The 112,671-nt window shown below is 60.8% G+C and carries 109 protein-coding genes, 1 tRNA gene, 6 pseudogenes and 1 riboswitch (1 of these 117 cut by a window edge); of the genes and pseudogenes, 52 read left to right on the top strand and 64 right to left on the bottom strand.

The genetic code is table 11. The features are described from left to right. A protein-coding gene (locus tag J3P86_RS11170; protein WP_434624377.1) for a flavodoxin family protein crosses the window boundary here: on the bottom strand, positions 1-272 show its beginning. It extends 325 nt beyond the left edge of the window; only the first 272 of its 597 coding nucleotides appear in the window; its start codon is at positions 270-272; the stop codon falls past the left edge of the window. 114 nt (positions 273-386) lie between these two features. On the opposite strand from J3P86_RS11170, the gene J3P86_RS11165 reads away from it, so the two are divergent. Next, positions 387-1,292 (top strand): LysR family transcriptional regulator, encoded by a 906-nt coding sequence (locus tag J3P86_RS11165; RefSeq protein ID WP_434568855.1) that lies wholly within the window; start codon positions 387-389, stop codon positions 1,290-1,292. Here J3P86_RS11165 and J3P86_RS11160 read toward each other — a convergent pair. Beyond that, positions 1,249-1,794: a YkgB family protein gene (locus tag J3P86_RS11160; RefSeq protein ID WP_434700237.1), complete on the bottom strand. Its 546-nt coding sequence runs from the start codon at positions 1,792-1,794 to the stop codon at positions 1,249-1,251. The genes J3P86_RS11165 and J3P86_RS11160 overlap by 44 nt on opposite strands. Positions 1,795-2,016: 222 nt before the next feature. Between J3P86_RS11160 and J3P86_RS11155 the strand changes: the two genes are divergently transcribed. Beyond that, positions 2,017-3,012: an MBL fold metallo-hydrolase gene (locus J3P86_RS11155; RefSeq protein WP_434700235.1), complete on the top strand. Its 996-nt coding sequence runs from the start codon at positions 2,017-2,019 to the stop codon at positions 3,010-3,012. Positions 3,013-3,029: 17 nt separating this feature from the next. Here J3P86_RS11155 and J3P86_RS11150 read toward each other — a convergent pair whose 3' ends face one another. The 6 genes from J3P86_RS11150 to J3P86_RS11125 form a co-directional block, all read right to left on the bottom strand. Beyond that, positions 3,030-5,420 carry a TonB-dependent siderophore receptor gene (locus J3P86_RS11150; RefSeq protein ID WP_434700233.1) on the bottom strand — a complete coding sequence of 797 codons (2,391 nt, stop codon included), beginning with the start codon at positions 5,418-5,420 and terminating at the stop codon, positions 3,030-3,032. Positions 5,421-5,539: 119 nt separating this feature from the next. Further along, a complete protein-coding gene (locus J3P86_RS11145) occupies positions 5,540-6,520 on the bottom strand; it encodes a FecR domain-containing protein (protein ID WP_434700231.1) in 981 nt (326 codons plus the stop codon). Next, positions 6,507-7,022: a sigma-70 family RNA polymerase sigma factor gene (locus J3P86_RS11140; RefSeq protein WP_434605091.1), complete on the bottom strand. Its 516-nt coding sequence runs from the start codon at positions 7,020-7,022 to the stop codon at positions 6,507-6,509. Before J3P86_RS11140 ends, J3P86_RS11145 begins: the two co-directional genes overlap by 14 nt. Before the next feature lie 155 nt (positions 7,023-7,177). Beyond that, positions 7,178-7,615, bottom strand: a complete 438-nt coding sequence (locus tag J3P86_RS11135) for a GNAT family N-acetyltransferase (protein ID WP_434652267.1) — start codon at positions 7,613-7,615, stop codon at positions 7,178-7,180. Between the two features lie 178 nt (positions 7,616-7,793). Beyond that, positions 7,794-8,204, bottom strand: coding sequence for a hypothetical protein (locus tag J3P86_RS11130; RefSeq protein WP_434652269.1), 411 nt, complete (start codon positions 8,202-8,204; stop codon positions 7,794-7,796). Positions 8,205-8,408: 204 nt separating this feature from the next. After that, positions 8,409-9,296: a serine hydrolase domain-containing protein gene (locus tag J3P86_RS11125; protein WP_434700229.1), complete on the bottom strand. Its 888-nt coding sequence runs from the start codon at positions 9,294-9,296 to the stop codon at positions 8,409-8,411. Positions 9,297-9,546: 250 nt separating this feature from the next. Here J3P86_RS11125 and J3P86_RS11120 point away from each other — a divergent pair, with 250 nt between their 5' ends. Then, positions 9,547-10,347, top strand: a complete 801-nt coding sequence (locus tag J3P86_RS11120; protein WP_434652310.1) for a GNAT family N-acetyltransferase — start codon at positions 9,547-9,549, stop codon at positions 10,345-10,347. Between the two features lie 143 nt (positions 10,348-10,490). Here the strand turns inward: J3P86_RS11120 and J3P86_RS11115 are convergent, their stop codons facing one another. From J3P86_RS11115 to J3P86_RS11100, 4 genes are all read right to left on the bottom strand, one after another. Continuing rightward, a complete protein-coding gene (locus J3P86_RS11115) occupies positions 10,491-11,723 on the bottom strand; it encodes an NADH:flavin oxidoreductase/NADH oxidase family protein (RefSeq protein WP_434700227.1) in 1,233 nt (410 codons plus the stop codon). A gap of 104 nt (positions 11,724-11,827) precedes the next feature. Continuing rightward, a complete protein-coding gene (locus tag J3P86_RS11110; RefSeq protein ID WP_434700226.1) occupies positions 11,828-12,307 on the bottom strand; it encodes a MerR family transcriptional regulator in 480 nt (159 codons plus the stop codon). Positions 12,308-12,468: 161 nt separating this feature from the next. Continuing rightward, the gene (locus tag J3P86_RS11105; protein ID WP_434700225.1) at positions 12,469-13,170 is read right to left on the bottom strand and encodes a carboxymuconolactone decarboxylase family protein; all 702 of its coding nucleotides are present in this window, start codon (positions 13,168-13,170) and stop codon (positions 12,469-12,471) included. A gap of 82 nt (positions 13,171-13,252) precedes the next feature. Beyond that, positions 13,253-13,933, bottom strand: coding sequence for a DCL family protein (locus J3P86_RS11100; protein WP_434700224.1), 681 nt, complete (start codon positions 13,931-13,933; stop codon positions 13,253-13,255). A gap of 339 nt (positions 13,934-14,272) precedes the next feature. On the opposite strand from J3P86_RS11100, the gene J3P86_RS11095 reads away from it, so the two are divergent. Then, positions 14,273-14,704 carry a MarR family winged helix-turn-helix transcriptional regulator gene (locus J3P86_RS11095; RefSeq protein WP_434700223.1) on the top strand — a complete coding sequence of 144 codons (432 nt, stop codon included), beginning with the start codon at positions 14,273-14,275 and terminating at the stop codon, positions 14,702-14,704. A 10-nt stretch (positions 14,705-14,714) separates the two neighbouring features. On the opposite strand, the gene surE is transcribed toward J3P86_RS11095, so the two are convergent. The 3 genes and pseudogenes from surE to J3P86_RS11080 all read right to left on the bottom strand — a co-directional run. Next, entirely contained in the window at positions 14,715-15,506 is a 792-nt protein-coding gene (gene surE, locus J3P86_RS11090) for a 5'/3'-nucleotidase SurE (RefSeq protein ID WP_434700222.1), read from the bottom strand. Between the two features lie 99 nt (positions 15,507-15,605). Further along, a pseudogene (locus J3P86_RS11085) lies at positions 15,606-15,836 on the bottom strand (ATP-binding protein); the annotation flags it as partial. A 53-nt stretch (positions 15,837-15,889) separates the two neighbouring features. Then, positions 15,890-16,173, bottom strand: a pseudogene (locus tag J3P86_RS11080) (winged helix-turn-helix domain-containing protein); the annotation flags it as partial. A 281-nt stretch (positions 16,174-16,454) separates the two neighbouring features. Here J3P86_RS11080 and J3P86_RS11075 point away from each other — a divergent pair. Beyond that, positions 16,455-16,637 (top strand): hypothetical protein, encoded by a 183-nt coding sequence (locus tag J3P86_RS11075; protein WP_434700220.1) that lies wholly within the window; start codon positions 16,455-16,457, stop codon positions 16,635-16,637. Positions 16,638-16,861: 224 nt separating this feature from the next. Then, complete coding sequence (locus J3P86_RS11070; RefSeq protein WP_434700219.1) at positions 16,862-17,323, top strand: hypothetical protein; 462 nt, start codon at positions 16,862-16,864, stop codon at positions 17,321-17,323. 12 nt (positions 17,324-17,335) lie between these two features. Here the strand turns inward: J3P86_RS11070 and J3P86_RS11065 are convergent. Both J3P86_RS11065 and J3P86_RS11060 read right to left on the bottom strand, forming a co-directional pair. Then, positions 17,336-17,443: pseudogene (locus tag J3P86_RS11065) on the bottom strand (restriction endonuclease); the annotation flags it as partial. A gap of 157 nt (positions 17,444-17,600) precedes the next feature. Continuing rightward, a complete protein-coding gene (locus tag J3P86_RS11060) occupies positions 17,601-18,533 on the bottom strand; it encodes a LysR substrate-binding domain-containing protein (RefSeq protein WP_434700218.1) in 933 nt (310 codons plus the stop codon). A 185-nt stretch (positions 18,534-18,718) separates the two neighbouring features. On the opposite strand from J3P86_RS11060, the gene J3P86_RS11055 reads away from it, so the two are divergent. From J3P86_RS11055 to J3P86_RS11025, 7 genes are all read left to right on the top strand, one after another. Next, a complete protein-coding gene (locus tag J3P86_RS11055) occupies positions 18,719-20,239 on the top strand; it encodes an ABC transporter substrate-binding protein (RefSeq protein WP_434700217.1) in 1,521 nt (506 codons plus the stop codon). A 103-nt stretch (positions 20,240-20,342) separates the two neighbouring features. Further along, complete coding sequence (locus J3P86_RS11050; RefSeq protein WP_434700216.1) at positions 20,343-21,260, top strand: ABC transporter permease; 918 nt, start codon at positions 20,343-20,345, stop codon at positions 21,258-21,260. A 9-nt stretch (positions 21,261-21,269) separates the two neighbouring features. After that, positions 21,270-22,172, top strand: a complete 903-nt coding sequence (locus tag J3P86_RS11045) for an ABC transporter permease (protein WP_014338928.1) — start codon at positions 21,270-21,272, stop codon at positions 22,170-22,172. A gap of 30 nt (positions 22,173-22,202) precedes the next feature. Continuing rightward, on the top strand, positions 22,203-23,219 hold the full coding sequence (locus J3P86_RS11040; RefSeq protein ID WP_434700214.1) for an ABC transporter ATP-binding protein: 1,017 nt from the start codon (positions 22,203-22,205) through the stop codon (positions 23,217-23,219). Next, positions 23,216-24,205, top strand: coding sequence for an ABC transporter ATP-binding protein (locus J3P86_RS11035; protein WP_434700213.1), 990 nt, complete (start codon positions 23,216-23,218; stop codon positions 24,203-24,205). The genes J3P86_RS11040 and J3P86_RS11035 overlap by 4 nt, the downstream gene beginning before the upstream one ends. Next, a complete protein-coding gene (locus J3P86_RS11030) occupies positions 24,202-25,626 on the top strand; it encodes a M20 family metallopeptidase (protein ID WP_434700212.1) in 1,425 nt (474 codons plus the stop codon). The genes J3P86_RS11035 and J3P86_RS11030 overlap by 4 nt, the downstream gene beginning before the upstream one ends. Next, positions 25,623-26,777 (top strand): M20 family metallopeptidase, encoded by a 1,155-nt coding sequence (locus tag J3P86_RS11025; RefSeq protein WP_434700211.1) that lies wholly within the window; start codon positions 25,623-25,625, stop codon positions 26,775-26,777. Before J3P86_RS11030 ends, J3P86_RS11025 begins: the two co-directional genes overlap by 4 nt. A 10-nt stretch (positions 26,778-26,787) precedes the next feature. Here J3P86_RS11025 and mdeB read toward each other — a convergent pair whose 3' ends face one another. From mdeB to J3P86_RS11005, 4 genes are all read right to left on the bottom strand, one after another. Beyond that, positions 26,788-29,505, bottom strand: a complete 2,718-nt coding sequence (gene mdeB, locus J3P86_RS11020; RefSeq protein ID WP_434700210.1) for an alpha-ketoglutarate dehydrogenase — start codon at positions 29,503-29,505, stop codon at positions 26,788-26,790. After that, positions 29,496-29,915 carry a hypothetical protein gene (locus tag J3P86_RS11015; protein WP_434700209.1) on the bottom strand — a complete coding sequence of 140 codons (420 nt, stop codon included), beginning with the start codon at positions 29,913-29,915 and terminating at the stop codon, positions 29,496-29,498. Before J3P86_RS11015 ends, mdeB begins: the two co-directional genes overlap by 10 nt. Before the next feature lie 55 nt (positions 29,916-29,970). Further along, positions 29,971-30,432 (bottom strand): transketolase, encoded by a 462-nt coding sequence (locus J3P86_RS11010; RefSeq protein WP_434700208.1) that lies wholly within the window; start codon positions 30,430-30,432, stop codon positions 29,971-29,973. 95 nt (positions 30,433-30,527) lie between these two features. Continuing rightward, positions 30,528-31,544, bottom strand: coding sequence for a 1-aminocyclopropane-1-carboxylate deaminase (locus J3P86_RS11005; protein ID WP_434559471.1), 1,017 nt, complete (start codon positions 31,542-31,544; stop codon positions 30,528-30,530). 199 nt (positions 31,545-31,743) lie between these two features. On the opposite strand from J3P86_RS11005, the gene J3P86_RS11000 reads away from it, so the two are divergent. Beyond that, positions 31,744-32,253, top strand: coding sequence for an Lrp/AsnC family transcriptional regulator (locus J3P86_RS11000; RefSeq protein WP_434559473.1), 510 nt, complete (start codon positions 31,744-31,746; stop codon positions 32,251-32,253). Positions 32,254-32,313: 60 nt separating this feature from the next. On the opposite strand, the pseudogene J3P86_RS10995 reads toward J3P86_RS11000, so the two are convergent. The 7 genes and pseudogenes from J3P86_RS10995 to J3P86_RS10965 all read right to left on the bottom strand — a co-directional run. After that, positions 32,314-32,719, bottom strand: a pseudogene (locus J3P86_RS10995) (integrase arm-type DNA-binding domain-containing protein); the annotation flags it as partial. Positions 32,720-32,941: 222 nt separating this feature from the next. After that, positions 32,942-33,017 (bottom strand) — tRNA-Gly (locus J3P86_RS10990). Between the two features lie 63 nt (positions 33,018-33,080). Continuing rightward, positions 33,081-33,641 carry a CDP-diacylglycerol--glycerol-3-phosphate 3-phosphatidyltransferase gene (gene pgsA / locus J3P86_RS10985; RefSeq protein WP_030141409.1) on the bottom strand — a complete coding sequence of 187 codons (561 nt, stop codon included), beginning with the start codon at positions 33,639-33,641 and terminating at the stop codon, positions 33,081-33,083. A gap of 32 nt (positions 33,642-33,673) precedes the next feature. Then, positions 33,674-35,497 (bottom strand): excinuclease ABC subunit UvrC, encoded by a 1,824-nt coding sequence (gene uvrC, locus J3P86_RS10980; RefSeq protein WP_434700207.1) that lies wholly within the window; start codon positions 35,495-35,497, stop codon positions 33,674-33,676. A gap of 2 nt (positions 35,498-35,499) precedes the next feature. Continuing rightward, positions 35,500-36,141, bottom strand: a complete 642-nt coding sequence (gacA, locus tag J3P86_RS10975; protein ID WP_003200277.1) for a response regulator transcription factor GacA — start codon at positions 36,139-36,141, stop codon at positions 35,500-35,502. A gap of 127 nt (positions 36,142-36,268) precedes the next feature. Next, the gene (locus J3P86_RS10970) at positions 36,269-36,703 is read right to left on the bottom strand and encodes a GNAT family N-acetyltransferase (protein WP_434624399.1); all 435 of its coding nucleotides are present in this window, start codon (positions 36,701-36,703) and stop codon (positions 36,269-36,271) included. A gap of 11 nt (positions 36,704-36,714) precedes the next feature. Beyond that, entirely contained in the window at positions 36,715-37,461 is a 747-nt protein-coding gene (locus J3P86_RS10965) for a carbon-nitrogen hydrolase family protein (protein WP_434624401.1), read from the bottom strand. 155 nt (positions 37,462-37,616) lie between these two features. Here J3P86_RS10965 and J3P86_RS10960 point away from each other — a divergent pair, with 155 nt between their 5' ends. From J3P86_RS10960 to J3P86_RS10950, 3 genes are all read left to right on the top strand, one after another. Further along, positions 37,617-37,745, top strand: a complete 129-nt coding sequence (locus tag J3P86_RS10960; protein ID WP_434624403.1) for a hypothetical protein — start codon at positions 37,617-37,619, stop codon at positions 37,743-37,745. Between the two features lie 132 nt (positions 37,746-37,877). Then, positions 37,878-38,030 carry a hypothetical protein gene (locus tag J3P86_RS10955; protein WP_434700206.1) on the top strand — a complete coding sequence of 51 codons (153 nt, stop codon included), beginning with the start codon at positions 37,878-37,880 and terminating at the stop codon, positions 38,028-38,030. Positions 38,031-38,077: 47 nt separating this feature from the next. Next, positions 38,078-39,148: a 3-deoxy-7-phosphoheptulonate synthase gene (locus tag J3P86_RS10950; protein ID WP_434700205.1), complete on the top strand. Its 1,071-nt coding sequence runs from the start codon at positions 38,078-38,080 to the stop codon at positions 39,146-39,148. A 37-nt stretch (positions 39,149-39,185) separates the two neighbouring features. Here J3P86_RS10950 and J3P86_RS10945 read toward each other — a convergent pair whose 3' ends face one another. Continuing rightward, a complete protein-coding gene (locus J3P86_RS10945) occupies positions 39,186-40,157 on the bottom strand; it encodes a hypothetical protein (RefSeq protein ID WP_434700204.1) in 972 nt (323 codons plus the stop codon). Between the two features lie 412 nt (positions 40,158-40,569). On the opposite strand from J3P86_RS10945, the gene J3P86_RS10940 reads away from it, so the two are divergent. From J3P86_RS10940 to J3P86_RS10915, 6 genes are all read left to right on the top strand, one after another. Further along, entirely contained in the window at positions 40,570-41,451 is an 882-nt protein-coding gene (locus J3P86_RS10940; protein ID WP_434700203.1) for an esterase/lipase family protein, read from the top strand. 81 nt (positions 41,452-41,532) lie between these two features. Continuing rightward, positions 41,533-41,814, top strand: coding sequence for a peptidylprolyl isomerase (locus J3P86_RS10935; protein WP_007912303.1), 282 nt, complete (start codon positions 41,533-41,535; stop codon positions 41,812-41,814). A 129-nt stretch (positions 41,815-41,943) separates the two neighbouring features. After that, positions 41,944-43,812: an extracellular solute-binding protein gene (locus J3P86_RS10930; protein WP_434700626.1), complete on the top strand. Its 1,869-nt coding sequence runs from the start codon at positions 41,944-41,946 to the stop codon at positions 43,810-43,812. Further along, positions 43,812-44,870 (top strand): microcin C ABC transporter permease YejB, encoded by a 1,059-nt coding sequence (locus tag J3P86_RS10925; protein WP_434700202.1) that lies wholly within the window; start codon positions 43,812-43,814, stop codon positions 44,868-44,870. Before J3P86_RS10930 ends, J3P86_RS10925 begins: the two co-directional genes overlap by 1 nt. Further along, positions 44,870-45,892: an ABC transporter permease gene (locus J3P86_RS10920; protein ID WP_434700201.1), complete on the top strand. Its 1,023-nt coding sequence runs from the start codon at positions 44,870-44,872 to the stop codon at positions 45,890-45,892. Before J3P86_RS10925 ends, J3P86_RS10920 begins: the two co-directional genes overlap by 1 nt. Positions 45,893-45,906: 14 nt before the next feature. After that, a complete protein-coding gene (locus tag J3P86_RS10915; RefSeq protein WP_434700200.1) occupies positions 45,907-47,481 on the top strand; it encodes an ABC transporter ATP-binding protein in 1,575 nt (524 codons plus the stop codon). Between the two features lie 11 nt (positions 47,482-47,492). On the opposite strand, the pseudogene J3P86_RS10910 reads toward J3P86_RS10915, so the two are convergent. The 3 genes and pseudogenes from J3P86_RS10910 to J3P86_RS10900 form a co-directional block, all read right to left on the bottom strand. After that, positions 47,493-47,864: pseudogene (locus J3P86_RS10910) on the bottom strand (methyl-accepting chemotaxis protein); the annotation flags it as partial. A 231-nt stretch (positions 47,865-48,095) separates the two neighbouring features. After that, a pseudogene (locus J3P86_RS10905) lies at positions 48,096-48,731 on the bottom strand (PAS domain-containing protein); the annotation flags it as partial. 255 nt (positions 48,732-48,986) lie between these two features. Further along, a complete protein-coding gene (locus J3P86_RS10900; RefSeq protein ID WP_434624419.1) occupies positions 48,987-49,202 on the bottom strand; it encodes a TIGR02450 family Trp-rich protein in 216 nt (71 codons plus the stop codon). A gap of 201 nt (positions 49,203-49,403) precedes the next feature. Here J3P86_RS10900 and J3P86_RS10895 point away from each other — a divergent pair, with 201 nt between their 5' ends. The 4 genes from J3P86_RS10895 (at position 49,404) to J3P86_RS10880 (ending at position 55,433) form a co-directional block, all read left to right on the top strand. Next, positions 49,404-50,822, top strand: a complete 1,419-nt coding sequence (locus J3P86_RS10895) for a sigma-54 interaction domain-containing protein (protein WP_434624421.1) — start codon at positions 49,404-49,406, stop codon at positions 50,820-50,822. Between the two features lie 303 nt (positions 50,823-51,125). Beyond that, the gene (locus J3P86_RS10890; RefSeq protein WP_305495295.1) at positions 51,126-52,517 is read left to right on the top strand and encodes a GntP family permease; all 1,392 of its coding nucleotides are present in this window, start codon (positions 51,126-51,128) and stop codon (positions 52,515-52,517) included. A 7-nt stretch (positions 52,518-52,524) separates the two neighbouring features. Then, positions 52,525-53,301, top strand: coding sequence for a 3-hydroxybutyrate dehydrogenase (locus J3P86_RS10885; RefSeq protein WP_434700198.1), 777 nt, complete (start codon positions 52,525-52,527; stop codon positions 53,299-53,301). Between the two features lie 176 nt (positions 53,302-53,477). After that, positions 53,478-55,433 carry an acetoacetate--CoA ligase gene (locus J3P86_RS10880; RefSeq protein ID WP_434700196.1) on the top strand — a complete coding sequence of 652 codons (1,956 nt, stop codon included), beginning with the start codon at positions 53,478-53,480 and terminating at the stop codon, positions 55,431-55,433. 147 nt (positions 55,434-55,580) lie between these two features. Here the strand turns inward: J3P86_RS10880 and J3P86_RS10875 are convergent, their stop codons facing one another. Continuing rightward, entirely contained in the window at positions 55,581-56,696 is a 1,116-nt protein-coding gene (locus tag J3P86_RS10875) for a PilT/PilU family type 4a pilus ATPase (protein ID WP_434700194.1), read from the bottom strand. A 134-nt stretch (positions 56,697-56,830) separates the two neighbouring features. Between J3P86_RS10875 and J3P86_RS10870 the strand changes: the two genes are divergently transcribed. Together J3P86_RS10870 and J3P86_RS10865 are read left to right on the top strand one after the other, a co-directional pair. Beyond that, positions 56,831-59,368, top strand: coding sequence for a PAS domain S-box protein (locus J3P86_RS10870; RefSeq protein ID WP_434624429.1), 2,538 nt, complete (start codon positions 56,831-56,833; stop codon positions 59,366-59,368). A gap of 48 nt (positions 59,369-59,416) precedes the next feature. Beyond that, entirely contained in the window at positions 59,417-59,692 is a 276-nt protein-coding gene (locus J3P86_RS10865) for a peptidylprolyl isomerase (protein ID WP_019690952.1), read from the top strand. Between the two features lie 118 nt (positions 59,693-59,810). Here the strand turns inward: J3P86_RS10865 and J3P86_RS10860 are convergent, their stop codons facing one another. From J3P86_RS10860 to J3P86_RS10780, 17 genes are all read right to left on the bottom strand, one after another. Beyond that, positions 59,811-60,725 carry a sugar kinase gene (locus J3P86_RS10860; protein WP_434700192.1) on the bottom strand — a complete coding sequence of 305 codons (915 nt, stop codon included), beginning with the start codon at positions 60,723-60,725 and terminating at the stop codon, positions 59,811-59,813. A 138-nt stretch (positions 60,726-60,863) separates the two neighbouring features. Continuing rightward, complete coding sequence (locus J3P86_RS10855; RefSeq protein ID WP_434700190.1) at positions 60,864-62,081, bottom strand: amino acid deaminase; 1,218 nt, start codon at positions 62,079-62,081, stop codon at positions 60,864-60,866. 29 nt (positions 62,082-62,110) lie between these two features. Further along, positions 62,111-62,875 carry an IclR family transcriptional regulator gene (locus J3P86_RS10850; RefSeq protein ID WP_434700189.1) on the bottom strand — a complete coding sequence of 255 codons (765 nt, stop codon included), beginning with the start codon at positions 62,873-62,875 and terminating at the stop codon, positions 62,111-62,113. A gap of 198 nt (positions 62,876-63,073) precedes the next feature. Then, on the bottom strand, positions 63,074-63,460 hold the full coding sequence (locus J3P86_RS10845; protein WP_434624437.1) for a RidA family protein: 387 nt from the start codon (positions 63,458-63,460) through the stop codon (positions 63,074-63,076). Positions 63,461-63,483: 23 nt separating this feature from the next. Then, positions 63,484-64,272: an amino acid ABC transporter ATP-binding protein gene (locus J3P86_RS10840; protein WP_305495315.1), complete on the bottom strand. Its 789-nt coding sequence runs from the start codon at positions 64,270-64,272 to the stop codon at positions 63,484-63,486. Next, complete coding sequence (locus tag J3P86_RS10835; RefSeq protein WP_434700188.1) at positions 64,269-64,931, bottom strand: amino acid ABC transporter permease; 663 nt, start codon at positions 64,929-64,931, stop codon at positions 64,269-64,271. The genes J3P86_RS10840 and J3P86_RS10835 overlap by 4 nt, the downstream gene beginning before the upstream one ends. Positions 64,932-64,940: 9 nt before the next feature. Next, positions 64,941-65,603, bottom strand: a complete 663-nt coding sequence (locus J3P86_RS10830; protein WP_434603967.1) for an amino acid ABC transporter permease — start codon at positions 65,601-65,603, stop codon at positions 64,941-64,943. A 54-nt stretch (positions 65,604-65,657) separates the two neighbouring features. Beyond that, positions 65,658-66,506, bottom strand: a complete 849-nt coding sequence (locus tag J3P86_RS10825) for a transporter substrate-binding domain-containing protein (protein ID WP_434700187.1) — start codon at positions 66,504-66,506, stop codon at positions 65,658-65,660. A gap of 394 nt (positions 66,507-66,900) precedes the next feature. Next, entirely contained in the window at positions 66,901-67,182 is a 282-nt protein-coding gene (locus J3P86_RS10820) for a type II toxin-antitoxin system RelE family toxin (protein WP_434624440.1), read from the bottom strand. Beyond that, positions 67,172-67,420 (bottom strand): type II toxin-antitoxin system Phd/YefM family antitoxin, encoded by a 249-nt coding sequence (locus J3P86_RS10815; protein WP_434603963.1) that lies wholly within the window; start codon positions 67,418-67,420, stop codon positions 67,172-67,174. Before J3P86_RS10815 ends, J3P86_RS10820 begins: the two co-directional genes overlap by 11 nt. Positions 67,421-67,484: 64 nt before the next feature. Further along, complete coding sequence (locus J3P86_RS10810) at positions 67,485-69,131, bottom strand: phospholipase D-like domain-containing protein (protein WP_434624443.1); 1,647 nt, start codon at positions 69,129-69,131, stop codon at positions 67,485-67,487. 200 nt (positions 69,132-69,331) lie between these two features. After that, positions 69,332-69,889, bottom strand: a complete 558-nt coding sequence (locus J3P86_RS10805) for a vWA domain-containing protein (protein ID WP_434624445.1) — start codon at positions 69,887-69,889, stop codon at positions 69,332-69,334. A 101-nt stretch (positions 69,890-69,990) separates the two neighbouring features. Beyond that, positions 69,991-70,998: an ATP-binding protein gene (locus tag J3P86_RS10800; protein WP_434624447.1), complete on the bottom strand. Its 1,008-nt coding sequence runs from the start codon at positions 70,996-70,998 to the stop codon at positions 69,991-69,993. A gap of 222 nt (positions 70,999-71,220) precedes the next feature. Then, on the bottom strand, positions 71,221-74,994 hold the full coding sequence (gene cobN / locus J3P86_RS10795) for a cobaltochelatase subunit CobN (protein WP_434700186.1): 3,774 nt from the start codon (positions 74,992-74,994) through the stop codon (positions 71,221-71,223). A gap of 3 nt (positions 74,995-74,997) precedes the next feature. After that, the gene (cobW, locus tag J3P86_RS10790; protein ID WP_305495327.1) at positions 74,998-76,062 is read right to left on the bottom strand and encodes a cobalamin biosynthesis protein CobW; all 1,065 of its coding nucleotides are present in this window, start codon (positions 76,060-76,062) and stop codon (positions 74,998-75,000) included. Between the two features lie 99 nt (positions 76,063-76,161). After that, positions 76,162-76,394, bottom strand: a riboswitch (cobalamin riboswitch). Positions 76,395-76,473: 79 nt separating this feature from the next. Continuing rightward, positions 76,474-77,610, bottom strand: coding sequence for a glycerate kinase (locus J3P86_RS10785; RefSeq protein ID WP_434700185.1), 1,137 nt, complete (start codon positions 77,608-77,610; stop codon positions 76,474-76,476). 290 nt (positions 77,611-77,900) lie between these two features. Then, on the bottom strand, positions 77,901-79,025 hold the full coding sequence (locus J3P86_RS10780; RefSeq protein WP_434700184.1) for a sugar diacid recognition domain-containing protein: 1,125 nt from the start codon (positions 79,023-79,025) through the stop codon (positions 77,901-77,903). Between the two features lie 190 nt (positions 79,026-79,215). On the opposite strand from J3P86_RS10780, the gene J3P86_RS10775 reads away from it, so the two are divergent. The 3 genes from J3P86_RS10775 (at position 79,216) to rarD (ending at position 82,715) form a co-directional block, all read left to right on the top strand. Beyond that, positions 79,216-80,526, top strand: coding sequence for an MFS transporter (locus J3P86_RS10775; RefSeq protein WP_434700182.1), 1,311 nt, complete (start codon positions 79,216-79,218; stop codon positions 80,524-80,526). A gap of 198 nt (positions 80,527-80,724) precedes the next feature. Then, complete coding sequence (locus J3P86_RS10770; RefSeq protein WP_434700180.1) at positions 80,725-81,738, top strand: aldo/keto reductase; 1,014 nt, start codon at positions 80,725-80,727, stop codon at positions 81,736-81,738. A 92-nt stretch (positions 81,739-81,830) separates the two neighbouring features. Then, on the top strand, positions 81,831-82,715 hold the full coding sequence (rarD, locus tag J3P86_RS10765; protein ID WP_434700179.1) for an EamA family transporter RarD: 885 nt from the start codon (positions 81,831-81,833) through the stop codon (positions 82,713-82,715). 156 nt (positions 82,716-82,871) lie between these two features. Here the strand turns inward: rarD and hppD are convergent, their stop codons facing one another. Then, positions 82,872-83,948 carry a 4-hydroxyphenylpyruvate dioxygenase gene (gene hppD / locus J3P86_RS10760; protein ID WP_434700178.1) on the bottom strand — a complete coding sequence of 359 codons (1,077 nt, stop codon included), beginning with the start codon at positions 83,946-83,948 and terminating at the stop codon, positions 82,872-82,874. Positions 83,949-84,199: 251 nt separating this feature from the next. Further along, a complete protein-coding gene (locus J3P86_RS10755; RefSeq protein ID WP_434700177.1) occupies positions 84,200-85,144 on the bottom strand; it encodes a DMT family transporter in 945 nt (314 codons plus the stop codon). Between the two features lie 96 nt (positions 85,145-85,240). Between J3P86_RS10755 and J3P86_RS10750 the strand changes: the two genes are divergently transcribed. From J3P86_RS10750 to J3P86_RS10740, 3 genes are all read left to right on the top strand, one after another. Next, on the top strand, positions 85,241-86,104 hold the full coding sequence (locus J3P86_RS10750) for a LysR family transcriptional regulator (protein WP_434700176.1): 864 nt from the start codon (positions 85,241-85,243) through the stop codon (positions 86,102-86,104). Between the two features lie 85 nt (positions 86,105-86,189). Beyond that, on the top strand, positions 86,190-87,752 hold the full coding sequence (locus tag J3P86_RS10745) for an EAL domain-containing protein (RefSeq protein WP_434700175.1): 1,563 nt from the start codon (positions 86,190-86,192) through the stop codon (positions 87,750-87,752). A gap of 204 nt (positions 87,753-87,956) precedes the next feature. After that, entirely contained in the window at positions 87,957-88,322 is a 366-nt protein-coding gene (locus tag J3P86_RS10740) for a histone-like nucleoid-structuring protein, MvaT/MvaU family (RefSeq protein ID WP_434631379.1), read from the top strand. Between the two features lie 86 nt (positions 88,323-88,408). Here J3P86_RS10740 and J3P86_RS10735 read toward each other — a convergent pair whose 3' ends face one another. After that, positions 88,409-88,945 carry a DUF4946 domain-containing protein gene (locus J3P86_RS10735; RefSeq protein WP_434700625.1) on the bottom strand — a complete coding sequence of 179 codons (537 nt, stop codon included), beginning with the start codon at positions 88,943-88,945 and terminating at the stop codon, positions 88,409-88,411. Positions 88,946-89,138: 193 nt separating this feature from the next. On the opposite strand from J3P86_RS10735, the gene gloA reads away from it, so the two are divergent. Then, a complete protein-coding gene (gene gloA / locus J3P86_RS10730) occupies positions 89,139-89,660 on the top strand; it encodes a lactoylglutathione lyase (protein ID WP_434603941.1) in 522 nt (173 codons plus the stop codon). Positions 89,661-89,853: 193 nt separating this feature from the next. On the opposite strand, the gene ahpF is transcribed toward gloA, so the two are convergent. From ahpF to galU, 4 genes are all read right to left on the bottom strand, one after another. Then, positions 89,854-91,416 carry an alkyl hydroperoxide reductase subunit F gene (gene ahpF / locus J3P86_RS10725; RefSeq protein WP_434605069.1) on the bottom strand — a complete coding sequence of 521 codons (1,563 nt, stop codon included), beginning with the start codon at positions 91,414-91,416 and terminating at the stop codon, positions 89,854-89,856. Between the two features lie 123 nt (positions 91,417-91,539). Next, positions 91,540-92,103: an alkyl hydroperoxide reductase subunit C gene (ahpC, locus tag J3P86_RS10720; RefSeq protein ID WP_011061677.1), complete on the bottom strand. Its 564-nt coding sequence runs from the start codon at positions 92,101-92,103 to the stop codon at positions 91,540-91,542. 232 nt (positions 92,104-92,335) lie between these two features. Beyond that, positions 92,336-93,691, bottom strand: coding sequence for a glutathione-disulfide reductase (gorA, locus tag J3P86_RS10715; protein ID WP_434700174.1), 1,356 nt, complete (start codon positions 93,689-93,691; stop codon positions 92,336-92,338). A 362-nt stretch (positions 93,692-94,053) separates the two neighbouring features. Next, positions 94,054-94,893: a UTP--glucose-1-phosphate uridylyltransferase GalU gene (gene galU, locus J3P86_RS10710; RefSeq protein ID WP_039592970.1), complete on the bottom strand. Its 840-nt coding sequence runs from the start codon at positions 94,891-94,893 to the stop codon at positions 94,054-94,056. A 232-nt stretch (positions 94,894-95,125) separates the two neighbouring features. On the opposite strand from galU, the gene J3P86_RS10705 reads away from it, so the two are divergent. Further along, entirely contained in the window at positions 95,126-95,341 is a 216-nt protein-coding gene (locus tag J3P86_RS10705) for a hypothetical protein (RefSeq protein ID WP_305495356.1), read from the top strand. A gap of 106 nt (positions 95,342-95,447) precedes the next feature. Further along, entirely contained in the window at positions 95,448-95,729 is a 282-nt protein-coding gene (locus tag J3P86_RS10700; RefSeq protein WP_305495358.1) for a hypothetical protein, read from the top strand. 15 nt (positions 95,730-95,744) lie between these two features. Here J3P86_RS10700 and J3P86_RS10695 read toward each other — a convergent pair whose 3' ends face one another. Both J3P86_RS10695 and J3P86_RS10690 read right to left on the bottom strand, forming a co-directional pair. Continuing rightward, complete coding sequence (locus J3P86_RS10695) at positions 95,745-95,975, bottom strand: hypothetical protein (protein ID WP_305495360.1); 231 nt, start codon at positions 95,973-95,975, stop codon at positions 95,745-95,747. A 111-nt stretch (positions 95,976-96,086) separates the two neighbouring features. Next, positions 96,087-96,437, bottom strand: coding sequence for a hypothetical protein (locus J3P86_RS10690; RefSeq protein ID WP_434568904.1), 351 nt, complete (start codon positions 96,435-96,437; stop codon positions 96,087-96,089). 204 nt (positions 96,438-96,641) lie between these two features. Here J3P86_RS10690 and J3P86_RS10685 point away from each other — a divergent pair, with 204 nt between their 5' ends. The 5 genes from J3P86_RS10685 to ada all read left to right on the top strand — a co-directional run bounded on the left by J3P86_RS10685 (position 96,642) and on the right by ada (position 99,929). Beyond that, the gene (locus tag J3P86_RS10685; RefSeq protein WP_434700173.1) at positions 96,642-96,944 is read left to right on the top strand and encodes a DUF1883 domain-containing protein; all 303 of its coding nucleotides are present in this window, start codon (positions 96,642-96,644) and stop codon (positions 96,942-96,944) included. Between the two features lie 30 nt (positions 96,945-96,974). Continuing rightward, positions 96,975-97,145, top strand: a complete 171-nt coding sequence (locus tag J3P86_RS10680; protein WP_305495364.1) for a hypothetical protein — start codon at positions 96,975-96,977, stop codon at positions 97,143-97,145. A 236-nt stretch (positions 97,146-97,381) separates the two neighbouring features. Continuing rightward, complete coding sequence (locus J3P86_RS10675; protein ID WP_434700171.1) at positions 97,382-98,101, top strand: 2OG-Fe(II) oxygenase; 720 nt, start codon at positions 97,382-97,384, stop codon at positions 98,099-98,101. Next, the gene (alkB, locus tag J3P86_RS10670) at positions 98,091-98,768 is read left to right on the top strand and encodes a DNA oxidative demethylase AlkB (RefSeq protein ID WP_434700623.1); all 678 of its coding nucleotides are present in this window, start codon (positions 98,091-98,093) and stop codon (positions 98,766-98,768) included. The genes J3P86_RS10675 and alkB overlap by 11 nt, the downstream gene beginning before the upstream one ends. 87 nt (positions 98,769-98,855) lie before the next feature. Next, entirely contained in the window at positions 98,856-99,929 is a 1,074-nt protein-coding gene (gene ada / locus J3P86_RS10665; RefSeq protein WP_434624479.1) for a bifunctional DNA-binding transcriptional regulator/O6-methylguanine-DNA methyltransferase Ada, read from the top strand. Here ada and J3P86_RS10660 read toward each other — a convergent pair. Then, positions 99,893-100,381, bottom strand: coding sequence for a GyrI-like domain-containing protein (locus J3P86_RS10660; RefSeq protein WP_434700169.1), 489 nt, complete (start codon positions 100,379-100,381; stop codon positions 99,893-99,895). The two genes, ada and J3P86_RS10660, sit on opposite strands and share 37 nt — an antisense overlap. Positions 100,382-100,530: 149 nt before the next feature. Between J3P86_RS10660 and J3P86_RS10655 the strand changes: the two genes are divergently transcribed. From J3P86_RS10655 to J3P86_RS10620, 8 genes are all read left to right on the top strand, one after another. Continuing rightward, entirely contained in the window at positions 100,531-101,592 is a 1,062-nt protein-coding gene (locus J3P86_RS10655) for an NAD(P)H-dependent flavin oxidoreductase (protein ID WP_434624483.1), read from the top strand. Positions 101,593-101,830: 238 nt separating this feature from the next. Beyond that, positions 101,831-102,583 (top strand): molybdate ABC transporter substrate-binding protein, encoded by a 753-nt coding sequence (gene modA / locus J3P86_RS10650; protein WP_434700168.1) that lies wholly within the window; start codon positions 101,831-101,833, stop codon positions 102,581-102,583. Further along, positions 102,583-103,263, top strand: a complete 681-nt coding sequence (modB, locus tag J3P86_RS10645; RefSeq protein ID WP_434624487.1) for a molybdate ABC transporter permease subunit — start codon at positions 102,583-102,585, stop codon at positions 103,261-103,263. The genes modA and modB overlap by 1 nt, the downstream gene beginning before the upstream one ends. Before the next feature lie 3 nt (positions 103,264-103,266). After that, complete coding sequence (gene modC / locus J3P86_RS10640; RefSeq protein WP_434624489.1) at positions 103,267-104,346, top strand: molybdenum ABC transporter ATP-binding protein; 1,080 nt, start codon at positions 103,267-103,269, stop codon at positions 104,344-104,346. Between the two features lie 206 nt (positions 104,347-104,552). Next, a complete protein-coding gene (locus tag J3P86_RS10635; protein WP_434695001.1) occupies positions 104,553-105,590 on the top strand; it encodes a DNA topoisomerase IB in 1,038 nt (345 codons plus the stop codon). A 135-nt stretch (positions 105,591-105,725) separates the two neighbouring features. Beyond that, positions 105,726-106,289, top strand: a complete 564-nt coding sequence (locus J3P86_RS10630) for an ATP-dependent Clp protease proteolytic subunit (RefSeq protein ID WP_039592957.1) — start codon at positions 105,726-105,728, stop codon at positions 106,287-106,289. A 229-nt stretch (positions 106,290-106,518) separates the two neighbouring features. Further along, entirely contained in the window at positions 106,519-106,698 is a 180-nt protein-coding gene (locus J3P86_RS10625) for a general stress protein (RefSeq protein ID WP_186614672.1), read from the top strand. Then, entirely contained in the window at positions 106,676-106,987 is a 312-nt protein-coding gene (locus tag J3P86_RS10620) for a hypothetical protein (protein WP_434700166.1), read from the top strand. Before J3P86_RS10625 ends, J3P86_RS10620 begins: the two co-directional genes overlap by 23 nt. Before the next feature lie 223 nt (positions 106,988-107,210). Here J3P86_RS10620 and J3P86_RS10615 read toward each other — a convergent pair whose 3' ends face one another. Together J3P86_RS10615 and J3P86_RS10610 are read right to left on the bottom strand one after the other, a co-directional pair. Continuing rightward, on the bottom strand, positions 107,211-107,963 hold the full coding sequence (locus tag J3P86_RS10615) for an OBAP family protein (RefSeq protein WP_434700165.1): 753 nt from the start codon (positions 107,961-107,963) through the stop codon (positions 107,211-107,213). Between the two features lie 88 nt (positions 107,964-108,051). Next, positions 108,052-108,588, bottom strand: coding sequence for a DUF3087 family protein (locus J3P86_RS10610; RefSeq protein ID WP_434700164.1), 537 nt, complete (start codon positions 108,586-108,588; stop codon positions 108,052-108,054). Between the two features lie 215 nt (positions 108,589-108,803). Here J3P86_RS10610 and ppnN point away from each other — a divergent pair, with 215 nt between their 5' ends. Beyond that, a complete protein-coding gene (gene ppnN, locus J3P86_RS10605) occupies positions 108,804-110,177 on the top strand; it encodes a nucleotide 5'-monophosphate nucleosidase PpnN (protein WP_434700163.1) in 1,374 nt (457 codons plus the stop codon). A gap of 134 nt (positions 110,178-110,311) precedes the next feature. Here the strand turns inward: ppnN and J3P86_RS10600 are convergent, their stop codons facing one another. Together J3P86_RS10600 and J3P86_RS10595 are read right to left on the bottom strand one after the other, a co-directional pair. Then, positions 110,312-110,977 carry an HAD family hydrolase gene (locus tag J3P86_RS10600; protein WP_434700162.1) on the bottom strand — a complete coding sequence of 222 codons (666 nt, stop codon included), beginning with the start codon at positions 110,975-110,977 and terminating at the stop codon, positions 110,312-110,314. A gap of 168 nt (positions 110,978-111,145) precedes the next feature. Beyond that, entirely contained in the window at positions 111,146-112,492 is a 1,347-nt protein-coding gene (locus J3P86_RS10595) for an MATE family efflux transporter (protein ID WP_434568917.1), read from the bottom strand. Between the last annotated feature and the right edge of the window lie 179 nt (positions 112,493-112,671).

Here is a 112,671-nt window from a genome sequence, read left to right as displayed (position 1 = left end):
GCGCCTTCGAACCAGGGCTTGGAAGAGGCGTCCGCGAATTTCTTGAACTGCCAGCTAGGGCCGCCCATGTAGGTAGGCGAACCGAAGACAATTGCGTCTGCGTCTGCGAGTGTTTGCCAGGCATCCTCGGGAATATTGCCCTCGGGGTCGATTGCAACCAATACAGAGTCGGTGCCAGCGCCTTCAGCGACGGCAGCTGCCATTCGTACGGTGTGGCCATAGCCTGAGTGATAAATGATGACCGTTCGGATTGGCGTGGAAGTTGAGTTCATGAGTGCTCCCTTACAAGTTCTGGAGTTGTGGACAACCTGAGAGTTACTCTACTGAGTCAAAAATAAGTTATAAATCACCCAAATCCGAACGCACTGTTATCTAATCGGTGAACAATGCCCAATCTTCAGGCACTTTTGATTTTTGCCCGCGTTGCGGAAATGATGAGTTTCACGCGTGCCGCTGAAAGCTTGGGAATCCAGAAGGGACGGGTGTCGACGGTGATTCGTGAGCTGGAACGGGACATGGGCGCGACCCTCCTGCACAGAACAACACGCAGCGTGCAATTGACCGAAGACGGTCGTAGTTTTTATGCACGTGCGCGTGACCTGCTGGCCGAAGCTCAGGACGTGCAGTCCATGTTCGCGAACAGCGGCGCCCCCCTGAGGGGGAGATTGCGCGTAGATATGCCGACTGAGTTGGCAAAGACCGTCGTGATTCCCGCTCTACCGCAACTACTCAAGGCCAATCCTGAGTTGGAGCTGGAACTATCCAGCACGGATCGCCGTGTCGATCTGGTTCAAGAAGGGTTTGATTGCGTGATTCGTCTCGGGCCGATCATGGACGACAGACTGATCGCCCGCTCGCTCGGCAAACTGCGCATGATGAACGTGGCGAGTCCAGGCTATCTGGCAAAGTACGGCATACCGCAAACACTCGACGACCTCCTCATCCAGGGTCACCAGATGGTTCACTACACGCCGACACTCGGCGCCCGACTCGCTGGTTGGGAATATCCGGAGGGAGACAGCTACGCATCACTTGCATTGCCAGGGGCGATGCAAGTGAATAACGTGCAGACCTATCATGCTGCGGGCCTGGCGGGGATTGGACTGATTCAGGCCGGCTATTTGGCCCTTGCGCACCACATCAAAAGCGGCGATCTGGTGGAAATTCTGCCGGATCTACGACCAGAGCCGCTGTCGGCGTCGCTCGTAGTCGCGCATCGGCGCAACCTTTCCCAACGCGTCCGGGCCTTCATGACTTGGATTGAGAGTGTTTTGGAACCCTATTTTGATTAGCCGCTAGAGTGGGCAACATACGCTGCAGCCCCTCGGTGAGGATCACCAGGCTCACCCCTAACAACGCAACGTCTTTTATCAGGAACGTGCCCAGGAAGTTCAGCCATGGAAAACCTCCCGATCCGGCCTCCCATATCGGCAATACCAACATCATGGAAATGGTCGTAAAGAAGGTCAGCGATGCTAACAACCCACCTGCGATAGCTGCTCGAGCAGACCAGGGTGAAGCGATGAGCAGCAGTGCAGTCAGTATCTCGACTACACCCAATAAGTACGAGGTACCGGCTTCGCCAAGAACTGGATAAAGCCAGGCCAGCCACGGGGTGCCACTGATCAGGGGTATGAGTACCTGCACCTCGATCTGCGTGAACTTGAGTAGACCAATCATTAGCAGGGGAAGAACAACGCCGGACAAGACAATTGCCCGATTTACGTTCTCGAGTCTCGAAATACTGGAAGTGAGAGCAGCCTGGCTGCTGGTGACGCTCGTGATGTGCTGCATGGGATTCTCCGATTGCCGATATGTGCTCGAAGCATATATCAGCGATTGGCAAAATGCATGCGTCACGCATATAATATTTCGCTATGAAGCCTAAGCATGTCGTAGATACAGCCGGTACTGGCTATTCAGCGGCTAAGGCGTACGCGGTGTCTCACACTGAACGCGCTTTATCTACCTTTATCCCAGCGATCACCGATGGTCACACTCACAAAGGTACTCATCATGCATAACCACGCGCGGTTCCATCTTGCGGCCCTACTGACAGCCGCCCTAGTCACGGGTGCAACCTACTCACCGTCGCCCACCGCCGCGCAAGCGTCACAGACGTCGACCGCAACGACGGCACCGCCCCATAAACCCGCACTCGCAGGCACCTACGCCTTCACTCTGGGCAAGTTCCGCATCACCGCACTGAGCGACGGGACGCTGCCCCTCGATCTACATCCGCTGCTTAGAGGCATCAGCCCAAAGCAGATCGACGCAATGCTGCAACGCGGATTTGCTCGCAACCCGCTGGAGACGTCTATCAATGCCTACCTCGTCGATACTGGCTCACATGTAGTACTGATCGATACCGGTGCCGGTGAATTGTTCGGTAACGTTGGCGGCAAGCTACCCAAAAGCCTGGCGGCTGCGGGCTACCAGCCGGCACAGATCACCGATGTGCTGATTACCCACATCCATACCGATCATTCCGGCGGCCTGACACGCGGCGGCCAGATGATGTTTCCCAATGCGACCATCCACGTCGGCCAGGCCGACGTCGACTTCTTCCTGGACCGCGCCAACCTGGACAAGGGGTTAACGCCGGCTTATCTGGAGCAAGCGCTAAAGACGGTTGGCCCGTACCAGCGAGAAGGCAAGCTGAAGCCATTCGCAGCCGAATCCGAAATCCTCCCGGGTATCACCGCCATTCCCACGCCGGGACATACGCCGGGCCACAGCTTTTTTCGGGTCACAAGCGAAGGCGAGAGCATCGATTTCTGGGGCGATATCATGCATGTCGGCCTCATCCAGTTCTCGCGGCCTGAGGTGACAATAACCTTCGACGTCAATCAGAACGCCGCTCGCGCCCAGCGATTACGACAATTCGAGGCTGCCGCGAGTGAGCAACGGTTGTCAGCAGTCGCTCACTTGCCATTTCCGGGCATAGGCCACATCAGGCGCGAAGCCGGCAGGTATGAGTGGGTACCCGTCCAATACCGCAATCGCGACTGAAGGCCTTACACGCCTGCTTACCAGTTGTAACTCACTTTGGCGGTAATCTCGCGACCCGGGTTGTAGAAGTTCGCTGTGCCGGAACCGACCACGTGCTGCTCATCCAGCAGGTTGCTGACGTTCACCGCAAGGTCGGTGCCCTTGGCGATCTCGTAGTTGAAGGCGGCGTCGAACAGTGTGGTGCCATCGCTTTTGCCGGAGTTGGCTGCATCGAAGTAATAAGAGCCGACGTAGCGCGCACCCAAGCCAACGCTGACATCAGTACCGGGCACGTCGTAATAACTCCAGAGCGAAGCGGAATGCTTGGGCGCCGTGGAGAACTCATTACCTTTCAGGGAGCTGCCGTCGTACAACGAACCGCGCAGTACCTCGGACTCCATATAGGAATAGCCGCCTATCAGGCTGATGTTCTGCGTCACCTGCGCCTTGGCCTCCAGGTCGAGGCCACGCGCCCGCGATTCGCCCACCGTCTGTTGCTCGATGATGCCGCTCGGCAGCACCACGGCGATGGTGACGTTTTCCTGGGTCAAGTCATAAACGGCCGCGGAGAACAGTGCGTCCATCCCCATCGGCGCATACTTCACGCCCACTTCGTACTGCCTGCCCGTCTGCGGTGTTACGCCAACCTGAGGCGGCGAGACGGATTCCACCATGCTCACATAGGTGGACACCTCGTCGTTGACGATATAAGTCAACGCACCTCGGTAGGAGGTTTCGGAGAAGTTGTCCTTCTCAGTGGATTGTAAGCCTTTGCTGGTAAGGTCCATCGAGTCGTTGCGCATACCCGCGGTGACAATGAAACGCTCGTAGAACGACAGGTTCTGCTGAAGGAACACGGCCTTGGTGGTCGCGTCTCGCTTGTTGACGGCATACGGCGTGATTGAGCGTGAAACGCCAGTAAACACGGGATTCGCGATGTCAATCGGGGTCGTCAGGGCGTAGACCGAGCTTTCCTTGGTGGTCGAATCGAGGTACTCCACGCCCACCAGGCTGCTGCTGTCGATGTCCTCGAAGCGGGCATCGTATTGCAGCATCAGATTGCCGTTGAACTGGTCGGCCTCAGTGTCCGTTCCAAACAGATACCGGTCAACGGTAGTACCGACACGTCCGGCGCTGTCGCTGAGGTAAACGTAGCCGAAATCATCGGTCAATTTGCTGTAACGCAGATTGCTGCGCAGTACAAAGCCGTTGTCGAAGTCATGGGTGACGTTACCGCTGAGGCTGGTGCGCTCGACATCGTGGAAGTTGTAGCTGGGCTCTCCATAAAACTTGCTGCGGTCGTACTCTTTGTCCAGCGGATAGCCGCCACTGTTGGGCGAACTTTCAGTTTTCAGATAGTCCAGAATCACGGTGGCTGACGTGTAATCCGTGGGTGCCCAGGTGAGGCCACCCATCACCAACCGGTTGTCGTCCTGTGAGTGGTCGTACTCGCGGTCGCTGTTCTGGCCTTTGGCAGTAAAGCGGCCAGCCACGGTTTTCTCGTCGTTCAGCGCATCCCCCACATCGATGCCTGTCTCCACATGGTCAAACGAACCGTAGGTCACATAGCCTTGGCCAAACTGTTCGAAGCGCGGCTGTTTGGTCACGAAATTCACCGAACCGCCCGGGTCCGCTGGGCCAAACAGCGTGGAGTTGGCGCCACGCAGAATCTCTATGCGTTCATAAGCGAACGGATCTTCGCGTACGCCGCGCATCGAACTCAGGGTCAAGCCGTCACGGTAGGTGGTGGCCTGGAAGCCCCGGATCTGGAAATAGTCGTTGCGGTCATCCGTACCATAGAAATCACTGATCACGCCCGGCGTGTATTGCAGCGCCTCTTCCGTGGTGCTGACGCTGCGTTGCTCCATTTCCTTGTTGGTAACAACCGACACCGATGCCGGTGTATTGAGAATGCTGGTTGCCACCTTGCCGCCAACCCAGAGCTCCTTGGCAACTACCGAGTTGGCGTCGTCGTCGGCACTGACCCTGACCTTGGCATTGATGATGAGGGGTGCAAGGCGGTATTCCTCGACGTCCGTTGCGTCGAGCTCCAGCGGGCCGGCGGGCTTTGGTTGAGGGAGCAGTAGATAGGCATTCGGGCCCTGCTGTTCGATTTGCAATTCACTCCCCTGCAGCAACGATGACAGCGCTGCCGACGTATCGAGCGTGCCATCCACGCCAGCAGTGGTGCGGTTCGCGACACTCGACGCGTCGAAGGAAAGACTGATGCCAGCCTCGCGCGCAAAGCGGTCAAGCGCCGGCGCCAGTGGGCCGGCAGCGATGTTCCACTGCTTGACTGGGTTGCTATGGTCAGCGCTCGATGTTTGCGCCAGCGATGGCAATGCATAGCTGCTTACGATCAAACCCAAAATCGCAGCGTGCAAGGCACGATTTAATGGATGGCGCTGTGAAACAGGGGACGAACTCATTTTCTCGCTCCAAGAAAGGACATCGGCAGACTGGCCTGTATTCCGGCCTTCCTTAGAGGTCGAACGAGAATGAGAAGCTACCTCATTATTTTTCAGCTAGCACAATTTTTTTGATGGGCTCAGGTGGCAGCGGTCACGGTGACCCAATAACGGGTTCGATAATCAATGTTCAAGTGCAGTGACTGCGCGACCAATGCCAGGACCTGATCGTTGTCGGCGAGCTGGAAGGTGCCGGAAACGCGACGATCAGCGACCTCTTCGGCGCAGCGCAGCACCCCGGGGCGATAACGCGACAACTCCACGATGAAATCATTGAGGCGCATATTGCGCGCGCTGATCACCCCGTCCCCCCAGCTCCATAGATCTAGGCCGTTGTCCCTGAACATTCGGGTGCCACTTGATGAGAACAGCAGCTGGCTTCCTGCCTGGACGCTGCGGCTCGCAGGAGTTTGACTGGAGCCGGGGAAAACCGTGACTGACCCTTCCTGAGCCGCGACCAGAGTGCCATCATCCAGCTCCCGTGCCAGAAAGCGGGAACTCTGAGCGCGCATGATCCCGTCACGTGATTGCACCCAGAACGGTCGCGCTCGAGGCGAGTGTTGATCCGCGCCGACATTCACGATGATTTCACCACGCCGCAGGATTATCAGGCGGCGCTGGGCGTCGAAATCGCTGTCGACGGCGCTATCGCTATTAAGCTGGATAAGGCTGCCATCATCGAGTTGGAAGCGTCGTTGCTCGCCGGTACTGCTGCGCTGCTGCGCAAGCATGGCAGGTACGGGCGTATAGTCCCGGCCGAGCCAGGCTGCGGTGCTAACAGTAGCCAATAGGCCCAGTAGCTTCAGGCTTTCCCGCCGCCGCATTCCATGATGGGTACCCTCAAGGGTTTGTCGGGCCAATTGAGCTGGCACGCCTGATAATTCATCCCCGAGCGTTTCCACACGCTGCCACGCCAACACATGCTCCGGGCACTGCTGCAGCCAGTGCTCGAAAGTGCGCTGTGTTTGTTCATCGGCTTGATTGAAGCGAAGGCGCACCAGCCATTGGATCGCCTGCTCGACAATGGCCGGATTGAGCGCCTGCGGCTCATGCCTCGACATAACGCAAGCGATAGCAGTGCTGCAGGGCCGTGGCCAGGTCGCGTTCCACCGTCGCACGGGAAACACCCAGCTTTTCGGCTATTTGCGCGCAGGTCAGACCGTCGAGTCGGGCAAATAAAAATGCCTGGCGAACTCTGGGTTTCAGCATACCGAGCATGCGGTCTATGCGCTCGAGCGCATCGAGAATCAACAGCCGGCTTTCTTCCGAGGGGACCTCGTGCTGAGGCAGCAACGTGACGCTTTCCAGGTAGGCACGTTCGAGTTCACGACGCCGATACTGATCGATCATCAGTCCGCGGGCGATACTGCTCAAATAGGCGCGTGGTTCGCGCAAGGGGCTGGACTGGCGGGATTTGAGCAGACGTACGAAGGTGTCCTGCGCCAAATCTGCTGCGTTATCGCGACATCCGATGCGTCGGACAAGCCAGCCGTGTAACCACGAGTGGTGGGTTCGATAGAGCAGCCCTAGATCTGCATTACCTAGCGTTTCATCGCTGCGCATCGGAATCCCGGCAAGTACATGATTGATAATTAATCGCATTCTACTCAGGGGCTAGGCCTTAGGCAAATACGTGGCGATCGGTGTCCGTTTTTTGGGCACGTTGCGCTGGAAACATCGGAACCTGAGTGGCTGCATTTGGCCGAAAGCTGCCAGAGTCAGAGGCTTCTTTGCTGCACGATGTGAGTCGCATGGGCGTCTTGAGTTCGCGTGAAGCCGCAGCGCAGGTAAAAAGTGCTTCCCTCAGAAGTTTCGGTGTAAAGACGCACTCCTTGAAAGTGCAAAGCGGCGTGGGCAAGCAAGGCGCTAACCAGTCGCCTGCCAATCTGTTGCCCCCGTGACGCAGGAGTTACATAAACACGCCGCAGCCTTCCTATGCGGGTATGCGTGAACGGATCAACAGACAGACCTCCAACGCCCACCAGTTGCCGGTCTAGATACGCTGCCATTAGGCATTCGCCTGGCGCATCGAAGCAATTGGTGCCTGAATACCATTCCGAAGTCAGCCGAGTGATAAACCTGAAACCTTCTGCCACAGCCTCTTTCTCAAGGGCATAAATTTGTGACGGCATGTGCGTAACCCGTTGAATCTCCATTGGCGGTCAGTCCTCCCTAATGGGGTACGAAGCTTCTGAGTTGCTAGGGATCTTGATGTGCGGACTGTGCGCACGCAAGCGGCAGCTACCGACCCAAAGAGGACACCAGTTGCCGGAGGAAATCGGCGCAAAAGCAGCTTCCGATCAACAATCGAATCTCAGCTTCTGTGATCCACACCTACAAGCCGCATAGGAGTTCGCGCCTGACCTGAAGAGCAATTGCTGCGAAGCCCTTTCCAGTGCCGCGCTTGCGGGGCGCGTAGTCCTGATTAGCAGAAACATCCTCCCATTGACTCACCGATTCCACGTACCTGTGAGTGTTATCGGTATCAATTTCAAACTCTATGAACCGCTCTGCGTGAGTGAGCAAAAGACCATAAAGGCTGGGCATACCGGGAAAGTCGACCTCAAGATCTAGTACGACGGTTTCTGACCATCTAATGCCCTTCGACTCGCTATAGTTTTTTAAGGCAAGGGGAATCCCTCTGGCCAACCAAGCTTTGGCGGTTACCATGAGTCTGTGGGCCACAAGAGCATTTTGCTCTTGCACGTTCAGTTGCCGCTTTTTTAACAGACGCTCAATGTCCACTTCAATTTGCTCAAAAAATCGTCGCTTCCAGAGTGACGATGGCCTAACAAACGCGCAACGAATCAGGCGATTCCCATCGCCACTCTGCTACCCGGTCCGCGCGGGGCGTAGCGACGTCCCGATGTCTTTACCGAAAGACGTCTTTCGACCCAAGGCGGTCATTCGGCAAATCCTTTGACCGACGCCAAAAGGCGTTTAATGCAGTCAGCTCTTCTGACGCAGAACTTGCATGAGCTGCTCGACGACGATGGCTTCGACGAAGCCTTCACTGGACCCCACGTCAAAAGCAGCACAACAAGCCGATGCGTCGCCGTCGCAGAGACGGTAGACAGCAATGACACTGCTCGGTCCGCACCCGGTGTGCCCGCATAGCGAATACCCGCCGTCAATCGACCCTTGCATCACGCCAAGGCCATAGCCCGGCGTGATCCAAGGGCGACCGGGAATCGGGCCGCCCAATGTTCGTGCTTTTTGCATTTCCTGAAGCAAGTCCGTGGGGAGCAGGTCTGCACAAAAGAGTCGATCCAGAAATAACGCTGCGTGCGAAATGTGGCCGATCAACAAGCCGTGGTAAACCCAGGCAGGATCATAATTTGAGGAACTTCCAAGGTGGGTCGTTTGGAAGTCTGCTCGTGTTTTTGCAAAGCGAACGCCCAATAAGCCCAGAGGAGAAAGTGTCCGTTGAATTACCGCTTCATCAAGCTTCAGATCAGTCAGCCGTTCAATTAGTCTGCCGACAAGCAGGTAGCCGACATTCGAGTAACGCCAACCGTTTCCGGGACTATATCGGAGTCGAGCACCGTCAAGGCGTTGCATCATTTCATCGGCCGGCCAGGCTGACTCACTATTTTTAACGGCGGAGTGATACTCCGCAAGTTCTCCGTAATCAGGCAGACCGGCCTCATGCCGTAGTAACTGGCGTAGCGTAAAAGGCTGACCAAGAACAGGGTGGTCCAATCCGACCAGCCCGTCACGCACCAACGATAGGGCCGTAGCAGCCAAGACTGTTTTCGTGAAACTCCACCAGGGGGCCATCAGTTCTGAGCGATCAGCCGCTTGTACCTGACCATTTGAAACGAGTGAACTGAGCATTGGCTTCTTGGAGTCTCAAGCGGATCGGCAGCTTGACAAGATACCTCAGTCATTCCTTTTCGCGGAGGCAAAGGTCAGCCGTTGCACTGTCCTGAACGACTGCTCTTGGCCGATTGCAGCCTGTCACGAAGGGCAGTAATCGACCCAAAGCAGCAGTGCAACTGAGCCAGGCACTGGTACGTACCTGGACGCAAGCGTATTGTTCGACGTGCTTCACCTCTCTTGGAGTTTTTAGAAAAGGATGACGAACATGGATGTTGAGCTTGCTCATAAGATTGAGGCCGCAGAAAGCGAGTATCTACGTTCGCGCGTTGAGAACCTGGCAGAAATAAGCGGAAATCCTTATGGCGCGCGTGTTTTTTTCAACGCGGACTTTCCGTGTTTTCAGGTGAACGCATCGCCAAGCCCAATGTTCAACCGCATTTATGGTGACATCACCAGCAATCCCTTGGCAGTGTTAAATCTGCTCAATGAGTCAGCGGAGCGATCGACTGTAATTCCTCTTATTGGGAAATCTTCGGCGTTGGAGCAATACGTTGTTGTGGGCGAAGCACGGCTTGAGCGTTTGAGGGGCTGGACTCATTTGCAATTAGCTTGTGCCATTGAAAAGGTGGTTTTGAGTCGTCACTCATTCGAAATTGAAGAGGTCACGTCGAAGACTCTGGATCTATTCGCAGAAGTGCATGCGGGTAGCTTTCATACCAAGCCGGAGCATCGGCTTCTGAATCAGGCTTCCTTTGTAGGGCCGGTGCCTGACGGACGTCTGAAAATCTACGTATTGAAAGCGGAAGGGATAGTGGTAGCAGGGGCTTCGATGTATCTGGCCAGCAATGGCGTTGCCTACCTCGGAACGGCGGCAACACGAAAGGATGCCCGGGGCCACGGCTACCACCGAGCGCTGATTTCTCAACGAATAGAGCAAGCAAAGAAGCATGGCTATCATTGGATCGCTGCGACCGCGCTGGCCAGCTCCCAGAGCCGCCGAAATCTCGAGCGTGCCGGGTTAACGGCATCCCATGCCCAAGCACTGTACCGCCTGACAGACAGCTGAGATATACGGCTGAGAGTGACCGTCCGCTTCGGGCCGATAGGAGCTTTCATGACTAAACGCTTTCGGCCAGAATCGTCCCATTGCAATTCACCAGCAAAAGTGGCCTCCCACCTTTGCTCATCAAGCTTTAAATAAACATCAACTCATATCGAACGCCTCTCCACCCAACGCCGATACTGACGCGTGCGAAATGCCAGGGCGAGCTGCTGCAGGATCAGCGCACGCAACGGCGACACGCTCGGATCGGGCTGTTTGGCCCGACTCAGTTTGTGCAATTGAAACTTCACCACCGCCATGTTCGCCAAGGCCGCAAGGGTCTTATTTTTCCAAGTGATCGGCGGCAATTGCGGGGCGTTGTCTTTGCCCTGCAGCCAGTCACGCGGCAGGTGAGGATCGATGGCCAACGCCGTACCGATGCCCACCATGTCCACACCGCTTTGCACGACGCTCTCGGCAACCGGACGTCGACGTATGCCACCGGTAACCATCACCGGCATCTTGGCGACGGTCTGGATCTCACGGGCAAACTCGAGAAAATAAGCCTCGCGGGCCAAGGTACGCCCATCACGCGCCTCACCCTGCATGGCGGGGACTTCGTAACTGCCGCCAGATAATTCCACCAGGTCCACCCCCAGGTCGTTGAGCAGCCCGACCACTCTTTTGGCGTCATCGGCCGTGAACCCTCCGCGCTGGAAATCGGCGGAATTGAGTTTGACTGCTACTGCGAATCCCGCCGAAACCACAGCCCTGACCGCCTTGACGACTTCGAGCAACAACCGCGCCCGGTTTTCCAGAGAGCCGCCCCACTCGTCCGGCCTTTGATTGGTCAGCGGCGAAAGGAACTGACTCAACAAATAACCATGGGCGGCGTGGATTTCCACGCCGGTGAATCCGGCTTGTTCGCCAAGGCGCGCAGTGTTCGCGAAGCGCTGGATGACCTCTTCAATCAAACCAGGGGGCATGGCGTGAGGCGTGGCGAAACGCTTGGACATGTTGCCCAGTGCCAACGGCACGGCTGACGGCGCCCAGGTTTTTTGCCCAAGGTTGGCCTGCATCTGCCGACCTGGGTGGTTGATCTGCAACCAGAACTGCGCACCGCCGGATCGGCCAATACGCGCCCAGTGCTTGAACTTGTCCAGCGGCTGATCATCCTGCAACACCACGCCACCCGGTCCGGTCATGGCGCGGCCGTCGACCATTACGTTGCCGGTGATGAGCAGGCCGGCACCGCCGTCGGCCCACGCCTGGTAAAGACGCATCAGTTCTTCGGAGGGCGCCTGGTCGGCGTCCGCCATGTTTTCTTCCATGGCGGCTTTGGCGATTCGGTTCTTGATGGTCGAACCGTTGGGGAGCATCAGGGTGTCGAACACATTCATGGAGCGGTCCTCAGCTGGGTATGAGGCACCTTAAGATTGAAGTCGACTTTAAGGTCAATAGCTTTTTTTGCGTGCTTTTGACGGGATCGAAATTTTTACGCCCGTCAGGCCCCGGAAGCCTGACGGGCCTTTTTTCTCTTGGAGGACGCTGTCGCACGCTTGCCTGCAGAATGGACAACGCCTTCTTCGCGCAGTCGATTGATCAGCAACTGCGCGTTGTCCGCACACGCCATGCCTTCGGGCTTACCCTCGATGCCCTTGATGACGAGCAAAAGTTGCGCCTTGTTCTGGGCCAGCCGTTGCTGCAGTACGCCGATCTCCTCAACCTTCTGCTTGAGTCCACTGAGCAACTCATCGTGTTGCCAACCGCCGGCATTCATCGGCATCAGTTGGCGGATTTCCTCCAATGAGAAACCGGCCGCCTGTGCGCCGGTAATGAGTTCCAGAACCCACTCGGTATCAGGTGCGTAATCCCGATAGCCATTGGCTTTGCGTCCAACGGACTTGATCAGACCGCTGGCTTCGTAGTACCGGATGCGTGACGGCGCCAACCCGCTGATTTTCGCCAGTTCGCCTATTCTCATAACACCCCCTGAAAAATCCGTTGCCCTTGAAGTCGACTTTAAGCCTAAAGCCAACCTCAAGGTCAAGCCGCTGCGATGCGAGGTATGCAAGCTGCCCCACCGCTATCGCGAGCGCTTCCACAGGGGTGCGTCAGTGACCGAAAAACTTCGACCAGAAGCAATCAACGCCCAGCTGTCTCACCTTTGCGATATTCGCTGAAGCTCGCTGCATGTTGCTCCAGCGGCAATGCGAGGCCATTCGCAATGTAGGAAACCGTACGGTAAAAGCCCGCGAGCATCAGAACCTCCAGGATCTGATCGTCGTCGAAGTGTTTTCTGAGGTTAAAGAACGCTTCATCGCTTAAAGTCGCTCGATCATGAAGCGCATCGACCGCGGTCAGTAGCGCGGTCTCTTCCTCCTTCCACTGCCCGGGGCGAAGCGGATATTCCAACGTGCCGGCAATCTCTTCCTTGGAGAGCCCGGCGGCCTTCGCGAAGGCCATCACATGCACCCCCCACTCGTACTCACACCCTGTGCGAGCACACACCCTATCGATGACCAATTCTCTCTGGCGAAGTGTCAGCAACGCGCCATCCAGCAGCGAACCTGCCTTGAATTTCCGCCATGCGCGATCGCTGCTTGCGATGGTGGAGAATAGAGCGAGTGGCGGTACTCCTACGCCCATTATCTTGTCGAAATCCGCCCTGACGTCGGCTGGGTAGGGTTCATTGAGTGCTTTGATTCGTGGCATCGCGTATGCTTCGCTATCAAATGTGTAGCAAGGAAGCGAAGGCGGGACGACGAAGCGACAGGCCAGAGCAATGACGGTCCATGGAGGTGCAGTTACACCTGCCCAACGATTGACCACAGGGGGAGCAGTCATTCAACCAACGACCTCTATTTCGCTGGATTGGCTCGGAGCTACATACCGCCGAAAAAAGTGCGGCCCCCACACCCTCCAACCTTCACCGTGGATCGATTTCTTCTCCCTCGCCATAAATCCTACCGACACGGCGCCCTCCTTTCGCGACGTTGGCAGCTTTCAGCAAAGGCTGAAATTCCGCATGAAGACGATGGTACTGCGCAAAGGCAGACGAGATATTTTGATCAACCAGTGCCAATTTTTCTCCGTTTCCAGACGTCTCAAGCTTAGTTAGATCGACCTTACGATCTTGGCAAAATCGCTCTAGCAGCATCCAAAACGGCTCCCTGTGATCGATGTGCAAATCATTGCGCTGCGTGATGATCACTCCACTCGCCGCACACATTACAGGCAGACCAAGTGCATCCCGAAATGCGACCAATTGCGGGCGCACTGCAAACCTCAGTGCTTCGCATACCTTGCCATGGGATGATTGAACGACGCCTGTGATACACCGCTTGTAGGAAAAGGTATCTTCACTGCCATCCACGCGGACGAGCCAGATCCCCTTCCCCGCCCGCAATGCATTTCTCTCGATCCTGAAGTGGCCAATTCCGTCGCCAATTTTTCTGTCCGCGTCCGGATGCATCGCAAGCAACAGGTGTAGTTTTTTGACTGCAAGCTTGTTGGTGATCACACCGACCGGTGCTTTTTGTAGATAGTCCTTGAGCCGATCCAAAAGCTCTTTTTTTGATTTGTACTCGAATGGCCCCAGCCAGAACATTCGGAAGCCTCCCTACCTCATCAGTAAACTCAAAGCCGTAACCGCAAGGCAACGTCTCCAAGACTCGTCAGAATATCCGCAGCTATAAATGAAAACCTTAGGCCAACGTCTGGCAGCACTTGTTACACCGCGGGTACCCCATTTTTCCCGAATATTGTTTAGGCGAATTCAAAGCCCTGCGCAATGAGCAATCCTGGCCGCCTCAGCGATTGGATCTTCCAGCCAGTCCTGCAATGTGATCGTTTGTCTGTTCGGCTCCTAATCGAAGGACATTTGGCAACGCAGCATCCATCGTTCAATTTAGCTACAATCACATAGGTTTCTTTAGGGCACTGCTACATGGACATTTCACTATTCCGCGGACGCTTCACCCGCTTGAACAAGCGCCTGCGCCAGGAAGCACAGAATCATCCCGAGACATGGTCACAGATGCTGGTGTTGAGTGCCATTGATCAAATGGACGGCATGGCAACGCCCTCGAAAATTGCCGAAGCGGAAAATATCCGCTCGTCCAACCTCGCCGCCCTGTTGAAGGACTTGGAAGCCCGAGATCTTATTACCCGTACGCCAGATACCGAAGATCGCAGACGCACTTGGATCGGGCTGTCGGAACAAGGCCAATCAGTTTTACAGGCAAGCCGTAAGCGCCGCGATGAGTGGTTGGCTGAAGCCGTCGATGCCTGCCTGACCACCAACGAACGCAAGCAACTGGAAGCTGCCGGGCTGCTGATGGACAAACTCAGCAGCTACGGCCGCGGCGAGGAACGCTGAACGTACGTTATTAAATGAGCCTGGCTTGAATCATTTGTTCAGACATCTGGCTGGCAGTCGCGTGAGTACGCTCGAACTGCAATGGCGTCGCGGTGATGTGACCCGCTAGGATTCCCGCCGTTTCCGTCCCGCGTTCATCAGGCCGTTGGTGCCTGTGCAGTTGAAGCCAATGATATTCCAGACCGCGCGGGTCATTTTCCGAGCGTACGGACACCCCTTCCAACCGCCCCCTGCCCTGGTGGGTTATTTTCAGCGGCCGTACGGCATCTGGCGCGCAGCTCGGAAAGTTGACGTTCAGGCAAACGTCCTGCGGCCAGTCCAGCGCCATCAGTTGCTCAACCGTGTGCGCCCCGTTGTTGAGAGCGTTTTCCCAAGGCACGGCGGCGCGGTCGGTAAACGCCTGGCTCAGTGCGATGGAGGGGATACCAAACAGCAGCCCGGTCATCGCCGCGCCAACGGTGCCTGAGAACACCGTTTCGGTACCCAGGTTCGCCCCACGATTGACACCGGATAAAATCAGGTCCGGCTTGTCGTGATTGAGCAGATGCCCGAGCGCCACGGCAATGCAGTCACCTGGCGTGCCGGTCACCGCAAACCGGCGGGTTCCGTGGAAGCTCAATCGCAAGGGGGCGTGCAGGCTCAAGGAATGAGAGGTTCCGCTTTGGTCAAGCAAGGGCGCGACGACCCAGACCTCATTCGCCAGTTGGCACGCGATACGTTCCAGGACCTTGAGCCCGGGAGCTTCGATGCCGTCGTCGTTGGTAAGAAGAATTCGCTGGAATCGATGATGACCGTTCGCCATGGCCGTGCCCCGTCAATGTAGGCGATCGGATGATCGCCGTCGCCTCTATAATTACCTATATTTAAATAGTTATCTATTTATAGGCATTAGAACAAAGGCCTACAGCGGATACTCCGCCCTGATTAGCGTGCCGCCCTGGGCGCGGTTGCTGGCGGTAATGGCTCCGCCATGGGCCTGGCAGATCGCACGGGCGATGGACAGGCCTAATCCGCTGCCGCCCGAATAGCGAGCCCTGGAACGCTCCGCACGCCAGAAGCGATCAAATACGCTGTCAAGATGCTGTGCTTCGATACCCGGCCCCCGGTCACCGATCTCAATGACGATCCTGCCTACCCAGCGCCATAGGGGTTTGTCGTTAACGGGCGACTTCTCAAGCATGTTACTCACCTGAACCGGTAACCAATGGAGCGCACCGTCACCAATACCCCGGCGATGCCATGGGTTTCGAGCTTGCGCCGCAGGTTATGCACATGGGCATCAACGACGCGGGCCAGGGCTTCGCTTTCCGGCAGACAGATTTCCAGCAACTCATCGCGGGTGAAGACCTTGGAGGTGTTTTGAGCAATGTGACCAGCAATTTGAATTCAGTCGGCGTCAGGTCCAACTGTGGAGGTGGCGCATCACAGTACTCAATGGCCGCGGTAAAGGCGGTGAGGTCCATCCGAAGGTAACCTAGATTATTTCGCTTCTCTGTCTTTGCGACGAGGGAATAGGTCACCTGTACTATTGATATAGATTGCCCTCCGTAATCAAATGGATCTGAGGAGCGTGCTTCGCTGAATCAACGTTGCTTCAGTGTTAACCACTCCCCACTGTTTTACTTATTCAGATGCCGTTCGACACAGCAAAAAAGTGGGATCCCTGCCACAGGAATGGCGGCTCGTTTTGACAACCGCTGCCCCTTCACCGGCTAGCCCGTAGAGCGACAGAGTGATAGAGGAAGTCTCCATGAGTAAAAAAACGAAGAAAGTACGTTGGACCATTGGAACTGCTCTTGCCCTTTCTGTGGGGCTCGCGTTTAGCGGCACGGCAAGTGCCTTTACCTTTGAACACGGCTGGAGTTGCCAGAATAAGTGGTACCAAATGGGGCTTATCGAGCTGATTGCTTGTGGGGGTGGAGGTGATGGTTAACTTTCTTGGCTTTTAACTCGTGAAGGCAAATGTAACAAAATACTTAGCCGACTAACAACCAGGGCGTTGCAGATAATATGCAACGCCCTATCAAAATTATAAGCACCTGAAACACTTCTCAGCTTTCTGATTCAGAGCTCTTACCGAATGCAACTTCTCAAGTGAAACCGGCGGCGCTTATTGCAACATCATTTAAAATTCCAATCGACTCAAGGAATGACTGTATGGTTTTTTATAAAGCACCACTACTCACACTCCTTTCCCTATTTACACTTTCATTATCGGGTTGTTCCAGAATCGCACCAGAACGTTCCGCCGCAAGTGAACTTATGGGAAAAAACATTCAGGAAGCCTATAAAAAATTTGGCAAACCTTCTTTGACTTTAACGGAGCACTCAGTCAGTTCAAGTCATGAGCTGTATGGACAAAAAATATACGTATTCGACAGCTATGGAACTAATTACGACCAACAAACAGCTGTAGATTCATATATGGACACGTCATCTGGACAGCCAGTCAATGTGCAGCAGATTCAAACAAAAAATATCCGTGAGCGCTGCACCGTCTCATTCTGGGTTAAAAAAGACAGTAGCGTAATAGATTATTATGAAGTAAAGGGTAACTGTGGGATATTTGGATCGGGCCTGGGCAACACTGGCGCCCTTCATTATATGGGCATCAATTAAGAACATTAATTAGGGAGAATCCGTCGCCACCCAGTACGTTCCCTCGATGATGACGTAGGGTTCGCTAAATGCGCTTTGTTCTTCTCGTACGGGCTCGATTGCCAGAAAAGCTATATTCCAGAAATGTGGACTTTTTCTGAGGTGGGTGCAGCCTACCTCCTCTCCCGTTGCAGTTGCCCTGGATCACCCTGCGGCAACTTTGCCCCGTTCGCAGGTCTGAAAAATGTTCTTAAGAAAGATTCGGATCGCCCCCCCGGGCATCGGGGTGTGCGAAACCTCACGGACGGCCTCCTTTCAACGACGCTCCGCTTTCCAGATCAGCAATCAAAAAATCCCTGAACGCAGACACCGCTGCCGGTAAATTGCGGCCAGCCATGCTTTGCAGTTCGATACGTCGTGCCTGCATGCCTTCGTCGAGGATCGGCACGCATTGCAGGGCCTTGTCCGCTACCTGTTTTTGCAAGGTCATTTCGCTGGCCAGGCTGATAACGCCTTCTTCGCGGACGAAGCTATAGAGCGCGGCCACATAATTGGTGGTCAACACCGGGTCGAACAACAACCCCTGTACACCGCAACAGATGTCGAACAGCTGCCGTATCGTGGTGTCAGCCTTGGGTAACGCAATGGGCCAGGGCTGCAGCTCAGCGAGCCTGACCGCTTCGCGCCCGGCCAGGGGATGGGAATTGGCGACCACGGCAAAAATCGCCCCGCTCATGACATGTTCGACCTTGATTTCACTTTGCGGCGTCAGGCTGAAGGTCATCGCCAGATCGGCTTCGCCGGAACGCACCTTCTCGGTCGCTTCGGCCGGCGCACAGACCTCCAATGTGAAATGAATACCCTGATACTCACGCCTGAACGCGCTGATGCTCCTGGGCATGTATTCCAGTGCAAACCCCTCCGAGCAGGCAACGTGCACATGGCCCCGCTGCAAGCCGTGCAGCTCGGTAATCTCCAGCACCACCTGCTCCGCCTCAAGCTGCGACTTGCGCGCATAGGCCGCCAGTCGCGCCCCCGCCTCGCTGAGCACCATGCCCCGGGCACGGCGCTCGAACAGGCTGGCGTCCAGAGCCAACTCGAGCTTGGCAATTTGTCGGCTCACCGCTGAGGCTGCGACGTTCAAGCGCACCGAGGCTTCGCTGATCGATCCGCATCGCGCCACTTCCAGAAAATAACGCAGTGCCGTGGACTGCACACCATACAGCTGCATCGGCGCCTCCAGGGAATTGCCTTTTCGGCAACGCAAGTATCGAAATATTATTCTTGTGGCATTGATAGCCTTTCCCTACATTCGTGTCTAGACCAAAAAACATGACCTGACCGCTTCATCCTCCTTTGCGCATTTGCGATTCGCTGCCCTTTGATTCAACCACTCTCGCCAACGGAGACGACGGCATGGGCATCAAAGGTTTCGCCTGCAGCATTGCGCTGGCAGGCCTCATCAGCAGTTTTCCGGCGCATGCCGGTAAAGCCAACGACACCCTGGTTTACGCTTCCGACAGCGAGCCTGAAAACATCAGCCCCTATCACAACGATTTGCGCGAAGGGGTGATTCTCGGCCGGCTGATCTGGGACAACCTGATCTACCGCGATCCCAACAGCGGCGAATACAAACCCATGTTGGCTACCCGCTGGACACAGGTTGACGACACCACCCTCGACTTCGAGCTGCGCAAAGGCGTCAAATTTCACAACGGCGACGCCTTCACCGCCGACGACGTGGTGTTCACCCTCAACTACGTGGTATCGCCTGAAGCGAAAGTCGTTACCGTGCAAAACGTAGACTGGATCAAGAGCGCCGAAAAAACCGGTGACTACAGCGTCCGCCTGCATTTGAAGAAACCTTTCCCTCCGGCATTGGAATACCTGTCCAACGCCGTTCCGATGTTTCCCAAGCAGTACTTCGAGAAAGTCGGCCTGGCTGAGTTCAGCCGCAAGCCAGTGGGTACCGGGCCGTATAAAGCCGTGTCGGTGGTGGCTGGCGAAGGCGTGACCATGGAGATCAACAAGGACTACTTTCCGGACAGCCCACAAGGCAAGCCGCATATCGGCCACCTGAAGTTCCGGGTGATCCCGGATGCGGAAACCCGCCTGGCAGAGTTGATGACCGATGGTGTCGACTGGACGTGGCGTGTGACCCCGGATCAGGCAGTCGACCTCAAAGGTATGCCGAACCTGACCGTGACCAGCGGCGAAACCATGCGCATCGGTTTCCTGATTCTCGATGCTCGGGGCACCTCCACTGAAAACTCGCCGATGAAGCACCTCAAGGTACGCCAGGCCATCAACCATGCGATCAACCGCAATGCGCTGGCCACGCAATTGGTGGGTGGCGAAGCCAAGGCTTTGCAGGTGGCCTGTTATCCAGGCCAATTCGGTTGCGATACCACCGCGGCCACGGTCTACAACTACGACCCGGCCAAGGCCAAGGCGCTGCTCGCCGAGGCCGGCTACCCCAATGGCTTCGAGACAGAAATCTTCGCTTATCGCGACCGGGATTACGTCGAAGCCATCATTGGCAACCTGCGGGCCGTGGGCATCAACGCCAAACTGCGCTACTTGAAGTACGCCGCCCTGCGCGATCAGCAACGTGGCGGCAAGGTGCCCATGTCGTTTCAGGCCTGGGGCTCGTTCTCGATCCTCGACGCCTCGGCGTCGGCCGGCACCTGGTTCAAGGGCAACCCGGACGACAACATCAAGGACCCGCAAGTCCAGGGCTGGTTGCAGACCGCTGACAACGCCCTCGACCCGCAATTGCGCAAAGACAACTACCGCATGGCGTTGCAGCGCATCAGCGAACAGGCGTACTGGGCACCGCTGTTCAACTACTCGATGAACTACGCCTACACCGCCGATCTGGCGTTCACGCCGTATCCGGATGAGCTGCCGCGTTTCGTTCAGTCCAGCTGGAAGTAATCCGCAACCGAGCGGATTGATCGAGGTGCCGTGGCGCGCGAACTGACCCGCACCACGGACACGTCCTCACACCTGTCATCCATTGGATATGAGGAAACTTGCCATGCTTGGATTCCTTCTGCGCCGTCTGGGCATCGCCATTTGCGTTGCCATTACCGTGTCGGTGATCAGCTTTTCTCTGTTGCACTTGTCCGGCGACCTGGCCACGGCCATTGGCGGACCGGAAGCCACCAGCGAACAGATCGAACAGATCCGCGTGCAGTACGGTTTGAACAAACCGCTACCGACCCAGTACTTCAACTGGCTGGGCGATTTGTTGCGGCTGGACCTGGGCAACTCGTTTTTCTTTCAGGAATCGGTCTACAACCTCGTCGCCAGCCGCTTGCCGATCACCCTCGGGTTAGGCGCCATGGCGCTGGGCATCGCCTTGCTGGTGGCGATTCCACTGGGCGTGCTGGCCGCGGTCAAACGCGACACCTGGATTGACCGACTGGCCTTGAGCATCGCCGTACTGGGCCAGGCAATGCCGAGTTTCTGGTTTGCGCTGATGCTGATCGTGGTGTTCGCGGTGACGCTCAAGTGGCTACCGGTGTCCGGTAACTCGACGATGTTGCACTTCGTCATGCCGGCCATTGCCTTGGGCTACTACGCGACGCCGGCAATCATGCGCCTGACCCGTGCCGGCATGCTGGATGTGCTCGACTCCGATTACATCCGCACCGCCCGCGCGAAGGGCCTGCGCCCTGCCCGCGTGTTGTTCAAGCACGCACTGCGCAACGCCTTGATTCCAGTCGTCGCGCTGGCGGCGGTGGAGTTTGGCTTCATGCTCGGCGGTTCGGTGGTGATCGAAACCGTGTTCTCCCTGCAAGGCATCGGACAGCTCGCCTGGGACGCCATCGCCCGTGACGACTTTCCTGTCGTACAGGCCGTGGTCCTGCTCATCGCGGTGATCTACATCATCCTCACCTTGCTGGCCGATGTGCTCAACGCACTGCTCGACCCGCGCATTCGCGTGCGCTAGGAGGCTTACATGAGCACCCCCACTACCCTCGCGATCAATGACTACCTGCCACCCCCCAGCAGCCTGAGCCGCGTACTTGGCAAGAGCTTTCGCCATCGTGGCTTCGCCATCGGCACGGTGTTGTTGCTGATCATCTTCACGGGTGCACTGTTCGCGCCGTGGCTGGCACCTTATGACCCGTATGCGCAAGACGTGATGCTGCGTATGAAACCGCCGGTATGGATGGCCAACGGCACCTGGGAATACGTCCTGGGCACCGACAAGCTGGGCCGTGACTACCTGTCACGACTGCTCTACGGCGCACGTATCTCACTGTTCATCGGCATTGCCGCGGCGCTTATTTCCGGCTTTATCGGCACCGTCATGGGGCTATTGGCGGGTTACTACGGCGGCAAGGTCGATGCGTTTATCAGCTACCTGATCACCACCCGGCTGGCGATGCCGGTCGTGATGGTCGCGCTGGCCTCGGCCTCGCTGATGGGCGGCTCGCTGAAAGTGGTGATTGTGCTGCTCGGCTGCCTGCTCTGGGATCGCTTCGCGGTGGTGGTCAGGGCTTCGGTGCAACAGATTCGCGATGCTGAATATGTGGCTTCGGCCCAGGCGCTGGGCTGTTCGACCCTGCGCATTCTGGTCAGTGAAATCCTGCCCAATCTGGTCGGTGCATTGATCGTCGTCGCGACGCTGGAAATGGCCCACGCGATCCTGCTGGAGTCGGCACTGTCGTTCCTCGGGGTGGGTGTGCAGCCGCCAACGCCGTCCTGGGGCTTGATGATCGCCGAAGGCAAACCCTACATGTTCTTTTCCCCGTGGGTCATCGCCATTCCCGGCGTCGCCCTGATGATTCTGGTGCTGGGTATCAACCTGGTCGGCGATGGCCTGCGCGATCTGATCCTGCCCGATGGCCGTAACTGATAGATGCCGTAACTATAGAAGGTACCGAACATGGCACTACTCCATGTAGAAAACCTGCGCGTGGATATCCCCATGGGCAACCGCCCGACGCCGGATGACATGCTCCATGCGGTGCGCGGTCTGACCTTTGAAGTCGAGCGCGGTGAAATGTTGTGCATCGTTGGCGAATCCGGCTGCGGTAAATCCTTGACGTCGCTGGCGCTGATGGACCTGTTGCCTCGCAAGGCCAAACGCACGGCGTCGCGGCTGATGCTGGACGGCATCGACATGATCGGCCAGAGCGAACGGCACATGTGCGACCTGCGTGGCAACCGTCTGGCAATGATCTTCCAGGAACCGATGACCTCGCTGAACCCGGCCTACAGCATTGGCGATCAACTCAGCGAAGTGCTGACCCGGCACCGCAAGGTGTCGCGCAAGGAGGCCCTGGTTCGCGCCGGGCAAATGCTGGAGAAAGTTGGTATCAGCAATGCCACCGAGCGCTTGCGCCAGTACCCGCATCAATTGTCCGGAGGTTTGCGCCAGCGGGTGATCATCGCCATGGCGTTGATGTGCGAACCGGACCTGATCATCGCCGATGAGCCCACCACCGCGTTGGACGTGACCATTCAAGCGCAGATCCTGCGCTTGATCCGCGACATCCAGAAAGAACTCGGCCTGGCGGTGATCTTCATCACCCACGACCTGGGGCTGGTGGCGCGGATCGCCGATCGGGTCGCCGTGATGTATGCCGGGGAAATCGTCGAAACCGCCCCTGCCCTGCAACTGTTCGAAAACCCGCAGCATCCGTACACCCGTGGTCTGCTGGCCAGTATCCCGATCCCGGGCCAGACCAAACCGGGTGCGGCGCTGGGTTCGATTCCAGGACTGGTGCCGAGCCTGGTAGGCGAACAGCAAGGCTGTGCGTTCCGCAATCGTTGTGGTCAGGCGATACCGGCCTGCGCGCAAGACATCCCCGAAGTCGAGCAGGACGGACACATGGCGCGCTGCCTGTTCGCCGCACCGGCCCCGGCACCGATTCGTCTTCAGGAGCGTGCACGGTCATGAAAAAAGACATCGCTTTGGAGCTGTGTGACATCCGTCGCGAGTTTCGGATCAACCAGGGCTTTTTCAAACCCGCCGCCACCCTGAAGGCCGTGGATGGCGTTTCCCTGCGGCTGATGCGTGGCGAGACCCTCGGCCTGGTGGGTGAGTCCGGTTGTGGAAAAAGTACCCTGGCAAAGCTGCTGCTCGGCCTGTTGCCGCCTACCAGCGGCGATGTGCTGGTCAATGGTAAACATCTGGCGGCGACGGATCGCAAGACAATGTCCCGGCACATCCAGCCGATATTCCAGGACCCGTATTCTTCGCTGAACCCACGCAAGACGCTGCGCGAAATCATTACCCTGCCGCTGATCGTGCATGACATCGGCAGCCCCGCCGAGCGGCGCAAGAAGACCGAAGCGATGCTCGATGTGGTCGGTCTGCCCAAGCGGGTGATCGACAGCTACCCGAGCCAGTTGTCCGGCGGACAACGCCAGCGCGTCGCGATCGCACGCGCGCTGATCATGCGCCCCGATGTGTTGATCTGCGACGAGCCCACCTCGGCACTGGATGTGTCGGTGCAGGCGCAGATCCTCAACCTGCTGCAAGACCTCAAGCGCGAATTCGGCCTGACCTATCTGCTGATCAGCCACAACCTCGCGGTCATCGAACACCTCGCCGACCGGGTCGCGGTGATGTACCTCGGGCGCATCGTCGAAGAACGTACGCGCGAATCGTTGTTCGCCGAACCCGGCCACCCTTATACCCGCGCCTTGCTGGACTCGGTGCTCACCCCCGATCCGCGCCTGGGCATTCCCGATATCGGCCTGCACGGTACCTTTCCCAATCCGATGTCACCGCCGTCCGGTTGCGCGTTTCACCCGCGCTGCCCGAGCTGCTTCGCACCGTGCAAAACGGCCTACCCGGCCAATGATTCCATTATCGGCGGCAACGTGCGTTGCCACCTTCACGACAGTCCCGCCCAAACACTGGAGCTCGTCCACTCATGAGTCGTTCATTGGCCATCAGCAACACCACCGCGCAATTCGACAACGGCGCTTTTTTCAAGCTGCTCGAACGTAGCGTCGCCTTGCACACCGAAAGCCAGGCAACGGACAGCCAGCCCGAGCTGTATCGCTACCTCAATGACTTCATCACCCCGCATGTCGAGGCAATGGGCTTCAGCGTCAAGATCTATGACAACCCGGTGGCAGAGCGTGGCCCCTTCATGATCGCCACACGCATCGAACATCCAGAACTGCCGACTGTGCTCAGCTACGGCCACGGTGATGTGGTGCGCGGCTATGAAGCCCAATGGCGTGAAGGCCTGTCACCGTGGCAAGTCACTGTCGAAGGCGATCGCTGGTACGGCCGCGGCACGGCGGATAACAAAGGCCAGCACCTGATCAACCTGACCGCACTGGAGCAAACGCTCAAGGCGCGCGGCGGCAAGCTGGGCTTTAACGTCAAACTGTTGCTGGAAATGGGCGAAGAAGAAGGCTCGCCGGGCTTGAACGCGTTCTGTGCCGCCCACAGCGAAGAGCTCGCCGCGGATATTTTCATCGCCTCGGACGGCCCGCGCCTGGCGGCATCACGACCGACGATTTTTCTCGGTTCACGCGGGGCGTTCAACTTCGAGCTGGTCGTCAATTTGCGTGAAGGCGCCCATCACTCTGGCAACTGGGGCGGCTTGCTGGCCAACCCAGGCATCATTCTGGCCAATGCCATCGCCAGCATGGTCGATGAACAGGGCCGGGTGAAAGTGGCAGGCCTACAGCCCGAGTCACTGCCGGAACCGGTTCGCCGGGCACTGGCTGATATTGATGTGGGTGGCGGCCCGGGCGATCCGGAAATCGATGCCAACTGGGGCAACCCGCAGCTCTCGCTGAGCGAAAAGGTGTTCGGCTGGAACACCCTCGACGTCATTGCCTTCAAGACCGGCAACCCGGATGCCCCCGTGCATGCGATCCCCGGTAAAGCCAATGCCCATTGCCATATCCGCTTCGTGGTGAACAGCGACTACACGACCTTCATCCCGGCGGTTCGTGCCCACCTGGATGCCCATGGCTTCAACAATGTCGAGGTCAAGCAAAGTCGTATCGATGTGATGCATGCCACTCGGCTGGACCCGCAAAGCCCGTGGGTCAATTGGGCGCTCAGCTCGTTGACACAGACCACCGGTAAAAAACCTGCGCTGCTGCCAAACCTTGGGGGCTCGCTGCCCAACGACGTCTTCGCCGACGTGCTCGGCCTGCCGACCTTGTGGGTGCCGCACTCTTATCCGGCCTGTTCGCAACATGCGCCGAACGAGCACTTGCTGGCACCGGTGGTCAAGGAAAGCCTGCAAATCATGGCCGGTCTCTTCTGGGACCTGGGCAACGATGCGGCACGCCTGGCTCAGGAGCACCAGTTGCGGGAGCAGGCGCAATGAGCGCCACGCCACAACAGGCGCTGGACTGGCTTGCCGGCCAGCGCCACGCCATGGAGTCGCTGCTACAACGTATCGTTGACACCGACTCCAACAGCTATGACAAGGCGGGCGTCGACGCGGTGGGCGCGCTGCTCGCGGTGGAATTGGAAGCCGACGGCATCCTGCTCAAGCGCATGCCGGTCGATGATTTTGGCGACGTGCTACTCGCAGAAGTGCCAGGCGCATCTGGAAAGCCGGTGCTGTTGCTAGGCCATCGCGACACGGTGTTCCCCAAAGGCACCACCTCGACGCGTGGCTACAGCCGCGACGCCAACCTCGCCTATGGCCCCGGCGTCGCCGACATGAAAGGCGGCCTGGTGCTCAACTGCTTCGCGCTCAAGGCACTCAAGCGCGCCGGTCAGTTGCCCTATCCGGTGCAGGTCCTGTACACCGGCGACGAAGAAATCGGCTCCGGCAGCGCCAGGACCCATATCGAAAAAGCCGCCCGTGGCGCCCGTGCCGTGCTCAATACCGAACCCGGCCGGGCCAGCGGCAACGTGGTCAGCGCACGCAAAGGCGGCGCCACGCTGATCATCGAAGTCAGCGGCCGCGCGGCGCATGCCGGGGTCAACCATGCCGACGGCGCCAGTGCCATCGAAGCCCTGGCACGCAAGATCGTCAAGCTCCATGCCTTGACCGATTACACAGCAGGCATCACGACCAATGTCGGCCTGATAGCCGGTGGCACCTCCAGCAACACCGTCGCGCCCAGCGCCTCTGCCCGGCTGGATGTGCGCTTCATCGAACTCAAACACTGGGATCAACTCTTTACCAAAATTCAGGCCATCGTCGCCGAGGAAGAACTGGCAGGCACCCGCGCCATCCTCAAGGAAGCGACAACCTTTCTACCAATGGAAGCCTGTCACAGCGAACGGCTGCTGCAAATCTACCAACAAGAAGCGCTGGCGCTGGGTTTCAGCGTCGAAGGCGAGTTCACCGGCGGTTGTGCCGACTCCGGATTCACAGCAAGCCTGGGCATTGCGACCCTTTGTGGCCTCGGGCCAGTGGGCGGCAAAGTCCATACCGACCGTGAATATCTGGAACTGGACACGCTGGTGCCTCGCGCTCTGGCGTTGGTGGCGACCATTCTGGCGGTCGGTGATAACTGTTGATTGCCCGGTTTCAAGCGTCCCAAGGGACCACCGCGTCAACGTCAATCGCGTAGCGTTCAATGGCCTCGGCACACACATTGGCATCGAGGCGCCCTGTGTGCACCAGTGCAGTCAGTGCAGTCAGTGCACTCAGGACAATCTGGTGGCGGTCCACTTCGAAGAACCTGCGCAGCTGACTGCGGGTATCGCTGCGGCCAAAGCCATCGGTGCCGAGTACCGTGTAACGGGCATCGAGATAACTGGCGATCAACTGCGGCAAGGCGCGAACGTAGTCGGTGCAGGCAATGATCGGCGCCGAGTCATTGAGCGACACCTGGACATGACTGCGGCGCGAAGGTTGTCCAGGGTGCAGTCGATTCCAGCGCTCCACTTCGCGCGCATCACGGGCCAACTCGGTGAAGCTGGTCACGCTCCAGACCTGGCTGTCGACACCCCAATCGCTGGCCAGCAACTCGGCGGCGGCAATCACTTCGCGCAGGATGGCGCCGGAGCCCAGCAACTGCACACGTCCACGCGCACCCTCGACTTCATGCCGGGCGAACCGATACATGCCCTTGATAATCGCCTGTTCGACGCCGTCAGGAAGGCTGGGCTGCGGGTAGTTCTCGTTCATCAGGGTGACGTAATAAAACTCGTCCACCTGACGCTCCAGCATCTGGCGCATGCCGTGATCCAGGATCACCGCGAACTCGCCGGCGAATGCCGGATCGTAAGCCCGGCAATTGGGGACCATCGCCGCCATCATATGACTGTTGCCGTCCTGGTGCTGCAGACCTTCACCGCCCAATGTCGTGCGGCCGGCGGTGGCCCCGAGCAGAAAACCGCGAGCCCGTTGATCCGCTGCGGCCCAGATCAGGTCACCAATGCGCTGGAAGCCGAACATCGAGTAATAGATGTAGAACGGCAGCATCGGCAAGCCATGCACCGAATAGCTGGTCGCTGCTGCAACCCAGGAACTGATCGCCCCTGCCTCGCTGATGCCCTCTTCGAGAATCTGGCCGTCCAGCGCTTCTCGATAGCTCAGGATCGAGGCGATGTCTTCCGGCTCATATCGCTGCCCCACGCTGGAGTAAATGCCGATCTGCTTGAACAGGCTGGCCATGCCGAACGTACGCGCTTCATCCGCCACGATCGGCACGATGCGCGGGCCCAGTTGTTTGTCCCGCAGCAAACCACTGAGCATTCGCACGAACGCCATGGTGGTAGACATCTCCTTGCCATCCGCAGCAATGGCAAACGTGCCATAGCTGCTGACGTCAGGCACCGCCAATGATTCGGCGATCGAAGGCCGCGATGGCATGTACCCGCCCAATGCACGGCGACGCTCATGCAGATAGCGCATTTCAGCGCTGTCTTCAGCAGGTTTGAAGAAGCTCAACGAGGCGGCCTGTTCATCGGTCAGCGGCAGGTTGAAACGATTGCGAAACGCGATCAGCGCCTCCCGATCGAGCTTCTTCTGCTGGTGCACGGTCATCCTGCCCTGCCCGGCATCGCCCATGCCGAAGCCCTTCTTGGTCTGCGCCAGAATCACAGTGGGCTTGTTGCCTTCGCGCAGTGCGCTTTGATAGGCGGCGAAGATCTTCACCATGTCGTGACCGCCCCGTTTCAGACGATCGATCTGCTCATCCGTCAGGCCGTGTGCCAGATGGGCCAATGCCTCGTTCTGGCCAAAGAAATGTTCCCGGTTAAAGCGTCCGTCTTTGGCCGCGAACGTCTGGAACTGCCCATCGACAGTGCTGGACAGCGCCTTGACCAGCGCGCCCTCTGTATCGCGCGCAAACAAACTGTCCCAGTCGGAACCCCAAACCAGTTTGATGACGTTCCAGCCTGCCCCACCAAACAACGCCTCCAACTCGTCGATGATGCGTCCATTGCCACGAACCGGCCCGTCCAGCCGTTGCAGGTTGCAATTGACCACCCAGACCAGATTATCCAGCCCTTCCCGGGTGGCCATCGTCAGCGCCGACATGCTTTCCGGCTCATCCATTTCGCCGTCGCCAAACACGCCCCAGACGGTTCGACCCGTGGTGTCTTGCAGGCCCCGGTGCTCCAGGTAACGCATGAAACGCGCCTGGTAGATCGAACTGATTGGACCAATGCCCATGGAGCCCGTCGGAAACTGCCAGAAATCCGGCATTAGCCAAGGATGCGGGTAACTCGACAACCCTCGGGCGCCCTTGGCGCGTGCGCCGATCTCTTGCCGATAATGCATTAGGTCCTTTTCTTCCAGGCGGCCCTCGAGGAACGCCCGGGCATAGACCCCTGGCGCCGAATGCGGTTGATAGAACACCAGATCGCCACCGCTGCTGTCGGTCCGCGCTTTGAAAAAATGATTGAAGCCCACTTCGAACAAGTCCGCCGCGCTGGCATAACTGGCGATATGTCCGCCCAATTCGCCATAAGCGTGGTTGGCCCTGGCAACCATCGCCAACGCGTTCCAGCGCATGATCGAGGCCAGCCTTTCTTCGATGGCCAGGTCCCCTGGAAATACCGGCTGGCGCTCGACACCGATGGTATTGATGTAGGGCGTGCCATGGCTGGGCCGCCAACCGATGTCCGAGGCGCTTGCCACAGTCATCAGCATGTCGAGGATCTGCTTGGCCTGAGCCGCGCCGCTATGGGCGATAACCGACAGCAAGGCGTCCCGCCATTCAACCACTTCTTGAGCATCTTCGCTGGCCTGGCCCGGCCATTGGGCATGAATATCGGACAGGTCGTTCATGGGCATATCCTGCAAATGTCGGGTAACGTTTCAAGGCGTGAATAGCTCAATCGGGCGAGTTTCTTGACCTGCTCTACCGCTTCAATCACGGAGCGCTCGGCCCAGCTGCCTTGCCCTATCTGGTAGATGCACGGATTGCCAATGGAAAGATCATTTAACAGAGACTCTTCCAGTTCACCGCAAACGAGAAAGCTGTAATCACACTTCGCAACTTGTCCTTCAACGCACCTTTGCGCCCCACTGCCCGAAGGCTCAACCTGTACCAGCGCGATATTGTCAAAACAGCTGAACCCATGGTGCATCAGGTCAATATGATCACTGTCCATTGCGGACACGATGACCACGATGCGCGTACAGCTCGAAGGCTCACGCATCCACTTCAGGGTTTTAGAACGACAGTCGGCAGATCGGCTCATGGATGTGGCCTTTCTATTTGGAGAATAAATTCAGGCGTGAATGTGATGACGTCTGCTAGCTGAAACAACGTTCCTGCAACCCGCTTTTCACCAGTGTCCGGGTCACCGATAAAATCTCTTCCACCTGTTTATCGATCGCTGCCTGGGAGGCTGCGTCTCCCAGCTTGAGGACACGCAGTGGGTGTCCACAGACTGATCCCAGCCAGGTCAGACGGGGTATCGGGGTGTCTTCGATATCCAATAAAAAACAACCTTTGGAGACACCATGCAGCAGTTGGCTGGCCCGACAGGTGCTAGCCGGCACCGGCTCTATCGAGTGAGCCCCAAACTGCAGCCAGTCGAGCATGAATGCCTTGGATTGCTGGACCACTAGATAGGCAACCTGGTCCCAGTCGTCGATCGCCATGTGCAACGAGTCAATCATGTACTTGGGCAACGCGGCGCTGGTCACGATGACAACGCCGGTATCCGCCAGGGGTTCTTTCACCCAGATTGCAGACTGCGATATCGCAAGCATGATGGTACTCCCGGTGTGATCCCTGAGCCTGGCTGACATTATTCCCTGTGGGAGCGAGCTCGCTCCCACAGATGACTCCAAAAGCAGCGCTACACTTAGCCGTTACGAAACAGGAAGCTGTAGGCGTTCAGCGCCGGCACCCCGCCCAGGTGCGCGTAAAGCACTTTCGAGCCTTCGGGGAATTCACCACGACGCACCATTTCAATCATGCCGTGCATCGATTTGCCTTCGTACACCGGATCGGTCAGCACGCCTTCAAGGCTGCCGCACAGACGGATGGCCTCCAAGGTGCCTTCGTTGGGCAAACCGTATTCGGGGTAGGCGAAACGCGTATCGAGCACCACGTCCTCCTCGGTAATCTCGCGTCCCAGATCCACCAGCTCAGCGGTGTGGCGGGCGATGCGCAGGATCTGTGCCTTGGTCTGTTCCGGCTTGGCCGAAGCATCAATGCCAATCACATTTTTTGAACGACCGTCAGCCGCGAAACCGACCACCATGCCCGCCTGCGTACTGCCGGTCACCGAGCAGACCACGATGTAGTCAAACTTGAAGCCCAGTTCTTTTTCCTGCTGCCGCACTTCTTCGGCAAAGCCGACAAAACCGAGGCCGCCATAAGGGTGCTCGGAACAACCCGCCGGAATCGGAAACGGTTTGCCGCCCTGCTCCACGACATCGCTCATGGCCTTTTCCCAACTTGGCCGAATGCCGATATCGAAGCCAGCTGCATCAAGCCGCACGTCAGCGCCCATGATTCGCGACATCTCGATGTTGCCTACCCGGTCATACACCGCATCGGAATAGTTCACCCAGTTTTCCTGCACCAACACGCACTTCATGCCCAAGTGGGCAGCGACTGCGGCAACCTGGCGGGTCTGGTTCGACTGAATGCCACCGATGGAGACCAGCGTATCGCAGCCCTGCTCGAGCGCTTCAGGAATGAGGTATTCGAGCTTGCGAGTCTTGTTCCCACCAAAGGCCAGGCCACTGTTGCAGTCTTCACGTTTGGCATACAGCTCGACCTTGCCCCCCAGATGTTTACTCAGGCGCTTCAAGGGCGTGATGGGCGAAGGACCGAAGGTCAATGGATAACGTTCAAAACGATTCAGGTTCATGACTCTGCTCCTTGATATTGGATATCCAAGCGCCAGACCGAAAGGAAAAAGGGCCGCATTGAAGGCTCTTTCAGGAGGGCTTCGATGAGTTCAATATTAAGAAGAATCGGAAAAATATGTGTTGCAAGTTTTTATCACTTGGCGAAAGATAATTTCCATCAGATGACACTTAACATACTTTTAATGTGTAGAAATCAATATGAAAGCAACAAATACTCACAAGAAGCCGGGCGTTTCAGCCCCAATGCCGCAGCCACTGGATCGAACCGACCGCGCCATTCTCAAGGCCCTGCAACGAGATGCCTCCATCTCCAATGTGACGCTTGCAGAGAAGGTGAAACTGAGCGCCCCTGCGTGCCTCAGGCGTGTCGAACGGCTCAAGCAGGCCGGCCTGATCAAGAACATCGTCGCACTGCTGGACAATGAAGCGTTGGATGCGGGGATGGTGGTACTGATCGGCGTAGTGCTGGACCGCTCCACACCGGAATCCTTCGCCGCATTCGAGGCAGCCGCCCAAAAAGTGTCCGGCTGCATGGAGTGCCATGTGGTGACGGGAGAGTTCGACTACTTCATGTTGCTGCGCACCAAGGACAGCAACAGTTTCAACCGGCTCCATGCGGAGCAATTGCTTTACTTGCCCGGGGTTCGCCAGATTCGCTCGTTCATGGGGTTACGCCAGGTCTTGTCGACAACGCACATCCCACTTTGAGGCGCAAATAAGCCCTGGCAGGTGTCGGTCTGCAATTCGTTGCCCCAGAAGGCAGCAGTAGGGGTATGACGTTTTTCTGAAGATTCTCAAGATCTGCGAGAGCCTGCTCTGGCGCCCTTCCTTCAGGCTTAGCCTGCGGAACTCCGCCCACTGATTGAACACCGCCTCGAAGGTGTGCTCCGCCGCAAAACGAACAGCACGACGCTGCTGCTTACGGTGCTCATGGGGTTAATGCCCTGGGCAACCAGGCGCGCGCATCGTCACGTCGTGTACGGGCTTCTTTGAACGAGATTTGTGGGTAACAACCCAAGGACATGCGCTTCTGCTTGCCTACCCAGTAGTAGCGGAAGAGCCAGACTTTTCCGCCTCTGGCCGTCACATTGAGCGTGAGACCATCACTGTCGCCGAGGGTGTAGTCATTACCGGTTATTCGGGCATGCCGAACTGTCATTTCTGAGAGTGCCATCGCGAGCTCCTGAACAGAGTCAGGGCCAGATGCTCATCTCGCTACGCAAACTGCTCCAGCAACAAACCGATTCAGTACGCGTCAGGATTCTGGACTCAATCCTGGACTTAAACGCACCGGATAGTGCTGGATTTCAGTGGTTCCCGCTGGAACGAAAAAAGGGCCTAAAGGCCCTGATTTCAATCACTTACAGAATTCAGTGGAACTCTGTAGCCCAATATTTGGAGCGGGAAACGAGACTCGAACTCGCGACCCCGACCTTGGCAAGGTCGTGCTCTACCAACTGAGCTATTCCCGCGTCTTGGTGTGGCGCATTCTATAGATTCATAACACGCCGTCAACCCTTTGATTCAAAAAAGTTTTATTTCGGATCAACGTCAGTCCGCAGGTGCGGCCAGGCGGCGCGCAGGTATTGGACCATCGACCACAATGTCAGGCCTGCGGACACCAGCAGCAATGCGTAACCCAACAGCACCCAGAAGCTGAAGTCCGAGGGGTTCGCCAGCAGAATAACCAAGGCAAGCATTTGGGCGGCGGTTTTCCATTTGCCCAGGTTCGATACCGCGACCTGGGCACGGGCGCCCAGTTCGGCCATCCATTCGCGGAGGGCCGATACGACTATTTCGCGTCCGATGATCACCGCTGCCGGCAAGGTCAGCCAGAGGTTGCCGTGCTCCTGCACCAGCAGCACCAGCGCCACCGCGACCATCAGCTTGTCGGCCACCGGGTCGAGGAACGCGCCGAACGGCGTGCTCTGCTCCAGGCGGCGGGCCAGGTAGCCGTCGAGCCAGTCTGTTGCGGCGGCGAAGGCGAAGACCGAGGCGGAAGCCACGTAGCTCCAGTGGTACGGCAAATAGAACAGCAATATGAAGATCGGGATGAGCAGGACGCGTAGAACGGTAATCAGGTTTGGGATATTCATCGGCACAACTGGCTACGAGGTTGACGGGCATTCTACTCGCTATGCAGGTTCGCATAAATCGACTCTGCGAGCTTTTTACTGATACCGGGTGCTTTGGCTATCTCTTCGATGCTGGCACGAGACAGCTCCTGCAAGCCACCAAAATGTTTCAACAGGTCGCGCCGGCGCGTCGGACCAACCCCTGCCACGCCTTCCAGCGTAGACGTACGGCGGGTCTTGCCTCGCCGGGCGCGGTGGCCGGTGATCGCGAAACGGTGGGCTTCGTCGCGGATCTGCTGGATCAGATGCAGCGCCGGCGAGTCTCCCTTCAGGGTGAATTCGTGGGCCGCGTCGTTCAGGTAAAGGGTCTCGAAACCGGCCTTGCGCGTGGCGCCCTTGGCAACCCCCAGCAGAATCAGATCCGGGACCGACAATTCATTGAGCACGTCGCGGGCCATGGACAACTGGCCCTTGCCACCGTCCACCAGCAGGATGTCCGGCAACTTGCCCTCGCCGTCCTTCAGCTTGCCGAAGCGCCGCATCAGCGCCTGGTGCATCGCCGCATAATCATCGCCCGGGGTAACGCCCTCGATGTTATAGCGTCGGTAATCGGACTTGATTGGCCCTTCCGGACCGAACACCACGCAAGAGGCTACCGTCGCCTCGCCGCTGGAGTGACTGATGTCGTAGCATTCCAGTCGCTGCGGTGGTTCATCCAGGTTGAGGACATCGGAAAGGGCTTCGAACCGCGCCGCCACATGCTGGCGGTTGGCCAAGCGCGCGCCTAGCGCCTGTTCGGCGTTGGTCACGGCCAGTTGCTGCCAGCGCGCCCGAGTGCCGCGCACACGGTGACTGATGGTCAGTTCGCGACCGCGGAGCTTTTCGATGGCCTCGATCAGGGTCGGGAAGTCTTCATGCACCACGTTGACAATCAACTCGCTGGGCAAATCGCGCTCCGGGCTGCTGACGTAGTACTGGCCGAGAAAAGCCGCCATGACTTCGGCCACGTCTTCCTCGATACCCACCTGGGGGAAGAAATTCTTGCTGCCCAAAACGCGACCGCCGCGCACGCTGATCAGGTGGACGCAGGCGCCGCCGGGGTTGATGAACGCCGCAACGACATCGACATCGCCGCTGCCGCCTTCCATGCTCTGCTGGTCCTGCACCCGGCGCAGCAGCCCGATCTGGTCGCGCAGCTCCGCGGCGCGTTCGAATTCGAGGTTGATCGATGCCTCTTCCATCGCTGCTGACAACTCGTCGGTCAGCGCATTGCTGCGCCCCTCCAGGAACATCACCGAGTGACGTACGTCTTCAGCGTAGATCTCGGGCTCGACAAGCCCGACGCACGGGGCCTTGCAGCGCTTGATCTGGTATTGCAGGCACGGCCGGGTGCGGTTCTTGTAGTAGCTGTCCTCGCACTGGCGAACGAAGAAGGTTTTCTGTAGCAGGCTCAGGCTTTCACGAATGGCCCCAGCGCTGGGGTAAGGACCGAAATACCGCCCCTTGGCCTTCTTGGCCCCGCGATGAATGCTCAGGCGCGGAAACGCTCCGTCCGACAGGAACACGTACGGGTAGGACTTGTCGTCGCGCAGCAGGATGTTATAGGGCGGGCGCCATTCCTTGATCAGCGTCTGCTCAAGCAGCAGTGCTTCCGTTTCGTTGGCCGTGATGGTCGTTTCGATCTGCGCGATGCGCCCCACCAGGGCCGCAGTCTTCGGCGCGAGGCCGGTCTTGCGGAAATAACTGGCCAGGCGCTTCTTGAGATTCTTGGCCTTGCCGACATAAAGCAGGCGCGCGTCGCTGTCGAACATGCGGTACACGCCAGGGCGACCGCTGCAGGTGGACAGAAAAGCGCTGGGATCAAACTGTTCGGTCATTTTCAGGCGCTGGCATCGACCATGCCGTGGCGCACCGCCAGCAGCGTCAACTCGACATCACTGCTGATCGAAAGCTTTTCGAAGATACGGTAACGGTAGGTATTGACGGTCTTGGGTGACAGGCAAAGCTTGTCGGAGATGATCTGGACCTTCTGGCAGCCGACGATCATCAGCGCGATCTGGATTTCCCGCTCGGACAACGCATCGAAGGGCGAGTCGTTGGTCGGCTGGAAAGACTTGATCGCCAGTTGCTGGGCGATCTGCGGGCTGATGTAGCGCTGGCCGGCAAACACCAGGCGAATGGCCTGGACCATCTCGTTCAAGCCGGCGCCCTTGGTCAGGTAACCCGCCGCGCCCGCTTGCAGCAGCCGCGTCGGAAACGGGTCTTCTTCACAGACGGTCACCGCGACAACCTTGATGTCCGGATGGCTGCGCAGCAGTTTACGCGTGGCTTCGAGGCCGCCGATGCCCGGCATCTTGACGTCCATCAGCACCACATCGGGTTTCAACTCCCGCGCCTTGATCAGGGATTCTTCCCCGGACTCGGCCTGGCCAACCACTTGCAGGCCATCGATGTCAGCCAGCATCCGTGTAATGCCCGTACGGACGAGATCATGGTCGTCGACCACTAACACCCTAATCAAGCAGACACCTCACGATTTGGTCTTGTATGGGTTGCCTCACACCTTAGCAAAAAGCATTCGGCAGACCTAGCGCAAAGGGGCAGATAAAAGTTACAACGCATCTTCATGAAATCCGACATCCGCAGCCTCAAGCGGCAACGTCCCGCTGCATTCTCAGGAAACATTCATCCTCGCCGACGACCCGCAGCCCCATGCGTTCGTAGAGCTGCCTGGCCGGATTATCCTTGAACACGGTCAGGCGCAACGCGGGGCGACGCTCCACCGCCACCATCCCCCAGACCTGTCCGATCGCCCAGGTTCCGGCCCCCTGCCCATGAAACGCCTTGTCAATCTGCAACTCCCGGATATACAGCGCACGGGCGTCGCGGCTGAGGCTGACGAAACCCAGCGCCTGGTCACCTCGATGGATAATCCAGTTCTGGCGAATCACCCAGGCCAGGTCAAACGCTTCGTCCTGCCACAGCAAATCATGACGCAGATAATAGGGAAGCATATTGCTGCACGTCAGTTGTCGGGCGAATTCGATATCATCGACTTCAGCCGAGCGCCATTCGAACATCATTTTAGACCTCGTCAAAGCGGCACCACCTGCCCTACCCAGCCGCTGCCCCGGGGACGAGCCATGACCAGAAGCTCGCCGACGCCTGGCGCAGCGGCAATCAGCGAACCATCGGCCGCCCAGATCGCGCTGCGACCGGCCGACTCCCACCCTCCGGTAGCGCCACCGTGATTGGCCATCAGGACCGTCATGGCGTGCTGTCGGGCGTAACCTTGCAGCAACGTCGTGTCCGCTACATAGCCTCCCTCGGTTATCAACACGCCGGCTGCATATAGCGTCGCGCCCTGCTCCGCAGCTGCCGCCGCATGGCTGGCCTGGGAAAAATCGGCGCACACCGCCAACGCCACGCGATCCGCGCCCATCGCCAGGATCGAACCGCCGTGACCGGGCGCGAAAGCGATTTCTTCTCCCGCGTGCAGATGCTGTTTGCTGTAGACCCCAAGGGAGCCATCCGCACCGAGCACCAATGCGCCGATCAGCACCGGGGCGTCGGTCGCGAGGCGAATCGGCATGCCGACCACCGCAGTCAGGCCGAGCTCCCGCGCCAGGTCGCGCAGCGGCTGCAACACAAAATCCTCCGGCAAGATAGCCAGTTCTGCGGCCAGCCCTCGCTCGTACCCGGTGAGCGACAGTTCTGGAAACACCAGCAACCCCACATTCCGATCGGCGGCGGACTCCATGAAGCGCTGATGATGGATAAGGTTGCCGGCAATGTCCCCCGGAATGGAAATCGATTGGGCGGCAGCAAAGGCTCGGCTCATGGTGCGTCCTTGATGGAGGGGACAAAGCGCTGAGTTTGTCACAAAGCCCGCCGGACTCAAGCGGCGTGGACGGCGTCATCAATCCGATAGGATTTTCTTATTGAACCGGCGCGCCTCGCTCTAGTAAGCTGCGGGTCATTCATCGGAGACAGACCATGTTCAACGCCCTTGCACAGCTTCACACCGCCAGCGCCCTGCGCTCGGTTGCGGCTGCCCGGGTGAACAGCGTCCAGACTCCGGTCAGCTTTTATTTTGGGTATTGGTTTAGCCACTGGCGCGCCTGATACCCAACCGGCGCCCCATTTCAAACGGGTCGCCTACCAGAGTTTTCCAAACCCCCGGTCGGCCTCCCGACCGGGGGTTTTGTTTTTCAGGCCCCACACAATTGCAGCACCAGACAACTTGAGGATCGAACCATGAACTACGCCACTTATTACCGTTACGACAGTTTTGCCGCCTGGCGATTTACCAGCCACCGCTCGGGACAGCCTGCCGCCTCCGATCGGTCACCTACCGGTGGCATGCCTTCATTGCCGGCCATCACGGCCAATTGTCGAACACCCCAATAGGGCCGGCGCGCGGGAACGAACCCGCTGCTCGCCCAGGAAGCCAGATCATGAATTCGTCCGTTTCTGCTTTGCCACTGTCCACCCTCACGCCTGCCAATGAAGCGCTGACCCTGCGTCTGCCAAGCGCTCTGCAGCTCAAACAGCAATTGCCGCTCGCCACTGCGCTGAGCCAACAGGTCGACACCCATCGCCAAGCGGTGCGTGCGATCCTCGACGGCGAGGACTCGCGCCTGCTGGTCATCGTTGGCCCCTGCTCGATCCACGATCCTGAGTCTGCGCTTGAATACGCCGCCAACCTGGCGCGCCTCGCCCGCGAAGTGAGCGACAGCATGCTGCTGGTCATGCGCGCCTATGTCGAAAAGCCGCGCACCACCGTCGGCTGGAAAGGCCTGGCCTACGACCCCGATCTGGACGGCAGTGACGACATGGCTGCCGGCTTGAACCTGTCCCGGGAACTGATGCGTGAGATGCTGCGACTCGGCCTGCCGATCGCCACTGAATTGCTGCAGCCCATGGCCGCTGGCTACTTCGACGACCTGCTCAGCTGGGTCGCCATCGGTGCCCGGACCACGGAATCGCAGATCCACCGGGAAATGGCCAGCGGCCTCGGCATGCCGGTCGGTTTCAAGAATGGCACGGACGGCGGGGTCGGCATCGCCTGCGACGCCATGCGCTCCGCCGCCCACCCTCACCGGCATTTCGGCGTCGACAGCCAGGGACACCCGGCGATCATCCAGACCCAGGGCAACCCCGACACTCACCTGGTGCTGCGCGGCGGCCATCGCGGGCCGAATTATGATCGCCAGAGCGTGGCGCAGATACACGACGACCTCACCCGCCTCAAAATCCCGGCCCGGATCATGGTCGATTGCAGCCATGCCAACAGCGGCAAGGACCCGTTGCGCCAGCCGCAGGTGTTCAATGACGTATTGGAACAGCGTCTGCTAGGAAACCGCGCCCTCATTGGCATGATGCTGGAAAGCCATCTGTTTGAGGGTTGCCAACCATTGGGGCCGACGATGCGCTACGGCGTGTCGGTGACCGATGGATGCCTTGGCTGGGAGGCCACCGAGCAACTGCTGCGCCAGGCCGATCTCTCGTTGCGATTGCAGGCCTGACGCACCCGACAGGCCCTCCGTGAAGGGAGGGCCTCGCTCAACCAGGCGCCCGGGTACGCACCTCGATAGTGATCTCCGCAGACCGCTGGCTGACATCGTCCAGTCGTTCCACCTGATAAAACAGTTGCACCGACCTGTTTCGCTGCTCCTGCCAATAGGCGGCCGGCACCTCGAAGACCAGCGGTTGGCCGACCATCGCCTCGGTGATTTCCCGCTCCTGCACATGGGTATAGGTCCCGTTGCATTGCAGGCCGACCCATTCGCCCGCCGCCAGTCCGGTGCCATCGATGACCACCGTCACCGGGCCTTGCAGCGTTTCGATATCGAGCCCTCCTTCGTTCAGCGCCGCGACCTGGGGCGCCTTCAGCGCAGGGCGCACCAAGGGGCCGATATGCACCGACAAAGACTCGGCCTGGCGTGCCGAGCGGCCGTGCCTGACAACATAGCCCAGGTTCAACCTGTGGCCGATATACGGGGCAATGTGCGAATAATCGACCCAGAATGACACTTCACGCCCCAATACATGTTCCTCGATGTGCAGCACGTCATGCCAAAGCGCCTTGGAATCCTGGCTGACACTCAAGGCCAGCCGATCACCGACCGCCATCCTCGAATAAGGCCGAATGGTCACCCGCGTTCCTTCCGGCACCCGGGCGGGATCGAGGCTGCCACCCACCGCATCATTGGCAATCGGCGGCAACAGCAGCTCGGGCCTGTCGCCGACTTCAAGCTGCAGGGCTTGCGACCCCAGCACGCCGGGGATCCATTTTCCGGCTACCTGGTAGGAGATCTCCAGCGATCCACCGTCGAGCTCGGCGATATGCGGTTCACGAACAACAAAAACCACGTCCCGTCCGACCTGCCGCTCGGTGATAAACCTGCTGGTTTCATGCCGGTAGGGGTCGCCTTCGTTATTGAGCCCATGCCAACGCAGCCGCACTTCATCACCACTCGTCATCGTCGGATACGGCTTGATCGTGATCACGGCCTTGTTCCAGGCCGGATCCACCACGCCTCCCTTGGCCTTCGCCAGGGAAGGCGCTGGCAGTCTTGCGCGGCATGGGTCGCTACTGTCCTGCGGCGATGGGTAAGTCTTCATTTTCACGTTCCAGTCCTTTGGAAAAGGCGCCGTGCACATCACGGCGCCGGTGAAGTCATTTGAACCCGCCCGCGGCAAATGCGCAGTCAGACAAGTCGACCATGATCGGTGGGCTGTTGCGCCTAGTGTTGTAGCTGCCAGCCGCGACGACTATCGGAAGTGTCCCGGCCTGCGGCATCGTCCGCCTACCAAGTGAATATTCCTGCTTTTTCTATTCCAGTTTCCCTGGCTTACCGCGGCTTGGTCCTACACCGCTCGCTTGTCGCCTGCATTAGAGTGGTGCCGGCAAATCCAGGTGAACCTCTTCGAAAAAGGTACGAACATGCAACGGAATGCAAACACTCACTTTCCTATCCTGCTGGTCCATGGGTTGTTCGGGTTCGACAAGATCGGCGCCTTCGGGCTCTTTGAGAACGTCAAACAGGCTTTGCGCACCGCCGGCGCGCGGGTCTTCATCCCGTATCTGTCGGCTACCCATTGCAATGAAGCCCGTGGTGAACAACTGCTGACGCAGATCGACCGGGTCCTGGAAGGAACCGGCTCCACCCGGGTCAACCTGATCGGGCATGGCCAAGGTGCGCTGGCGGCACGTTATGCCGGGGCAACCGCCCCCGAACGAGTCGCCTCGGTCACCTCGGTCAGCGGCCCCAACCAGGGCTCGGAACTGGCCGACTTCCTGCGCAAGGCCCTGACCCCCGGGCGATTGCCGGAGCATGTGGCGAACCGGGTCGCAACACTCTTCGCCGACTTCATCTCGGCACTCAGCGGCCAGGCTCGGCTTCCACAGAACGCCATCGCGGCGCTGGCGGCACTGACGACTGAAGGCGTGGGCGCGTTCAACGACCGATACCCCCAGGGCCTGCCCCGAAACTGGGGCGGCAACGGGCCGCAGCTGGTCAACGGCGTTCGCTACTACTCCTGGAGCGGCACGCTGCAAGACGCCCCTGGCGAAGCCTGCGGTGCAGCAGGTCCGCTGCATGATTTCTGCCGGGCCTTTTCCGAATACTTCATTACCGAAGCCGGACAGAACGATGGCATCGTCGGGCGCTTCAGTTCCCACCTGGGCAAGGTCATTCGCTCCGATTACCCACTGGACCACTTGCACGCCATCAATCACGCGAACGCCGGCGGGCACCGCAAGGGAACCGACCCGCTAGCGCTCTATATAAGGCACGCCGAGCGTTTGCGAATCGTCGGACTCTGATCGACACGTCGCATTTTTGACAACAAAGCCCTACTGATTCCGGTAGGCTGGACGTTTTGAAAACACTGAAGGAGATTTCCCATGGCCAAAGCCACTGCCCGCCACATCCTGGTATCCAGCGAAGACAAGTGCAACGAACTCAAGGCCCAGATCGAAGGCGGCGCTGATTTTGCCGAAGTCGCCAAGGCAAACTCCACTTGCCCGTCCAGCCGTCAGGGCGGTGACCTGGGCTCGTTCGGTCCAGGCCAGATGGTCAAGGAGTTCGACACCGTGGTGTTCAGCGCCCCGATCAATGTGGTCCAGGGCCCGGTCAAGACCCAGTTTGGCTATCACCTGCTGGAAGTCACCAGCCGCCAGGACTGATCCCGGTTTATCGACATGACGGCCCGCCCTTTGGTGGGCCGTCATGTTTGCGTGATGCGAGGGGCTGGCGATGAGCGCGCCGCTCGCGTACAAATCATGGTCATCGATCACCCGGCTCTAAGGCTGACAATGCGACTGGCGTTTCCCTCCTGGCTACTCACTGCCGTGGTCCTGCTGACAGGCGCCGCAGGTGTGAGCGCCGCCCCCCAACATGCCCTGACTGTTTATGGCGAGCCGGCCAAATACGCCGAAGGCTTCGGCCACTTTGCCTATGCCAATCCCCAGGCCCCCAAGGGCGGCACGATGCGCCGCTCGGCCATCGAGATCGGTCATTTCGACCATATCCTGCCCTATATCGACAAAGGCATCGGTGTCAGCCAGGTCGACGGCATGCTCTATTCGCCGCTGGCCCAGCGTTCGCTGGACGAGCCCTACACCGTCTACGGCCTGGTGGCCGAGAAAATGGAGCGTGCCGAGGATGGTCTGTCGCTGCGCTTCTACCTGAACGCCAAAGCCCGCTTCGCCGACGGCAAGCCCATTACCGCCGAGGACGTGCGCTACAGCTTCGAGCTGCTGATGACCCAGGGCAGCCTGCGCTACCGCACACAGTTCGCCGCAGTCAAAGGCGTCGTGGTGGAATCGCCTCGCAGCGTTCGTTTTGATTTCAAGAACAACGAAAACCGCACGCTACCATTGGATATTGCCACCCTGCCGGTGTTTCCCGAGCATTGGTGGAAAACCCGCGACTTCGCCAATGGCGGCGGCTACGAAGCCCCGCTGGGCAGTGGTCCGTACCGGGTGAGCAAAGTCGACTCGGGTCGCAGCATCACTTTCGAACGCAATGCAGACTGGTGGGGCAAGGATCTGCCGGTCAGTCGCGGCTTGTATAATTTCGACCATTTCAGCATTGAATATTTCGGCGATACCGATGTGGCCCGACAGGTCCTGCGTGGCGGCGCCTACGACTACAACCGCGAGTTTTCCGCGACCGGTTTTGCCATCGGCTACGACAGCCCGGCCCTGCGCGACGGTCGCCTGCAAAAGGCCCACCTCGCCACCGAAGCGCCGCAGCCGGCACAGGGCTTCGTGTTCAACCTGCAACGCCCGCAGTTCCAGGACCGCCGCGTACGCCAGGCGCTGGCCATGCTCTGGGATTTCGAATGGAGCAATCGCCAGATGATGCGCAATGCCTATGTGCGTCAGCAGAGTTTCTTTTCCAACACCGACCTCGCCGCCCGGCAACTCCCCGATGCGGCGGAACTGGCGATCCTCGAACCGTTGCGCGGCAAAGTCCCGGATGAGGTGTTCACGCAGGTATTCGAGGCGCCGAAAACCGACGGCAGCGGCGTGATCCGTGACAAACAGCTGCAAGCCCTGGCGCTGCTCGAACAGGCCGGCTGGAAGCCTCACGGCGACCGGCTGGTGAATGCCGAAGGCGAGCCCCTGAGCTTCACGTTCTTGAATACCCAGAACGGTATCGACCGTCTGTTGCTGCCCTACAAGCGGACCCTGGCGCAGATCGGTATCGACATGAGCATCCGGCGCATCGACTCATCCCAGTACGTCAATCGGCTGATGAGTCGCGACTACGACATGATCATCACCGGTTACCCCGTGAGCACCTCGCCCGGCATGGAACTCTACAATTATTTCGGCTCGGCGGCCGCCAATGATCCGGGCGCAAACAACTACATGGCCCTGCAGAACCCAGCCGTGGATGCCCTCATCGACGGCCTGGTCAAGGCCACCACCCAAAGCGACATGCTCCGCCATGCCCACGCCCTGGACCGGGTACTGCAATGGAATTACTACTGGATCCCCAACTATTACCCACCCGGCAGCTCGACCGTGTGGTGGAATCGCTTCGGCATGCCGAAGGTCCAGGCCAGCAATGACGAAGCCATCGAAAGCTGGTGGGAAGTCAGCACCACGCCGTTGACCAACGAACAGATGACCGCCGAACGCATCAAGCGCAGCGCACCCGGAGGACATCACTGATGTGGGCTTATATTGCACGGCGCCTGCTGCTGATCATCCCGACGCTGGTGATCATTCTGCTGGTGAACTTCGTGATCGTGCAGGCGGCACCGGGCGGGCCGGTCGAACAGGCCATCGCCCACCTGCAGGGTATCGGCGGCGCCAGCGTCGGCAGTTCGGGCAATGCCATGGCCGGCAGCTCGCGCGCCAGCCGTGGCCTGGACCCGCAACTGATCAAGGACATCGAGAAACAGTACGGTTTCGACAAGCCCGCCCACGAACGCCTGTGGCTGATGCTCACCAGCTATGCCCGCCTGGATTTCGGCAAGAGCTTTTTCCGCGGCGCCACGGTCACCGACCTGATCCTGGAAAAGATGCCGGTGACCATTTCCCTCGGGCTCTGGGCGACGCTGATCACTTACCTGGTGTCGATTCCGCTGGGCATTCGCAAGGCCGTGCACCACGGTTCGGCATTCGACGTGTGGAGCAGCACCGCGATCATCATCGGCTATGCGATGCCGGCGTTCCTGTTCGCCATGTTCCTGATCGTCATGTTCGCCGGCGGCACCTCGCTCAACTGGTTCCCCGTGCGCGGACTGGTGTCGGACAACTTCGAATCACTATCGACGCTGGGCAAGATCGCCGATTACTTCTGGCATTTGGTGCTGCCCGTCACGTCGCTGGTCATCGGCGGCTTTGCCACCCTGACGATCCTGACCAAAAATTCGTTTCTCAACGAAATCACCCGTCAATACGTGGTGACGGCCCGGGCCAAAGGCATGAGCGAACGGCGCGTGTTGTACGGCCACGTGTTTCGCAACGCGATGCTGCTGGTGGTCTCGGGCATTCCCCAGGCATTCATCGGCGTGTTCTTCGCCGGCTCGTTGCTGATCGAGGTCATTTTCTCCCTCGATGGCCTGGGGCGCATGAGTTATGAAGCCGCCGTGTCCCGAGACTATCCGGTGGTGTTCGGCTCGCTGTTCATCTTCACCCTGTTCGGCCTGCTGATAAAGCTCATCGGTGACCTCTGCTACACCCTGGTGGACCCGCGTATCGACTTCGCCGCGAGGAACGCCTGATGTTCAAGTTCTCGCCCTTGGGCCAGCGGCGTTTCGAGCGTTTCAAGAAAAACCGTCGTGGCTGGTGGTCGCTGTGGCTGTTCATCGGCCTGTTCGCCCTGACCCTGGGCGGTGAACTGATCGCCAACGACAAGCCATGGGTGGTGAGCTATCAGGGCTCGCTGTACTTCCCGGTTTTCAAGCGCTACACCGAGCAGGAATTTGGCGGTCAGTTGCCGTTCCAGGCCGACTATCGCAGCAACTATGTACAGAACCTGATTCACCAGGATGGCGGCTGGCTGCTCTTCCCGCCCATTCCTTTCAGCGACGACACGCCCAACTACGACCTCAACCAGCCGGCGCCAAGCCCGCCGTCGACGGTCAACTGGCTGGGCACCGATGATCAGGCCCGTGATGTGCTCGCGCGGGTGATCTTCGGCGCGCGGGTGTCGATCCTGTTCGCCCTGGCCTTGACCGCCATCAGTGCGCTGATCGGAATTACCGCCGGCGCCTTGCAGGGCTATTACGGCGGCTGGGTGGATCTGCTCGGGCAACGGTTGCTGGAAGTCTGGTCCGGGTTGCCGGTGCTCTATCTGCTGATCATCCTGTCCGGTTTCGTGGAACCGAATTTCTGGTGGCTGCTGGGGATCATGGCGCTGTTCTCCTGGCTGGCGCTGGTGGACGTGGTGCGCGCCGAGTTCTTGCGCGGGCGCAACCTGGAGTACGTGAAAGCGGCACGGGCCTTGGGCCTGACCGACCGCAAGGTGATCGTGCGACACATCCTGCCCAACGCCATGAACGCGACCTTGAGTTACCTGCCGTTCATCCTCACCGGCGCGATATCCACGCTGACGGCCCTGGACTTTCTCGGCTTCGGCATGCCGGCCGGCAGCGCGTCCCTGGGTGAGTTGATCGCCCAGGGCAAACAGAACCTGCAAGCGCCGTGGCTGGGATTGACGGCGTTCTTCACCCTGGCACTGATTCTGTCGCTGCTGGTGTTCATTGGCGAGGCGTTGCGCGACGCCTTTGATCCCCGGTCTTGAAGCGGAGCTTTTAGATGAGCGACAACCTGATCGAAATCCGCAACCTGAACGTCGCCTTCAACGACCAGCCGGTAGTGCGCGACCTGTGCCTGGATATCCGCCCTGGCGAATGCCTGGCCCTGGTGGGCGAATCCGGCTCAGGCAAGTCGGTGACGGCTCACTCGATTCTGCAATTGCTGACCGACAGCGGCGCACGCACCACCGGCAGCATTCGCTATCGAGACCAGGAACTGGTGGGCGCCGAGGCCAAGACCTTGCGTGAGTTGCGCGGCAATCGGATCGCAATGATTTTCCAGGAGCCGATGACGTCGCTGAATCCATTGCACAGCGTCGAAAAACAGATTGGCGAGACATTGATGCTGCACAGGGGACTGGGCGGCAAAGCGGCGCGCCAGCGGATCCTGGAACTGCTCGACCTGGTGGGTATCCAGAACCCGGCCGAACGGCTCAAGGCCTATCCCCACCAACTATCGGGCGGTCAGCGCCAGCGGGTCATGATCGCCATGGCCCTGGCCTGCGAACCGGAGTTGCTGATTGCCGACGAGCCAACCACCGCCCTGGACGTGACGGTGCAACGCAAGATCCTCCTGCTGCTCAAGTCATTGCAGCAGCGGCTCGGCATGTCCCTGCTGCTGATCAGCCATGACCTCAACCTGGTGCGCAGCATCGCCCAGCGGGTGTGCGTGATGAAGGCGGGAGAAATCGTCGAGCAGGCGCCTTGCGAAACGTTGTTCAGCGCACCGCAACACCCCTACAGCTGCGAACTGCTGCACGCCGAGCCGGAAGGCGAAGCCCTGCCCCGGGACGAGCGCGAAGACGTGTTGCAGGTTGAGGATTTGCGGGTCAGCTTCCCCAACGGTGGCGGGCTGTTGCGGCGCAAGCAATACCTGCGCGCCGTGGATGGCATCAGCCTGAGCATCCAGCGCGGCAAGACCCTGGGCATTGTTGGCGAATCCGGTTCCGGCAAGTCCACGCTCGGCCAGGCGATCCTGCGGTTGATCGAATCCGAAGGCAGCATCCGTTTTAGCGGCGCAGCCCTTGATCAGCTGTCGCAGAAAGAACTGCGGCCCTGGCGCAAGCAGATGCAGATCGTCTTCCAGGACCCGTTTGGCAGCCTCAGCCCGCGAATGTCGGTGCAGCAGATCATCAGCGAAGGCCTGGAGGTCCACAGCAGGTCCAGCGCCGAGCAATGCGAAGCCCAGGTGATCCAGGCGCTCAAGGAAGTCGGCCTCGACCCGCAGAGCCGGCATCGTTACCCGCACGAGTTTTCCGGCGGCCAGCGCCAGCGCATCGCCATCGCCCGGGCGCTGGTGCTCAAGCCCGCGCTGATCCTGCTGGACGAACCAACTTCGGCGCTGGATCGCACGGTGCAGAAACAAGTGGTCGCCCTGCTCCGCCAGCTCCAGGAAAAACACGGCCTGACCTACCTGTTCATCAGCCACGACCTGGCGGTCGTGCGAGCCCTGGCCCATGACATGATCGTGATCAAGGACGGCAAGGTCGTCGAGCAAGGCGCCAGCCACGACGTATTCGACTCGCCCCGACACCCTTATACCCGGGAGCTGCTGGCGGCGGCCCATCCGGGATAAGCCTGGCCCGGTCAGGCTTCGCGGCGCTGGTCCAGGGTCTGGGCGAATTCGCCCATGACTTCCACAACCTGCTTCGCGCCCCGGTGGATGTCGAGGATGACGGTGCCGGCCTGGTTCGCCAGCTTCACGCCTTGCTCGGCCTTGGCGGTACTCGATTGCATGCTGCCCACCGCCTGCCTGGCCAGGTCGCGGTTCTTGCCGACCACTTCGGTAATGGCAACGGTCGCCTGGCTGGTACGCCGGGCCAGATTGCGCACTTCATCGGCAACCACCGCGAAGCCGCGACCCTGCTCACCGGCACGAGCGGCCTCGATGGCCGCATTGAGCGCAAGCAGGTTGGTCTGTTCGGCGATTCCCCGGATGGCATCGACAATGTTGCCGATCTCTTCGGACTGCGCGCTGAGGGCGCTGATCCCGGTAGCGACCTGTTGCAGTTCATCGGCGATGCTTTGCACTACGGTCACGGTCTGCTGCACGACGGCGGTGCCCAACTGGGTGTGCTCATCCGTCTGCCGGGACGTCTCGAAGGCCAACTGCGCCGCCTTTGATTCGGTCTGGCGTTGCTCGACTTCACGCGTGCTGTCGGTGGCAAACTTGACCACCCCGTACAAATGGCCCTGGGCATCGTAGAGCGGGTTATAGGTGGCCTGCAGCCAGACTGTGTTGCCGTGCCTGTCGACGCGCTGGAAAAGCCCGCTCTTGTATTCGCCACGGTTCAGTCCAGCCCAGAAATCGCGATAGGCTTCGCCTTGAACTTCGCCAGGCTCGCAGAAAATCCGATGGTGCTGGCCGCGAACCTCCTCCAGGCCATAACCCATGACCTTCTGGAAGTTGACGTTGGCATTGATGACATGACCGCCCAGATCGAACTCGATCACCGCCATGGAGCGATCGATCGCCTGCATGAAACTCGACTCGGCCTGAGCCCGTAGCACGCGGTCGTTGATGTCGCGGCTGACCTGGATGATGCGTTCGACCCTGGCGCGCTGATCACGCACAGGAATGTAGCTGGCCTGCACCCACGACCCAAGGCCATCGCGTGCCAGATGAAGGTACTGCTGTTCGCTACCCTCACCCTGGGCCAGTTGCTGCCATAACACCGCATATTCGCGGCTGCCGGCGTACTCAGGCGCGCAGAACATCCGGTGATGCTTGCCGAGGATGTCATCCAGCACGTATCCGGTCATGTTCAGAAACAGCGCGTTGGCGCCAAGTATTTCGCCTGAAGGCGCGAACTCGACGATCGCCATCGATTGGTGAAAAGCCGCCCGCTCGGCTTCGAGAGAGGCCAGTGCGCCCTGGGTCTCGTGCAAGACGTCCTGATGTTTGCGAGTGCGAATGAACATGGGTGCCGCTCCCGGTGACATGAGTGCTTGGCCGTAGCCGTCTGAAAGGCGGAATGCCTTTTCTGAAGAGGCACCATTAAGCCATCATCGTCGCAAAAGTTGTACATAATTTTTTATATGTACAATTTCTGAAGGAAAATTCGCTTACCTGTCCAAGACTCAATGCCAACCGATTTTCCACCGTTCGCTGTCGGTCAGATCACCCCAGTCCAGCACGGCCACCCGTCCGCTATACACCGCCTGCAACTCGACCTGAACGGGGCAATCCTGTTCGTCGCAGAGCAATTGGGTGACGAGAAAATGCTTTTCCCGGTTGACGGGCTGGCAGGCGGTCCACTTGGAAAGCTTGAGTTTGCGAGGGTTGAATTTATTCATGGATCCTCCAGTACAGTCGCGAACAGGCCTAAAAACATGTACAGAGTATTTCATACGTACAGCTTTTCTTGTGGCAATTCTGGCGGTAAAAACAGCCCTCTCCACCGGCTTGGCCCCACTACAGAACGCCGAGTTTGATCAGGCATAATGCCGCGACTCATCCGAGGGTGCCGGCAAGCCCACCTCTTTTTGGAATGCCTGATGAATCCCACCGAAAGTCTCAAGGACTACAAGCGCGTACGCACGCTGGCGATCCGCTCGCTGTTCGAGATCATCGAGCAGTCCAGCGAAGGCACGGTCATTGTCGATCGCGATGCGAATATCGTCTGGATGAACGAGCGCTACGCCCGTCGTTTCGGCCTCAATTCGGCGCAGGAAGCCATCGGCCGCGCCTGCGAAAGCGTCATCCCCGGCAGCTTGCTGCGTGAGGTGGTGCGCACCGGACGGCCGATCCTGCTGGACATGCAGGACACGCCCAAGGAACCGCTGGTGGTGATGCGCCTGCCGATCCACGACAACGCCGGCGCGGTGATCGGCGCCATCGGTTTTGCCCTGTTCGATGAGTTGCGCAGCCTGTCGCCGATGCTCAAGCGCTATCTGAGCATGCAGGAAGAACTGGCCTCCACCCGCTCGTTGCTGCGGGCGCGGCAGACCAAGTACAACTTTGCCCACTTCATCGGCACCAGCAGCGCCGGCCTGGAGGTCAAGCGCCGCGCCCGACGCAGCGCCAGCACCGATTCACCGGTGCTGCTGCTCGGCGAAACCGGTACCGGCAAGGAGTTGCTGGCCCAAGCGATCCATAGTGCTTCACCGCGGGCACACAAGGCCTTTGTCAGCATCAACAGCGCTGCCATCCCCGAATCGCTGCTCGAAGCCGAGTTCTTCGGCACCGCGCCAGGCGCTTTCACCGGCGCCGACCGCAAGGGCCGCGCCGGCAAACTGCAGATCGCCCAAGGCGGCACGCTGTTCCTCGACGAGATCGGCGACATGCCGCTACCGCTGCAAAGCAAACTGCTGCGGGTGCTTCAGGAGAAAGAATACGAACCGGTCGGCTCCAACGAGGTGTTGCAGAGCGATGTGCGGATCATTGCCGCGACCTCCACCGATCTTGAAGCGGCAATCAAGCGCGGCGAGTTCCGCGCCGACCTCTATTACCGTCTCAACGTGCTGCCGATCCAGGTCCCGCCGCTGCGTGAGCGCCTGGATGATCTGCCGGCACTGAGTGAGGCGATCCTCGAAGAACTGCGCAGCCAGCACGAACTGCACCGCGACGCCCTCGATCTGCTGGGCCAACATGCCTGGCCGGGCAACATTCGGGAGTTGCGCAACGTGCTGGAACGAGCCGCGTTGCTCAGCGACGACCTGATGCTCAGCGCTGCTGACATCCGCGCGGCCATCGGCACTTTCATCCCGGTTGAGCGCACGACAGGCCCGACCCTGGAGCCGTTATTGGCGCAGGAAACCTTCAGCCAGGCCCGGGCTCGATTTGACCGGCACTTGATCGAAACTACCCTCGCGAAATGCGATGGCAAGGTAGTCGAGGCGGCCGAGCGGTTGGGGCTGGGAAGATCGACGTTGTACAAGAAGATGGTGGCGCTGGGGATTGCGGAGTCTCAATAAAGAGACTGAGATCTCTTTTTTTAGACTGGCGATCTTGGAGCGCTGCGGGCTCTTCGCGAGCAGGCTCGCTCCCACAGGTATGGCTTTCTTTCAGTCCATCACCGTCTCATGTGGGAGCGAGCCTGCTCGCGAAGAGGCCGGGCCCTCCAACAAAAATCTCAGAACAGAGAATAATCCTTCTCCCTCGCCTTTCAGTAACAAAAATTATCCTTATCTATCAGCGACTTAGCTATCTGGCACAGATATCGCTATAGCCCTCCTCAGAGCATCACCCACAAAAATAACAATCCCAGGAGACACACCATGAGTGTGATCATTGCCTTGGCAGCCCTCACGCTGTTGATGGTTGCCGCCTACCGTGGCTACAGCGTCATTCTCTTTGCCCCGATCGCCGCCCTCGGCGCGGTCCTGCTTACCGATCCATCCGCCGTCGCCCCTGCATTCACCGGGGTGTTCATGGACAAGATGGTCGGTTTCATCAAACTCTATTTCCCGGTGTTCCTGCTTGGCGCGGTGTTTGGCAAGCTGATCGAGTTGTCGGGTTTCTCCCGCTCCATCGTCGCCGCGGCGATTCGCCTGCTGGGCACACGCCAGGCCATGCTGGTGATCGTGCTGGTCTGCGCGTTGCTGACTTATGGCGGCGTGTCGCTGTTCGTCGTGGTGTTCGCGGTGTACCCGTTCGCCGCGGAGATGTTCCGCCAGAGCAATATCCCCAAACGGCTGATTCCAGCCACCATCGCCCTCGGCGCATTCTCGTTCACCATGGACGCCCTGCCCGGCACGCCGCAGATCCAGAACATCATCCCCAGCACCTTTTTCAACACCACCGCTTGGGCCGCGCCGTGGCTGGGCGTGATCGGTACGATCTTCGTCTTCTGCTTCGGCATGCTGTTTTTGCAGCGCCAGCGCAACAAGGCCCAACGCGCCGGTGAAGGTTATGGCACCGAACTGCGCAACGAGCCGGAAACCGCTGAGGACATCAAGCTGCCCAACCCGTGGATCGCCGTTTCGCCGCTGCTGGCGGTGGGGATCATGAACCTGCTGTTTACCCAGTGGATCCCGCAGTGGTACGGCAAGACGCATAGCCTGGCGCTGCCGGGCATGGCGACACCGGTGACCAGCGACATCGCCAAGCTCACCGCGATCTGGGCGGTACAGGCCGCTTTGCTGGTGGGTATTGTCATGGTGCTGCTGTTCGGCTTCCGCGCGATTCGCAGCAAACTGGCCGAAGGTAGCAAGAGCGCGGTGGGCGGTGCCTTGCTCGCGGCGATGAACACCGCTTCGGAATACGGTTTCGGTGCGGTGATCGCCTCCTTGCCGGGCTTCCTGGTGCTGGCCGACTGGCTCAAGAACATTCCCGATCCGCTGGTCAACGAAGCGGTCACCGTGACGCTGCTGGCCGGCATCACCGGTTCCGCGTCGGGGGGCATGAGCATCGCCCTGGCGGCGATGTCCGAAACCTTCATCAGCGCCGCCCACGCCGCCAACATTCCCCTGGAAGTGCTGCACCGGGTGGCCGCCATGGCCAGCGGCGGCATGGACACCCTGCCCCACAACGGCGCGGTGATCACCTTGCTGGCCGTCACCGGCCTGACCCACCGTGAAGCCTACAAAGACATTTTCTGCATTACGCTGATCAAGACCCTCGCGGTGTTCTTCGTGATCGGTGTGTTCTACGCCACTGGCATTGTGTGAGGTTTCCATGACGACATTTCTTTCGGGCAAGACTGCCCTGGTCACCGGTTCCACCAGCGGCATCGGCCTGGGCATCGCCTTGAGCCTGGCCAAGTCCGGCGCCAACCTGATCCTCAATGGCTTCGGCGATGCCTCGGCGGCGGTCGCCGAGGTCAAGCAGTTCGGTGGCAAGGTCGGCCATCATCCGGCCGATGTCAGCGACCCGGCACAGATTGCCGACATGCTCGCCTACGCCGAGCGCGATTTCGGCGGCGTGGATATTCTGGTGAACAATGCCGGGATCCAGCACGTGGCGGCCGTGGAGGATTTCCCGGTGGAGCGCTGGGATTCGATCATTGCCATCAACCTGTCTTCGGTGTTCCACGCCACTCGCCTAAGCCTGCCGGGCATGCGCGCCAAGGGCTGGGGACGGATCGTCAACGTCGCCTCGGTGCACGGTCAGGTCGGTTCGGTGGGCAAGGCCGCGTACGTCGCCGCGAAGCACGGGGTGATCGGGCTGACCAAGGTGGTTGGCCTGGAAACCGCTACCAGCAACGTGACGTGCAATGCAATCTGCCCAGGCTGGGTGCTGACGCCACTGGTGCAGAAACAGATCGACGACCGCATCGCCAGCGGCGTCGACCCGCAACAGGCCCAGCACGACCTGTTGGCCGAGAAGCAACCGTCCCTGGAATTCGTCACCCCGCCGCAGCTGGGTGAACTGGTTCTGTTCCTCTGCAGCGAAGCCGGCAGCCAGGTGCGGGGCGCGGCGTGGAATGTTGATGGAGGGTGGTTGGCGCAATAACCCTCCGCGATCCCCGTGGCGAGGGAGCTTGCTCCCGCTGGCCTGCGAAGCGGGCCCAAGAGGCGTCTGCTGCGCAGCCGAGCGGGAGCAAGCTCCCTCGCCACAGAAGCGCTTCTCGCCATAAATAACGCCGTGTGCTGCAATGTTCGCAAGCCCCGGAAAAACAAGAGGCCCCCATGTCCGACATCCTCTGGCAACCCAGCCCCGAACGCATCGCCCGGTCGCGCATGGACGCCTTGCGCCGGTTCGTCAACGAACGGCACTCGCTGCAGTTGAACGATTACCCGGCCCTGCACGCCTGGAGCATCGACCAGCGCGAGGCTTTCTGGCAGGCCATCGTGGACTTCTTCGACATCCGTTTTCACCAGCGCCCCACCGCAGTGCTGGTGGAGGGCCCGCACATGCCCAGCGCACGCTGGTTCCCGGGGGCCACGCTGAGTTTCGCCGAACATCTGCTGCGCCGTCGCGATAACACCGTGGCGGTGGTTGCCGTGGATGAAGACGGCATCGAGCAAACGCTGACCTGGGCCGAGCTCGCCGCCCATGTCGCCGGCCTGCAGAAAAGCCTGCAAGCCGCCGGCGTGACCCAGGGCGACCGGGTCGCCGCTTGCATGCCCAACACCTGGCAGACGCTGGTGGGCATGCTCGCCACGACGAGCCTGGGGGCGATCTGGTCGTGCTCATCGCCGGATTTCGGCACCCAGGGCGTCATCGACCGGTTCGGCCAGATCGAGCCCAAGGTTTTGATTACCTGTGCCGGTTATCGTTATGCCGGCAAGGTCATCGACCAGCGCCCGAAGGTGAACGAGATCCTTGCGCGGCTGCCGTCCCTGCAACAGTTGATCGTGCTGCCTTACGCCCGACCCGATGCTCGCGTCGAGGATTTCAACACCCAGGCCGGCGTCGCGCTGTGGGAAAACTTTTATCAAAGCGGTGGCGCGCCGGAGTTCGCCAGCGTGCCGTTCGATCATCCGTTGTATATCCTCTACTCCAGCGGCACCACCGGCGTGCCGAAGTGCATCGTCCACAGCACCGGCGGCGTGCTGCTCCAACATATGAAGGAACATGGCCTGCACGTTGATCTCGGCCCCGGGGATCGGCTGTTCTACTACACCACCTGCGGCTGGATGATGTGGAACTGGCTGGTCTCGGCCCTGGCGGTGGGCAGCTCGGTGGTGCTGTATGACGGCTCGCCGTTTCACCCTGGTCCCGAACGCCTGCTCGACCTGATCGACCAACAGCGCATCAGCGCGTTCGGCACCAGCCCGAAATACCTCGCCGCCCTGGAAAGCCAAGGCATCCAGCCACGCCAGAGCCATGACCTGGGCAGCCTCAAGACCCTCCTGTCCACAGGCTCGGCTCTCGCCCCCCACAGCTACGATTACGTTTACCGCGATTTCAAGGCCGACGTTTGCCTGGCCTCGATGTCCGGCGGTACCGATATCGTCTCCTGTTTCATCAACGGCAACCCGCTGTCCGCCGTGCGCCGGGGCGAGATGCAGGGCAAGAGCCTGGGCATGGCGGTGCAGGTCTGGAACGAGGCCGGCGAGGCGGTGGTCGGCGAGAAAGGCGAGCTGGTCTGCACCCGGCATTTTCCAGCGATGCCCATCGGGCTCTGGAACGACCCGCGCCAGGATAAACTTCGCGCCTCCTATTTCAGCCAGTTTCCCGGAGTGTGGGCCCAAGGGGACTACGCCGAAGAACTGGCCCACGGCGGCTTGCTGATCCACGGACGCTCCGACGCGGTGCTCAACCCCGGTGGCGTGCGCATTGGCACGGCGGAAATCTATCGGCAGGTGGAAAAAGTCGAAGAGGTCCTCGACAGCGTCGCCATTGGCCAGCAATGGCAGGGTGACGTACGAGTGGTGCTGTTCGTGCGCCTGCGTGATGGCGTCGTGCTGGACGATACCCTGGAGCAAAAGATTCGCCAGGTCATCCGCGCTAACACGACGCCGCGCCATGTACCGGCGAAAATCCTCGCGGTCAGCGACATTCCGCGCACGATCAGCGGAAAAGTGGTGGAACTGGCCGTGCGTAACGTGGTGCATGGCGAGGCGGTGAAGAACACCGATGCGCTGGCCAATCCCGAGGCGCTGGAGCAGTTTCGCGGGCGGCCGGAGCTAGCGTCCTAAGCATCGCAAACGATCTTCGTGGCGAGGGGATTTATCCCCGCTGGGCTGCGAAGCAGCCCCATGCTGACGTCTGACATATCGAGGTGGCTGGTTTCGGGCCGCTACGCGCCCCAGCGGGGATAAATCCCCTCGCCACAACGGGTCACCTCAATCCATCAGTCCCCACTCCCCCGCCGGCGGATCGGCCGGCGGCGCGGCCCCCGTCTCCGCATGCAGCTTCAAGCGCAAACGCAAGTTGTTCGCCGAATCGGCGTTTTTCAGCGCTTCTTCCTCATCGATGGCGCCTTCGACCACCAGGTTGAACAATGCCTGGTCGAACGTCTGCATGCCCAGTTCCTCGGACTTTTCCATGATGCCCTTGAGCTCGCCCAGCTCGTTGCGCCGGATCAGGTCGGCCACCGTCGGCGAGCCCAGCATCACCTCCACCGCCGCCCGCCGCTGACCGCCGCGAGTGCGCACCAGGCGCTGGGAAACAAACGCCTTGAGGTTGTTGCCCAAGTCGTGCAGCAGTTGCGCCCGGCGTTCTTCCGGGAAAAAATTGATCACCCGGTCCAGGGCCTGGTTGGCGTTGTGGGCATGCAGGGTGGAAATCACCAGATGGCCGGTGTCGGCGAAGGCCAGGGCATGCTCCATGGTTTCCCGGTCGCGGATTTCGCCGATCAGCACCACGTCCGGCGCCTGGCGCAAGGTATTCTTGAGCGCGGCATGAAAACTGCGCGTATCCACCCCGACTTCGCGCTGGTTGACGATCGATTTCTTATGCCGATGGATATACTCCACCGGGTCCTCGATGGTGATGATGTGGCCGCTGCTGTTGCGGTTGCGGTAATCGATCAGCGCCGCCAGGGAGGTCGACTTGCCCGAGCCCGTCGCACCGACGAACAACATCAGCCCCTGCTTCTGCATGATGGTTTCCAGCAGCACCTTGGGCAGCTTCAGGTCTTCGAAGCGCGGGATGTCCAGCTTGACGTTGCGTATCACCATGGACACGTCGTTGCGCTGTTTGAAGATGTTGACCCGGAACCGCCCGACACCGGCCAGGGAAATCGCCAGGTTCATTTCCAGTTCCCGATCGAACTCAAGGCGCTGTTCGGCGTCCATCAATGACTCGGCGAGCCCGGCGACCTCGCCGACCTTGAACGCCTGGTTGCTCAGCGGCTTGAGCACACCTTCAAAACGCGCGCAGGGCGGTGCACCGGTGGACATGTAGAGGTCGGAACCATCCTGGCTTGCCAGGATGCGTAACAAGGGATCAATTTCCATGGCCTGAAAAACTTCCGCAAACTTCAATGGACACGTTGACCCGAGCCAGAAAAACTTCAGATCAACCCGCGCTTACCTTCTCCAGAGGATAGTAGAAGCCGCCGCATCGATATGAACATCCAGGAACTCCCGTGATGAATGCAATACCCGCCGGCAGCGACACACAGCAATTGATCGCCCGTCAGGACTGGACCGCCAGCCCCTTGGGCGCCATCGATACCTGGCCACAGAGCCTGCGCACCGCCGTGGACATCATGCTCCACTCGCCCATGCCGATGGCCGTGCTGTGGGGGCCGCAGCTGACCCATCTGTACAACGACGCCTATGCCCGGCTGGTCGGCGACAAGCACCCCAGGGCCTTCGGCCAGCCCACCCACACGGCCTGGCCTGAACTTCGGGGCGAGACCGAGGGGATTTATCACAGCGTGTTGCAAGGGCGCATGTACGCCTGCCGCGACAAACGGTGGCGCATGCCCTTCAGTGGCCGCCTCTGTGACGTGTGGCTCGACCTGACCTACAGCCCGATACACGACGAAAGCGCCAGTGTTGCCGGCATCCTGGTCACGGCCATCGAGACCAGCGAAAGACGCCGGCTGGCCCAGGAATTCGAGCGGCGTTCCGAGGCCAGCCTCAAGGCTCAGCAGGAAAGCGAGGAGCGCTTGCAACTGGCGCTGGCGGCCACCGATGCGCTGGGGACCTGGGACTGGGACATCAGCGAAGACCGCTTCATCGCCGATGCGCATTTCGCCCTGCTGCATGGCGTCGATCCGAGCCTGTCGCGGCAACTGCCGATCAGCGCGTACCTGGAAGGCGTGCACCCCGAAGACCGGGCGATGGTCGCGCGCAGCATCAAGCATTGCATCACCCACGGCACCGAATATGCCGAGGAGTACCGGCTGCTGCAGCCCGACGGTGAACTGCGCTGGGTATTCGTGCGCGGGCGCTGCTACAAGGATCGCCACGGCCGGCCCAAGCGCTTCCTTGGCGCGGCGCTGGACCTGACCGAGCGCAAGCGCACCGAGCACGCCCTGCGCCAGAGCCAGACCGAGCTGCAACTGATCATCAACGCCATGCCGGTGCTGATCAGCTATGTCGATCGCGAAGAGCGTTTCCGCCTGAACAACAGCGCCTACCTGAACTGGTACGGGCTGACCCCGCAGGAGCTGTACGGCAAGACCATTCGCGAGGTCATCGGCGACGAAGCGTACGCGGCGCGCGCCGAACAGATCGCCGGCGCCCTGGCGGGCAAGCCGTGCAGTTTCACCGTGCAGTCAGCCCATCGCGATGGCCGGCCACGGCATGCATTGATCAACTACCTGCCACGCCATGGCAGTGACGGCGCGGTGAACGGCTTCTACATCTTCGTGATCGACGAAACCGAGCGCAAGAAAACCGAAGAAGCGCTGCGTAATCTCAACGAAACGCTGGAGGAACGGGTAATCGCCCGCACCCAGCAACTGGCCGAGGCCAACCATCGCCTGCAAAGCGAGATGTTCGAGCGCGAACGCGCCGAAGAAGCGCTGCGCCATGCGCAGAAAATGGAAGCGGTGGGCCAGCTCACCGGCGGCATTGCCCATGACTTCAATAACATGCTCACCGGCATTCTCGGCAGCCTGGACCTGATGCAGCGCTACATCGCCTCGGGCCGCGCCGCCGAGATAGGCCGGTTTACCGAAGCGGCCATCTCCTCGGCCAACCGTGCCGCGGCCCTGACCCATCGCCTGCTGGCCTTTTCCCGGCGCCAGTCGCTGGACCGCAAACCCTTGGACGCCAATGGCCTGGTGCGCTCTCTCGAAGACCTGTTGAGCCGTACCACCGGCGATCACATCGTGCTGCGGCTTGAACTGGCCGGTGAGCTGTGGCCGGTCAGTACCGATGCCAGCCAACTGGAAAACGCCCTGCTCAACCTGGTGATCAACGCCAGGGACGCGATGCCCGACGGCGGCGAGTTGACCATCGAAACCGCCAACGTCTACCTCGACGGCAGCGACATCAGCACGCTGGAACCGGTCAAGGCCGGGGATTACGTGATGATCGCCGTGCGCGACAACGGCAGCGGCATGACTCCCGCCGTGCTGGCCAAGGCCTTCGATCCGTTCTTCACCACCAAACCCATCGGCCAGGGCACCGGCCTCGGTCTTTCGATGATCTACGGCTTTGCCCAGCAGTCCGGCGGACACCTGAGCCTGGACAGCGTGCCAGGCCAGGGCACGCGAGTGCAGTTGTACTTGCCGCGGCTGCGCGTTGCCGCGACCGAACAACCCGCAGCGCCGGCGGCCACGGACGCGCCGCCGGCCATTGCCGGGGAAACCGTGTTGCTGGTCGAAGACGAACCGGCGGTGCGCATGCTCGTGCTCGACCTGCTGGCCACCTTGGGCTACACCGCCCTCGAAGCCGAGGACGGCCGGCAGGCTCTGCTGTTGCTGGAATCCGGGCAGCGCATCGACCTGCTGGTGACCGATGTCGGCCTGCCGGGCATGAACGGCCGGCAGCTGGCTGAAATCGCCCGTCAGCACCGGCCTGATTTGAAAGTCCTGTTCATGACCGGTTATGCGCAGAAAGCCACCGAGCGCCAGGGGTTCCTCGAGCAAGGCATGGACATGGTTGCCAAGCCGTTCACCCTCGATCTCCTGGCCAACAAGATCCGGACGATGATCAACCATGGCAGCTGACTTGAGGCATAATCGCCGCCCTTTCGCACCGCTCAGGTCACCGCTGCAATGAAAGCCCAAGCCCGCCATATCCTGGTGAAAACCGCCGAAGAAGCCGAACAGCTCAAGCAACGCATCGCCAAGGGCGAAGCGTTTGACGTGTTGGCAAAAAAGTACTCCACCTGCCCCTCCGGCAAGCGCGGCGGGGATCTGGGTGAGGTACGTCCTGGGCAGATGGTCGGCGCGATCGATGCGGTGATTTTCAAGAAACCGCTGCGGGTGGTGCACGGACCGATCAAGAGCAAGTTCGGCTATCACCTGGTGCAGGTGTTTTACCGCGACTGAAGCGATGCCTCTGTGGGAGCGAGCCTGCTCGCGAAGGCGACGTACCAGTCAACATTGATGCAGACTGACCCGACGCCTTCGCGAGCAGGCTCGCTCCCACAGGTTCTGTACCGCCATCTCATCTCGGTATCAACGCCCCCGGCACCTGGATCACCCGGCTTGCCAGCAAATGCCCGGCCTCGGCGGCTTCCGCCGGGCTGCCGCCGAGCAAGCGGCTCGCCAGGTAGGCGGCGCTGAACGAGTCTCCCGCCGCCGTCGTGTCCACCACCCGCTCGACCCGCAGGGCAGGCACCTCATATGACCGGCCGTCGCAACGAATCAGACAAGCCTCGGCGCCGCGCTTGAGCACCACTTCAGGCGTTCCCAATTGTGCATAGGCAGCGAACACCGCCTCGCTGTCGGCATGGCCGAACAGCGCCTGTTCGTCGTCCACGGTCAACAACGCCAGCTCGACGTAGGGCAGCACGCTGCGATAAGCCGCACGGGCCGCCTCGACCGAGGCCCAGAGCCTCGGCCGGTAGTTGTTGTCGAACACCACCTGGGCCCCGCGCCGACGCGCCTCGACCAGCGCGTCGATGAGTTTGCGCCGGCCCTGCTCGCCAATCACCGCCAGGGTCACGCCGCTGAAATACAGCACATCGTAGTCGGCCAACGCTGCGAGAATCGGCGCGGCGGCTGGCGAGGTGAAGCAATCACGCACCGCCGCCTCGTTGCGCCAGTACAGGAAGCGGCGCTCGCCCGTCGCGTCGGTCTGGATGCAATACAGACCCGGCAGGCGCCCGGGCAAGCGCTGGACCATGCCCAAACCAATGTTTTCAGCGGCCCAGCCCTGGCACATGGCATCGCTGAAACTGTCGTCGCCCAGCGCGGTGACGTAATCCACAGCGCCGTTGTCGCCCAACGCCCGGGCCAGGTAGACCGCGGCGTTCAGCGTATCGCCGCCGAAGCTTTGCTGCAGGCTGCCGTCGGCGCGGTGTTGCAGTTCGATCATGCATTCGCCGATGAGGGCGATGCGGGGTCTGGTGTTGCTCATGAGTTATCCTGATATTTCAGCGGTGTGTTGCGGGCCGCTTTCGCGAGCAGGCTCGCTCCCACAAGTGATCGCTTGGTCACCCGCGATCCAATTGTGGGAGCGAGCCTGCTCGCGAAGGCCGCGACTCGGTCTCAACTCTTAAAAACAAGTCTCCATGCTCTCGACCACCCGCAACCCCTCATCTACCAGACACCCCACCCGCCACTTGTCGAACGTCAGGCACGGATGGGACGTGCCGAACGCAATGATGTCGCCCACCCGCAGTTCAACGCCCGGCGCCACGCTCATGAACGCATGCTGGTCCATCACCGCGGTCACCTTGCAGCCGCTGACGTCGTCCCCCGTCGCCGATTCCGAACCCGGCGTGTAGCGCTTGAGCGGCACCGGCAACCCGGCGTCGTAGGCCACGTCGCGCTTGCCCAGGGCAATTACCGCAAAGCCCGGCTCCGGCAGCGATTGCACGTGAGCCCAGACTTCCAGCGCTGGACGCAAGCCTTCGTGCAGGTCACTGCGGCGCTCCAGCACACAGCATTGCGCCTCCTTGTAGATGCCATGGTCGTGGGCCACATAACTGCCGGGTCGCAACACGCTGAGGAAGCGCCCGTGGGCATTGCGTGCCTCGAAGGATTCTGCGATCAGGTCGTACCAGGCCGAACCCGAGGCGGTGATGATGGGTTTGTCGTTGGCAAACGTGCCGCTGTCCTGCAACTGCATCGCCAGCCCAACGAGGGACCCGGCGAACGCCCGGATGCCGCTGATGGCGTGATCGCCGTGGATCACCCCTTCGTAACCTTCGATACCGGTCAAGGCCAACGCCGGTTGCGCACCGATGGCCTCGGCCAGCGCAAGTACCTCGGCTTCGGTCCTGCAACCACAACGACCGCCGACCACGCCGTACTCGATCATCACGTTCAACCGTGCGCCGTGCGTGGCGAAATAAGCCCCCAGTTCGGCGACGTTGTCCGGATGATCCACCAGGCAATGGAATTCGAACGCCGGGTCGGCCAGCAGATCGGCGATCAGCGCCATGTTCGGCCGGCCTACCAATTGATTGGCCATCAGCACCCGGCGCACGCCATGGGCGTAGGCGGCGCGGGTCTGCACTGCGGTGGCCAGGGTCAGGCCCCAGGCACCGGCCTCAAGCTGGCGACGAAACAGCGTCGGGGTCATGCTGGTCTTGCCGTGGGGCGCCAGCTCGGCGCCGCTGTCGCTGACGAACTTCTGCATCCAGCGGATGTTGTGCTCCAGCGCCTCGCGATGCAGTACCAGGGCCGGCAGGCTGACATCGCGCAGCAGATGGGCGCCCAGGGAAGCGGCGCCCTTTTCGACACCGGCGTTATCAATGGCAGAAGACATGTTCGAACTCCTCATACAGCCGCGGCTGTCTATTCGTTGATGCGACGGGCCAGGTTGTTGGCGCTCTCGATCAGCACCCGGCGGTAGTCGGCATAATTGTTCTTGGCGTCAGCCCTCGGGGCGACGATGCACAGCGTCGCGATGGCCACGCCACTGGGGTCTTTGACCGGCGCGGCGAAGCAATGCGTGAAGGTGTCGGCCACACTGTCGAAGGAGAAAAATCCATCGGCACCGGCCTGGCGGATTTCCTTGAGAAACTGCTCCAGGGGCAAACGCTCGCCGCCCGGCAGGATGAAGTCGTCGGGGTCGATCAGGTCGACGATCTGCTGGTCGCTCAGATGCGCCAGCAGCAGGCGCCCGGACGCGGTCCAGGGGATCGGCGCGTTCTCACCGATGTCCGAGGAAATACGAAAATGCCGCTCGCCTTCCTTCATCAGCGCGACGGTGTATTTGCGCCCGTTGAGCAGGCACATCTGCGCGGTTTCGCGGGTCTGGCGGACGATCTCCTGCAAGGCCTGGTCGGCCTCGCGGCTGAGGTCGAAATGCCGCAGGTGCGCCTGCCCGAGAAAATACAACTGCCGCCCCAGGTAGACGTGACCATCCTTGCCGACCGGCTCGAGAATGCGCCGCTCGAGCAGCGACGCCACCAGTTCGTAGACCGTGGACTTGGGGCTGCCGATGCCGCTGGCAATATCGTTCGGGCGCAGCGGCTGGCCGATTTCCTTGAGGAAATCGAGGATATCGAACGCCCGATCCAATCCCCGGGCCCGGCGTTTGATGGTGTCTTCGGTCATTTCGTTGGTTCCTATTCAATTGCCGCGAGTGTACCCAGACTGCAAGCTGTCCACCGCTCCTTGTGGCGAGGGGATTTATCCCCGCTGGGCTGCGAAGCAGCCCCAATGACCTTGATCGCAGCCCAACCTGATACCCCACAGTGGCTTGTTGGGGACTGCTCCGCAGTCCAGCGGGGATAAATCCCCTCGCCACAGGTGTCACTTTTTCTTGTAGGCGATGCAATCGATCTCGACCTTGCAGTCAACCATCATGCTCGCCTGCACACAGGCCCGGGCCGGGGCGTGTTCGGGGCTGAAGTATTCGCCGAAGACCTTGTTGAAACTCCAGAAATCCCGCGGGTCATCCAGCCAGACGCCGCAACGCACAACATCTTCCAGGCCATAGCCGGCCTCTTCGAGAATGGCGATCAGGTTCTTCATGGTCTGGTGCGTCTGCTCGACGATGCCGCCAGCGACAATCTCGCCGTTCACCGCGGGCACCTGGCCGGACACGTGCAACCAGCCATCGGCCTCCACGGCGCGAGCGAAGGGCCGCGGCTGTCCGCCGCCCGCGGTGCTGCCGGTGCCATAGCGCGTAATGCTCATGAGTTACTCCTTATTGGATGGACTTAAAAACGGGTGTTCTTGAGAAATTCCGCCAGGCGCGGCGATTGAGGGCGCTCGAACAATTCCTTCGGCGGCCCCTGCTCTTCGATGCGGCCCTGGTTCATGAAAACGATCTTGTCGGAAACCTCGAAGGCAAAGCGCATCTCGTGGGTCACCAGCAGCATGGTCATGCCGTCTTCGGCCAGGCCCTTGATCACGTTCAGCACCTCGCCGACCAGCTCCGGATCCAGGGCCGAGGTCACTTCGTCGAACAACATCAGGCTGGGGTTCATCGCGATCGCCCGGGCAATCGCCACGCGCTGCTGCTGGCCGCCGGACAACTGACCGGGAAAGTGATCGCGCCGTTCCAGCAGGCCGACCCGCTGCAGCCATTTCTCGGCCAGGGCCACCGCTTCGTCCTTCGGCAGTTTTTTCACCTTGAGCAGGCCCAGGGTGACGTTCTGTAAAGCGCTCAGATGCGGGAACAGGTTGAATTGCTGGAAGGCCATCCCGGTCATGGCCCGGTGCCGGGCGATGACTTTTTCGGCGTGACGCACGCGCTTGCCGTCCACCTCGTCATAGCCGATGGACTCGCCGTCGAGCACGATCCGCCCGCCCTGGAACTCTTCGAGCATGTTGACGCAACGCAGCAGCGTGGTCTTGCCCGAGCCACTGGAGCCGATCAGCGTCACCACGTTGCCACGCTGCATGCTCAGGTCCACGCCCTTGAGCACTTCCAGCGGGCCGTATTGTTTGCGCAGGCCGCGGATGTCCAGCAGCGGTTGCGCGTTTGAAAGGGAAACGTCAGTCATGGCAAGGCCACCCGCTTTTCAATGTGCCGCCCGAGCAATTCGATGGCGTAGTTGATGATGAAAAAGAGAAAACCGGCGAACAGGTAGAACTCCAGGGTCATGAAGGTCCGGGCGATGATCTGCTGGGTGCTGAGCAGCAGTTCGGCGACACCGATCACCGACAGCAGGGTCGAGGCCTTGACGATCTCGGTGGAGGAATTCACCCAGGTCGGCAGGATCTGCCGCAAGGCCTGGGGCAGCAGCACATAAGCGAGCGACTGGAAGAATGTCAGGCCGATGGCCTGGCTCGCTTCCATCTGCCCGCGGGGCAGAGCCTGCAACGCACCGCGCACGATCTCGGCCACGTGGGAGCCGCAGAACAGCGTCAATCCGAGGACGCCAGCCTCGAACGCACCGATCTGCCAACCCAGGGCCGGGGCCATGTAGAAGCAGGCCAGTACCAGCACGAACACCGGCGTGCCGCGAATCAGGTCGACGTAGAAACGAAACGGCGCGCGCATCCAGACCCGGCCATAAGTCAGCGCCAACCCGGCGACGACACCGATCAAGGTGCCCAACACAATCGCCAGGGCCGAACATTGCGCGCTGGTCAGGAAACCGGCCCACAAAGTCTCCCGGGCGACCCACAACTCCTGCAACCAACTAGGGGATTGGTACATGGAACGCTCCTAACGGCGGATCGCCAGGCGCTGCTCGAAGTAACGCAGCAACATGGCAATGAGGTAACAGGCCGCGACATACAGGGCCGTGGTGACCAGCCAGGTTTCAATTACCCGGTAGCTTTCCACGTTGATCTTGCGGGCATAGTAGGTCAGCTCCGGCACGGCAATCGCCGCCGCCAGCGAGGTGTCCTTGAACAGCGAAATGAAGTTGTTGGACAACGCCGGCAGCACGTTGCGCAGCATCACCGGCACGGTGACGTAGGCCTTTACCTGCCATTCGCCCAGGCCGATCGCCAGACCTGCTTCCCGCTGCCCTTTGTGAATACTCACCAGGCCGCCACGGAACACTTCGGTGAGGTAGGCCCCGGCGTACAGCGAAAGCGTGATGACGAACGACGGCAGCTTGTCCAGGCGAATACCCAGGCTCGGCAAGGCGAAGTAGATCAGCAGGATCAGCACCAGGATCGGTGTATTGCGGATCACCGTGACATACACCGAGGCCAACAACCGCAGTGCGCGGTGCTTGCTCAACAGCGCGAACGCCAGCAGCAGGCCGATCACACAACCGATCGCGATCGACACCAGCGCGAGGGAAAGCCCCAGGCCAAGCCCCGCCAGCAGCGTGTCGAAATCGCGCCAGACGGCGGCAAAGTTCAACTGATAATTCATGGTCGGCAGTACCTTCGACGGGGCGCCCAACGGCGGCGCCCCGGGCTCACTGGGTCATTTGTATTCAACGGGGAAACCGATGGCCGGCGATGGCAGCTCGACGCCGAACCACTGTTTGAACGATGCGGCATAGGTCGGGAATTCCACACCGGTCATGGCTTCATGCAGCGCAGTGTTGACGAAGTTCAACCAGTCCTGGTCGCCGCGCTTGACCGCGCAAGCGTAGGTTTGCGGACTCCAGGCGTAGGCCGGGCTGCGGTAGCGACCGGGGTTCTGCACCATCAGGTATTTGACCGAGGACTGGTCGGTGGCAGCGGCAGCGGCACGGCCGGAGTTCACCGCCTGATACATCAGGTCGACGCTGTCGTACTGGTCGACCTTGGCCTGGGGCAGCGCCTGGTGCACCAGCTCTTCGGCGTAGACGTTCTGCAGCACCGCCACGGTGACGTCATCGCCGGCAGCCTTGAGGTCTTCGATTTCCTTGAACTTGCTGTTGGCCGGCAGTAGCAGGCCTACCCCTTCGCGGTAGTACGGCAAGGTAAATGCCACCTGTTGGGCTCGGCTGGCGGTGACCGTAATGAACTGGCAGCTCATGTCGACCTTGTCGGTCAGCAGGTTGGGAATCCTTGCATCGGAAGACTGCACCACGAATTCGACTTTTTCCGGGTCATTGAACAAACCCTTGGCGACGATCCGCGCGATATCGATATCGAACCCCTGCAACTTGCCATCCGCTCCCTGGAAGTGCCACGGCGCATTGGTGCTGCCCGTGCCCACGATCAATTTCCCGCGTTGCAGCACGCTGTCCAGCTTGCTGTCGGCCGCCTGAGCGACACCCATGGCAGCCGTCGTGGCCGCGAAGAGAAAAACACACGCTTTGAACAAGGAAGGTCGGCATTGCATGGCAAGCACTCCAGGATGAGTTTATTCCGCTATAACGGAACATGGTATGTAACAACGGAATAGACAGCAGAAAGTGTGCCACAGGCTTGATGTGCATGGGTGGGAAAAATGGAATGTGAGGAAAATCAGCGAGATGGAAAAATACAACGCCTGAGGGCACCCCGGCGGGTCGCTGCGTGGTTGCTACCGTTGGCCACGGATGCGGGTAGCGAGGCCCCAAATCGGTGCCGCTGCGGGTGGCTAGCCCTGTGGGAGCGAGCCTGCTCGCGATGGCGGTGTTTCAGCCGACAACAATGCCGACTGACCTGACGCTTTCGCGAGCAGGCTCGCTCCCACTTGGATTCGCGGCGCCTTGGGAAGGAGTTGGTCTATTCCATGGAGGTAACCAGACGATTTACCGCTTGGCAGCCTCGTCATAAACCTGGCCACGCTCGCGCTTGCCCACCGCAATCACCGTAACGACCAACCGATCATCTATCACGCGATAAACCAATCGATAGCCCGCGCTGCGCAGCTTGATTTTATAGGCATCTTCCAGCCCATGGAGCCGGTCCGCCTGGACATGCGGATTGCCCAGCCGCTCCTCCAGCTTTTTCTTGAACTGAGCTCTTAACGTTGCTCCCAGTTTTTTCCACTCTTTTAATGCCTTATCAGAAAATTCCAACTCATAGGTCATCAAGAGAAACCTTAATCGTTGGGTCATTCTCCCGCTCGCGGCAAAGGGCAACCAGCTCGATGTCCTCAAGCCGCTCCATCATGGCTTCATACTCTTTGGCAGGGACACAGTAAAAAGCCGGCTCGTTACGGTTGAGGATCGCTACAGATAATCCTCCGCCTGCAGCAACGGTGCCCATGGGGTTTTTCTTGAGTTCGGAGATGCTGGCTACCACTTGAGAAAGCACGATATGGGTCATGAGATATCCTCGAGCACTTTTAATGGTGCTAAAAATAGCACTCCAAACCGGCTCTCGCTACTGCTCAACGCCCGCAAAACCTCACCCTGGACAACATTCGCAAATCCCCCTCGCGGTAATAATCGTCGCTCCAGCTGTCATCCACCGCCAGCGGCTTGACCTGCTTGAGGGCGAGTTTTTTCGCGAAGTAACGAAAGCGGTAATGCTCGTAGAAACGCAGCAGTTCGAGCCCGTAGCGGTCGGCCAGGTCGGTGTCGCCCTGGATGATGAGATAGTTCTCGTCGTTGCCGTTGCTCGCCGCGATGCTGAGATTATGGCTGCCGCTGATGATGGTCGGCGCATCGCTGGTGAAATCGGTGACCACCGCTTTGGTATGCACCAGCAGGTTGCCTTTCTGACCTTTCATGTTTTCCCTGAGCCAACCTTCCAGGCCAGTATTGAGCAGCGCGGTGGCGGCGAATTCGGCAGTGCGGTCGGCGTGAAAACCGCTGATGCGGCTGGTGGTATTTTGCAGGCCGTAGCGCAGCACGTCGTCATTGGGCTGGCCGAGCAAGGCATCGAGGATCCGGTCGGGCAAGGCAAACGCCGTGACGAACAGCAGGTCCTTGCGCGCACCGTCGATGATGTCGACGAAGCGATCCAGATCGCCGTGCCCGGTACGCGGCGAGAAACCGGCAAACAGTTTCTCGTCTGCATCCATGGGGTTGTTGCGGGTCAGCCATTGGCGCGTGGCATCGACATCCTCCGGTGTGGCCCAGATCTGCTCGAACACCTGAAGGTAACTGGCGCTGATGCGCGGGTCGTCCAGCACATGAATGACATTGGCCTGGCGGTAGATGCCGTTGGCGGTGAAATTGGTACTGCCGCACAGCACCGCCTCGGGTTTCAGCGACGCGTTCCCTTCGACTTTGCTCAGCACGATGAACTTGTCGTGGAAGATATTGTGGGTGACCCGCCCACGCTTGTTCGCCGCTGGCAGTTTTTCCAGGCTGGCTTCGTTGCGCAGCGTACCGTCATCCCCCGGTTCGGCGTGGTACAGCACCCTGACCCGTGCACCACGGGCATGGGCAGCGTTCACCGCATCGACGATCACCGGTAATTCGTACTCATAAATGGCGACGTCCAGCGCCCAGCTGGCATCGAGCGCCCGATCGATGAAGCCGGTGAGGCGTCCCAGCAAGCCGTTTTCCAGCCAGCGCCGCGGCGCGTCGGGCCAGTCGTCGATGGACAGGTTCTTGTTGGCGTCAATGAGTGCGTCCAGTTCGGGAAACTTGCGCTGGAACGCCTGGCTGGCGGCCACCGCGCGATTGAAGATGACCCGCTGGTTGGCCGGCTGGCCGTCATCGCTGGTCACGCTCACTTCGAGGGATTCGCCCAGTTGCGGCGCATCGGCGCTGCCGTAGGCCAGGTGCACGCGATAATGAATCGTCACGCCAGGGTTGACGGCGTAATCGGCCCAGCGAAATTTCTGCAAGGGCGCCTTGTCGCTGGGCGTGGCATGGAACTGGGGAAAGATGTGGGCCTTGTCGGGGAACGTCAGGCTGTTGAACAGGAACAGCCAGGGCTTGGCGCCCTGCTGCTTCTCGATGGCAAAACCCAGCAGCCCCTTGCGCCGGGGCTCGGCCAGGTCCATGGCGAGCAACACGCCGTTGGTGCCGGCATAGGCCTTGACCCGGAAATCGTCCTTCGCGTTGGTGACCAGTACGCGCATGGTTCACTCCTGTGGAGACTGCCTGAGCATAGAGCAGTGATGCAGATTGAACATAGAGGTCCTGGACCGAGGTGATGCCTTCGCGAGCAGGCTCGCTCCCACATTGGTTTCGCTGTGGGCACATAACCAATGCAAACACCGTCACCCTGTGGGAGCGAGCCTGCTCGCGAAGGGGCCTGTCGTTACACCGCAAAGTTCAGTCAGTGCGCTTCATCGATATGCCGATACTCAGCGCCCAACTGCTCCGCCAGTTGCCTTGCCCTACCCAGGCGAATCGGGCCGCGCTCGATGTCTATCAACAGGCACGGGCATTCGAGAGGCGGCACGCCCAGCCCGTCCTTGACTCGTCCATCGGTCATCAGCAACACCCGCTGCTGCTCCGCCGGATAGCGTTTGCGCCGAACCATGAGCCAGCGCTGCGCCTCGTCCAGCGCCGCCAGCAACGGCGTGCCGCCGCCGGCGCCCAGCGCGTCGAGCCAAGCGTCCAGGCCAATGGAGGCCTTGAGCCCCTGCACTTGCCACCTCGGCGCGGTGCCGCTGGCGGTCAACAGCGCCAACCGTGCACGTTGTCGGTAGGCGTCATCGAACAGTTGGGCCAGCAGGCCCTTGCCGTCACTCAAGGCGCGATGGCGACGGGTCGAGGCCGACGCATCGACGATCACCAGCCACAGCTCATGGGCTGAACGCTGCCGCCATTTGAAACGCAAATCCGCCAGCAGGCGTGGACGTCCCTTGAGCAACGTGCCCGGCCAATCCACCGCGCCGCTGGCGGCCGCTTTGCCGTGGCCTTGGCGGCCCTGGTCGAGCCGTCCCGGACGGGGTCTGGCATTCGCCCCCGCGGACGACCGGGAGCGAATGCCTAGGACTTTTTTGGCCAGCTCGGCACGTCACGCCGGGCACCGCTCGGCAGCGCCCGGGCCGGCAGGTCACCCCATTGGCCCTGGCCTTCGCCGGACTCGCTCGCTTCATTCCGGCTCGGCGACGGTGCCTGGGACGGCGCGGGGGCCGGGGACGCAGGGTCGCGGCGCCGATGGCGCAAGGCAAACTCGGCGACGGCGTCGATGTCTTCGGCTGCGATGGCGTCCGCGCCACGCCAGGCGGCATGAGCACGGGCGGCCCGCAACCAGACGAGGTCGGCGCGCAAGCCATCGACCCCAGCGGCGAAACAACGCTCGGTAATCTGCTCCAGCGCCATGTCATCCAATGGGATCCCGGCCAACCGCACGCGCGCCTGTTGGCAGCGCTCACGCAACTGTCGTTGGGCGGTTTCCCACTCGGCGCAGAACGCCGCCGGATCGCTGTCGAAATCCAGCCGCCGCCGAATGATCTGCCCGCGCTCGGCAGGCGCCGTGTGGCCATCAAGCGCCACGTTCAGGCCGAAACGATCGAGCAATTGCGGACGCAGTTCGCCCTCTTCCGGGTTCATGGTGCCGATCAGCACGAAACGCGCCGGATGCCGGTGGGAAATGCCGTCGCGCTCGATCAGGTTGGTGCCGCTGGCGGCGACGTCCAACAGCAGGTCCACCAGGTGATCCGGCAACAGGTTCACCTCATCGACATACAGCACGCCACCGTCGGCCTTGGCCAGCACGCCGGGGGAAAATTGCGCGCGCCCTTCCCCAAGTGCGGCATTCAGATCGAGAGTGCCCACCAGCCGCTCTTCGGTGGCGCCCAGTGGCAAGGTCACGAACTGACCGCTTGCCAGCAGATCCGCCAGGCCCCGGGCCAGCGTGGACTTGGCCATCCCCCGTGGACCTTCGATCAGCACACCGCCGATCTTCGGATCGATCGCCGCCAGGCACAGGGCCAGTTTCAGCGCATCGGCGCCGACCACGGCGGAGAGGGGAAAATGGGCGGTGTCGGTCATGTTGAATGTCTCATGGATGATCGGTGAAGTTCAGGCAAAACAGTATTTTGTGGCGAGGGGATTTATCCCCGTTGGGTTGCGAAGCGACCCTCTTCTATCAGCCGCCTCGGTGTGTCAGCTGTATGAAGGGAAATTGGGGCTGCTTCGCAGCCCAGCGGGGATAAATCCCCTCGCCACAGATAACTCCCCTGTCACAAAGGAGCTGCCAAAAAAATTGAATAGTCAGCCATCTTCTTCGACATCCAGCAACAGATTCTCCAGCGCCTCGCGATAGTCGCCCGGTTCCTGCCACATCCCCCGCTGCTGGGCTTCGAGCATTCGCTCGGTCATGTCCCGCAGGGCGTCGGGGTTGTGCTGGCGGACGAAGTCCCGGGTATCCGGATCGAGCAGGTAGGCATCGGCCAGCAAGGCGTACTGGTGATCATCGATCAGCTGCGTGGTAGCGTCGAAGGCAAACAGGTTGTCCACCGTCGCCGCCAGTTCGAACGCGCCCTTGTAACCATGGCGCTTGACGCCGTCGATCCACTTCGGATTGGCCGCGCGGGATCGGATGACCCGGTTGAGCTCTTCCTTCAGGGTGCGGATTTTCGGCAAGTCCGGCTGGCTGTGGTCGCCGTGGTAGCTGGCAGCGGCTTCGCCACTCAAGGTTTCGACGGCGGCGAGCATGCCGCCCTGGAACTGGTAGTAATCGTTGGAATCGAGCAGGTCGTGCTCGCGGTTGTCCTGGTTCTGCAACACCGCTTGCACCTGGCTCAGGCGCCGGCTGAACTGAGCCCGCGCGGCGGTGCCTTCATCACTGGCGCCGTAGGCGTAGCCGCCCCAGTTGAGGTACACCTCGGCCAGGTCCTCGCGGCTCTGCCAGAGACGTCCGTCAACAGCGCCCTGCACGCCCGCGCCATAAGCGCCGGGCTTGGCGCCGAAGATCCGCCAGCCGGCCTGGCGCGTCGCGTCTTCCAACGGCAGCCCGGTTTGCCGCAAGGCTTCGCATTCGCTGCGGACTTTCGCCGCCAGCGGGTTCATGTCGTCCGGCTCATCAAGGGCCGCAACGGCCTGCACCGCCGCATCGAACAGGCGGATCAGGTTGGCGAAGGCGTCCCGGAAGAACCCCGAGACCCGCAGCGTCACATCGACCCGGGGCCGGTCCAGCAGGCTCAACGGCAGGATTTCGAAATCGTCGACGCGCTGGCTGCCCGTGGCCCACACCGGGCGCACGCCCATCAGCGCCATGGCCTGGGCAATGTCATCACCACCGGTGCGCATGGTCGCGGTGCCCCACACCGACAGACCGAGCTGGCGCAGATGATCGCCATGGTCCTGCAAGTGCCGTTCGAGGATCAGGTTGGCCGATTGGAAGCCGATGCGCCACGCCGTGGTGGTGGGCAGGTTGCGCACATCGACGGAGAAAAAATTGCGTCCGGTCGGCAGCACATCCAGGCGTCCACGACTCGGCGCACCGCTGGGGCCGGCCGGCACGAAGCGTCCACCCAGGGCATCAAGCAAGCCGCGCATTTCCGCCGGACCACAGGCGTCCAGGCGCGGCGCGACGACGCCGCGCAGGTGTTCGATGATGCACCCCACCGCGTCCCAGCCCGGCGCGTCGAGCTGCTTGACCGGACCTTCCAGGGCCCGTTCGATCAACCGCGCGGCGAACAGCTCCAGGCGCTCGCGGGTGTCGCCGACGCTGCGCCAAGGCTCGGCGCTGACCTCGCCCAGGGCCTCGGGCCGCGGCCCGGTCCATGGCTCGGCCAAGGCACAATCGAGCGGATCGAACCCCAACCCGAACGCCTTCGCCAGGGCCCGCAACAGGCTCGACTGCGCACCCTTGCCGTCGCCACGGGGAATGCGCAGCAACGCCAGCAAGGTATCGATACGCAACCGTCCGCCAGGCGACTCGCCGAAGATATGCAGGCCGTCGCGAATCTGCGACTCCTTCAGGTCGCACAGGTAGGTGTCCAGGCGTGGCAGCCAGATCGCCGCGTCGGCGTCGCTGTCGAGGGCGGCGTCGAGTTGCAGTTCGCGGTCGATGTGGGTCTCGCGCACCAGGTTGAGAATATCCCGTTGCAGCTCCCGGGCGCGGCGCGGGTCGAGCAGTTGCGCCTCGTAGTATTCGTCCGCGAGCAGTTCGAGGTTGCGCAGCGGCCCGTAGGTTTCGGCCCGGGTCAGCGGCGGCATCAAGTGATCGATGATTACCGCCTGTGTGCGTCGCTTGGCCTGGGCGCCCTCGCCCGGGTCATTGACGATGAACGGGTAGATGTTCGGCAGCGGTCCGAGCAGCGCATCCGGCCAGCAATTTTCCGAGAGCCCGACGCCCTTGCCCGGCAGCCATTCGAGGTTGCCGTGCTTGCCGACGTGAATAACAGCATGGGCGCCGTAGGTGTGGCGCAACCAGAAGTAGAACGCCAGATAACCGTGGGGCGGCACCAGGTCCGGGTCGTGGTAGACCGCGCTCGGGTCAAGCTGATACCCGCGCGCCGGCTGGATGCCGATAAACGTCAGGCCCAGGCGCAACCCGGCGACCATCAGCCGACCTTGACGGAACATCGGGTCCTGCTCGGGCGCGCCCCAACGGGCCAATACCGCGTCGCGGTTGGCCTCGGGTAGCGCGTCGAACATGGCTTGATAGGCGTCCAGGGCCAGGCTTTGATGACACGGGCGCAAATCCAGGCTGTCGAGATCGTTGCTGACGCCGCCGAGCAATTGCTGGATCAACGCGGTGCCGCTGGCCGGCAGCTCGGCCGACAGCGGATAGCCCTCGGCCTGCAGGGCGCGGAGGATATTCAGCGCCGCCGCCGGCGTGTCCAGGCCGACACCGTTGCCGATGCGCCCATCACGAGTCGGGTAGTTGGCGAGGATCAGCGCCACGCGCTTTTCGCGGCTGGGCAGACGCGCCAGCGCCGTCCAGCGCCGGGCTAGCTCGGCAACGAAATCCATGCGCTCGGGCACCGCCCGGTAGCAGACCACATCGCTCTGGCTGCGCTCGCTGCGCCAGGCCAGGTCCTTGAAACTGATAGGCCGGCTGATGATCCGTCCATCCAGTTCCGGCAGGGCGATGTGCATCGCCAGGTCGCGTGGCCCCAGGCCTTGTTCGCTGGCGCGCCAGCCGGGCTCATTGTCCTGCGCGCAGATCGCCTGGATCACCGGGATGTCGCGGCGAAACGGCCGCAGATGCGGTGCTTCAGGGCTGGATTGGGCGAAGCCGGTGGTGTTTAGAATCACCCCCGCCGCTGCCTCGTCCAACCAATCTTCCACCTGTGCCAGACAACCGGGTTCCTTGAGGCTGGCCACGGCAATCGGCAGCGGATTGAGCCCCGCCGCTTGCAGGCGCTGGCAGAATACGTCGATGAAAGCAGTGTTCGCCGCTTGCAGGTGTGAACGATAGAACAACACCGCCGCCACCGGTTCGTCGGCGCGCCAGTCGGTTTGCCAATGATCGAGGGTCGCGTGGGTTTGTTCGGGGTGGTAGATCGCTGTGCGCGGCAAGGGCTGCGGTTCGGCCCACGGATAATCGCGCGCAAACCATTGGCTGCCCAGGTGATGGAACAGGTTCAGGGCGTTGGCCAATCCGCCTTGGCGCAAGAACTGCCAGAGCCGGTCGCGATCCTCCAACGCTACGTTGCTCAGGTCGCTGAGCTCCGGGTCGGGGCGATCATTCCCCGGCACCAGGATCAGCTTCACGCCGCGCGCGGCCAGTTCCATCAGGCGCTCGATGCCGTAGCGCCAATAGCCGATGCCACCGTGCAGCGACAACAGGATGACCTTGGCGTGGCGCAGTACGTCGTCGACATACAGGTCCACCGACGCGTGGTTCTGCACCTGCATCGGGTTGGCGAGGCGAAACTGCGGGTAGTCGTCCGGTAATTGCCGCGCCGCTTCGGCCAGCAGCGCCAGGCTGGAATCGCCGCTGCACAGGATTACCAGCTCGGCGGGGGTTTGTCCGAGGTCGGCGATGTTGTCATCCGACACAAAACCGCCGGGCTGGGTCCTGAGCAGGTGCATGGCTTAGACGCTGAGGGCGGCGCGCAGCTGCGCTTCAAGCAGCCCGGCATCCAGCGCCTGGCCGATCAGCACCAGCCGCGTCACCCGCGCTTCGTCGGCGCCCCACTGGCGGTCGAAGTGTTTGTCGAAGCGCGTGCCGACGCCCTGGATCAACAAGCGCATCGGCTTGTTCGGGATCGCCGCGAAACCCTTGACCCGCAGCACGTCATGCTGGATCACCAGTTGCGTCAGCGCGTCCAGCAGCAGGCTTTCATCGGCCTGGGGCAGTTCGAGGGAGATCGAGTCGAAGGCGTCATGATCGTGGTCGTCATCATCACCGTCATGGTGATGGTCGTGGTGGCTGTGGCGGCTGTCGATGTGCTCTTCGGAGCCCGCGCCCAGACCAATCAGCACGTCCAGCGGCAGGCGACCGCTGCTGGCTTCGATGACCTTGACCGCTGGCGGCAATTCTTCGGCGACTTCCAGGCGGACTTTTGCCAGGTCTTCAGGGCTGATCAGGTCGGCCTTGTTGAGGATCACCAGGTCGGCGCTCGCCAGTTGATCGGCGAACAGCTCGTGCAGCGGCGATTCGTGATCCAGGTTCGGGTCCAGTTTGCGCTGGGCATCGACCTGGTCGGGGAACGCGGCAAAAGTACCGGCGGCCACGGCCGGGCTGTCGACCACGGTAATCACCGCATCGACCGTGCAGGCGCTGCGGATTTCCGGCCACTGGAAGGCCTGGACCAAGGGCTTGGGCAGGGCCAGGCCAGAGGTTTCGATGAGGATGTGGTCGAGGTCGCCGCGACGGGCCACCAGTTCGCGCATCACCGGAAAAAACTCTTCCTGCACGGTGCAGCACAGGCAACCGTTGGCCAATTCGTAGACCCGGCCGTTGGCTTCTTCTTCGGTGCAACCGATGGAGCACTGTTTGAGAATCTCACCGTCGATACCGAGCTCGCCGAATTCGTTGACGATCACCGCGATGCGCCGGCCCTGGGCGTTGTCGAGCATGTGCCGCAGCAAGGTGGTCTTACCCGAGCCGAGGAAACCGGTGACGATGGTGACGGGGAGTTTGGCCAGTGTTTTCATCGGATGCCCTTTGGCAAGGTGGCGGGCAAACGGGACGACAACCGCTGGCACAGACGCGCGCGGAAGATTTCGCCACCGGATCACCCCGCCCGGTTGTAGTGAGAATCTGTTGTCGAGGCAGGTCTCCTGGCTGACGGCGGGCCGGTCCACGCTTCATACAAAGCCTGGACCGACAATTTGCTGCGCCTTCCCGTGCGCCCGTTGAAAAAAGGGCATGCACAGTGGCCTTGCAGAAACAGCACCGTTCACAGTTGCGGGGGCAGCCGCGGCTTGGACCGCGTTCCCTTCTTAGCTTCGGCGTACGCCAAAGAACCTCGAAGGCGCAAGGCTACGCAGGGTGCGCGGGCGGGTCAATGTCCCTGAGGCAAACTCCGGGGCCGGTGCCTCATCGTCGGCACCGGCACGGCCGATCTAGCGGGCCGCCACGCGCCAGAGCCGGGCGATATCCCGCGCGCGCTCGGCCAACAGGCGTGGCGCATCGGTGCAGGCCTCTTGAAGTGTCATCGGCCCGTTCGCCAGGGCAAAGGCGGCATCGATGCCATGCTCATACAGCGCCTGATAACCCTCCCCCAGCGTGCCGGCAATGACCACTACCGGTACACCTTGGTGTCGGGCAATGCGGGCCACGCCAAAAGGCGTCTTGCCGCGCAGGGTCTGCGCATCGAAACGGCCTTCGCCGGTGATGACCAGATCGGCCCCGTTGATCGCCTCGGCCAGGCCGGTCAATTGCGCAACGACTTCCACGCCGGTGCGAAACCGGGCCTGGAGAAAGGCCTTGGCCGCGAATCCCAGGCCTCCGGCGGCGCCACTGCCCGGTTCATCGCGCACGTCCCGGTGCAACGCCTGGGCGCAGTGCTCGGCGAAATGCCCCAGCGCGCGATCCAGTTGCTGCACCTGCTCGGCAGAAGCGCCCTTCTGCGGGCCGAACACCGCTGAAGCGCCATGGGGCCCGCACAAGGGGTTATCGACGTCGGCAGCGATTTCGAAACGCACCCCGGCCAGGCGCGGGTCCAACTCGCTCAGGTCAATGCGCGCCAGTTTGCCCAGGGCCAGGCCGCCGGGCGGCAGCGATTGGCCCTTTGCGTCCAGCAGCGCCACGCCCAGAGCCTGCAGCGCCCCGGCACCGCCGTCGTTGGTGGCACTGCCGCCGATCGCCAGGATCACGCGCTGGGCCCCCTCATCGAGGGCGGCGCGAATCAGTTCGCCGGTGCCGAAGGTGCTGCTGCAGCACGCGTCGCGCTGTCCCGGAGGCACCAGTTGCAGGCCGCTGGCCTCAGCCATCTCGATGATCGCGGTGCCGCTGTCGGGCAGCCAGCCCCAGCGGGCCTCGACAGCGGCGCCCAAGGGCCCGCGAACCAGGGCGCGACGCCATTGGCCGTTGCACGCCGCCAGCACCGACTCCACCGTCCCTTCCCCGCCGTCGGCCATCGGGCATTTGATCAACTGCGCATCCGGCCAGACCTCGGCCAACCCCTGGGCAATCGCGTCCGCCACGCCCTGGGCGCTGAGACTGTCCTTGAACGAGTCGGGGGCGATGATTATTTTCATTTTTGTTCTCCGGTTCCGATGCACAGCATGCTGCCAGCTGACCGCAGCCCTGACGCCGGTCCGCCGCACAAAACTCCTTGGGCATTATTGGTCAATTTCACAAAAATGGCGGTTCGGCATTGCTGGCCTCTTCGCGAGCAGGCTCGCTCCCACAACGGATCCGTGCTGAAAACAAAAATCGCGAGCGCAGCAGATCCAATGTGGGAGCGAGCTTGCTCGCGATAGCGGTGTGTCAGCTTGCAGTTTTTTGAAGCGGATGCCGTCATCGCGAGCAAGCTCGCTCCCACAGGTCATGAGGGGAGGTTTTGATCGTGCGGCAACAGTTGCACCCCCAGGTACAACGCCAGCATCCCATCCAGCCGCAGCGGGTCCACGCCGCTGAGCTCGGCGATGCGTTCCATGCGATAGCGCAGGCTGTTGCGGTGGATGCCCAGGGCGTCGGCGCAGGCCTGGCTCTGGCCGTCGTATTCGCACCAGCTGCGCAGGGTGGCCAGGAGTTGTCCGTTGTTGTCCTTGGCGATCACCTTGCGCAGCGGTGTCAGCAACTCGTCCAGCGCATCGTCGCTGCGATGGCGCCAGAGCAGCACCGGCAGGCGATAACGATTGAGGATCAACAGGCGCGACTGCGGCAGGACATCACGGCCGTAAGCGAGCAAGTCCGCCACACGCCGGTAGCAACGGCGCAGGCCGGTCAGACCCTCGGCCTGACCGCCCACCGCCACCCTGAGGATGTTCCAGCCCAGCCCGTCGAGCTTGCCGAGCAAGCGCTCGTTCTCCACCGAAGCCGTAACCGGCCGGCACCAGAGCAAAGAAGATTTGGATGAGGTCAGGCACCAGCTGTCCGGGTAGCGCGACATCAGCCACGCGCTCAGCGCCTCGACCGTTTGCCCGGGCCCATGCTCCTGGCCCAATTCAAACAGGTATGGCACCCGCGACAGCTGCGGCTTGAGGCCCATCTGCAGGGCTTCGTCGAGCAACCGTGGCGAATCCCCGGCATCACCCAGCAGCAGCGCCAGTAAATCATCGCAACGCTGGCGCCGCCATTGCTGCTCGGCCTGCTGGTTGCGCTGGGCGAGCAGCATTTCGGCGGTCATGCGCACCAGCTCGGCGTAGGTGCGCAAGTGCGCGGGTTCGCCGGTGATGCCAAGCACGCCGATCAGCCGCTGGTCGAGCATCAACGGCAGGTTGATTCCTGGCTGCACGCCCTTGAGGTGCACGGCGGTGTGCTCGTCGATTTCCACCACCCGCCCATTCGCCAGGACCAACTGCGCACCCTCGTGACGGGTATTGATGCGCTCACGCTCGCCGCTGGCGAGGATCAGGCCCTGGTTGTCCATGACGTTGACGTTATAGGGCAGAATCGCCATCGCCCGGTCGACGATGTCCTGGGCCAGGTCGTGATCGAGTTCGAACATGGGCGACTCCTTGTGGGCAGGGTTCTTGTTACTGGGCGTAATGCTTCAGCGCGATTGGTCAGCCGCACAGGGTCCGCGCCCAAACCCTGTGCCCCGGCACAAAGACACGGGCCCTCAGGCTGGCCGAGACTCAAGGGGCGGTCAACGTTACCCCTTGGCACGCCAAAATCATAATAAAGAGAGACCCGCCATGTCCCAGAGCGCAGCAGCCCTCCTGGCTACCCCCGACGAAAAAAATACCGTCTACAAGCGCATCACCCTGCGCTTGATCCCCTTCATCTTCATCTGCTACCTGTTCAACTACCTGGACCGGGTCAACGTTGGCTTCGCCAAGTTGCAGATGCTCGATGCGCTGAAATTCAGCGAAACCGTGTACGGCCTTGGTGCCGGGATCTTCTTCATCGGCTACGTGCTGTGTGGCGTGCCGAGCAACCTGGCACTGACAAAATTCGGCCCGCGGCGCTGGATCGCGCTGATGATGATCACCTGGGGCACGCTGTCGACCTGCCTGCTGTTCGTCACCACCCCGACCGGGTTCTATACCTTGCGGCTGTTCACCGGTGCAGCCGAGGCCGGGTTCTTCCCTGGCGTGGTGCTGTACCTCTCGCAGTGGTTCCCGACGTTCCGTCGCGGCCGGATCATGGCGCTGTTCATGTCGGCCATCCCGGTGTCGGGCCTGCTCGGCAGCCCGTTTTCCGGCTGGATCCTCAACCATTTCGCCGCTGGCCAGGGTGGCCTGGCGGGCTGGCAGTGGATGTTCCTGCTGCAAGGCGTGCCGACGGTGATCCTCGGGGCTCTGGCGTTCTTCCTGCTCAGCGACACCTTCGCCAATGCCAAATGGCTGACCGACCATGAGCGCGCCGTGCTCACCGCCGACCATGCCGAAGACCTGGCCAACAAGCCGAAGACCACCACCGATTCCCTGGCAGCCGTATTCAAGAACCCGGCGATCTGGGCCTTCGGCCTGGTGTACTTCTGCATCCAGAGCGGCGTGTACGCGATCAACTTCTGGCTGCCGTCGATCATCAAGAACCTGGGTTTCAGCGATAACCTGGTGATCGGCTGGCTGAGTGCGATCCCCTATCTGCTGGCGGCGGTGTTCATGCTGCTGGTGGGCCGCTCGGCAGACCTGCGCAAGGAGCGCCGCTGGCATCTGGTCGTGCCGATGCTGATGGGTGCGGTCGGGCTGCTGATCGCCGTCAATTTCGCCACTACGCCGGCCATCGCCATCCTCGGCCTGACCATCGCCACCATGGGCGCCCTCACCGGCCTGCCGATGTTCTGGCCGGTGCCCACCGCCCTGCTCAGCGCGGGGGCGGCGGCCGGCGGGCTGGCGCTGATCAATTCCATGGGCCAGATGGCCGGCTTCCTCAGTCCGTACCTGGTGGGCTGGGTCAAGGACGCCACCGGCTCGACCGATGCGGCGCTCTATGTGCTGGCGGCAGTGATTGTCTGCGGCAGCCTGCTGGCGTTGCGCATGACGCGCACCCTGCGGGGCTGATACCCCTCTGGCCCCTTGTGGGAGCGAGCTTGCTCGCGATAGCGAAGTGTCAGGCAACATTTTTGTCGATTGATACGCCGCCATCGCGAGCAAGCTCGCTCCCACAGTTGATTTGTGCCGTTTGGATAAAACGGTTGGATCCACACGGCGGTTCTGGTATTTGATGGGACCTTTCCCATCGATAAAAGGATCTTGTCCATGAGCTACCGCACGCTGGGCCATTCCGGGTTGCAAGTCTCGACGCTGACCCTGGGCACGATGATGTTCGGTGAACAGACCAGCACCGAGGATTCGCTGCGGATCATCGACAAGGCCTGGGACCAGGGCATCAATTTCATCGACACGGCCGACGTCTACACCAACGGCCGTTCCGAAGAAATCGTCGGCGAGGCGATTGCCAGCCGGCGCCACGAGTGGGTGCTCGCCACCAAGGTCGGCTTCGGCCCGCCGGACGGTGTGCCCAACCGCAGCGGCTTGAGCCGCAAGCATATCTTCAACGGCATCGAGGCCAGCCTGACGCGCCTGGGCACCGATTACCTGGACATCTACTACCTGCACCGCGAAGACCACAACACGCCATTGCAGGTCACGGTGTCGGCCATCGGCGACTTGATTCGCCAGGGCAAGATCCGCTACTGGGGCCTGTCGAATTACCGCGCCTGGCGCATCGCCGAAGTGATCCGCATCGCCGACAGCCTGGGCGTCGATCGGCCGGTGATCAGCCAGCCGCTGTACAACATCGTCAACCGCCAGGCGGAAACCGAACAGATCACCGCCGCGCAGAACTACGGCCTCGGCGTGGTGCCCTACAGCCCCCTCGCCCGAGGTGTGCTCAGCGGCAAGTACGCACCCGATGTGGCACCGGATGCCAACAGCCGCGCCGGACGCCAGGACAAGCGCATCCTGGAAACCGAATGGCGGGTCGAATCCTTGCGCATTGCCCAGCAGATCCAGCAATACACCCGGGATCGCGGCGTCGGCATTGTCGAGTTCGCCATTGCCTGGGTGCTGAACAACCGTGCCGTCACGTCGGCGATCGTCGGACCGCGCACCGAAGAACAATGGGACGCGTACACCAGGGCGCAAGCGGTGCGGATCACCGCGGATGACGAAGCGTTCATCGATTCGCTGGTGACACCGGGGCATGCTTCGACGCCGGGCTTCAACGACATCAGTCATTTCGTGTCGGGCCGCGTGCCGCATACGTCGTAATATTCAACGCATGACCCCGTGGCGAGGGAGCTTGCTCCCGCTTGGCACGGGTAAACAACTCCGTGCTGCAATTCCAATAACAAGAGGCATCAGTGTCCAAAGGCATCGCTCTATCGGTATCGGCCTCCGCCCTGTTCGCGGTCATGTACTACTACACCTCGCTGCTCGCACCGCTGACCGGCCTGGAGATTTTTGGCTGGCGCATGCTGCTGACGATGCCTTGCATGACGGCGTTCATGCTGATTTCACGGGAGTGGAAGCTCGTCGCCGATCTCGTCGAGCGCCTGGTCGCCACACCGCTTCTGCTGCTCGGGGCGATGGCGTCTTCGGCGCTGATGGGCGCGCAGTTGTGGCTGTTCATGTGGGCGCCGCTCAACGGCTACAGCCTGGACGTGTCGCTGGGTTATTTTCTGCTGCCGCTGTCGATGGTCCTGACCGGGCGCATCGTCTATGGCGAGCGACTCTCGCGCTTTCAGAAAGCCGCCGTGTTGCTCGCTACGCTCGGCGTGTTCAACGAGCTATGGCAAGTCGGTGGTCTGTCCTGGGCGACCCTGTTGGTCGTGCTGGGCTATCCGCTGTATTTCATCCTGCGCAAACGCATCCGGACCGACAACCTGGGCGGTCTCTGGCTGGACATGGCCCTGATGCTGCCGTTGGCCCTCTGGTTCGTGCAGAGCGGAGCGCAAGGCTTTGGTGTCTTCAACCAGTACCCGTGGCTGTCGCTGCTCATTCCGGTACTTGGCGTCATCAGCGCCTCGGCGTTGGTGGCGTACATCGTTGCCAGCCGCTTGCTGCCGCTCGGCCTGTTCGGGCTGTTGAGTTATGTCGAGCCGGTGCTGCTGCTGGGCGTGGCGCTGCTGCTGGGGGAAAGCATCGAGGCTGAGGAATGGCTCACCTATATCCCCATCTGGCTGGCGGTGGCCGTGCTGGTGCTGGAAGGCTTCAGGCACCTGGTGCGGCAGCGGCGCCGGGCTTAAGGCTACCCCCGCCCCTGTGGGAGCGAGCCTGCTCGCGAAGGCTTAGGTGACTGACACAGCGCTTTCGCGAGCAGGCTCGCTCCCACAGGGGTCTTGCATCGACAACAAAAAGCCCGCCCGGCATCACTGCCGGGCGGGCTTATTTACCTGTCGGGTTTACTCGGTAGTGAGTACACCACGCCGCACCTGGTCACGCTCGATCGATTCGAACAGTGCCTTGAAGTTGCCCTCGCCGAAGCCATCGTCGCCCTTGCGCTGGATGAACTCGAAGAACACCGGCCCCATCAGGGTTTCCGAGAAGATCTGCAGCAACAGGCGCTTGTCGCCCTGCTCCGAGGCCCCGTCCAGCAGGATGCCCCGCGATTGCAGCTCCGCCACCGGTTCGCCATGGTTCGGCAGGCGGCCTTCGAGCATTTCGTAATAGGTGTCCGGCGGCGCGGTCATGAAGCGCATGCCGATCTTCTTGAGCGCGTCCCAGGTCTTGATCAAGTCGTCGGTCAGGAAGGCCACGTGCTGGATGCCTTCGCCATTGAACTGCATCAGGAACTCTTCAATCTGCCCGGCGCCCTTGGATGACTCTTCGTTCAGCGGGATGCGGATCATGCCGTCCGGGGCTGTCATGGCCTTGGAAGTCAGGCCGGTGTATTCGCCCTTGATGTCGAAGTAACGAATCTCGCGGAAATTGAACAGCTTCTCGTAGAAGTTGGCCCAGTAGGCCATGCGCCCGCGATAAACGTTGTGGGTCAGGTGGTCGATGATCTTCAGACCGGCGCCCACCGGATTGCGATCGACACCCTCGAGGAAGACGAAGTCGATGTCGTAGATCGAGCTGCCTTCGCCAAAACGGTCGATCAGGTACAGCGGCGCGCCGCCAATGCCTTTGATCGCCGGGAGGTTCAGCTCCATCGGGCCGGTTTCGATGTGGATCGGCTGGGCACCGAGTTCCAGGGCCCGCTTGTAGGCTTTTTGCGAATCCTTGACGCGGAAGGCCATGCCGCATACCGACGGGCCGTGCTCGGCCGCGAAGTAGGACGCCACGCTGTGCGGTTCGTTGTTGAGGATCAGGTTGATCGCGCCCTGGCGGTACAGGTGCACGTCTTTGGAACGGTGGGTGGCCACCTTGGTGAAGCCCATGATCTCGAAGATCGGCTCCAGGGTATTCGGGGTCGGGGATGCGAATTCAATGAATTCGAAGCCCATCAGGCCCATCGGGTTTTCGTATAGATCTGCCATGTCGGCGCCTCATCAAACTTATCAATTAACAAAAAAACGTTAGTTGCCAGTGATGCTGAGGACGCGGGGCGGCGCGCAGGAAATGCCGCGGACACTGCGGGCGAGGAAGTCGCCATAGATCAGTTGAAACCCAAGTATCTTCATTGTCGACCCAAGGCTATTGCGGGCGAGGCTTCTGCTGCCAGAAAACCTTATTCTTATATGCGTAACCCGATTCTACACAGCGTAACCGGATTTGTCCGCCTCAGGTATCAAATCGTCTTTTTTGCCGAGCGTGCAAGCGGTTTGTTGCACAGGAAGATCCCCGCCAGGATCAACCCGCCGCCTACGCACATAAATAAAGTGAGCCGTTCGTCGAGCAGCATCGCGCCCAGCAGTACCGCCGTCAGCGGGTTGAGCGCAATGAAGACGCCGGAACGCGTCGCACCGATCCGGCGGATGCCCTGATACCAGGCGATATAGGCCAGGGCCGAACCCAGCACGCCGAGGTACAGCAGGCTCAACCATTGCCTGAGGTCCAGCCCACGCAATGCCTCGAAGCGGATCTCACCGCCGGCTGCGCACGCCAGCCACAACATCAGCGTGCCCAGCAGGATCGACCAGGTCACGGTCTGCAAAGGACCCAGGCTCTCATTCAGGCCTTTGGAAAACAGCGAATAGATGCCCCACCCCAGCACACAGCCGAAAATCAGCAGATCCCCGCGCCAAGCCTGTTCCGTCGCCTGCAACAGCGCCGGTTCGCGACTGATGATGACCAACCCCGCCCCGCCGATGCACAGCACGATACCGGCGACTTTAAAGCGGCCCAACCGTTCCTTGAACAAGCACCAGGAGGCCAAGCCGATCACTGCCGGGTTCAACGCGACGATCAACGAGGCGCGCGACGCGTTGATGTATTGCAAGCCATGGAAGAAACACAGGTTGTAGAGAAAAATCCCGAAGAACCCCAGCGCGGCCAGTTGCAGGCCCTGCTTCAAGCCGGGCCTGGCCAGGGGGATACCGGCGACGCCGAGAAACAGCAACAGCGCGATGCTCGCCAGGAGAAAACGCAAGCTGGCGGCGAACATCGGCGTCAGCGCATCGGCAAGGATCCTGCCGGCAACAAAGGTGCCGCCCCAGATCATCGTGACCATCGCAAGCTTGAGGTAGACCGGCAGGTCCGAGGGTGTCGAGGCAGTTTGTTCCAGGGCTTTCATGGTTCACCACATAGGCGATTGATCAATGTCCCGCGTGTCGCTGGGATAGCGTATTGTTCTGCTCATGGAACATCATCGTAAAATGAGCGTTTACTCATGACTCTCACCCAACTCGAAATCTTTTCGCTGGTCGCCGAGCTGCAAGGTTTCACCGCGGCCGCGACACGCCTGGGCATCGGCCAGTCAGCGGTGTCCCACGCGATAAAATCCCTGGAACAGGAGTTGGGCGTCGAACTGTTCAGGCGTCATCAATCCCTCGTCGAGCTCAGCGACATCGGCCAGCAATTGTTGCTGCGTGCGCGGGCGATGCTCGGCCTCGCCAATACCCTGCAACAGGAGGCCGCGGATGCCCGCGGCATGCGCCGTGGAACCCTGCGCATCGGCTCGTTCGGGCCGACGTCGTCGATGAAACTGCTGCCCGCCATCCTGCAGCGCTACCGCACCCTGCATCCGGGAATCGAAGTGCACATCGATGAAGGGCCGGACCGGCAAGTGCTGCAATGGCTGGATGAACGACGGATCGACGTCGGTTTCGTGGTCCTGCCCGAGGAACGCTTCGATACGTTCGCCTTGATGGAAGACCAGATGGTCGCCCTGCTGCCCACCGATCATCCCCTCGCCGAGCGCGCCTGCGTGGAGCTCAAGGCGCTGTGCAACGACCCCTTCATACTCACCGAGGCCGGCTCCTCGGAAGTGGTCGGGCGGCTGTTCAGCGCCGCCCGGCTCACGCCGAATATCCGCTATCGCTGTTCGCAACTGCTCAGCACGCTGGATGTGGTCAGCCGGGGTGAAGCCGTGACCGTGGTTTCCGAGGGTTCGCTGCCGGCCGTGGAAAATCCCGGGTTTGTCGTACGTCCCTTGTCGCCGCGCGTTCCGCGCCAGATCGGCCTCGCGGTGCTGGACAGCCGCCAGGCCTCGCCCGCGACGCTGGCATTTATCGAAGTCGCCCGGCAACCATAAGCCACCTGGAGGCCGGCGGGCGCGCAACCGCCTGGCCGTCTATCATCGACGCAGTTTCCCGCCCAGGCTCAACAAGGTCGTACCGATGCCATTGTCCGCCACACAGATACGCAAGCGGTCCCGTCGCAACCTGATCACCCTGCTCTGCGGGGTGCTGCCGGTGCTCTCGGGAGTGGGCATTCTCCATATCCAGGCCGAACGGACATTGCAACAGCAGGCCCGCCAGACCGCGGGAGAGCTGGTCCGGCAAGTCGAGCTGATGCTCGACAATACCGCGCTGGCGGCGCGCGCACTGCTGCCCCTGGCCGGTCAACCTTGCGAAGCGGTAAAACTGGCCCTGCGTGACCAGGTGACCCGCCGGCCCTTCGTCCGTTCGACCAACCTGATATGGGACGACACGCTGTACTGCAGCTCGCTGTTCGGCGAATTCGAGGAGCCGGTCAACCCGCACAATTACCACCAGGGCACTCTGTGGCTGATGGACGGCAACCCGGTCACGCCCGACACGGCATTGCTGATCTACCGGCTCAACGAGGGCCGGCAAGGGGCACTGGCGACACTGGACGGTTACCACCTGGCTAATGTCCTGCGCCTGATTGGCGGCGAGACGCGTTTGTTGCTGCAAGTAGGACCGAGCTGGCTGGCGGCGGACGGCAAGGTCCGGCAAACCCCGCCGCCTGCCCAGAAGGTAGCTCGCAACGAGTTGGCCTCGTCACGCTACGCCTTCAGCGTCGAAGCCGGCTTCGATGAAGGGGAAACCTGGCGCTACATGGCTCGGGAATATCCACCGCTATTCAGCCTGCTGATTGTCTTCGGCGCCATCGCGGCGCTGCTCGCCCATTGGACACAGAAACGCGCCTCCTCCCCCAGCCATGAACTGCTGCGCGCCCTCGAGGCCGGGGAGTTTGTGCCGTATCTGCAACCGGTGGTGCGCGGCGATGACAAGCGTTGGGCCGGGGTTGAGGTGCTGATGCGCTGGAACCACCCCAAGGAAGGCCTGGTGCGTCCAGACCTGTTTATCCCGCTCGCCGAACACAGCGGGCTGATCGTGCCGATGACCCAAGCACTGATGCAGCAGACCAGGCAATTGCTGGCGCCGCTCGCGCCCTTGCTGGAGGCGCCGTTTCATGTCGGTATCAATATCACCGCCCGCCACTGCAAGGACCTTGCGCTGCTGGAGGATTGCCGCGAGTTCCTGGCCGCGTTCCCACCGGGTGTCATCACGCTGGTGCTGGAGCTGACCGAGCGCGAGCTGATCGAACCGAGCCCGGTGACCCACCAATTGTTCGAGCTGCTGCGCGATCTGGGCGTCAAGATCGCCATCGACGATTTCGGCACCGGCCACTCCAGCCTGGGGTACTTGCAGCAGTTCAACGTCGATTTTCTGAAAATCGATCAAAGCTTTGTCGCGATGATCGGCGCCGATGCGCTGTCACGCCATATCCTGGACAGCATCATCGAGTTGTCGGGAAAACTGCAGTTGGAGATCGTCGCAGAGGGCGTCGAAACCGTTGAGCAAAGCGATTACCTGACGGCTCACAACGTCAACTTTCTACAAGGCTATCTGTTTGGCCGGCCTATTAGTGGCCAAGACTTCAATGCTGCGCTGACCGCCGCTAAAAGCCCGCCCACGACACCGTTCGATTGACCGATACACACCAAGCGCGTTGGAACAGTTGTTCCTGTTACATAACGAAAAAGTTACGATTTACACTTTCTGAATTAACTACTACAATTTTTTTGCCTGTGCCAGAGAGCAGGAAGTCATTATCATCGAGTCGCTACAAAGCGCTTGGCTTAATGCTTTGTTGGCGGTTTGTATCAGCCAGACATTTTGATTGGAGTAACGATATTGTCCAGACTCGCTGAATTCCGTGCAGCCGAAAGGGCCCTTCAGGAGCAGCTCAAACAGCTGGAATCTCTGAAGAATGACGCCGGGCTGAAAAAAGAGATCGAATTTGAAGAAAAGCTCCTGGGGCTGATGAAAACCTACGGCAAGAGCTTGCGCGACATCGTCGCCATTCTTGATCCGAAGCCGTCCAAGGCCGGCCCGCAGGCGGTCAAGCCAACCAAGACCCGCCGCGCCCGCGTGGTCAAGGTGTACCAGAACCCGCACTCCGGCGAGCTGATCGAAACCAAGGGCGGCAACCACCGCGGCCTGAAAGCGTGGAAGGAACAATACGGGGCTCAAACCGTTGATTCCTGGTTGCGCGGTTGACCATCGGCATTATCGAGAAGCCCTGACTGGTTCAGGGCTTTTTTGTGCCGGACAACTTCAGTATCAAGCCTTGAGTATTAGACGCATTAGAGTTTCAGGCTATTTCTTACAGACTGAACTTCCTCCTGGCTTTCATCAAATACCTGGGCCTGGCCGGCGTAGGACAGCACATACGCCCTGCCCTCTTTTAGCGCAGCAACAAGTGTTTGAGACAACACGTGTCTGCCGTTCTGCGTGATCGTGCAAGTGGTTTCCAGCGCTGCAGTCCCGCCCAACAGGGAAGAATGAATCTTATTGCAGACGCTTTGATAACCGCCCTGGAAAAAATCCTTCTGAACGGATTTTCGCATCTCCAGCAACACACCTTGCAAGTTGACCTGATGATCGGGTTCGACCGGCGTGGTTGTCAGTTCCATCACCATCACCGCATTACCCGCGGAATCGTTCTTGGTCGCGCGTTCACGACTGATCGACTGCGCACTCGCCGGTGTGGACGCTGGCGCGGGGAGCGACTCGACTACCCAGCCCGATGGCCACGCAACCTGCGGTTCGAGCGCAAGGGCACCGCTACTCGCAATGCCGGCTGACAAGAGAATGAACAGCGTAAGACAAGGTCGAATCATTGCGTTGCACTCAAGGACGAATCGTAAAGTCTGAAGCCCGCCGCAGCACCAGGCAATAGCCACACGCGGTTTGGCGATGGCGCGCGCCTTGCGTATCATGGACGCACCTGCAAGGAAGCCATCTGACGCAAGCCCAGGAACCGTCGCAGCCCGGTTGCGACGCCGTTTGCCCCACTTATTTTCCGGAGGGCCCATGAGCCTGCACGAACTCGACACTTTCCCAGGCGTTACTGCCCAGCCCGACGCCGCCACGGCCAGATTCGTCTTCAACCACACCATGCTGCGGGTCAAGGACATCACCAAGTCCCTCGACTTCTACACCCGTGTACTGGGTTTCTCGCTGGTGGAAAAACGCGATTTTCCCGAAGCCGAATTCAGCCTTTACTTCCTCGCACTGGTCGACAAGAGCCAGATCCCGGCAGACGCCGCGGCGCGTACCGAGTGGATGAAGTCGATCCCCGGCATCCTCGAACTGACGCATAACCATGGCACAGAAAACGATCCGGCGTTTGCCTACCACAACGGCAACAGCGACCCGCGCGGTTTCGGCCACATCTGCATCTCGGTGCCGGACGTCGTTGCCGCCTGCGAGCGCTTCGAAGCGCTGGGCTGCGACTTCCAGAAGCGCCTGAGCGATGGCCGCATGAAGAGCCTGGCGTTCATCAAGGACCCGGATGGCTACTGGGTCGAGATCATTCAGCCTGCGCCGCTGTAGACCTCACGGCCTTCCCCTTATGGTGGAGCCCTTGTGGGAGCGAGGCTGCTCGCGATGACTGCGGCACATTAAACATCGATGTGGGCTGGACCATCGTTTTCGCGAGCAGGCTCGCTCCCACAGGGTTATGCGTAATGCAAAAAAAACCCCATGAGCCGTGGCCCATGGGATTTTGTTTTTCCAGCGGCTGGCGTCAGGCCGGGGCGGACGTACGGATCAGGTGATCGAAGGCGCTCAACGAAGCCTTGGCACCCTCGCCCACGGCGATCACGATCTGCTTGTACGGCACGGTGGTCACGTCACCGGCGGCGAACACACCCGGAATCGAGGTTTCACCGCGCGCATCGACGATGATCTCGCCACGCGGCGACAGCTCGACGGTGCCCTTGAGCCAATCGGTGTTTGGCAACAGGCCGATCTGCACGAAGATGCCTTCCAGCGTCACGTCGCGCACTTCACCGCTTGGACGGTCCTTGTAGCGCAAACCGTTGACCTTCTGGCCGTCGCCCGTCACTTCGGTGGTCTGGGCGTTGGTGATCACCGTCACGTTCGGCAGGCTGTGCAGTTTGCGCTGCAACACCGCGTCGGCACGCAATTGCACGTCGAACTCCAGCAAGGTGACATGAGCCACGATACCCGCGAGGTCGATAGCCGCTTCGACGCCGGAGTTGCCGCCGCCGATCACCGCTACGCGCTTGCCTTTGAACAGCGGACCGTCACAGTGCGGGCAGTACGCCACGCCCTTGTTGCGGTATTGCTGCTCACCCGGCACGTTCATTTCACGCCAGCGGGCACCGGTCGCCAGGATCACGGTCTTGGCCTTGAGGCTCGCACCGCTGGCGAACTTGATCTCATGCAGCCCGCCGTCTTTGCCAGCGACCAAAGCGTCGGCACGTTGCAGGTTCATGATGTCGACGTCGTACTGCTTGACGTGCTCTTCCAGGGCGACGGCCAGTTTCGGGCCTTCGGTTTCCTGGACCGAGATGAAGTTCTCGATCGCCATGGTGTCGAGCACCTGGCCGCCGAAACGCTCGGCCGCGACACCGGTGCGGATGCCTTTACGGGCGGCGTAGATCGCTGCCGAAGCACCGGCCGGGCCACCGCCGACCACCAGTACATCAAAAGCATCCTTGGCGCTGATCTTCTCGGCCTGACGCTCGATGCCGCTGGTGTCGATCTTGGCGAGGATTTCTTCCAGGCCCATGCGGCCCTGGCCGAAGTTGACGCCGTTCAGGTAGATGCTCGGCACCGCCATGATCTGGCGTTCGTCGACTTCGGCCTGGAACAGCGCGCCGTCGATGGCGACGTGACGGATGTTCGGGTTCAGCACCGCCATCAGGTTCAACGCCTGGACCACGTCCGGGCAGTTCTGGCATGACAGCGAGAAATACGTCTCGAAGTTGAACTCGCCCTTGAGCGAGCGGATCTGTTCGATCACTTCGACACTGGCCTTCGAAGGGTGGCCGCCGACTTGCAGCAGGGCCAGCACCAGCGAAGTGAATTCGTGCCCCATGGGAATGCCGGCGAAGCGCAGGCTGATATCGGCTCCCGGGCGATTCAACGAGAACGATGGCTTGCGCGCATCAGTACCGTTGTCGAGCAAGGTAATCTGGTTGGAAAGACTGGCAACGTCTTTGAGTAATGCAAGCATTTCCTGGGATTTCGCACCGTCGTCGAGGGATGCAACGATCTCGATCGGCTGGGTGACCCGTTCCAGGTATGACTTCAACTGAGCTTTAAGATTGGCGTCCAACATACGGGCGATTTCCATGTTTGAATTTCAGAAAAAACAACGCCCGAGCGAATCTCGCCCGGGCGTTTTTTGGGGCGAAGCGGCTTACTTGGCTAAGAGCGAATCGCCCTCGGATAACGCACTGGTTTAGATCTTGCCGACCAGGTCCAGGGACGGAGCCAGAGTGGCCTCGCCTTCTTTCCACTTGGCTGGGCAGACTTCGCCTGGGTGGGCAGCAACGTACTGAGCAGCCTTGATCTTGCGCAGCAGCTCGGAAGCGTCACGGCCTACACCGCCGTCGTTGATTTCAACGATCTTGATCTGGCCTTCAGGGTTGATCACGAAAGTACCGCGATCCGCCAGACCGGCTTCTTCGATCAGCACGTCGAAGTTGCGCGAGATGGCCAGGGTCGGGTCGCCGATCATGGTGTACTGGATCTTGCCGATGGCTGGCGAGGTGTTGTGCCAGGCAGCGTGGGCGAAGTGAGTGTCGGTCGACACGCTGTAGATCTCGACGCCCAGCTTCTGGAACTCGGCGTAGTTGTCGGCCAGGTCTTCCAGTTCGGTTGGGCAAACGAAGGTGAAGTCAGCCGGGTAGAAGAACACGACAGACCACTTGCCTTTCAGGTCGGCGTCCGAGACTTCGACGAATGCGCCGTTTTTGAAAGCGGTAGCTTTGAACGGTTTAACTTGGCTGTTGATGATAGGCATCGTTGACTCTCCGTCAGGGGTTGAGAAGTTGATGAAGTGAATCTTAGCCACTCATGCCGCCGCTGGCTCATTGGCAAAGCTCATGCGAATGATTGGTTTTGGCTATCAGGAATCTATATAGATAGAAGAAATCTGTGGACCTGCCACAGGCGACCCTTTGTTGATCGTGGCAGTTGCCAAACAGTTCACAAGGCTGGACCGATGGATCACAGCCTTGGTTCGCAGGCGCCAGTCAGGCGGTTGGCGTGCGCATGGTGACGAATTCTTCGGCGGCGGTTGGGTGCACGCCAATGGTCTCGTCGAAGTCGCGCTTGGTGGCCCCGGCCTTGAGGGCGATCGCCAGGCCCTGGACAATTTCCCCGGCGTCCGGCCCGACCATGTGGCAACCCAGCACCTTGTCGGAGCTGGCGTCGACCACCAGCTTCATCAGCGTGCGCTCCTGGCACTCGGTGAGAGTCAGCTTCATCGGCCGGAAACGGCTTTCGAAAATCTGCACCTCATGGCCCTCCTCCCGGGCCTGCTCTTCAGTCAGGCCAACGGTGCCGATGTTTGGCAGGCTGAACACGGCCGTGGGAATCATCCGGTAATCCACCAGACGGTATTGCTCGGGCTTGAACAGGCGCCGCGCCACTGCCATGCCTTCGGCCAGTGCGACGGGGGTCAACTGCACGCGACCGATCACGTCGCCAATCGCCAGGATCGACGGCTCGGCGGTCTCGTACTTTTCGTTGACCTGCACAAAACCCTTGTCGTCCAGCGTGACGCCGGTGTTCTCCAGGCCGAGGTTGTCCAGCATCGGGCGGCGGCCAGTGGCGTAGAACACGCAATCGGTGACCAGCGTGCGACCGTCCTTGAGCGTCACCTTCAGGCTGCCGTCGGCTTCCTTGTCGATGCGCTGGATGTCGGCCTTGAATTGCAGGTCGAGGCCACGGCGTTGCAGCTCTTCGGCCAGGTGTTTGCGCACCGCGCCGTCGAAGCCGCGCAGGAACAGGTCGCCGCGATACAGCAAGGAGGTCCGCGCGCCCATGCCATGGAAAATCCCGGCGAACTCCACTGCGATATAGCCACCACCAACCACCAGCATGCGCTTGGGCAGCGATTTGAGAAAAAACGCCTCGTTGGAACTGATGGCGTGCTCGCGCCCCGGAATGTCCGGGATCACCGGCCAGCCGCCCGTGGCGATCATGATGTGCTGTGCGGTGTGGCGCTGGCCGTTGATTTCCACTTCGTGAGGGCCGGTAATCTTCGCGTGACCTTCATGCAGAGTGACACCGCTGTTGACCAGCAGGTTGCGATAGATGCCGTTGAGGCGATTGATCTCGCGATCCTTGTTGGCGATCAGCGTGGCCCAGTCGAAACTCGCCTCGCCCGCTGTCCAGCCATAGGCCGACGCTTGCTCGAAGTCCTCGGCGTAATGCGCGCCGTAGACCAGCAGTTTTTTCGGCACGCAGCCGACGTTCACGCAGGTGCCGCCCAGGTAGCGGCTTTCCGCCACGGCCACCTTGGCTCCAAAACCGGCGGCAAACCGTGCGGCTCGAACACCGCCGGAACCGGCGCCAATCACATACAGGTCAAAATCGTAGGCCATCATTCATCTCCTTCGGCAGGCCGTCAGCATACCTGCTGTTCCTGCATGGAGCAGCCCGATCGGGCAGCGATGGAAATGATTATGGGGGCGCAAGCGCAAAAGCCAACCGGTGGCAGCGTGATTAGCCAAGACTGGCTCATCCTTGTGGCGAGGGGATTTATCCCCGCTGGGCTGCGCAGCGGCCCTGAAATTTGAGTCCATTATGTATCAGACTGATCGCATTCGGACCTTTGGGGCCGCTGCGCAGCCCGACGGGGATAAATCCCCTCGCCACAGGTTTCTTTCTGTGTGGTACAGAAAATCCAGGCAAAAAAAACGCCCCGAACCAGTCGGGGCGTTTTTTCAAGGCACGGTGCAGGCTATCAGTAAGCCTTGCCGGTCTTGTAGAAGTTCTCGAAGCAGAAGTTGGTCGCGTCGATGTAACCTTCGGCGCCACCGCAGTCGAAACGCTTGCCCTTGAACTTGTAGGCCATCACGCAGCCGTTCTGGGCTTGTTTCATCAGCGCGTCGGTGATCTGGATTTCACCGCCCTTGCCTGGCTCGGTCTGTTCGATCAGGTCGAAGATGTCCGGAGTCAGGATGTAGCGGCCGATGATCGCCAGGTTCGACGGTGCGTCTTCAGGCTTTGGCTTCTCGACCATGCTGTGAACCCGGTAGATGTCTTCGCGGATCATCTCGCCGGCGATCACACCGTACTTGTTGGTTTCCTGCGGATCCACTTCCTGGATCGCCACGATGGAGCAGCGGAACTGCTTGTACAGCTTGACCATCTGGGTCAGTACGCCGTCGCCTTCGAGGTTGACGCACAAGTCATCCGCCAGCACCACGGCGAACGGTTCGTCACCGATCAGCGGGCGACCGGTCAGGATCGCGTGGCCCAGGCCTTTCATTTCGGTCTGGCGGGTATAGGAGAACGAGCACTCGTCCAGCAGCTTGCGGATGCCGACCAGGTATTTTTCCTTGTCGGTGCCCTTGATCTGGTTTTCCAGCTCGTAGCTGATGTCGAAATGGTCTTCCAGGGCGCGCTTGCCACGGCCGGTGACGATGGAAATTTCCGTCAGGCCTGCGTCAAGGGCTTCTTCGACACCGTACTGGATCAGTGGCTTGTTCACCACCGGCAGCATTTCTTTGGGCATGGCTTTAGTCGCTGGCAGGAAGCGAGTACCGTAACCGGCTGCTGGGAACAAGCATTTCTTGATCATATAAGTCCTTGAAAAGGCGGTATGTACGAGTTTCGGCGCAGTCTAATCAGGCCGCAGGCACCTTACAATGCCCACGCTGGCCAACCGATGCCATCATAGAGAAATAAACCGGCGGATAGTTCAATCGCCTTTCGCTTCGATGGTTCCAGCGGTCTCACTGTACGCCCATGGGCGCTGTTTGCGAGCTTTTGACGTATCATGGCCGCCTTGATCACGCCAACGAGGCAATTAGATGTCGGCAACTCCAAACGCAAACGGTTACTCGGTCAGCCAGGACAAGGACGGCCAGTGGTGGATTACCAATTACCACGGTGAACAGGTCGCCGGCCCCTTGCCCAGCAAGGCCATGGCGGTGGAAGTGGCTGCGGTATTCCAGGATGAACGCTCTGCCCCGGCGCCCCGGGAGCGCGAAAAGGCTCCGGCACGCAATACTCGCCGCAAGAAATAGTCGGGCGATCCCATCATTGCCTTGATGGGAACTGTGGTTTAGCTGTACCGGAATGGCCATTCGCTATAATCTCGCGCCATTCCTCCCCCCTCTCGATGACGATCCCATGAAAACACTTCTGGCGCTGTTTACAGTCCTGGCCCTGGCGGGCTGTGCCTCAGCGGAAAAAACCTACCTGGCCAACGGTGAACAAGGCCTGGCCATCGACTGCTCGGGCGAAGCCAATTCCTGGGCGACCTGCTACGAAAAAGCCGATGCGTCCTGCGCCGGCACGGGTTATCGCATCGTCGGCACCGACGGCACACCACAAGCCAAGGAAAGCGAAAAGACTCTGGGGGTCGACGTGGGCAACTTCAGCAGCCGCAGTGTCGTCGTGGTGTGCAAATAAAAGTGGGCAAATAAACTAGATGTGAATCTCGGCGAACTTGATCCCCAGGCCCCGCAAGGTCTCGATCAGGTCGTCGAGCCGGGAGAAGGATTCAACTTCGTCCTGGTCGTCCACCAGAAAAAAACTGCGCCCGGCGCTTTTCTTGAAGAACACGATCCACTCGCCCGGGCTCCCAGGGTTCTGGATCACATGGGTGGCGCAGATCAGGCCTTCTGCATGGCGCTCGCGCACCTGTTCGCGTTTCATTGACCGGGGCTCCATAAATGACAATGCCGCCAACGGCGACCGTGGCGGCATTCTTGTATCGAGGGTGGCAGTTTAACCGATGCCTGGCGATCCGTCAGGCCGAGACCACGCTCAACCGGAAATGCAGGCGTTGGCCGCGTCCTGTACATCCCCTGGGCGCACGGGCACGTTGGACATGCTTTCATGCAGCTTGATGCTGCTGCCGCTGGAGCGCTCGTCGATGTCGAACACCGCCGCCGGCAGCGCCGACAGCTTGCCGGGAACGATCACCCGAACGCCGTTTTTATGCGGCTCCATTTGCAGCGGGCCACGGCTCTCGAGCAGCTTGTCGGCAACACACCGGGCGTATTCATGGGGCTTCTTTCCGGAGATGACGCTCATGGTGGGCGGTGTCTGGTTGATGTCCGATACCGACGCACATCCACTCAGGGCCAAGGCCAATACCCACACGCTGCGCTTCATACGATTCCTCCGATAAAGACCCTCCGACAGCATAAACACTGCTTTTCTCCCCTGCGCTGCGCTTTTTTACCCAGTGGCCGGTAATAAATCAGCCCAGCCTGGGACAGGGGTCGGATATTAACCCGTGGTGCTGATAAACTGCGCGCCATTATTTGCTTCATATTCTGTCCTGACCCGGCAAGAAATGCCCTTCTGGAGGCACCCTTGAAATTCATCCACCAGCGCGAGCACCTCAACGAGGACGATATCGTCGTTATCGAATGCTCCCAAATGTGCAACATCCGTTTGATGAACGACGCCAATTTCCGCAGCTTCAAGAACGGTGGCCGGCACACGTACCATGGCGGCTCGTTCGACACGTTCCCGGCCCGGATCACCGCACCGAGCACAGGCTTCTGGAACATCACCATCGACACCGTCAACCGTCGCGCCATCAGCGTTACCCGCAAGCCGACCCTGACCCACAAGATCAAGATCATCCGGCGCTCCAGCTCGAAACTGAGCTGAGCAGCGTCCCAGACGAAGACAGGAATAACCGTGGCCCAGACGACCAAATACGTCATCAAGTACAAGCTCAACGGCGAACGCCGCTTCGAGTTCGCGCAGTTGCAAAATGGCACCGAGGAAGAAGCCCTGGCAGAGCTGAAGAAGTTGCATGGCGAGAGCGATGATGTGATCAGCGACCTCAAGGTCAGCAAGGCCCTATAAAGACGCAGCCATGTACATCCGTGGCGAGTGGATTTATCCCCGCTCGGCTGCGCAGCAGTCGTAGGCCTGCATCCACGGTTCGCCTGCTGCAATGCGGTAACAGGTTTTTAGGGCTGCTGCGCAGCCCAGCGGGGATAAATCCCCTCACCACAAGAGCTCATCACACCGCAAGATTCGGGGTGCGGGCGACGCGGTAGTGCTCAGACTGGGCAGTCCTCCCACCAAGGATTGCCATCATGCCCCCTAAGTCCTCCCTGCCCCGCCCCATCGCCGACCTCGACTGGCCCGCCCTGGAACAAGACCTCGACCAGGACGGCTGCGCGATCATTCGCAACCTGCTGCCGGCAGCGTTGTGCCTGGAGCTGCGAGGCTTGTACAGCGACCCGGGGCTGTTTCGTTCCCGCGTGGTGATGGCCCGTCATGGATTCGGACGCGGCGAGTACCAGTACTTTGCTTATCCGCTGCCCAAGGTTGTCCAGCAACTACGTCAATCGCTGTATCCGCGGCTGGTGCCGCTGGCCAACCGCTGGAACGATTGCATGGGCCTGCCAGTGCGCTATCCCGAGCAGCACGCCGATTTCATCCGGCGCTGCCACGACGCCGGCCAACAACGCCCTACGCCGCTGCTGCTGCAATATGGCCCGCAGGACTACAATTGCCTGCATCAGGACCTGTACGGCGAGCACGTATTCCCGTTGCAGGTGGCGATCCTGCTGGCGGAACCGGGCGAGGACTTTGCCGGCGGCGAATTTGTCCTCACCGAACAGCGCCCGCGCATGCAGTCACGACCACAAGTCATCGATCTGAAACAGGGCGACGCCGTGGTGTTCGCCGTACACCAGCGACCCGTCAACGGCGTTCGCGGTTATTATCGAGTGAACCTGCGCCATGGCGTCAGCCGCTTGCACAGCGGCCGCCGGCATACACTTGGGATCATTTTTCATGATGCGCAATGACCACACGCCCATCACCCTGGATCTGTTCGCCGACCAACCGCCCACCACGCCCGGCGAGGTCGAACAGATCGGCCAGCAATCCTTCGTATTACGCGGGTTTGCCCTGCCCTGGCTCGACCGCGTGCTGCCGGCGCTGGAAAGCGTCTTGCAGGCGGCGCCATTCCGGCAGATGGTCACGCCCGGCGGCTTTACCATGTCGGTGGCCTTGACCAGTTGCGGCGCGCTCGGCTGGACCACCGACCGCAGCGGCTATCGCTACACGGCCCACGATCCGCAGACCGGCCAGCCCTGGCCCGACATGCCACAGCTGTTTCGCGACCTGGCCCGTAACGCCGCCCGGCAGGCGGGGTTCGAACATTTCGAGCCCGATGCCTGCCTGATCAACCGCTACGTGCCCGGCGCCCGAATGTCGCTGCACCAGGACAAGAACGAACGCTCCCTGACGGCCCCCGTCGTCTCGCTCTCCCTGGGCCTGCCGGCGATGTTCCAGTTCGGCGGGTTCGAGCGCAGCGACAAAAGCCAGCGCATTGCGCTGTTCCACGGCGACATCGTGGTCTGGGGCGGTGTGGATCGCTTGCGTTACCACGGCGTGCTGCCACTCAAGCCGGGAGAGCATCCGACGCTGGGTGCCCAGCGGATCAATCTGACGTTCCGCATGGCCGGATAACAGCGCAGAATTCAACCGCAAGACCCGGAGTGTCGCCACCTGGATGGCTCGCTACTGTAGGCAAAACGGGCCAATGGAATAACGACCATGAACAGCACTTCAAACACTCTCGCCTCTGAACAGGATCCCCGCTGGGCCGCCGTGCTTGCCCGGGACCCGCGTGCCGACGGGCAATTTGTCTATGGCGTGAAAACCACCGGTATCTACTGCCACCCCAGCAGCCTGTCGCGCTTGCCCAACCCGCGTAACGTCGAATTCTTCGACACGCCGGAACAGGCCCAGGCGGCCGGCTATCGCCCCAGCAAACGCCTGGCCAGGGACCAGACCCAGATCGCCGCGCAACAGGCCGCCCGGGTCGCGGCGGCCTGCCGGCAGATCGAGGCCGCCGAGGAACTGCCAGGCCTGAATGAACTGGCGCTGAGCGCGGGTTTGAGCCCTTTTCATTTCCATCGCGTTTTCAAGTCTGTCACCGGCCTGACGCCCAGGGCCTACGCCGCCGCCCACCGCTCGCGCAAAGTGCGCGAACGCCTGGCCGAAGCCGGGACGGTGACCGAGGCGCTGTATGACGCCGGTTTCAATTCCAACAGCCGCTTCTATGAAGCCGCCGACAAAGTCCTCGGCATGAAACCGGCCGACTACCGCGCCGCCGGGCAGAACACCGACATTCGCTTCGCCGTCGGCCAGTGCTCCCTGGGGGCGATCCTGGTGGCGCAAAGCGACCGTGGCGTGTGCGCGATTCTGCTGGGGGACGATCCGGACGCACTGGTACGCGACCTGCAGGACAAATTCCGCCGCGCCAACCTCATCGGCGCCGACCGGGAATTCGAGCAGTTGATTGCCCAGGTCGTGGGATTCATCGAAGCACCGGCCCTGGGCCTCGACTTGCCGCTGGACCTGCGCGGCACGGCCTTTCAGGAACGGGTCTGGCAAGCCCTGCGGGAGATTCCGCCGGGCAGCACCGCCAGCTACGCTGAGATTGCCCAGCGCATCGGCCTGCCCAAGGCCGTTCGCGCCGTGGCCCAGGCCTGCGGTGCCAACAGCCTCGCCGTGGCGATCCCCTGCCACCGGGTGGTGCGCAGCGACGGCAACCTCTCGGGCTATCGCTGGGGCGTCGAGCGCAAGCGTCAGCTGCTGGCGCTGGAACGTTCGTCGGCAGACTGAACGCCGATATAGATCGCCACCGAGTCGGGCGCGTTGTAGACCTCGAAATCGGTGGTGAACCGGCGCACGGTTCGCGGGTTATCGGCGAAGTACGCCCAGATCAGGCCCCAGGCCTGGATCACGCAATCGGGCATCGGCCCCTTGGCCGAAAACACCAGGTAATCCCCGCCCTCGACGTCCACGGCGGGGTAACCTGCGCTCGTGGCATCGACCTGCACACCGGCCGTCACGTTGAAGTAGCCGGTGGCATCGGACTCGTAATCGGAATACACCCCATAGACGAACGACTCGGACTGCCGGGCCGGAACGTTTTCGAACAGCCCTTCGGTGAAGAACTGCTGCCACATCGGGCCGATCTTTGCCGTGTCGCCTTGCTGCTCGTCGGCATTGCGGGTGCGCACCTGCAAACCGGCGACGGTGAAGGGTTCGACGATCTTGAGTTTCACGTCCATGGATCGAGCTCCTTGATGGGGTAAGCCCGCATGGTACCCATCCCGTCGCTCGGATCAAACCCGGGCATCGATTGAAAAACTCGACTGGCCCTGGCCGGGCGACACCTGCTAAAAACACGCTTTCCTTCTGCCGTCGGAGACACCCGAACATGAGTCAGTGGCCAGACACCCGCATTCTCGACCTGCTCGGCATCGAGCTGCCCATCATCCAGGGGCCTCTGGCCGGCGTAACCGGTCCGGCCATGGTAGTCGCCACCTGCAATGCCGGCGGGCTGGGCTCGATGCCGGCGGCGATGCTCGACGTGGAGCAACTGCGCCAGGCGCTGACGACCATCAGCGAACAGACCGACAAACCGTTCAACGTGAATTTTTTCTCGCACCAGCCACCGGCGTTCGATGAACAACGGGCCGAGGCCTGGAAACAGCGGCTCAAGCCTTATTACGAAGAACTGGGCGCCGACTTCGAAGCGCCGACGCCGGTGTCCAATCGCACCCCGTTCGATGATGCGGCCTGCCGCGTGCTCGAGGAACTGCGGCCCAAGGTGGTCAGCTTCCACTTCGGCCTGCCGGAAAAAACCTTGCTGGATCGGGTCAAGGCCACCGGCGCGAAGATCCTCTCCTCGGCCACCACCGTCGAAGAAGCCATCTGGCTCGAACAGCACGGCTGCGACGCGATCATCGCCATGGGCTATGAGGCCGGCGGTCATCGCGGGATGTTCCTGAGCGAGGACCTCAACACCCAGGTGGGTCTGTTCGCCCTGCTGCCGCAAGTGGTGGATGCGGTGAAGGTGCCGGTGATCGCCACCGGCGGGATCGGCGACGCGCGCGGGATTGTCGCGGCGTTTGCCCTGGGCGCGTCGGCGGTGCAGTTGGGCAGCGCTTATCTGTTCACGCCGGAAGCCAAGGTCACACCTTCCCACCACCGGGCGCTGCGCACGGCCAGGGAAAGCCAGACCGCCGTCACCAACCTGTTCACCGGCCGCCCGGCCCGGGGCATCGTCAACCGGGTGATGCGCGAGGTCGGCCCGATGAGCCCGCTCGCGCCGGCTTTCCCCCTGGCGGGCGGCGCCTTGATGCCGCTGCGGGCGAAAGACGAAGCAGATTTCGCCAACCTCTGGGCCGGCCAGGCGTTTCCCCTGGGGCGTGAGCTGCCGAGCGGCGAACTGACCCGGCGCTTGGCCGAAGAAGCGCTGGCGCGGTTCAAGGGCTGACTTCGTCGACTGAGCGTCTGCGGCGCTTTCAAGGACGCTATCGCGAGCAAGCTCGCTCCCACAGGGGATGTGGGTTGAATAACGATCTTGCGACGCCTTGAAAACCTGTGGGAGCGAGCTTGCTCGCGATGAGGCCAGTCGTATCACCGCCAAACCCGACAAAATACCGCGTTCCGTTTCCCAAGCATTCGCTATATATTCTGCTATATAGCGAACCCATCCCCACGGAACCCTGCCCATGCGCTCGAACCCTTTCGCCCGGCTGCTGCTGGCTACCTGCTTTTGTGTCAGTGCCGCTCAAGCCGACGAGGTGCAGGTAGCCGTCGCTGCCAACTTCACTGCGCCGATACAGGCCATCGCCGCCGATTTCGAAAAAGACACCGGCCACAAGCTGATAGCCGCCTATGGCGCGACCGGGCAGTTTTATACGCAGATCCAGAATGGTGCGCCCTTCGAAGTCTTCCTCGCCGCCGACGACACCACCCCGGCCAGGCTCGAAAGCGAAGGCGCTACCGTCAAGGGCTCGCGCTTCACCTACGCCATCGGCACGTTGGCGCTGTGGTCGGCCACGGACAACTACGTCGACAACCAGGGCCAGGTCCTGCGCGACAATGCATTCACGCACCTGTCCATCGCCAATCCGAAAACCGCGCCGTATGGCCTGGCCGCGACCCAGGTCCTGGAAAAACTCGGGCTGTCCGCGCCGGTCAAGAACAAGCTCGTCGAAGGCCAGAACATCACCCAGGCCTATCAGTTCGTCTCCACCGGCAACGCCGAACTGGGCTTCGTCGCTCTGTCCCAGGTGTACAAGGACGGCAAGCTGGCAAGCGGTTCGGCATGGATCGTCCCGGCCGAGCTGCATGCTCCGATCAAACAGGACGCGGTGATTCTCGCTAAAGGCCGGGACAACCCTGCCGCCCTGGCCTTGATGGAATACCTCAAGGGCCCGCAAGCCGCCGCCATCATCCAGTCCTTCGGTTATCAACGCTGATGCCGCTGACCGGCGCCGATTACGCGGCCATCTGGTTGACGCTGAAACTGGCGTCGCTGACCACGGTGATCCTGCTGCTCATCGGCACGCCCATCGCCCTGTGGCTGTCGCGCACCCGATCCTGGCTGCGCGGGCCGGTGGGCGCGGTGGTGGCCCTGCCGCTGGTGTTGCCGCCCACCGTGATCGGCTTTTATCTGTTGCTGGCGCTGGGTCCGAACGGCTGGATCGGCCAGTTCACCCAGGCTCTCGGCCTGGGCACCCTCACCTTCAGCTTTACCGGGTTGGTGATCGGCTCGGTGATCTATTCCATGCCGTTTGTTGTCCAGCCCTTGCAGAACGCGTTTTCCGCCATCGGCAATCGTCCACTGGAAGTCGCCGCCACGCTGCGAGCGGGTCCATGGGATACTTTTTTCCACGTTATCCTGCCCTTGGCCCGACCCGGTTTCATCACCGCGGCGATTCTCGGTTTCGCCCACACGGTCGGTGAATTCGGCGTGGTGCTGATGATCGGCGGCAACATCCCGGAAAAGACCCGGGTGGTGTCGGTGCAGATCTACGACCATGTCGAAGCCCTCGAATATGCCCAGGCCCATTGGCTGGCGGCGGCGATGCTGGGGTTTTCCTTCCTGGTGCTGCTGGCGCTGTACTCCAGCCGCCGCACCCGTGCCGGCTGGAGCTGAGCGATGATCCAGGCAAGATTTCAACTCGACCACGGCGACTTTTTCCTCGACCTGGACGTGCAATTGCCTGGCCGTGGGGTGACGGCGCTGTACGGCGAATCCGGCTCTGGCAAGACCACTTGCCTGCGCTGCATCGCCGGCCTGGAGCGACCCTCCCAGGGCTTCATCGAGGTCAATGGCGAAGTCTGGCAAGACAGTGAGCGCGGCGTATTCGTACCACCTCATCAGCGCGCGCTGGGCTATGTTTTCCAGGAGGCGAGCCTGTTTGACCACCTGTCGGTGCGCGACAATCTGGCGTTCGGCCTCAAGCGCGTAGCACCGGCGCAACGGCGCGTGGACATGAACCACGCGACGGAACTGCTCGGCATCGGTCACCTCCTCGACAGGCAACCCCATAACCTCTCCGGCGGCGAACGCCAGCGCGTCGGCATTGCCCGCGCCTTGCTGACCAGCCCGCGACTGCTGCTGATGGACGAGCCACTGGCGGCCCTCGATACGCGGCGCAAAAACGAAATCCTGCCTTACCTGCAACGACTCCACGATGAACTGGACATCCCGGTGCTGTACGTCAGCCATTCCCAGGACGAAGTCGCGCGCCTGGCTGATCACATCGTGCTGCTCGATGCCGGGCGCGCCCTGGCCAGCGGGCCGATCGCCGAAACCCTGGCGCGGCTCGACCTGCCACTGGCCCAGGGCGATGACGCGGGCGTGGTGATCCAGGGCAACGTCAGCGCCCATGACCCGCAATACCAGCTACTTACCCTGACGTTGCCCGACAGCCAGCTCCAGGTGCGTGTCGCCCATCAGCCGATGGCTGTCGGCCGGCCGTTGCGCTTCAAGGTACAGGCGCGGGATGTCAGCCTGAGCCTGGCGAACGATGCACAGACCAGCATTCTCAATCGCCTGCCGGTGACGGTCGTCAGCGAACTGGCGGGCGACAACGCGGCTCATGTACTGATCCGGCTGGAGGCCGCTGGCACGCCGTTGCTGGCGCGGATTACCCGGTATTCCCGGGATCAGTTGAAGCTGCATCCGGGGCAGATGTTGTGGGCGCAGATCAAGGCGGTGGCGGTGTTGGCGTAGCACTATCAACACAACCCCTGTGGGAGCGAGCCTGCTCGCGATGGGGCCGGTACATCCAACATTCCCGTGTCAGACAAACCGCTATCGCGAGCAAGCTCGCTCCCACAGGGGACTGGACTGTGCCGACATAAGAAACTCGGCACGACCGCAACGGGCGGCGGTCAATCAATTCACAGGCCATTCGAATTCATCGCCAAGGAACAAACATGCCCGACACCCTGCCGCCCGATGCACTCCCGGCTGATCTGCACTACGTCGACGACACCGCCCCGGGCATCACTCGCCGCAAACTGCGGGGCAAGTTCTGCTACTTCGACCCGTCGGGCCAGCGCATTACCGACCCCGCCGAAATCCAGCGGATCAACGCCCTGGCCGTTCCGCCGGCCTACACCGATGTGTGGATCTGCACTGACCCGCGCGGCCACCTCCAGGCCACCGGACGCGACGCCCGAGGGCGCAAGCAATACCGCTACCATGCGCGCTGGCGCGAAGTGCGCGATGCGGACAAGTATTCACGCATGCTCGAATTCGGCCGCACCCTGCCGCGACTGCGCAAACGCCTCGAGGAAATCCTCGCCACGCCCGGTTTCAGCCGCGATAAAGTCCTGGCAACGGTCATCACTTTGCTCGACGTCACGCTGATCCGCGTCGGCAATAGCCAATACGCCCGGGACAACCGTTCCTACGGCCTGACCACGCTGCGCAACAAGCATGTCGCGGTCAACGGCAGCGCCATCGCTTTCCAGTTCCGTGGCAAGAGCGGCGTTGAACACCAGATCACCGTGAAGGACCGACGCCTGGCGCGGATCATCAAGCGTTGCCAGGAAATTCCCGGGCAGAACCTGTTCCAGTACCTGGACGAACACGGCGAGCGCCACGCCGTCACGTCTTCGGACATCAACGCCTACCTCAAGACACTCACCGGCGCCGATTTCACGGCCAAGGACTACCGCACCTGGGCAGGCAGCGCGGCGGCGCTGGACGGACTGCGCACATTGCAGTGGGAAACCGAGACCGAAGCCAAGCGACACGTTGCCGAAATGGTCAGGCAGGTTGCCCGGCAGTTGGGCAATACGCCTGCCGTCTGTCGCAAATGCTACATCCACCCCGCCGTGCTGGAAGGCTTCATGGGCGGCATCCTGAGCGAACTGCCCAAGCCTCGCGTACGCAAAGGACTCAGTGCGCAAGAAGCCGCGCTGACGATGTTCCTGCAGCGCATGGCCCAAGCCGTCGAAGCCTGCTAAGCGAAGCGACCGCTGTTAGCAGGACCTGAACAAGCGCGTGACGGAAGTGGAACATCCGACAGCCGGCGGACTCCCAACTGTACAGAGCCGCTGATCCGCAGACTCGTCAACGCGTGAAGTCGAGAGGAGTTTCAGATGTCCGAACACATCGTCCATTTCCATTGCCAGATCGACCAGGGAACCACCGAGCGCTTCCGGGACAATTGCCTGGAAGCCATTGAAAAAGGCGCCGACTCGCTGATGCTCAACCTCTCTACTGTCGGCGGCAGCACCAATTTCGGTTTCACCCTCTATACCTTTATCAAATCCCTTCCGGTGCCCGTGCGCGCGGTGAATGCCGGCAACATCGAGTCGATGGGCATCGTCATGTACCTGGCCGCCAGCGACCGCACCACCACCCCACATTCACGCTTCCTGATACACCCGATGAATTGGTATTTCGGCCAGAAATCGGTGGATCACTCGCGCTTGCGTGAATACCTCTCGAGTCTGGACAACGACGTGGCGCGGTACGTGGAGATCTACGTCAAGGAAACCGCCGGCGCCGCCACGCAACTGGATATCTTCAAATGCCTGTGCGCCGAGGAGCGAGTGATACCGGCGGAAAATTCGCTGGCTTTCGGCATCGCGCACCGGGTGGAACAAGTGGTGTTTGCGCCCGAGGCGAAACACTGGAAAGTCAGCGGCGGCGAGGACTGAATACTCCTTTGATGATGAATAAATACAATTTGCCGCCGCTTGCCTTATTAATTAAATCGATGCTGTACAAGTTCAAGCGAGACGGCTGTATAAGTTACCCAGGCGTTAATTCTTTAGTTGATACCGTTCGTCGCCAGCGAAACGTTTTTTTTAAACTTCCATCCGCAGATTTCTTTCACAGTACTGCGAGGCACGTTTTACTCGCTTAACCAAAATGAGGATTCTCGAAATGGCTAATAGCGGAAACAAAAACCCAGGTAACTTCGCAAACGACCGAGAGAAAGCATCCGAAGCCGGCAAGAAAGGCGGACATGCTTCCGGCGGAAACTTTGCCAACGACCGGGAAAAAGCCTCTGAAGCCGGTAAGAAAGGTGGCGAACGCAGCCATGGCGGCGGCAGAAAATCGTAACCCGGAAAAACCGTTGGGGCGTAGCATTGCTGCGCCCTGGCGCTTAAACCTGTCGAGGTCATGCATGAGCCAGGACCGATTCATTGTCAGTTTCATTGCCGACGGCCAGCCCGATAACCGGGTGCTGGCGGCTGACACCGAGACCCTGAGCACCGAAGAAGCCGAGGCACTCTTGAGAGTGACCTTCACCGAATTGAAAAGCGTCAGGATCAGTGACGTCCAAGTTCAGAAAAGAACCAAGCCAAACGAAACGGAACATAATGTTCCGGGGCACTTCAAACAGCCTTGACTGCTAGATATAGCCCCCCTCTCAAAGCTTCAGGCAAACTCGATCCCCTGCTTAATTATTAAACACAGCACCTTGTGGCGAGGGGATTTATCCCCGCTGGGCTGCGCAGCAGCCCTCATATCCCCTCATAGTTACTCATCGGAGTAATAGCCTGGGGACCTCTTCGCGGTCCAACGGGGATAAATCCCCTCACCACAAAAAAGCATATTCGGCAAATTCGCGTTTAATGAGCATGCCCCGTCGGGTCCTTGATCTGCCACACCTGCCCCTTCTGCCAGGCATCCGCCCCGGGATCGATTGCCGGCGCTTCGATTGCCGCGCGGGCGCGTTTTTTCTCTTCGCTGGAGATGCCCATCCGGCTGTCGCGCTCACGCACCAACTGAGGGTCGATCTGGCCGTCGGCGGTAAAGCCCATCATCAGTTGCGGAACACCGTAAGGCAGCGCGTTGCCCTGTTCGGTGTGCCAGGTGTGCCAGGTCTTGCCGTAGGTGCTGACAAGGTTTTTCATCAAACGGGTTTCCGCCACCTCGGGAATCCCTGGCGCGATCAGTTGCCCGGACTTCACCTCATGCACATGGCTGTGCCACAACTGTTTTTCGCTGGCCGGCAAGCCCTCGAACAAGCGCTTGCTGATGATGTACTCCACGCCCATGAGCTTGGCGTTCGCGGTGTTGGCATCAAAGATGGCGCACTGGAACACTTCTTCGTTCAGTGCCGTGCAGTAGTGATGCGCTTCCATTTGCCCGGACATCCGCCCGTTGTAGAAATGGAAGCCATCCAGGTAGGTGTCCAGCGCTTGCAACGGGGGTTTGTTCTGCATGAGCCCCGCCCCGGCTTCCAGCGTCGCGGTGGTCGGGCTCTTCGCGGCTCCTGGCGCGTCCACCGGTGAATGGCTGTTACCGCCCGCGCAGCCTGCCAACCCCACCGTTGCCACGCAAAGCATGGCCCAGGTTCCATGAGTGATCTTTCCAAGCATCTCGACTCTCCTTTTCATGACTGTTCATGAGAAAGGCGCCCGTTCACCCGGGTTTGATTTTTTCACCTGGGCAACCGACGAGCGGCCGCTAATCGCGGGCCTTATAGGCCTGTTTCACGGTACCGATCCAGGCCGGGTCAAGGCGCGACTGCTCGGGGTCCAGACCGCGCGCCTGCATGTTCTGCAGATGTTCATCGGCCTCGCGATTCAACGAGGCCTGGTCGCTGGAGTTGGCATCCAGCAGGTGCATCTGGGCCAGGCCCAAATGATAGAAGCGCAGCAGCTTCATCGCCGCCGGATCCTGGGCCTGCACCCCAGCCTTTACCTGGTGCATCACGTTGGTAACGCTCATCAGGCTGCGCTTGAGCTGCCAGCCGTACACCGCCGCGGCCATCCACGGCTGTTGCCAGAAATACCCGCGCATGAGCGCGGCCATCAGCAGCACGGCGGCGAAAACCCCGCCCACGTTGAAGCGAAAATTATCGCCCCCGGGTGTGCCGAACAGCATCACCGCCAGGCTCGATAGCAGCATCGCCAAGGCCAGGAATACCAAGGCGAGGATGAGCGTGCTGCGGCGGGTCTGCTGCCGGTAGGTCACGGCGTCCCACGGTTTGATCTCGAACATCGCGTCGCATTTTCCTTGTGTGGCGTGAAAAGACTCGCGCATTATCGCCTCCCCGGTCGATTTGGCTATGCTGGGGCTCATTTGTGTTGCACCGACCCGAAGGACCCGGATCAAAGTCCATGGCGATACCGCAAGGATCGTGCGATCTTCCTGCGTGGACGTTTTTTCAAAGATGCCGCCGTCGTGCGCGCGGCATCGTTTTCAAGGAAAGCTGAATGACTCAAAGACATGTAATCAACGCCTCGGTAAGCCCCAAGGGCAGCCTGGAGACCTTGTCCCAGCGCGAAGTCCAGCAACTGAGCGAAGCCGGTTCCGGCAGCATCTACGATCTTTTCCGCCAGTGCGCCCTGGCTATCCTCAACACCGGCGCCCATGTCGACAATGCCAAGACCATCCTCGAAGCCTACAAGGATTTCGAGATACGCATTCACCAGCAGGACCGGGGCGTGCGCCTGGAGCTGCTGAACGCGCCGGCCGATGCATTCGTCGACGGCGAGATGATCGCCAGCACCCGGGAAATGCTCTTCAGCGCCCTGCGCGACATCGTCTACACCGAGAACGAACTGGACAGCCAGCGCATCGACCTGAGCTCATCCCAGGGCATCAGCGACTACGTCTTCCACCTGCTGCGCAACGCCCGCACCCTGCGTCCCGGCGTGGAACCGAAAATCGTCGTGTGCTGGGGCGGTCATTCGATCAACACCGAAGAATACAAATACACCAAGAAAGTCGGCCATGAACTCGGCCTGCGCAGCCTGGACATCTGCACCGGCTGCGGCCCCGGCGTGATGAAAGGCCCGATGAAAGGCGCGACCATTGCCCACGCCAAGCAGCGTATCCATGGCGGGCGTTATCTGGGCCTGACGGAACCGGGCATCATCGCCGCCGAGGCGCCGAACCCGATCGTCAACGAGCTGGTAATCCTGCCGGACATCGAGAAGCGCCTGGAAGCCTTCGTGCGCGTCGGCCACGGCATCATCATCTTCCCGGGCGGCGCCGGTACGGCGGAAGAGTTCCTCTACCTGCTGGGCATCCTCATGCACCCGGCCAACCAGGACCTGCCCTTCCCGGTCGTGCTCACCGGGCCGAAAAGCGCCGCGCCGTACCTGGACCAGTTGCACGCCTTTGTCGGCGCGACCCTGGGCGAAGCCGCGCAGAAGCACTACCAGATCATCATCGACGATCCGGCTGAAGTGGCGCGGCAGATGACCCAAGGCCTGAAAGAAGTGAAGCAGTTCCGCCGCGAGCGCAACGACGCGTTCCACTTCAACTGGCTGCTGAAGATCGACGAAGGTTTCCAGCGCCCGTTCGACCCGACCCACGCCAACATGGCCAGCCTCGGCCTGAGCCGCGACCTGCCGCCCCACGAACTGGCCGCCAACCTGCGCCGGGCGTTTTCCGGGATCGTCGCCGGTAACGTCAAGGACAAGGGCATCCGCCTGATCGAAGAACACGGCCCGTACGAGATCCACGGCGATCCCGCCATCATGGAACCGCTTGACCGCCTGCTGCAGGCCTTCGTCGCCCAGCACCGGATGAAACTGCCGGGCGGCGCGGCGTATGTGCCGTGCTATCGCGTGGTGACCTGACCTGATCGAATCACCGCAGATCCAATGTGGGAGCGAGCTTGCTCGCGATGGCGGTGGTCCATCCAGCATCAGTGCTGGTTGAACGAACGCTATCGTCGGATCGCCGCCCGGAGCAAGCTCGCTCCCACAGGAGTTTAGCGGTGGTTTGGAAGGTGCATTAATCCGCCCTCCACCGTGGCGCTCAGCCCACGGTAATCCTCAATCTGCGAGTGCAACGTCACCACCGGATGCGTGTGCGTGGCCGTCACCACCACCACGTCCGCGCCCGCGGCCTCGCCGGCCTTGATACCGGCTTCGGCATCCTCGAACACCAGGCATTCCTGCGGTTTCACTTGCAAGCGCTGCGCCGCGAGTAGATAGCAATCGGGGTTTGGCTTGCCGGCGCTCACGTCTTCGGCAGTCACCATCACCGCCGGGCGCACAATCCCGGCTGCTTCCATGCGGCGCAAAGCCAAGGCCATGGGCGCCGAGGTGACGATTGCCCATTGCGTCGGCGGCAGGCTTTTGAGAAACGCCAGCGCACCGGGCACCTCGACCACGCCCTCCACGTCCTCGATTTCTTCGACGGTGAGCTGCGCGGCCTCGGCCTGGGCATCCACGCCCGGCAGGTTCTGGCGGGCGACGGTGTCGACAGCGCGCACGCCATGGATGGTCGGCAGGAATGTCGCCACGTCCAGGCCATGACGCATGGCCCAGCGCGTCCAGATCCGCTCGGTGGCAGCGACAGAGTTGAGCAGCGTGCCGTCCATGTCGAAGAGGAAGGCGCGGTAGGCGATGGGGGTGGGGAGACTGACAGGCATCGGATCCTCAATGATGAAGGGTGGATGACGGCCACTGTAACATCGTCGTGCCCCGAACCTGTGGGAGCGAGCTTGCTCGCGATGGCGGTGGATCAGCCTGCATCGATGCTGAATGTGCCGACGCTATCGCGAGCAAGCTCGCTCCCACAGGGGCTAAGTGGCGGGCGATTACACCAACCGCTCGATCCGCTGATGCTGCCAGACCCGTTTGTAGTACACCGCCTGCAAAATCAGCATGCTCAGGTAAGCCACCGGAAACGCCATCCACACCCCTTGCAGGCCGAAGTGCGCGTCCAGCAGGTAGGCCGCCGGCACTTGCACGCCGATGATGCAGAAGATCGAGATCGCCACCGGCACCAGCACCGTGCCGCTGGCGCGCATGATGCCGCCGATGATGGCCTGGAAGCCGAACACCAGCAGGCTCCAGAGCATGATGTGCAACAGGTGCTCGGCCTGGACCCGCGCCGCCGGGTCGGTGATGAACAGCCCCAGCAGCCAGTGGGACAACAGATACCCCAGCAGCACCAGGCCACCGGTCAGCCAGACGTTGATCAACAGCCCCGTGCGCAGGATCGGCCCGAGGCGTTCCAGGTGTCCGGCGCCAATGGCCTGGGCGCCGAGGATCGAGGCGGTAATGGCGATCGACAGCGCCGGAAACTGCACGTAATTGACGATCTGCGTCACCGCGCCGTAGGCGGCCGTGGCCTGGGAGCCGTGGTGATTGACCAACGCCAGGACGACCAGCTCCGACAACGAAATCACCACCATCTGCAACCCTGTCGGCAAGCCGATGCGCAGCACCTTGGCGAGAATATCCCGGTCCAGGCGCATCGCGGCGAACAGCGCGCGGTCCGGCGCCAAGGCATGCGCCCGCCGGTTGAGGCGCCACGCCAGCATGGCCATGGCCGATGCGGTACCCACCAGGCCCGCCCACGCCGCGCTCTGGATGCCCATCTGTGGCAATCCCAGCCAGCCACGGATCAGCACCGGCGTCAGCAGCATCCCGACGCTGGTGGATACCAGCAACGCCAGCAGCGGCGAGACGGTATCACTCACACCGCGCAGCAGCTGGGTGAAGAGCACGAACACCAGTAGCATCGGCAGGATCCACATCATCACCCGCGCGTAAGAAATGGCATCTTCGAGCACATCGTCGGGCGTGCCGAGCCCTTGCAGGGCCTCGCGAGCAAAGACGCTGCCCAACACCGCGGCCACCAACCCGATGATCGCCCCCAACAGCAACGTCGAGCCGGCGATCGCCTTCACCGTTCCGGTCTCGCCGGCGCCATAGGCCTGCCCGATCAACACGCCCGCCCCCGCGCCCAGACCAATCACCAGGGCGATGAAGAAAAACACGATGGGAAACATCCCCGACACCGCCGCCAAAGCCTGGGTACCGAGCATCTGGCCGATGTAGATGCTGTTGAGCGTACCGGACATCGACTGGAGGAAATTGGACAGGACCATGGGGGCCAGGAACAGCAGGTAGGTTTTCCAGAGTGGCTGGGCAGGCATGGGGGCTCGATGGCAGGTTCGAAATCAATGCCGGGTAATTTAGCTCAATCCTTCCATTGTGTTTCAGCGAATCAACTGGCGGTCACTATTGTGGCGAGGGGATTTATCCCCGCTGGGCTGCAAAGCAGCCCCAAGATTTCAAGGGCGTGCGGGTCGGTTAGGTCCAGGCGGCCCATTTT

The organism is Pseudomonas sp. D1-1 (genome assembly GCF_051132225.1).
Classification (GTDB): Bacteria; Pseudomonadota; Gammaproteobacteria; order Pseudomonadales; family Pseudomonadaceae; genus Aquipseudomonas.
The sequence above is the reverse complement of the archived record's forward strand: the minus strand, read 5'-3'. Positions and strand labels throughout refer to the sequence as shown.

Coding starts and splice junctions, on each gene's coding strand:
- J3P86_RS11005 (WP_434559471.1), bottom strand. CDS start 31,544: ATGAACCTGAATCGTTTTGAACGTTATCCATTGACCTTCGGTCCTTCG.
- J3P86_RS10920 (WP_434700201.1), top strand. CDS start 44,870: ATGTTCAAGTTCTCGCCCTTGGGCCAGCGGCGTTTCGAGCGTTTCAAG.
- cobN (WP_434700186.1), bottom strand. CDS start 74,994: ATGCACCTGCTCAGGACCCAGCCCGGCGGTTTTGTGTCGGATGACAAC.
- J3P86_RS11025 (WP_434700211.1), top strand. CDS start 25,623: ATGAGCGCCACGCCACAACAGGCGCTGGACTGGCTTGCCGGCCAGCGC.
- J3P86_RS10965 (WP_434624401.1), bottom strand. CDS start 37,461: ATGAGCCGAGCCTTTGCTGCCGCCCAATCGATTTCCATTCCGGGGGAC.
- surE (WP_434700222.1), bottom strand. CDS start 15,506: ATGGCGAACGGTCATCATCGATTCCAGCGAATTCTTCTTACCAACGAC.
- pgsA (WP_030141409.1), bottom strand. CDS start 33,641: ATGAATATCCCAAACCTGATTACCGTTCTACGCGTCCTGCTCATCCCG.
- J3P86_RS10705 (WP_305495356.1), top strand. CDS start 95,126: ATGTCGGCAACTCCAAACGCAAACGGTTACTCGGTCAGCCAGGACAAG.
- J3P86_RS10690 (WP_434568904.1), bottom strand. CDS start 96,437: ATGAAGCGCAGCGTGTGGGTATTGGCCTTGGCCCTGAGTGGATGTGCG.
- alkB (WP_434700623.1), top strand. CDS start 98,091: ATGCGCAATGACCACACGCCCATCACCCTGGATCTGTTCGCCGACCAA.
- J3P86_RS10625 (WP_186614672.1), top strand. CDS start 106,519: ATGGCTAATAGCGGAAACAAAAACCCAGGTAACTTCGCAAACGACCGA.
- J3P86_RS10770 (WP_434700180.1), top strand. CDS start 80,725: ATGAGCTACCGCACGCTGGGCCATTCCGGGTTGCAAGTCTCGACGCTG.
- J3P86_RS10635 (WP_434695001.1), top strand. CDS start 104,553: ATGCCCGACACCCTGCCGCCCGATGCACTCCCGGCTGATCTGCACTAC.
- J3P86_RS11000 (WP_434559473.1), top strand. CDS start 31,744: ATGAAAGCAACAAATACTCACAAGAAGCCGGGCGTTTCAGCCCCAATG.
- J3P86_RS11140 (WP_434605091.1), bottom strand. CDS start 7,022: ATGCGCAGCGATGAAACGCTAGGTAATGCAGATCTAGGGCTGCTCTAT.
- hppD (WP_434700178.1), bottom strand. CDS start 83,948: ATGGCAGATCTATACGAAAACCCGATGGGCCTGATGGGCTTCGAATTC.
- J3P86_RS11015 (WP_434700209.1), bottom strand. CDS start 29,915: ATGAGCCGATCTGCCGACTGTCGTTCTAAAACCCTGAAGTGGATGCGT.
- J3P86_RS10735 (WP_434700625.1), bottom strand. CDS start 88,945: ATGATTCGACCTTGTCTTACGCTGTTCATTCTCTTGTCAGCCGGCATT.
- J3P86_RS11010 (WP_434700208.1), bottom strand. CDS start 30,432: ATGCTTGCGATATCGCAGTCTGCAATCTGGGTGAAAGAACCCCTGGCG.
- J3P86_RS10925 (WP_434700202.1), top strand. CDS start 43,812: ATGTGGGCTTATATTGCACGGCGCCTGCTGCTGATCATCCCGACGCTG.
- J3P86_RS10800 (WP_434624447.1), bottom strand. CDS start 70,998: ATGACCGACACCGCCCATTTTCCCCTCTCCGCCGTGGTCGGCGCCGAT.
- J3P86_RS11035 (WP_434700213.1), top strand. CDS start 23,216: ATGAAAAAAGACATCGCTTTGGAGCTGTGTGACATCCGTCGCGAGTTT.
- J3P86_RS10775 (WP_434700182.1), top strand. CDS start 79,216: ATGTCCCAGAGCGCAGCAGCCCTCCTGGCTACCCCCGACGAAAAAAAT.
- J3P86_RS10695 (WP_305495360.1), bottom strand. CDS start 95,975: ATGAAACGCGAACAGGTGCGCGAGCGCCATGCAGAAGGCCTGATCTGC.
- J3P86_RS10750 (WP_434700176.1), top strand. CDS start 85,241: ATGACTCTCACCCAACTCGAAATCTTTTCGCTGGTCGCCGAGCTGCAA.
- J3P86_RS10610 (WP_434700164.1), bottom strand. CDS start 108,588: ATGTTCGAGATCAAACCGTGGGACGCCGTGACCTACCGGCAGCAGACC.
- J3P86_RS10890 (WP_305495295.1), top strand. CDS start 51,126: ATGAGTGTGATCATTGCCTTGGCAGCCCTCACGCTGTTGATGGTTGCC.
- J3P86_RS10870 (WP_434624429.1), top strand. CDS start 56,831: ATGAATGCAATACCCGCCGGCAGCGACACACAGCAATTGATCGCCCGT.
- J3P86_RS10900 (WP_434624419.1), bottom strand. CDS start 49,202: ATGAATAAATTCAACCCTCGCAAACTCAAGCTTTCCAAGTGGACCGCC.
- galU (WP_039592970.1), bottom strand. CDS start 94,893: ATGATCAAGAAATGCTTGTTCCCAGCAGCCGGTTACGGTACTCGCTTC.
- J3P86_RS10780 (WP_434700184.1), bottom strand. CDS start 79,025: ATGTTCGAACTCGATCACGACCTGGCCCAGGACATCGTCGACCGGGCG.
- J3P86_RS10825 (WP_434700187.1), bottom strand. CDS start 66,506: ATGCAATGCCGACCTTCCTTGTTCAAAGCGTGTGTTTTTCTCTTCGCG.
- J3P86_RS10595 (WP_434568917.1), bottom strand. CDS start 112,492: ATGCCTGCCCAGCCACTCTGGAAAACCTACCTGCTGTTCCTGGCCCCC.
- J3P86_RS10840 (WP_305495315.1), bottom strand. CDS start 64,272: ATGACTGACGTTTCCCTTTCAAACGCGCAACCGCTGCTGGACATCCGC.
- J3P86_RS10755 (WP_434700177.1), bottom strand. CDS start 85,144: ATGAAAGCCCTGGAACAAACTGCCTCGACACCCTCGGACCTGCCGGTC.
- gloA (WP_434603941.1), top strand. CDS start 89,139: ATGAGCCTGCACGAACTCGACACTTTCCCAGGCGTTACTGCCCAGCCC.
- J3P86_RS11070 (WP_434700219.1), top strand. CDS start 16,862: ATGGTTTTTTATAAAGCACCACTACTCACACTCCTTTCCCTATTTACA.
- ppnN (WP_434700163.1), top strand. CDS start 108,804: ATGACTCAAAGACATGTAATCAACGCCTCGGTAAGCCCCAAGGGCAGC.
- J3P86_RS11135 (WP_434652267.1), bottom strand. CDS start 7,615: ATGGAGATTCAACGGGTTACGCACATGCCGTCACAAATTTATGCCCTT.
- J3P86_RS10660 (WP_434700169.1), bottom strand. CDS start 100,381: ATGGACGTGAAACTCAAGATCGTCGAACCCTTCACCGTCGCCGGTTTG.
- J3P86_RS10930 (WP_434700626.1), top strand. CDS start 41,944: ATGCGACTGGCGTTTCCCTCCTGGCTACTCACTGCCGTGGTCCTGCTG.
- J3P86_RS11075 (WP_434700220.1), top strand. CDS start 16,455: ATGAGTAAAAAAACGAAGAAAGTACGTTGGACCATTGGAACTGCTCTT.
- J3P86_RS11105 (WP_434700225.1), bottom strand. CDS start 13,170: ATGACTGCTCCCCCTGTGGTCAATCGTTGGGCAGGTGTAACTGCACCT.
- modB (WP_434624487.1), top strand. CDS start 102,583: ATGCCGCTGACCGGCGCCGATTACGCGGCCATCTGGTTGACGCTGAAA.
- J3P86_RS10960 (WP_434624403.1), top strand. CDS start 37,617: ATGTTCAACGCCCTTGCACAGCTTCACACCGCCAGCGCCCTGCGCTCG.
- J3P86_RS11165 (WP_434568855.1), top strand. CDS start 387: ATGCCCAATCTTCAGGCACTTTTGATTTTTGCCCGCGTTGCGGAAATG.
- J3P86_RS10600 (WP_434700162.1), bottom strand. CDS start 110,977: ATGCCTGTCAGTCTCCCCACCCCCATCGCCTACCGCGCCTTCCTCTTC.
- J3P86_RS11145 (WP_434700231.1), bottom strand. CDS start 6,520: ATGTCGAGGCATGAGCCGCAGGCGCTCAATCCGGCCATTGTCGAGCAG.
- J3P86_RS10940 (WP_434700203.1), top strand. CDS start 40,570: ATGCAACGGAATGCAAACACTCACTTTCCTATCCTGCTGGTCCATGGG.
- J3P86_RS10630 (WP_039592957.1), top strand. CDS start 105,726: ATGTCCGAACACATCGTCCATTTCCATTGCCAGATCGACCAGGGAACC.
- J3P86_RS11050 (WP_434700216.1), top strand. CDS start 20,343: ATGCTTGGATTCCTTCTGCGCCGTCTGGGCATCGCCATTTGCGTTGCC.
- J3P86_RS11030 (WP_434700212.1), top strand. CDS start 24,202: ATGAGTCGTTCATTGGCCATCAGCAACACCACCGCGCAATTCGACAAC.
- mdeB (WP_434700210.1), bottom strand. CDS start 29,505: ATGCCCATGAACGACCTGTCCGATATTCATGCCCAATGGCCGGGCCAG.
- J3P86_RS10835 (WP_434700188.1), bottom strand. CDS start 64,931: ATGTACCAATCCCCTAGTTGGTTGCAGGAGTTGTGGGTCGCCCGGGAG.
- J3P86_RS10675 (WP_434700171.1), top strand. CDS start 97,382: ATGCCCCCTAAGTCCTCCCTGCCCCGCCCCATCGCCGACCTCGACTGG.
- ahpC (WP_011061677.1), bottom strand. CDS start 92,103: ATGCCTATCATCAACAGCCAAGTTAAACCGTTCAAAGCTACCGCTTTC.
- J3P86_RS11150 (WP_434700233.1), bottom strand. CDS start 5,420: ATGAGTTCGTCCCCTGTTTCACAGCGCCATCCATTAAATCGTGCCTTG.
- J3P86_RS11045 (WP_014338928.1), top strand. CDS start 21,270: ATGAGCACCCCCACTACCCTCGCGATCAATGACTACCTGCCACCCCCC.
- J3P86_RS10700 (WP_305495358.1), top strand. CDS start 95,448: ATGAAAACACTTCTGGCGCTGTTTACAGTCCTGGCCCTGGCGGGCTGT.
- modC (WP_434624489.1), top strand. CDS start 103,267: ATGATCCAGGCAAGATTTCAACTCGACCACGGCGACTTTTTCCTCGAC.
- J3P86_RS10855 (WP_434700190.1), bottom strand. CDS start 62,081: ATGTCTTCTGCCATTGATAACGCCGGTGTCGAAAAGGGCGCCGCTTCC.
- J3P86_RS11055 (WP_434700217.1), top strand. CDS start 18,719: ATGGGCATCAAAGGTTTCGCCTGCAGCATTGCGCTGGCAGGCCTCATC.
- J3P86_RS10875 (WP_434700194.1), bottom strand. CDS start 56,696: ATGGAAATTGATCCCTTGTTACGCATCCTGGCAAGCCAGGATGGTTCC.
- J3P86_RS11040 (WP_434700214.1), top strand. CDS start 22,203: ATGGCACTACTCCATGTAGAAAACCTGCGCGTGGATATCCCCATGGGC.
- J3P86_RS10620 (WP_434700166.1), top strand. CDS start 106,676: ATGGCGGCGGCAGAAAATCGTAACCCGGAAAAACCGTTGGGGCGTAGC.
- J3P86_RS10785 (WP_434700185.1), bottom strand. CDS start 77,610: ATGAAAATAATCATCGCCCCCGACTCGTTCAAGGACAGTCTCAGCGCC.
- J3P86_RS10845 (WP_434624437.1), bottom strand. CDS start 63,460: ATGAGCATTACGCGCTATGGCACCGGCAGCACCGCGGGCGGCGGACAG.
- J3P86_RS10950 (WP_434700205.1), top strand. CDS start 38,078: ATGAATTCGTCCGTTTCTGCTTTGCCACTGTCCACCCTCACGCCTGCC.
- J3P86_RS10745 (WP_434700175.1), top strand. CDS start 86,190: ATGCCATTGTCCGCCACACAGATACGCAAGCGGTCCCGTCGCAACCTG.
- J3P86_RS10895 (WP_434624421.1), top strand. CDS start 49,404: ATGAATCCCACCGAAAGTCTCAAGGACTACAAGCGCGTACGCACGCTG.
- J3P86_RS10655 (WP_434624483.1), top strand. CDS start 100,531: ATGAGTCAGTGGCCAGACACCCGCATTCTCGACCTGCTCGGCATCGAG.
- cobW (WP_305495327.1), bottom strand. CDS start 76,062: ATGAAAACACTGGCCAAACTCCCCGTCACCATCGTCACCGGTTTCCTC.
- J3P86_RS10935 (WP_007912303.1), top strand. CDS start 41,533: ATGGCCAAAGCCACTGCCCGCCACATCCTGGTATCCAGCGAAGACAAG.
- J3P86_RS10820 (WP_434624440.1), bottom strand. CDS start 67,182: ATGACCTATGAGTTGGAATTTTCTGATAAGGCATTAAAAGAGTGGAAA.
- J3P86_RS11115 (WP_434700227.1), bottom strand. CDS start 11,723: ATGAATGTGTTCGACACCCTGATGCTCCCCAACGGTTCGACCATCAAG.
- J3P86_RS10810 (WP_434624443.1), bottom strand. CDS start 69,131: ATGCGCGTACTGGTCACCAACGCGAAGGACGATTTCCGGGTCAAGGCC.
- J3P86_RS10865 (WP_019690952.1), top strand. CDS start 59,417: ATGAAAGCCCAAGCCCGCCATATCCTGGTGAAAACCGCCGAAGAAGCC.
- J3P86_RS10615 (WP_434700165.1), bottom strand. CDS start 107,963: ATGCTTGGAAAGATCACTCATGGAACCTGGGCCATGCTTTGCGTGGCA.
- uvrC (WP_434700207.1), bottom strand. CDS start 35,497: ATGACCGAACAGTTTGATCCCAGCGCTTTTCTGTCCACCTGCAGCGGT.
- J3P86_RS10880 (WP_434700196.1), top strand. CDS start 53,478: ATGTCCGACATCCTCTGGCAACCCAGCCCCGAACGCATCGCCCGGTCG.
- J3P86_RS11160 (WP_434700237.1), bottom strand. CDS start 1,794: ATGCAGCACATCACGAGCGTCACCAGCAGCCAGGCTGCTCTCACTTCC.
- J3P86_RS10830 (WP_434603967.1), bottom strand. CDS start 65,603: ATGAATTATCAGTTGAACTTTGCCGCCGTCTGGCGCGATTTCGACACG.
- J3P86_RS11120 (WP_434652310.1), top strand. CDS start 9,547: ATGGATGTTGAGCTTGCTCATAAGATTGAGGCCGCAGAAAGCGAGTAT.
- J3P86_RS10970 (WP_434624399.1), bottom strand. CDS start 36,703: ATGATGTTCGAATGGCGCTCGGCTGAAGTCGATGATATCGAATTCGCC.
- J3P86_RS11125 (WP_434700229.1), bottom strand. CDS start 9,296: ATGCTCAGTTCACTCGTTTCAAATGGTCAGGTACAAGCGGCTGATCGC.
- J3P86_RS10915 (WP_434700200.1), top strand. CDS start 45,907: ATGAGCGACAACCTGATCGAAATCCGCAACCTGAACGTCGCCTTCAAC.
- J3P86_RS11110 (WP_434700226.1), bottom strand. CDS start 12,307: ATGAGAATAGGCGAACTGGCGAAAATCAGCGGGTTGGCGCCGTCACGC.
- J3P86_RS10885 (WP_434700198.1), top strand. CDS start 52,525: ATGACGACATTTCTTTCGGGCAAGACTGCCCTGGTCACCGGTTCCACC.
- J3P86_RS11095 (WP_434700223.1), top strand. CDS start 14,273: ATGGACATTTCACTATTCCGCGGACGCTTCACCCGCTTGAACAAGCGC.
- ada (WP_434624479.1), top strand. CDS start 98,856: ATGAACAGCACTTCAAACACTCTCGCCTCTGAACAGGATCCCCGCTGG.
- J3P86_RS10860 (WP_434700192.1), bottom strand. CDS start 60,725: ATGAGCAACACCAGACCCCGCATCGCCCTCATCGGCGAATGCATGATC.
- J3P86_RS10850 (WP_434700189.1), bottom strand. CDS start 62,875: ATGACCGAAGACACCATCAAACGCCGGGCCCGGGGATTGGATCGGGCG.
- J3P86_RS10955 (WP_434700206.1), top strand. CDS start 37,878: ATGAACTACGCCACTTATTACCGTTACGACAGTTTTGCCGCCTGGCGA.
- J3P86_RS10815 (WP_434603963.1), bottom strand. CDS start 67,420: ATGACCCATATCGTGCTTTCTCAAGTGGTAGCCAGCATCTCCGAACTC.
- J3P86_RS11155 (WP_434700235.1), top strand. CDS start 2,017: ATGCATAACCACGCGCGGTTCCATCTTGCGGCCCTACTGACAGCCGCC.
- J3P86_RS11060 (WP_434700218.1), bottom strand. CDS start 18,533: ATGCAGCTGTATGGTGTGCAGTCCACGGCACTGCGTTATTTTCTGGAA.
- J3P86_RS11100 (WP_434700224.1), bottom strand. CDS start 13,933: ATGTTCTGGCTGGGGCCATTCGAGTACAAATCAAAAAAAGAGCTTTTG.
- ahpF (WP_434605069.1), bottom strand. CDS start 91,416: ATGTTGGACGCCAATCTTAAAGCTCAGTTGAAGTCATACCTGGAACGG.
- gorA (WP_434700174.1), bottom strand. CDS start 93,691: ATGGCCTACGATTTTGACCTGTATGTGATTGGCGCCGGTTCCGGCGGT.
- modA (WP_434700168.1), top strand. CDS start 101,831: ATGCGCTCGAACCCTTTCGCCCGGCTGCTGCTGGCTACCTGCTTTTGT.